Consider the following 112713-nt stretch of genomic DNA (forward strand, 5'->3'; position numbering starts at 1 on the left):
CGACCCGTTCTGCGTTGAACGGCACCGGGACAGCTTCCTGAGCCTGATCGGCAACGAACTGGATTTTGTGATCGGCAACCAGGACGAAATTTGCGCGCTGTTTGAAACCGATGACCTGGAGGCCGCGATGGCATCGACCGCCGCAATCTGCCCGCTGGTGGTCTGCACCCGGTCCAGCGACGGGGTGACCGTGCTGAATGACGGCGTGCGCATCGACGTCCCGGTCGAAGCCATTGTGCCGGTCGATGCCACCGGCGCGGGCGACCAGTTTGCCGCCGGCTTCCTGTTCGGCATGGCCACTGGCCGCAGCCTGGACGTCTGCGCCCGGATGGGCTGCATCTGTGCAGGCGAAGTGATCCGCCATATCGGCCCGCGCCCGGAAACCAATGTTCTGCACCTGCTGGAAGAAGCCGGACTGGCCTGAATTCAGCGGCGTTCTCCCGCCCGTCGAACCAGCACCTGACGGTGCAGTTTCTCCCGTTGGGGGTGGCGCAGAGCGGCTTTGCCGCGCTGCGCCACCCCCGCCCCGCCGTCCGCAGGACGCAAGGGCGCCAGCCCGCGCAGCCCTCTTACTTCAGCGCATTTGGACTTTTTGAACTCTTGGCGTCAGCTGTCAGCCGCTGCCTGGGCTTTGCTCAAAAGCGTCTTGAAGGTCTCAACCTCCTGTGTCCCCAGCCCCTCCAGCAGCCGCGCCTGCGTCTGCACATGCGCGGTTACCGCCCGGTCAACCAAGGCAAGGCCCTCCTTAGTCAGACCCACCAGAAAGCTGCGGCTGTCCTCCGGATTCACGTCGCGCTTGACCAGCCCGTCCGCTTCCAGCCGGTCGATCCGGTTGGTCATCGTGCCCGAGGCCACCATTGTTGCCTTCAGCAACTCGCCCGGCGACAATGTGTAAGGATCTCCCGAACGGCGCAGCGTGGCCAGCACATCGAATTTGGCCGCATTCAGCCCGAACTCTGCAAAGGTCGTGTGCATTCCGCGCTGATACGCCAGGTACAGCCGCGCCACCCGGCCAATCACGCCCATGGCCGTGACATCAAGGTCCGGCCGCTCCCGTTCCCATTGCTGGGTAATAAAATCCACATGGTCCATATCCCCGGTTTAGAAGATTGCATCTTGACGTCAAGATAAAATTCATTATCTCGACATCAAGATAAGGAGAACCCCATGCCCATCCGGACCCTTCTGCTGACCGCGCTTGCCCCTGCCATCTGGGGCAGCAGCTATATCGTGACGACCTCTTTGCTGCCCGGCCACTCGCCGCTGGTGGTGGCCTTGCTGCGGGCGTTGCCTGCGGGGCTTTTGCTGCTGCTGCTGGTGCGCCGGCTGCCGCCGCTCAACTGGCTGCCGCGCCTGGCGGTGCTGGGGGCGCTGAATTTCTCGCTGTTCTGGGTGCTGCTGTTTGTATCCGCCTACCGCCTGCCCGGCGGCGTCGCCGCGACGCTGGGCGCAGTGCAGCCGCTGATCGTGGTGTTTCTGTCGGCCTTGCTGCTGAAATCGCAGATCCGCGCCGCCGCCGTTGCCGCCGCCCTGCTGAGCATTGCCGGCGTTGCTCTTTTGGTGCTGACCCCTGCGGCCGGACTCGACACATGGGGCGTGCTGGCCGGCCTAGGCGGGGCGCTGTCAATGGCTGGCGGTGTGGTTCTAAGCCGCAAATGGCAGCCGCCTGTGCCGCCGCTCACCTTCACTGCATGGCAGCTGACTGCTGGCGGGCTGCTGCTGGTGCCGGTAACACTGTGGATGGTGCCGGAGGTCCCCGTTTTCACCGCCGCCAACATCGCCGGCCTCGCCTATATGAGCCTGATCGGCGGCGCGCTGACTTATATCCTGTGGTTCCGCGGCCTGGCCCGGATCGAGCCGTCGCAGGTGTCTTTGCTCGGTGTGCTCAGCCCGCTGTCGGCCGTGATCCTGGGCTGGCTGCTGCTGGCTGAGACCCTGACGCCCAACCAGATGCTGGGCGCCCTGCTGGCCCTGTTCAGCCTGTGGCTTGGCCAGTCCCGGCTGCGCTTGCGCGCCAAACGGCACCCAGCCCCGGCGGAGTAACCCCGGTCACCGCGGCATTGCGGGCTCGCACGCCTTGCCGCGGTGGCAATCCAGAACCTGCCGCCGCACCTCTGACGTATCGGCAAACACAAACCCGCCGCAGGCACCCGCCCGGATCACCAGCTCCTGCCCGCGTTGTTCGGCAAAGAACACCTGCTCCGCGCCCGAGGCCATGCCGCCGCACCAGGGGCCGAGGCATTCCACCTCAAGCACTGCCTGCGCGTTGACCCGTTTAGAGAAATACTTGCCGTCCAGCATCTTGCCTGACAGCTGCGCCGGGATGCGGGTCAGCGGCGGCGTGTCATTCGGGTTGTCAGCATGGGATTGCGGCAGCAGATTTTCGTCGAACCGCAATTCCCCCGCGATGACATTGTAGACGCTGTCCGATTTTGCGGCCTGCAGATAGGCGTCCGCAGGTCCCCAAGGAAGGCAGCTGAGGGCGGCAGCAGAATTGGCAAATATTGTCACAACCATTGCCGCGATAAGAACGCTTAGGGCAGCGCCTGACCTTGGCGAGGTGCAAAGCGCCGTCCCGCGGGGAAGGTCAGGCGCTGCCCGGCCTTTCGGCCAGGCTGAACAGCTTAGGAGAGGCCGGCGCAATCCCATCTCACAAATACTCCCTGAACTCATCCACCACCCGCGCATAAACCTCGCGCTTAAACGGCACGATCTTCTCCACCAGCTGCGCCACCGGCTGCCAGCACCAGGCCGAGAATTCCGGGTGATCCGTCGCAATATCAACCTGATCATCGCGGCCCAGAAACCGCATCAGAAACCATTTCTGCTCCTGCCCACGGTACTTGCCGCCCCAGAATTTGGGCACCACATCATGCGGCAGGTCATAGGGCAGCCAGCCATCGCTCTCGGCGATGATCTCCACCAGTTCCGACGCCACGCCGGTTTCCTCTTCCAGTTCACGCAAGGCCGCCGCGCGCGGGTCCTCGCCCGCATCAATTCCGCCCTGCGGCATCTGCCAGGCGTCCTTGTAACGGTCCTTGCGCTGGCCGACAAACACCGCGCCCTCGGCATTGATCAGCATCACGCCCACGTTGGGGCGGTAGGGCAGCTTGGCAATCTCTTCCGGCGTCATCAGGCTCTCCTAACCATACATTGCTCAACCTTAGACCGCTTGCCGCCGGGGCACGCAAGGGGGTGACGCGGCGTTTGCACGTGACAAGGCGGCCCGCGCCCACGATCCTAGGCGCAACTGCCAGGGAGAGTTTCAGATGACTGCGTACCCCAAAATGCTTGCCCCGCTGGATCTGGGCTTTACCACGCTGAAGAACCGGGTGCTGATGGGTTCGATGCACACCGGGCTGGAGGAAACCGGCGACTGGAACCGGGTCGCTGAGTTTTACGCCGCCCGTGCCCGCGGCGGGGTCGCACTAATGGTCACCGGCGGAATCGGCCCGAACCTCGAAGGCTCGGTGCTGCCCGGTGCCTCAATGATGACCTGTGCCAAAGACGTCGAGAACCACCGCGTGGTGACGGAGCGCGTGCATCAGGCAGGCGGCAAGATCGCCATGCAGATCCTGCACGCTGGCCGCTATGCCTATGGGCCGAAATGCGTTGGCCCCAGCCCGGTGAAATCGCCGATCTCCCCCTTTCCGCCGCATGAGCTGGACGAGGACGGGATTGAGAAGCAGATCGCCGACATCGTCAACGCCGCCCGCCTGGCGCAGGAGGCAGGCTATGACGGGGTCGAGATCATGGGGTCCGAGGGCTATTTCCTCAATCAGTTCCTGGTCACCCGTACCAACAAACGGACCGATCGCTGGGGCGGGTCCTATGAAAACCGGATGCGGCTGCCCATCGAAGTTGTGCGCCGCACCCGCGAAGCGGCGGGCCCTGAATTCATCATCATCTACCGGCTGTCGATGATCGACCTGGTGCCTGAGGGCTCCACCCACGAGGAAGTTGTGCAGCTGGCGCAAGAGGTTGAAAAGGCCGGCGCCACCATCCTCAACACCGGCATCGGCTGGCACGAGGCGCGCATACCGACCATTGCCACCTCGGTTCCCCGTGCCGCCTTTGCCTGGGTTACCAGGAAACTGATGGGCAAAGTTGGCATTCCGGTGATCACCTCGAACCGGATCAACACCCCGGAAGTGGCCGAAGACGTGCTGGCAACGGGCTGCGCAGACATGGTGTCGATGGCGCGGCCGATGCTGGCAGATGCGGATTTCGTGGCCAAGGCCGCGGCGGGCCATTCGGATCGCATCGCCCCCTGCATCGCCTGCAACCAGGCCTGTCTCGACCACACCTTCAGCGGCAAACTGACGTTCTGTCTGGTCAACCCGCGCGCCTGCCACGAGACCGAGCTGGCGATCGAACCCGCCGCCGCGGTGAAATCCGTGGCCATCGTGGGCGCAGGCCCTGCCGGCCTTGCCACTGCCGTCACCGCCGCCCAGCGCGGCCACCAGGTCACCCTGTTCGACCGGGCAGATGAAATCGGCGGCCAGCTCAACATGGCCAAACAGGTTCCGGGCAAAGAGGAATTCTGGGGCCTGGTCGACTGGTACCGCACCATGGTGGCCGAGGCCGGCGTCACGCTGGAACTGGGCCGCGACGTTTCCGCCGGGGACCTGACCGGTTTTGACGAGGTCGTTGTTGCCACCGGTGTGATCCCGCGCGACCCGGCCATTCCGGGCCAGGACGGGGACAATGTCCTCAGCTACATCGACGTGCTGCGCCACAAGAAACCGGCCGGACAGCGGGTTGCGGTGATCGGCGCCGGCGGCATCGGCTTTGATGTTTCGGAATTCCTGCTGGAAGAGGGCCACAGCCCCGCCACCGATCTGCCCGCCTGGATGAAGGAATGGGGCGTCACCGACCCGGCAGAGCACCGCGCGGGCCTCGCCCCTGAAGGCCCGCAGCCTGCCGCCCCTGCCCGCCGTGTAACACTCCTGCAGCGCAAGGCGGAACGCCATGGCAAGCGGTTGGGCAAGACCACCGGCTGGATTCACCGCGCCACGCTCAAGATGAAGGACGTGGAATTCCTGGGCGGCGTGAACTACGAGCGCATTGATGAGGACGGTCTGCATGTCTCCTTTGGCGACGCACGCGAAAATCCCACTCTGGTTCCGGCGGACACCATCGTCCTATGCTCCGGACAGATCTCCGACCGGTCGCTTGCAGATGATCTGGCTGAGCATGGCATCACTGCGCATGTGATCGGCGGCGCCGACGTCGCCGCGGAACTGGACGCCAAGCGCGCCATCAACCAGGGCACGCGGCTGGCGGCGGAACTCTAAAAGCAGGCAAGGCGCTCCCGCCTGCCGCTCCAGGTCCTGACGGACCCGGCCTGCAGTTGGGCCCGGCCGCGCCTGCGGCGCGGCAGATGGCAGCGCGCAAAGGCGCGCTGCCACGCCCAACGGGCGCAGAGCATGTTTCATGCTCCTAAGCCGGGCGGGAGCCGCCACCCGGCGCGCTGTCTTATTCCGCAGCCGCCACAAGCTGCCTCTCGTCCGGGTTCCCCCGGAACGGGCATCTGTTGTAATTCAGTCCCGGTCAACCATGCATTGACCGGCTGTCCGCCGGCGCATGCAGCCGGTCCGCCATACCATAGTCCCGGATCACTCCAGCCACCCGCAGCCGGTAATCCGCAAAGACACCTTTCCGGCCGCTGCCTTGTGCTGCCCGGTGTTCTGCGCCCTCGCGCCAGCGCTGCACCGCTGCCTCATCCCGCCAGAAAGAAAGCGACAACAGCTTCTCCGGCGCGCTCAGGCTTTGAAACCGCTCAACCGAGATAAAGCCGTCCACCTGCTCCAGCAGCTCTCGCAGTGCGGCCGCGGCCTGCAGATAAGACTCTTTCTGTCCCGGAGCAATCTCCGCTTCGAACATCACGGCTATCATATCCACCCCCTCAACCAGCCCCATGCGGTGCCGAGACCAGTTTCAGCCAGGTCCGGTCCTCGCGCAGCAAAAACCGCTCTTTCTGCGCAAACTCATAGTTCTCGCGCCCTAAGGGGTCCGCCGCCAGCCGGGCACGATAAGCTTCATACTCAGCTAAGTTCTCCACATTGTAGATGCCATAAGCCAGTGTCGACGACCCTTCATGCGGCGCAAAATACCCGACCAAATCCGCGCCGCAGCGCGGGATCGCCTGCCCCCAGTTGCGGGCGTAGAGTTCGAACTGCGCCCTCTTGGCAGGGTCGATACGGTAACGGATTATGCAGGTCAGCATGTGAAAGTCCTCTGTTTCTTCGGAACCTCCTGTCTAGCCCGCACCGCCTCCTGGATGCTTCGGTCCAGACCGAAACGTTACGCGACGATGATGGTGATCAGTTCCGAAACATCCGGCGTGGCGTGCGGCACATGGCCAGCGTCGCCCGCCACCAGCAGCAGCGTGCGGCGCCAGAGCGCAGCCCGTACCATCTGATGGGCCTTTCTCCGAATGCGTGATTATTGTTTGCAGGATCAAATCACAGATTGTAGTTAGCAGGTGAGTTAACCCAAATCGCGGCCTTTTCCTGCGGTTTAAAAGGATCCAATATGAAAACTGCATCGTTTCTTGGCCTGCTCGCAGCAGGTTCGTTGCTCCTGTCGGGCTGCGTTTCACCGGACGTTGTCACCACAAATAATGTCGATGACGCTTCGCTGACCTGCGAAGGGATCAAGACCCAGATGGGCCAGCTTGATGAAATCCGTGCCGAAGCCAAGAAAGGCAAAACGGCATCTGGAAAGAACGTTGCGGCGGCACTGCTGTTCTGGCCCGCCGTGATTGGGAACTATGCCAACGCAAACGAGGCGTTGGAGGCGGCAAACAAACGTCACGAAGTGCTGGTCGGTCTGGCAAAGAAGAAGCGTTGCAAGTTCGAAGCCGCTTGAACTTCGGGGTATAAACAGGAATGCAGGGGGTCTTCTTCCTGCATTTTTTGTTTCCGGCTTTGCCGCAGCCGGGCATGACGGGTAAGCTTGTGACCTGCAGCCATTCCCGAATAGAGGCAGACCACCTTGCCCAAGACCTATCCGACCCCGAAACTGGTGATCTTCGACTGCGACGGCGTGCTGGTGGACAGTGAGCCGGCCTCGAACCAGGCGATGGCAGACAACCTTGCGCGCCACGGGCTGGATCTGACCTTAGAGCAGGCAATGGCTTATTTTACCGGCGGCACCATGGCGGATGTGATGGCCAAGGCCCGCAGCCTGGGCGCGGACCTGCCGGAAAACTGGATCGCGGAAATCCATGCCGAGACCTATGCCCGGCTGAAAGAGGGCATACCGCTCACAGCGGGTATTCCCGATTTGCTGGCACAGCTTGATGCACATGGCATCCCGGTCTGCGTGGCCTCCAATGGCAGCGAGGAAAAGATGCGCATCACTTTGGGCCAGAACGGGCTGTGGGAGCGGTTCCACCCGCAGGCCATGTTCTCAGCCCAATCCTTGGGTGTGGCCAAGCCGGAACCGGGGTTGTTCCTGGCCGCCGCCAGCCACTTCGGTGTGCAGGCACGCGATTGCCTGGTGATCGAGGACAGCGGCAGCGGCGTCACCGCTGCGGTGCGCGCGGGCATGCGCTGCCTCGGGTATGCTCCGCAAGGCAGCGGCAGCAGGCTTGCCGCGCTGGGGGCTGAGGTGTTCAACGATATGGCAGAGGTGCCGGCCCTTTTGTCGATCTGAGGCCGTTGTGGTATTGTCGCCCGCATGGAGCAGACATTGCGCACCCCGTTTCTGCCCTCCCTTGCAGAGACTGAAACCAGGGCAAGACCCAAGCCGAAACCACTGCGGGCACCGCTGTTCATTCAGGACGCGGTAACCCCATGGGCAGGCAGCACCATGCTGCTGGCCTTGTGGAAGCAGCAGGAAGCAGAGGACCGGGACAGTTAAAGCCGCAGCCCGCTGCTGCTTCTTTCTGGTTGAAAATACCCCGGGGGTGCGGGGGCCGGCCCCCGCCGCCGCCCTGACAGCTTACCCGTAGGTCGGGTGGAATCTCCCGGCCGGCGACAGGGTGAAAATATCGGCCCCGTCCGCGGTGACCCCGATCGAATGCTCAAACTGCGCCGACAGCGACTTGTCGCGGGTGACGGCGGTCCATTCATCCGCCAGGATCTTGGTCTCCGGGCGGCCGATGTTGATCATCGGCTCAATGGTGAAGAACATGCCCTCTTCCAGCACCGGGCCGGTACCGGGGCGGCCATAGTGCAGCACGTTGGGCGGCGCGTGAAAGACCGTGCCCAATCCGTGGCCGCAGAAATCGCGCACCACGCTCATCCGCTGGCTTTCGGCGTAAACCTGGATCGCATGGCCGATGTCGCCAAAGGTATTGCCGGGCTTCACCGCCTCGATCCCTTTCATCAGCGAATCATGGGTGACCTGGATCAGACGCTCGGACTTGCGCGGCAGCTTGCCCGCCACAAACATCCGCGAAGTGTCGCCGAACCAGCCGTCGACAATCACAGTCACGTCAATATTCAGGATGTCGCCATCCTTCAGCTTTTTGTCGCCGGGAATGCCGTGGCAAACCACATGGTTCACCGAGATGCAGCTGGCGTGCTGATAGCCTTTGTAACCGATGGTTGCGGACTTGGCGCCGGCATCCTCAACCTTTTGGGTGATCAGGCGGTCGATCTCGCCAGTGGTCTGGCCCGGAAACACATGCGCGGCAATCTCGTCCAGAATACGCGCCGCCAAGGCACCCGCCTTGTGCATGCCGGCAAAATCGCCGGCTTCATGAATGCGGATGCCGTCCTTGGTTGTGCGGCCGTCTTTCGATCTCATCAGGCGGAGCTCCATCGGGTTTTGTTCCGTAGCTATCTAAGGGGTCTTGGCCAAAAGGGCCAGAGGGGGCAGCGGCGGCTTGGTGGAACTTTTTCAGCCTTGCTGCGTTGGACCGGGAGAGCGGAAACGGCACAAGCCAGGAGGAATGCAGCGGCATGGATAACATTGATGACCTGATGAAGACTGAGATTTACGGAGGAAAATCACTGGCCGATCTGGTGACGCTGGAATTTCTGGCACAGGCCTTGGGCAACGTGCTGGCCGCAACTGTCATTCTTCTGGCAGGCTTCATCGCCGCGCGCTGGGTCAAGCGGCGGATCGTGGCACTGGGCGATACCCACGCCAAACTCGACGTGACCCTGTTTCATTTCCTCGGCAATCTTGCGCGCTATGTCATTCTCGCCTTTGCGGTGCTGTTTGTTCTGAATACCTTTGGCGTCAAGACCACCTCGATTGTGGCGGCCATCGGTGCTGCCGGCCTGGCGATCGGCCTGGCCATGCAGGGTGCGCTGTCGAATGTGGCAGCAGGCGTGATGATCATCCTGTTCCGCCCGTTCAAGCTGGGTGATTTCATCGATGTGAACGGCGAAATGGGCACGGTGCATGAAATGACGCTTAACAATACTGTCATCGCCAGCCTCAGCAATCTGAAGGTGATCATTCCCAACTCCGAGGTTTGGGGCAATACCATCACCAATTACTCGTCTTTCGACACCCGCCGGGCAGAATGGACTTTTGGTGTCGGCTATGGCGCCAACCTGGCCACGGCAGAACAGGTGATCCGCGACACGATCATGGCCGACAGCCGCTCGCACAGCGATCCGGAACCCTTCATCCAGGTCAATGCGCTGAACAGCAGTTCGGTGGATTTTCTGGTGCGTGTCTGGGTCGATGCAGCCGAGTACTTTCAGTATCAGGCCGACATGAAGCGCAAGGTCAAAGAAGCACTGGATGCAGCCGGGGTCGACATTCCCTTCCCGACCCGGACACTGGTTCACGCCGAAGCTGCCAGCCAGGAAGACGAGGCCAGCAAGGCCGCCTGACCAGCAGGCCGGCGTTGCTAAGGTGCAGCGGCGATCGGTGCGCCGGCCTCGATCCCTTGCGGCGTGATCCTGGTGCCCAGCACCAGCCGCTCCACCCCGGCCGAATAGGCGCTGGCAAAGGCGGCGGCATAGGCCGGGTCGATATCTGCAGCCAGTTGAAACCGGTCGCAGTCGGTGCGTTGCACCAGATACAGCATCACCGCGCGGTGGCCCCGGGCCGCCATATTGGCCAATTCGCCAAGGTGTTTTGTGCCGCGGGCGGTGACGCTGTCCGGGAATTCCGCCAGGCCCGGTTCCCGCGACAGCGTCACGCTTTTCACCTCGACATAGCAATCCGGCAGACCGCCTTGCTGCAACAGAAAATCGACGCGGCTGTTCTCGCCGTATTTCACCTCCGGGCGCACGGTATTATAAGCGCTAAGTTCCGCGATCTCTCCGGCTTCCAGCGCAGCCCGCAGGGCGCGGTTCGGAACCGAAGTATCAACGCCGGTGAAATGGCCGTCCGCGTGCTCAACCAGGCGCCAGCCGTATTTCAGCTTTTTCTTCGGGTCGTCGTTCGGCTCCAGCCAGATCTTCATGCCCGGCTCTGCCAGCCCCATCATGCTGCCGGGATTGGCGCAATGGGCGGTAGCCTCGCGCCCGTCCTCCAGCCGGCAATCGGCAAGGAAACGTTTGTAGCGGCGGATCAGCACGGCGGGGATCAGAGGGGTTTCAAAGCGCATGGGCTTAGGCCTATATCTGCAAAGACGAGGTATCAAGGGAGGAAGATCATGGCCAATCCAACGGCTGCCATGCTGGTCATCGGAGATGAAATCCTGTCGGGCCGCACCCGCGATGCCAATATGCATTATCTGGCGGGCGAGCTGACCAAACACGGCATTGATCTGATGGAAGTGCGCATCGTCAGCGATGACGAGGCCGCGATCATCGGCGCGGTGCAGGCGCTGGCCGGGGCTTACGGCCATGTATTCACCAGCGGCGGCATCGGTCCAACCCATGACGACATTACAGCCGATTGCATCGCCAAAGCCTTTGACGCGCATCTGGACGTGCGCGGCGACGCCCGCGCGATCCTGCAAGCGCATTACGACACCCAAGGCTTGGAATTGAACGAGGCCCGCCTGCGGATGGCACGCATTCCGGAGGGCGCCGCGCTGATCGAAAATCCGGTCTCGGCCGCGCCGGGGTTCACCCTTGGAAATGTGCATGTGATGGCCGGTGTACCGCTGATCTTTCAGGCGATGGTGGCCAGCGTGATGCCGACCCTGACCGGCGGCCAGCCGATGCTGTCGCAGACCCTGCGGGTGCTGCGCGGCGAAGGGGAGATTGCCGGACCGCTGCGCGTACTGGCCGAGGCTTATGCGGATCTGTCAGTCGGCTGTTATCCGTTCCAAAAAGACGGCGCCTTTGGCGCCAATATCGTGATCCGCGGCACCGATGGCGCGCGCATTGATGCGGCAATGACAGAACTGGCAAAGGAGCTGGATCAGTGACCACCGATCCCCGTTACTACGCCGTGACCGACGCGACATGGCCGCCTGCCGCCACCCGCAGCCTGGGCCCCGTGACCCTGCGCGACGGTCAGGGCGGCGGCAGCCGGGTGTCGGCGGCGACCGTACACGGCACTGCCTCGGATGCGGAAATTGCCGCCGCTGAGGACGCAATGCGCGCGATGGGCCAGGACTGCCTGTTTATGATCCGCGATGGCGAGACGGATCTGGACGCGCAGCTGGCTGCACGCGGCTATGCGGTCAAGGATCCGGTCAGCCTGTGGACCTGCCCGGCCGCGCATTTGACGGACATCCCGGTGCCGCGGGTCACCGCCTTTTGCGTATGGGAACCGCTGGCGATCCAGCGCGAGATCTGGGCGCAGGGCGGCATCGGGCCTGAACGCCTGGCGGTGATGCAGCGGGTACAGGGGCCAAAGACCGGGCTGCTGGCCCGTCACAAGGACAAACCGGCAGGCGCCGGGTTTGTCGCCATTCACAATGGGGTGGCAATGGTCCACGCACTGGAAATCCTGCCGCACCAGCGCCGCTGCGGCATGGGCGCCTGGATGATGCGCCAGGCGGCATTCTGGGCGCTGGAAAACGGCGCGACCGAGCTGGCGGTGCTGTGCACGAAACGTAACGAGGGCGCCAACGGGCTTTATGCTTCCCTCGGCATGAAATGCGCCGGACAGTACCACTACCGGATTTTACAGGAAGGTCATTGAACAATGACGGATCAGACCCCGCCCACAGCCCTGGATCTGCCGATGGCGGATTCGCTGCCGCCTGAGACGCAGAAGTATTTCGATATCTGCGTCGAAAAGCTGGGCTTTGTGCCCAACGTGCTCAAGGCCAATGCCTTTGATATCGAAAAGCTGAATGCGTTTACCGCCATGTACAATGACCTGATGCTGGCGGACAGCGGCCTCAGCAAGCTGGAGCGTGAGATGATCGCCGTGGTGGTCTCGGCGATCAACCGCTGTTTCTACTGCCTGGTGGCGCATGGCGCAGCAGTGCGGCAGCTGTCGGGCGATCCGGCTCTGGGTGAAATGCTGGTGATGAACTACCGGGTGGCGCCTCTGGAGGCGCGCCAGCGCGCGATGCTGGATTTTGCAGCCAGGATGACCACTGCCAGCGCGGAAATCGGTGAGACGGACCGGCAAGGCCTGCGGGATGCAGGCTTCAGCGACCGGGACATCTGGGACATTGCCAATGTTGCGGGTTTCTTCAACATGTCCAACCGGGTGGCCAGCGCCACTGCCATGGTTCCCAACCCGGAATACCACAGCCAGTGCCGCTAAGACGTTTGATTTGGGCAGCCGCGGTGATGCTGCTTCCGGCTTTGCCGGCGGCGGCTGAGATCACCCTGCCGGCCGGCGCGTCTGCTGTTTCGGAACGGATCACGGCGCTTGGTGTTTACCAGCTGCCGACCGGGCCGGAAGAGGCGGACAAAGTCCCCTCGCGCCGGTTCGAAGGGCAGATTCTGCGCCGCACCTGGCGGGTCGAGGGAAACAGCACCGTGCTGCAGATCCTGGCGCCCTTGCGGGACCAGCTGCAGGCTGATGGCTATGAGGTGCTGCTGGATTGTGCCGCGCGCGATTGCGGCGGCTTCGGCTTCCGCTTCGGGATCGAGGTGGTGCCGTCGCCGGACATGATGGTGGATATCTCCAGCTATCACTTCCTGTCTGCGGCCAAGGGGGATGAGGCGGTCTCGCTTCTGGTGTCGCGCGCAGGCGGCGCGGCTTTTTTGCAAATGATCACAGTGCATCCGCCTGGATCGGCTGCAACGGCAACAGCCGCGCCGGCAGTGGTGAAACCTGACGCCGGGACGTCCGGAACGGTGCGGCCGGTAGAACTGGCCAAGCTGCTGGAGGTGCGCGGCCACGCTGTTCTGACGGATCTGGTGTTTCAAAGCGGCTCCACCCGGCTGCAGGACGGCTCCTATGCCAGCCTGCGCGCGCTTGCGGACTATCTGGCCGTCAATCCGCAATACCGCCTGCTGCTGGTGGGGCATACCGACACGGTGGGTTCGCAGCAGCAGAACATCGGTATTTCCAAACGCCGCGCGCAATCGGTGAAAGACCGTTTGATCAAGGAGCTGGGCGCGGATGCGGCACGGATCGAGGTCGCCGGTGCCGGTTTCCTGGCCCCGATTGCCAGCAATCTGATCCCGGAAGGCCGAGAAGCCAACCGGCGGGTGGAAGCGGTGCTGCTCGCCGAATGAGGCGCTGCAAAAGATGCGCTCCGGAAACCTCCCGCCCCCGCAGGTGCCTTGGCTTTGCCAAGACCCCTTGGCGGCGTTGGGCCTGGCTCGGCGCTGTGCGCCGAGCCAGGCCCAACGGGCGCGGGTCAATCTGTGATTGATCCGGGACGGGCGGGAGCCTTCCGGCTGTGTTTTTCGCGGACGGCAGAATGTCGACCCCAAAAAGCCCCCGCATTCGGTGCGGGGGCAGGTCTTCGAGGGATATCTTGGTCCGGTTTTCCGTAGTACCGGTTCAGGTTTTCCATTCCGACGGGTCGCGGTCGGCAAAGGCCTGCACCAGAAAGTCAATGAAGGCCCGGACTTTTGGCTGGGTGAATTTTCCGGGCGGGTAGACCGCATAGATGCCTTGGGTTTCCACCGGCAGGCTGGGCATCACGTCTTCGACCAGCCCTTCTTCCAGCGCCTCCGAGTAGAGAAAGCTGGGCAGGTAGGCGATGCCGAGGCCCGAAATCGCCGCATTCAGCAGTGACTGCCCGTCATTCACCGACAACCAGCCTGAGGTGCGCACCTGGCGTTTTTCACCCGACGGCGCTGTGATCTTCCAGACGTTGCCGCTGGACTGGCTGGAGTAATGCAGCAGCTTGTGGCTGTTCAATTCATCAATCTTTTGCGGGCGGCCGTATTTCTCCAGATAGGCGGGAGAGGCGATCATCCGCTTGGTGGTTTCGGTCAGCTTGCGGGCCCGCAGGGAGCTGTCTTCCAGCTCGCCGATCCGCACCGCCATGTCAAAGCCTTCGGAGATCAGCTCCACATAGCGGTTGTTCAGCACCATGTTGACGGTGATGTCCGGGAAATCCTGCAGGAAGTCCGACAGCACCGGCGACAGGTGATTGACGCCGAAATCAGTGGCGACCGAAATCCTGAGCAGACCCGAAGGGGCAGATTGCATCGAGGTGACCAGCGCATCCGCTTCGCCTGCGTCATTCAGCACCCGGCGGGCACGGTCATAATAGGCGAGGCCAATCTCGGTCGGGGACACCCGGCGGGTGGTACGGTTCAAAAGCCGTGCGCCAAGCCGGGTTTCCAGGCTTGAAACATGCTTGGAGACTGCGGATTTCGAGATCCCCATCTTGCGTGCCGCATCGGTGAAGCCGCCCTGGTCCACCACATTGGCAAAGGCCTCCATCTCGGTCAGTCGGTCCATATTCACCCATCCTCGTGTATCCGTGTTGCCCCCAGTGATGCGGGTGAAATCGGGCAAGATCGGGGCAAGGGTGGGATAATTGCGAGGTTTCGCCGGGATCGTATTCGCTGTGGAAACGGCAACAGCCTTGGCAAAACCTGCCGGGGATCCGCAGCAGTGATGCGCCAAAAGACTGCGGCCCTGCACTGGGAAACGCGCCGGACCAGCGGCTGTGAACTGCACGGAAAATGCCCTGTTTTCCACTATCCGTGCAGGACTTGCAGCAAATTGCCACAGGAAGGCTGCCTCAGGCGGCTTTCCACATCAGCGAAATGTGGGTATCGCCGTATTTCCGGCTGTCCTGCAGCTCGAATCCTTCCGGTGCGGCGACCGGTGCGTTTTCTTCCCAGACCACCAGAGCGTCTTGCGCCACCCAGCCGCCGGCCACAGCTGCGGCCAGGGCCTTTTCCCCCAGTCCCTTGCCATAAGGCGGATCAAGGAAGATCAGATCAAAGGGTGCCGCCGGGTTCTGCCCCAGCTTCAGCGCGTCGCGGCGGGCCAGGGTGCAGCGGTTTTCGGCGCGGCAAATGGTGATGTTTTTGCGGATCAAACCGCCTGACACGCGCCCGTCGTCCACAAAAACCGCCTCAGCCGCGCCGCGTGACAGCGCCTCCAGCCCCAGCGCGCCGGTGCCTGCAAACAGGTCCAGAACCCGGGCGCCGGGAATGGCGCCGGTGTGCATCAGCACGTTGAACAGGCTTTCGCGCACCCGGTCGGTGGTCGGGCGCAGATGGGCGCCCGCATCGCCCTTGCCCACCGCGGCCAAGGCACGGCCGCGGAAGTCTCCTGCGATGATCCTCACGCTTTCAGCAGCGGCTTCAGATCGGCAGCCGGGTCGGCAACCACCGCTTTATCCGCTGTCTTACCCATATCGATCAGGCGTTTGCCCACCATATAGGCGCGCGGGTCATTCATCGCGTCCACTGCCACCAGCTGATCGCCCTTGTAATACCAGAACGACACCTGCCGGCCCTCGCCCTGGCGGGTGACCACATTGTCATAGCCGGTGTTCAGGCCCGCGATCTGCAACTTGACGTCATACTGATCGGACCAGAACCAGGGTGTGGCAATATACTCTTTGTCCGCACCCAGCATGTTCTGCGCCACCACTTCGGCCTGATCAATGGCGTTCGGCACGCTTTCCAGGCGGATGCGCTTGCCCTGAAACGGGAAGGAGGCACAATCGCCCGCCGACCAGATCGCGGCGTCCGATGTGCGGCCCTTGGCGTCTGCCTTAATACCGTTGTCTAGCTCCAGCCCGGCCATTTCAGCCAGTTGCGACGTCGGGGTGATACCGACGCCAACGACGACAAAATCCACCTCAACGGCTTCACCGCCGCTCAGCACTGCGCGGGTCACCTTGCCGTTCTCGCCTTCCAGCCGCTCCAGCCCGACGCCTTCTCGGATGTCCACTCCGTGGGAGGAATGCAGGCTGCGGAAGAAGTCCGAGGTTTCCGGCGCCGCCACCCGCTGCAGGATGCGGTCGGCCATCTCGACCAGCGTCACTTGCACTCCGCGCTTGGCGCAGACCGCGGCTGCCTCCAGCCCGATGTAGCCGCCGCCGACGATCAGCGCGCGCTTGCCCTCGGTCACATGCGGCGCCATTGCATCCACGTCGGTCAATCCGCGCACCACATAGACGCCGTCCAGATCGCCGCCGATCGCCGCCGGCAAGCGGCGCGGGTCGGAACCGGTGGTCAGCGCCAGCTGGTCGTAAGGGATCAGCTCATCGCCCAGGCTCACAGTTTTGGCTGCGGGATCGATGCCAGTCACCCGCTGGCCCAGCTTCAGGGTGATGTTGTTGTCCGCATAGAAACTTTCTGGCCGCAGGAACAGGCGTTCCAGCTCCATCTCGCCCAGCAAATAGGCCTTGGACAAGGGCGGGCGCTGATAGGGCAGCGCCGCTTCAGCGCCGATCAGGGTAATCTCCCCGTCAAACCCGTCCTTGCGCAGTTTTGCCACCAGCGACGATCCCGCCTGCCCTGCTCCAATAACGACGATGTGGGACATAATCCCTTGCCTCCCTCAGCAGTTCCCGTCACGCTTTCATCGGACCCTATATACCCGGGGCTCCAAAACGCAATCATGAGAAAGAGGAACCTGCGATGATTTCTGTTGGAGACCAACTGCCGGACGCGACACTGACGCTCATCGGAGACAACGGCCCCGAGCAGGTGCAGCTGTCAGACAAGCTGAAGGGGCGCAAAGTCGTGCTGTTCGCGGTTCCCGGCGCCTTTACCAGCACCTGCCATTCGGCGCATGTGCCCAGCTTCATCCGCACCAAGGATCAGTTCGCGGCCAAAGGTGTTGAGGAAATCATCTGCCTGGCGGGCAATGACCCGTTTGTCATGAACATCTGGGGCGAAAACACCGGTGCGGCCGAGGCCGGGATTACCATGCTGTCGGATGCCGAATGCACGCTGACCGAGGCAATCGGCATGCGTCTGGACGTGCCCTCAGCCGGTCTGATCGGCCGCTCGCTGCGCTATGCGATGCTGGTGGAGGACGGTGAAGTGAAAGTTCTCAACAAGGAAGAAAACCCCGGCCAGTGCGAACTTTCCGCGGGCGAGGGTTTGCTGGAATCAATGGGCTGACCCCTGTTCCGGCTGCGGCTGCCTGCCCCGGCGGCCGCAGGGCAACCCCTTAATAAACGGTGAAAAATAAGGTCAGCATGCCTGCCGGAATGTTTCGCGCGCGAAACATTTGGACACAATTGCTGACCTTTTCGTCAGAGCGTCCGTTCACGTCTGCGGCTCGCCGAACAGCCCGTCCATCTTGCGCGCCAGTTTGGCATCCAGCGCGCTGACCCCGTCCACATCATGGGTGGTAAGAACCACCGTCACCCGGTTGTAGACATTGCTCCACTCCGGGTGGTGGTTCCATTTTTCGGCCCAGATCGCGGCGCGGGTCATCCAGCCGAAGGCATCGGCGAAATTGCTGAACTTGAATATCTTGGTGATAGCATCCCGGCCCTCCACCATTTCCCAGCCGGTGGCAAACAGCGGCTCCAGCAGCGGACCGCGGGTGGCGTCGGACAGTTTCTCCGTCATTCTTGCTCCTCCACTTGGGCTTTGCGGAACGGGCCGTAATCGGTCAGGATTTCAATCTCTTCCTCGGTGGCGGCCCGTTCAGCCTCGAGGTAGCGTTCAACGGCCCCGGCAAACCCGGGATCGCCGATCCAGTGCAAGCTGTGCGTCTCGCACGGCAGATAGCCGCGCGCCAGCTTGTGTTCACCCTGCGCGCCCGCCTCAGCCCGGTCATGCCCCAGGGCTATCGCCAGCTCTATCGCCTGATAATAACACAGCTCGAAATGCAGGCAGGGATGGTGCTCAACACAGCCCCAATAGCGCCCGTAAAGCGTTTCGCGGCCAATGAAATTCAAGGCGCCCGCAACATACCTCCCGTTGCGCTCCGCCAGAATCAGCGCCATATTCTGCGCCATCGTGTGATGGGCGATATCGAAGAATTGCCGCGTCAGATAAGGCGCGCCCCATTTTCGCGCACCGGTGTCCTGATAGAATTCCCAGAAGGCATCCCAATGCTCAGGCTGCAGGCTGCTGCCCTGAAACACCCGGATCTCGCCGCCAAAGCACTGCGCCTGCATCCGCTCCTTGCGGATGTTCTTGCGCTTGCGCGAGGACAGCGCCCGCATGAATCCTTCGAAATCGGCATAACCGTCGTTTTGCCAGTGAAACTGCTGGGTAGAGCGGCGCATCAGCCCCATCTCCGCCCCCATCCTTGCCTCGTCCTGCGTGCAAAAGGTCACATGCAGCGATGACAGTTTGTTGTCGGCTGCCAGTTGCACCGCCCCCTGAACCAGCGCCGAATGGCCGATACCGTCAAAGCCGGGGCGCACCAGAAAACGCCGTCCCGTGGCCGGGGTAAAGGGCACCGCGACCTGCAGCTTGGGGTAGTAATGACCGCCGGCCTGTTCGTAAGCATGCGCCCAATTGTGATCAAAGATATATTCGCCCTGGCTGTGCCCCTTGGCGTAAAGCGGCGCACAGGCGATCAGCAGCCCGTCCTGATAGGCTGTCAGATATTGCGGCTGCCAGCCGGTGCCCGGCCCGACCGAGCCGCTGTCTTCCAGCGCGCTCAGAAACTGGTGGGTGGTGAACGGGTCCAGCGGACGGGTGCCGTCTGCCGCCTCAGGACAGGCACAGGCATCCCAGTCCTCTGCCGCGATCTGCGACAGTGAGGCCAGCATCCGGATTTCGATTTGCGCCTGGGTCATGCAATTCCTCCGCACCGCTTCAAAGATGTGGGGTCTGCGCCTGCGGGATCAAGGTGTTAGCGGCGAGAGGTACTGTTCAAACGTCACATTGTCGGCAAAGACGCGCGCCGCGGTTTCCTCCGCCGCAGAGGTCACGGTCCAGCATAGCACCGGCACCCCATCGTTGCGCAGCGCCTGCACCCGCGGACGGGGCAGATCGCCAGCCTCGTGGCTGATAAAGCTCGACCCGGTGCGCGCGAAATCCGGAATGCCGCGCAGGCCGTCGCAGACCGCCCTGGGCAGCTCCGGCCATTCCGCGGGATCATAGGCGCTGGTGGTGATGCCGCGGGCAATATCCGGCGCCAGCCGGGCCAGTTCCGCAACTGAATTGGGGTTAAAGGACATCACAGCCACAGGGCCGGCATAGCCCTTAAGCGCCTTTGCCGTGGCCCGCTCCAGCGCACCATCGGTAAGGCCCATTTCCCCGTTCTGATCCTTCAGCTCGATCAGCAGCGGCACCTGGCCTGCCACCAACTCCAGCACTTCAGACAGCTCCGGAATGCCTTCCCCGTCGCCGCCTTTCAACGGAATTGCCTGCAACGCGCTGCAGGTCCTGGCGCGGACCGGCCCCGAGGCTTCCGCCAGCCGGTCCAGATCGTTGTCATGAAAGACCATGGCGCAGCCGTCACTGGACAGCTGCAGATCGATCTCAATCCCATAACCCGCCGCAATCGCTGCCCGGATGGCAGCGCGGCTGTTTTCCGGGCGCCCGTCCGCGGCATCATGCAGTGCACGATGGGCCAGCGGGACAGTCAGGATAGCGGCAGGCAGGGCGGGCTTCATTTGATCTGGAAAACGCCGTCGATTTCCACTGCGACACCCAGTGGCAGCGACACCGAGCCGACCGCAGAACGCGCATGGCGGCCGATATCGCCCAGGGCTTCGACCAGGAAGTCGGAGGCGCCGTTCACAACCATCGGCTGGCCGGTGAAGTCAGGGGCCGAGTTCACAAATGCGCCCAGCTTGACGACCCGCACCAGCCGGTCCAGATCACCGCCGCAAGCTGCCTTGAGCTGGGCCAGAAGCGCGATTGCACAGCGCTTGGCCGCAGCCTGGCCGGCCTCGACGTCCAGATCAGCGCCCAGCTTACCAGTGATCAGCCCGTTTTCATCAGCCGAGATCTGGCCCGCGATGTAAACCATATCGCCCGAAACCACATAAGGCACATAGTTCGCCGCCGGTGCCGGTGCTTCGGGCAGGGTTACGCCAAGCTCCTTCAGTTTTGCTTCAATGCTCATGGCCGATTTCCTTCCGAGTCTTTGCTGGCCGGGACGCTACCCGGACAGATGGAATTCGGAAAGAGCAAATGCGAAGCACCAGTGCGGCTTTGCGCATTCTTGGCCCCGTTGAAGGGACGCCGTTTTCCCGGGGCAGGCAGCCTTCAGCTTTCGCGGAAGGCCTTGTTGAAGTAGTCTGCGAGCGGCTTGACCAGATAGGCCAGCGGCGAGCGGTCGGCGGTGCGGATGTAGCTTTCCACCGGCATCCCCGGAATCAGCACCGTGCCCGCAGGCAGGCGGCCGCGTTCGCCGGGGTTGAGCTCGATCTCGGCGCGGTAATAGGAAATCCCGCTGCCCTGATCCTCAAAGGAATCCGCCGAGACCTGGGTGACATGGCCAAACAGCTCGGGCGTCGAGCGCTGGTCCAGCGCCGAGAACCGCAAAGTGACCTCCTGGCCGGTGTACAGCTGGTCGATATCGGTCGGCGCCACCTGCGCCGCAATCACCAGCGGCCGGTCCTGCGGCACCAGGTACAAAACCGGATCCGCAGGGCGAATCACCGAGCGAGGCGTCTGCACCTGCAGCCCGTAGACAATGCCGGAAACCGGCGCGGTGATATCCAGCCGCGCCAGGCGGCCCTGCAGCGAGCGGCGGTTTTCGGCCAGCTCCAGCTCCTGGTAGCGCAGGTCGCGCAGCCGGCTGATCGCCTCCTCGCGCTGGCTGGTGGCCAGCTTCAGGATCTCGATGTCGATCTCGGTGATGCGGCCCTCGGACTGTGCTTCCGAGGCCACCAGCTCGCCCAGCCGGCCCTGCAGATCGGCCTGGGTGCGGCGCAGGTTCAGCACCGTCGCCGCCTGCGCCAGCCCGCGGTCCAGGAGCGATTGCTGGCTCTCCAGCTCCTCGCCGATCAGCCCCAGCTGCACATTCATCGAGGTCTGCTGCGCCTCGACGCCGCGGATCTGCTCCTGGATCTGGGTGCGGCGCTTCTCCAGCTGCTCGATCTCGCGGGCGGTGGTGTCCTTGCGGGCCTGGAACAGGCGGCGCTGGCCCTGCACCAGATCGCTGACATCCGGCTGCACTTCAGCCGCCTGCAGCAGCTCCGGCTCAAAGGTGATCGCAGCGGCGGTGTCGCGCTCGGCTTCCAGCCGGCCGCGGCGCGCCATCAGCTCGAACAGCTGGCCCTCGGTGATCACCAGCTGCGAGGTCAGCTCATTGGCGTCCAGCCGGATCAGCGTGGCGCCTTCGGTCACCGTGTCGCCCTCATCAACCAGGATTTCAGCCACGATGCCGCCGTCCAGATGCTGCACGATCTGGCGGTTGCGGTCGACCTCGATGCGCCCCGTCGCCACCACCGCGCCGGAAATCGACGACAGCACCGACCAGGAACCGAAGCCGCCCACCAGCACCAGCAGCGCCAAAAGGCCGATGATCAGCGGCCGCCGGGCCGGCCAGTTGCTTTGCCCGCTCATCGCACGCCTCCTGTGCCAGTGGCCTGGCGGATGTTCTGGTGGTTGGCGACCATTTCCTGCAGCACCTTGTCCTTGGGGCCAAAGGCGGTCTGGGTGCCCTTGTCGATCACCAGCAGCATGTCGCATTCCTGGATCGCCGCGGGCCGGTGCGCCATGATCAGCACCGAGCGGCCCTCGGCCTTGATCTGCTTGATCGCCTGATTGAGCGCGATCGAGCCTTCGTTGTCGAGGTTCGAGTTCGGCTCGTCCAGGATCACGATCACCGGATCGGCATAAAGCGCCCGGGCCAGGCCGACCCGCTGCATCTGGCCGCCCGACAGCCGCCCGCCGGTGGCGGTAACCTTGGTGTCATAGCCTTCGGGCAGTTTCAGGATCATCTCATGGGCGGCGGCCTTCCTGGCGGCTTCCACCACCTTTTCGGCATCCGGCTGCTGCTGCAGCCGGGCGATGTTCTGGGCAATGGTGCCGTCAAACACCTGCACCCGCTGCGGCAGATAGCCGATATGGCCGCCCAGCACATCCGGCGCGTATTGATCCAGCGCCGCCCCGTCCAGCCGCACCGAGCCCGCGGCCGGCGCCCAGACCCCGGTCAGCGCCCGTGCCAGGGTCGATTTGCCCGAGCCCGACGGCCCGATCACCCCGATTGCCTGGCCCGGCTGCACCCGGAAGCTGACATTGCGCAACAGCGGCGTCTTGCTGCCCGGCGGCACCACCGCCATGCCCTGCACTTCCAGCAGCGCCTTGGGTTTCGGCAGCGCCGTGCGCTCGGCCTCTTCCGGCACTTTGGCCAGCAGTTCGGCCAGGCTGTGCCAGCCCTTCAGCGCCCGCTGCACCATCGCCCATTGGCCCAGGCCCAGTTCGATCGGCGCCAGGGCGCGGCCCATCAGGATCGACCCCGCGATCATCGCCCCCGGCGTCACCTCGCCCTGCAGCACCAGATAGGCGCCAAGCCCCAGCATCGCCGACTGCAGGAACAGCCGCAGCGTCTTGGTCAGCGTGGTGAAGCCGCCGCCGGTGTCATTGGCCGTCACACTGTCGGTGAGCGCCGCATCGCGGCCTTGCTTCCAGCGCCCGAAAGCCGCGCCGCGCATGCCCATCGACTGGATCATCTCGGCCTCGTTGCGGATCTCCTCGGACATCAGATTGGCCTTGTGGCCGGTCATATTGGCCTTTTGCACCGGCAGCCTGGTGAACAGCTGGTTGAGGATCGCAATCATCACCAGCACTGCGCCGCCGCCCAGGGCCAGCAGCCCAAGCCAGGGATGGAACAGGGCAATGCCCGCCAGAAAGACCGGGGTCCAGGGCAGGTCGAAGGCGGCGGTCAGCACCGGCGAGGAGATCAGCCGCTGCACCGATTCCAGATCCTGCAGCCCGGTCTGCGCCGCCGGATCCTGCGCCACCGCCGAGCGCCGGATCATCGCATCGAACACCCGGTGGTCCAGCGCCGCCTGCAGCCGCGCCCCGACCCGCGCCATGATCCGGCCGCGGGCGTAATCCAGCAGCCCCATCATGCCGTAGAGGAACACCACCAGCAAAGACAGCGCCAAAAGCGTCGCCTCCGAGCGGCTGCCCAGCACCCGGTCATAGACCTGCATCATGTACAAAGGCCCGGTCAGCATCAGCAGGTTCACGAAGAAACTGAAAATCCCGGTGAACCAGTACAGCCCCCGGCTCTGCTGACGCACAGCCCGAAGCTCATCATAACCGCTCTTATAAATGCTTTTATTCATGGTCAGTCTGCAATAGAAGTTCCCGGGCCATTGGTAGTGCCTGAAATTGTATCAGAACAGACACAAGCTGGTGAATAAATGTAATCGCACTGGAAATAGGCTGAGGAACCCTTATTTGCCCTCCGACCCGTCTGTTCCAGCATCAATTGGACACTTACCCGAATGCCTTTTCTTTTGCGACCGCTGAAATTTGTATCTGCGCTGATTTTGGCCGTTTTTGCGGCCGGCTGCGCAACGCAGGATCCGGTTGCACGGGCCTCGGGTGAAGTCTTTGATCCTTATGAGCGCACCAACCGCACCATTCACAGCTTTAACCGCGGCGTTGACCGGCTGGCCTTCCGGCCTGCCTCCAAAGGGTATGTGGCAATCGTGCCGGCGCCGATGGTGACCAGCTTCTCGCATTTTGCCGAGAACCTGTCGATGCCCGGCCAAATGGTCAATGCGCTGCTGCAGGGCGATCTGAAACTGGCCGGCAATGCATTTTCGCGGTTTGTGATCAACTCCACCGTCGGATTTGCCGGGCTTGCCGACCCGGCCAGCGAATTCAACGTGCCCGCAGTCGATACCGATTTCGGCGAGACATTGCACACCTGGGGCGTCGGCGAAGGCGCCTATGTGGAGCTGCCCCTGCTGGGCCCCTCCACCAGCCGTGATGCCGTGGGGGTCGCTGTCGATTTCTTCACCAACCCGCTGGGCTATGCCGAGCAGAATACTGCCGACAATATCACAATTTACGCTGAGATCGTGCGCCGCATGGGCGATCGTGGCAACTATTCCGACACGATCGACTCGATTCTCTACGAGAGCGCCGACAGCTATGCGCAATCGCGCCTGATCTATCTGCAGAACCGCCGGTTCCAGCTGGGGGATGGAGAGGAGATCCAGGAGATTGATCCGTTCGAACTGAACACTGAAGGATTTTGAATATGGACCGCCGCAAATTCCTGACCGGCCTGGGTGCCGGAGCCGCTGCTCTGATTGCCGCACCGCAAGCCCTGTGGGCGCTGACCGAAAACAGAGCCAGCACGCTGATCAACGGCCTGGTCGGCGACATCAACCGGGTGATCGATTCCGGCAAGGGCGAGAACGCCATGTTCCGCGAGTTCGAGCGGATCTTCAAGCGCTACAGCGACACATCCTATATCGCAGCCTATGCGCTGGGTGTGGACGGGCGCCGGGCGTCTGCGTCCCAGAAGAAGGCCTTTTCCAAGGCGTTCCAGGGCTACATCTCGCGCAAATACGGCAAGCGCTTTCGCGAATTCATCGGCGGCAAGCTGGAAGTCAAAGGCGTCAAGAAGGTGAAGAAATGGTATGAGGTGAGCACCATTGCCTACCTCAAGGGCCAGTCGCCGTTTGAAGTGACCTTCCTGGTGTCGGACCGCTCCGGCCGGGATCTGTTCTTCAATATGTTCATCGAAGGCGTGAACCTGCTCTTGACCGAACGCACCGAGATCGGCGCCATTCTGGACAGCCATAAGGGCGACATCGACGCGCTGATTGCAGAGTTGAAGCGGTTGAGCTGAAACAGGCACACAAAGAATGACAGTCAAAGGGCTCCCTTCGGGGAGCCTTTTCTTGTTTGCAGTCCGGCCTGGCGCATTGCGGAGCAAAGGCAAAAACTCCCGCCCGTCGCTGCAGCATCCAGGATGCTGCGCTCCCGTTGGGCCTGGCGTCCTGCCCGGCGGGCAGGACGTGCGCCGCACCGTCAGGTGCGGCGCCGGACCCAACTGGCGGAGGCCCCCCTCAGGGGGCCTGCACCGGGCGGGAGCCCCACGTTTGCTGCAATCGGTCAGTTTCCGAGGATGTCGCGCAGGATGTTGTCCACCGCGCGGCCCAGTTCCTTGCCCAGCTGCGGCCCCTGACGGCGGCGGCGCTCGCGCCGGGCTTGCTGCGGCGGCGGGGCGATCGGGGCAGGCTCCAGCATCGGCAGCGGTTTGGGAGTAAGTCCGTCATGCACCCGCACCATGGTCTCGCGCCAGATCTCGGCCGGCAGGCCGCCGCCGGTCACACCCGATAGCGGCGTGTTGTCGTCATAGCCCATCCAGACCCCTGCCACATACTCCGCGGTAAACCCGATGAACCAGGCATCCTTGGCGGCAGAAGTCGTCCCCGATTTGCCAGCCGCCTGCCAGCCCGGGATCTGCGCCCGCTTGCCGGTGCCGCCCGAAATCACTTTCTCCATCATCCAGACCAGCTGCTGGGCGGCTTCGGGGCGGATCACCCGCTCGCCGATGCCGCCGCTGGCACCCATCAGCGCGTCGCTGTCGTTCACCAGTTTCAGCTCGGTCACCCCATAGGGCGTCACCGACGAACCGCCATTGAGGATGCCCGCATAGGCTCCGGTCATCTCCAGCAGAGTGCTTTCCGAGGCCCCCAGCGCCAGCGCCGGGCCTGCGGCCAGATCGCTGTCGATGCCGAAATCCTTGGCCACGATGCTGACCTTGTCCCGGCCCACCGCCTCGGAGACTTTCACCGCCGGCACATTCAGCGAATCCCGCAACGCCCGTGCCAGGGTGACTTCACCATAATACTTCCGGGTATAATTCTCGGGGCACCACTGGCCGGAGCCGGGAATATTCATGCAGTATTTTGCGTCCAGCACCCGGTCGTAGGGGGAATAGCCCAACTCCAGTGCCGTGGCGTAAACAAAAGGTTTAAAGGCCGATCCGGTTTGCCGTTTGGCCTGGGTCGCGCGGTTGAACACGCCGGAGACCCGCGTCTTGCGGCCGCCCACCATCGCGCGCACCGCGCCATCGGCGCTCATCACCACAATGGCCGCCTGCGCCTTGGAGCCCGGGCGGACCTTATTCTCAAAGATGTATTTCAGTGCTTCCTCTGCCGCGCCCTGCAGGCGCTGATCCAGGGTCGAGCGGATCACCACATCCTCGGTGGTCTGATCGCCCAGGAAATCCGGGATGGAATCCATCACCCAATCGGCAAAGTACCCCCCTGCCCGTGCCGCCGCGGCTTCGCTCAGCACGGCGGGGGCGTTCTGGTTCTGCTGCATCTCGGCGGTGGTCAGATAGCCCTGTTCCTGCATCAGCCGCAGCACAGTGGCCGCCCGGTCCTGTGAACGTTGCAGGTTGTTGGTGGGCGCCAGCGTCGAGGGCGCAGTCAGCAGACCCGCCAGCATCGCGCCTTCGGCCGGGTTCAGCTGGTTGGCGGACTTTCCGAAATAGCGTTGCGCTGCAGCCTCGGCACCGTATGCACCGCCGCCCATGTAGGCGCGGTTCATGTAGATCGAGAGGATCTCGTCCTTGGTATACTTTGCCTCCATCGCCAGGGCAAAGATCGCCTCGGTGCCCTTGCGCCACAGCGAGCCCTTGCGGCAGTCGGCCTCATAAGCGCTTTCGCTTTTCCATTCGTCCGGATCATAGACCCGGCCCAGACACAGCAATTTGGCGGCTTGCTGGGTGATGGTGGAACCGCCATGGCCGGACAGCGGACCGCGGCCTTCGCGCAGGTTGATGCGGATGGCGCTGGCGACGCCGCGCGGGGAGATGCCGAAGTGGCGGTAAAACCGCTTATCCTCGGTCGCGACAACCGCGTTCTTCAGGTGCGGCGAAACGGTATCTGCCCGAATAACCCCGCCAAACTGATCGCCGCGCCAGGCAAAGACGTCCCCCTTGCGGTCCAGCAGGGTGACCGACCCGCGCGCGCGCCCGTCCAGATAGGCCGAGACCTCGGGCAGCTTGGCATATTGCAGCGCCACCGCCAGACCGACCAGCAGGCAGACCACCATGCCGACGCGCCAGCTGAAGCCCCAGACCAGCCGGAACGCCCAGACAAAAGGCGCCAGCAAGAGACCGATGAAGCCGCGCTTCTTTGGCGCTGCTTTCGCCCGTGTCTTTTTGCGGGAAAACAGGCCGAACAGGCCGGTCTTCTTGGGTTTGGCCTTGCGTGCAGGTTTCTTGCGCCCAGGCTTTTTCGCAGCGGAAGGTTTGCCCTTGCCGCCCGCGGAATAGCGTTTTTCTGCCACCAAAGGCTTGCGCCCGGATCCTTGTGCCATCGTCATGTCCTGCCCGGTTTGCCCGTTTCCCGGGACAATACCCTGCCCGCCCCGGTTTGTAGAGGGGGCAGAATCCGGAGCTTGCCCCCTTTGCCAGATGGCCGGTTTTTAAGCGAAGCGGGCAAAAGGCGCAAAATTATTGTGCGTGCGCAGAATGACACGCGGAAACTTGCTGGCCTTGGGCTTTGCACGACTCGGGCCGGGGGTTTTGCTGCAGGTGCACAATGCGTCGGCCCAGACATGATGCTCAGGGCCGGAGCAGCGCGGAAACCAAGGGATGCAGAGATGAAAATGATCATAGCCGCCATCAAGCCCTTCAAGCTGGACGAGGTCCGCGAGGCGCTGACCGGTCTTGGCGTGAGCGGGCTGATGGTCACCGAAATCAAAGGCTTTGGCGCCCAGGCCGGGCACACGGAAATCTACCGCGGCGCCGAATACGAGGTGAATTTTATCCCCAAGCTGAAGCTGGAACTGGTGGTGCCCGCCGATCAGGCCGACCAGGCCATCAGCGCAATCTCCGGGTCCGCCCGCACAGGGAAGCTGGGTGAAGGCAAGATCGGCGACGGCAAGATTTTTGTTCTGGACGTGGAACAGGCCGTGCGGGTGCGCACCGGCGAAACCAACCTCGAGGCGCTCTGAAGGCGCCCGGCATGGAGGAAAGACTTATGAAGACCCTGAAACTTCCCCTGGCGGCGCTGGCACTGGCCGCGCTGCCGGGTCTGGCACTGGCCCAAAACGGCCCTGCGCCGGGCGTGAACCCCGCGACCGATACCGTATTCATCCTGAACTCGCTGCTGTTTTTGATCGGCGGCTGCCTGGTGTTCTGGATGGCCGCTGGCTTTGCCATGCTGGAGGCCGGCCTGGTGCGCTCCAAGAACGTGACCATGCAGCTGACCAAGAACATGGCGCTATTTTCATTGGCTGCCGTATTCTACTGGTTGATCGGCTATAACCTGATGTATCCGCTGGGCAATTGGGCGGTTGACGGTGTGCTGTCCGGAGTATTCGGCCCCGGCGTGCTGGAGGCGGTGGGGATCACCGCGGAAGGTGCAGATGACTATTCCTATGCCGCCACCGGCTCAGACTTCTTCTTTCAGCTGATGTTCTGTGCCGCCACTGCCTCGATCGTTTCGGGCACTTTGGCAGAGCGCATCAAACTGTGGCCTTTCCTGATTTTCACCATCGTTCTGACCTCGGTGATCTACCCGTTCCAGGCCAGCTGGAAATGGGGCGGCGGCTTCCTGGAGCAGATGGGTTTCCTGGACTTCGCGGGCTCGACCGTGGTGCATTCGGTGGGCGGCTGGGCGGCGCTGACCGGGGCGCTGATCCTGGGGCCGCGCATTGGCAAATACAAGGACGGCAAGACCATCCCGATGCCCGGCTCCAACCTGGCGCTGGCAACGCTTGGCACGTTCATCCTGTGGATGGGCTGGTTCGGCTTCAACGGCGGCTCGCAGCTGGCGATGGGGTCGATTGGGGATGTGGCTGACATTAGCCGGATCTTCGCCAATACCAATGCCGCCGCAGCGGGTGGCGCGGTGGCCGCGCTGGTGCTGACGCAACTGCTGTTCAAAAAGCCGGACTTGACCATGATCCTGAACGGCGCGCTGGCCGGTCTGGTGGCGATTACTGCCGAACCGCTGACGCCGGGTCTGGGGCTCTCCACCCTGATCGGTGCCATTGGCGGCGTGATCGTGGTCTTTGCAGTACCGTTCCTGGACAAGCTGCAGATCGACGACGTGGTCGGCGCCATCCCGGTGCATCTGCTTTGCGGTATCTGGGGCACTGTTGCGGTCGTGTTGTCGAACCCTGATGCAACACTGTTGAAACAGCTGACCGGGATTGCCGTGGTGGGGGTCTTCACCATCGCCGCCTCGGCCATAGTGTGGATCATCCTGCGCACCACCACCGGCATCCGGGTGGAGGAAGAGGATGAGGTCAACGGGCTGGACATGGCGGAGCTGGGCATGGAGGCCTATCCGGAATTCTCGCCAAGCTGACCCATTGCACAGCATTGAAACAAAAGGACGGCGCTTTCATGGAGCGCCGTCTGTGCATTTGCAGCGCGCAAAAGTTTTGGAAAACTTTTGCCAAGACTTTTCCAAAAGTCTTGGATTTGCCGCCGCCATAGAAAAACGCGCCCCGGAAGGAGCGCGTTTCGGGTTGTCCTGACGGCGTGGCCTCAGACGCCGGCGTCGACAATCGCCTTGGCCAGCACCGGCACGGTTTGCGCATTAAGGCCCGCGATATTCAGGCGGCTGTCCCCAACCATGTAGATGCCGTTGTCCTGCCGCATCTTCTCGACCAAATCCGGCGTGGTGCCCAGAAGCGAGAACATGCCGCGGTGCTGGGCGATGAAGCCGAACCGGTCCGAGCCGGTCAGCCGCTGCAATTCATCCGCAAGGTTTTGGCGCAGGTCCAGCATGCCAAGGCGCACTTCTTCCAGCTCTGCCGCCCAATCGGCGCGCAAAGCCTCATCGTTCAGGATCATCGTCACCAGACGCGCGCCGTGATCCGGCGGGAAAGAGTAATTCTGGCGGTTCAGAAACGCCAGCGTGCCCTGGTTCAACCCTTGCGCCCCCGCGTCGTTGGACACCGCCATCAACAGGCCGGTGCGCTCGCGGTAGATGCCGAAGTTTTTGGAGCAGCTGGCCGCAATCAGCACCTCGGGGCAGCTGGAGGCGACCAGGCGCACACCCAGCGCATCCTCTTCCAGACCGTCGCCGAAGCCCTGATAGGCAATGTCGATCATCGGGATCAACCCGCGTTCGTTCAGTAGCGCGATGACCTCTTTCCACTGCACCTCATTAAGGTTGGCACCGGTCGGATTGTGGCAGCAGCCGTGCAGCAGCACCACGTCGCCTTTTTGCGCGCCTTTCAGGTCTTCCATCATGCCATCAAAGTTCACACCGCGGGTTTCGCGGTCGAAATAGCGGTAGGTGATGGTCTCAATGCCGACATAGTTCAGGATCGACACATGGTTCGGCCAGGTCGGATCCGACACAAACACCCGGGCCTTGGGGTTGGCCATCCTGATCAGCTCAAACGCCTGGCGCACTGCGCCGGTGCCGCCGGGGGTCGCGGCTGCCGCGATATTGCCACGCGCCACCGCATCGCCCAGAATCAGCTTGATCATCGCATCCGCATAGGCCGGATCGCCGGCCAGGCCGACGTAGGCCTTGCTGGTCTGTTCTTCCCACAGCTTGTGCTCAGCCGCCTTGATCGCGCGCATCACCGGGGTGACGCCCTCGGCGTTCTTGTAAACACCGACGCCAAGGTCGATCTTGTCCGCGCGCGGGTCGTCGCGGTACATTTGCATCAGCGCCAGGATCTTGTCAGCGGGCTGGGGTTTCAGGGTCTCGAACATCAGTTCTCTCCGGTAGCAACGGGAAGGGTCGGGAAGGCACCCCATTCCGACCACGACCCATCATAGACCGCATGATCGGTCTTGCCGATGCGCTCCAGTGCAAGGCTGAGGACGGCGGCGGTGACGCCCGACCCGCAGGTGGTAATCACAGGTTTGTTCAGATCGGCACCGGCCGCGGCAAACACGGCGCCCAGTCCATCAGCATCTTTCATGGTGCCATCCGCATTCAGCAAGCTGCCAAAGGGCACGTTTTTCGATCCGGGGATATGCCCTGCCCGCAGACCTTCGCGAGGTTCCGGCACATCGCCGCGGAACCGCTCGGCGGCGCGGGCGTCGATGATTTCATGGTCGCCCAGTTTGGCAGCAGACGACACCTGTGTGACATCACGGACCATGTGGTTTTGCACCCGCACGGTCATATGGCGGTCGCGGATCACCGGCGGCAAGTCTTCAACCGGGCGGCCTTCGGCCTGCCATTTCGGGAAGCCGCCGTCCAGCACGGCGATGTTGTGCTGGCCCATCAGCCGGAACAGCCACCAGACCCGGGCGGCGGATTTCAGCCCGGCAGTGTCATAGACCACAACCTGATGGCCGTCGCCCACACCCATCGCCCGCAGGCGGGACATGAACTTCTCAACCGGCGGCACCATATGCGGCAATTCCGAGCGGTGGTCCGAGATATCATCAATGTCAAAAAAGCGCGCGCCGGGGATATGGGCCGCATCATATTCAGCCTTGGGGTCGCGGTCTTCCTGCGGCAAATACCAGGATGCGTCCAGCACCCGCAGGTCCGGATCCTTCAGATGGGCGGCCAGCCAGTCGGTGGAAACCAGCGTCTTCGGATCATCCTGCATCAAAGCGTCTCCCTTTCTGCGCATGCGCCATGGGTACATCCGGCGGCGCAGCGGTGCAAGACCGCGCCGCCCTCTACCTGCGGTTACAAAAATCTTGCGGGGCTTTAACGGAGCGGTAATAACATGGACCCCAGTTTCAGCATATCACTGCAAAGGCCCATTGTATGTCCGGTTTCCCCAGTTTCCTTGCAGCATTTCTGATTGCAGCGGGCATGTGCTGCCCCGGTGCCTTGCGCGCGGAATGCGTGGATTTCGGCAAAACATGCATTGGCAGCAACGACTTGAAGGCAAAGGTCCGGATTGGAAACCACACGCCGGACTTGCAGGGGCTGATCCAGTTCACTGAGCTGACTGACCTTACACTGATGGCCGACCTGCGGTTCAAGGAGCCTGTCGATCTGTCCCCCCTCGCCGCGATGCCAAAGCTGGAAAGGCTGGCCTTGGTCAACATCACCGCGCCAGGCCTTGTGCCACTGACCCGGCTGCCGCGGCTGAAGCGGCTCAGCCTTGATTCTGTCCGCGCGCCGGATTTCACCCCGCTGGCCCGGATGACACAGCTTGAACACCTCTCGGTCTGGGGTGCCGGGGACGTCACCGATCTGTCCTTTGCCAGCAGCCTGACCCGGCTGCAAAGCCTGAATATCGCGGATTCCGGTATCTCCGACCTAAGCCCGCTGTCAGGCCTTACCGGGCTGGAGGTTTTTCTTGCCTTCAACACTCAGGTCTCTGACCTCAGCCCGCTGGCAGGCACCAACCTGCAGGTGGCCTGGATCTCCAATTGCCCGGTCCAAAGCGTGGCTGCACTGGCCGCCTCCGACCGGCTGGAGATGCTGCGCGCCGATGGAACTCAGCTGAAAAACCTGGAGGGGCTGGAGGGAAAACCTGCATTGCACACCCTGATCCTGTCAGACACGCAGGTGGCGGACCTGATCCCGATAAAAGGGGCAACCGGTCTGAAGGAGCTGGCCTTGGACGGAACCCGGATCAGCGACATCACACCGCTGAAAGGGCTGGATGCGCTGCACAAGCTGAACCTGACAGACACGGACGTCTCCAGCCTTGCGCCTCTGGCGGGCAAAAACCTGCGTGTGCTGTCGCTCACCAATACTGCCGTGTCCAGCCTTGCTGCGGTGCAGGACATGGAGACCCTTTGGGACTTCAGCATTTCCGGAACAGCCGTCACCGATCTCACCCCGCTTAAGAACCTTAAAGAGCTTTCGATTCTCCGGGCGATCGGTCTGCCCGTCGAGGCGCTGCAGCCGTTGCTGGAGGTTGAAAACCTGCGGATTGTCTTTGCCGGCCCTGACTTCGAGACGCACAGGCGCCTGCTTGGGAAAGAGAATATAGCCCAGTACATCGCAGCCACCCCCTAACAGGTACAGTTTCAGCGCGGTCTGCACTGGCGCTGATCTTCGGCAGCGGCGGCGGCACATCCCGCTGGGCCGCGGTCTCTGTCCGGGCTTGATCCAAAAGCGAACCTGCAGGGCAACGCATGTCTGACTTAACCAGTCAGACACCCAAAGCACCCCCAGAACCCCGGGACCAGCCCCGGCGGCACCGGCCGGCTGCAGGGGATTGTCAGGCAGAATAACACCAATGCCATGACACGCATCGGTATCCGCTTGCAGGCGCACAAACCCTGCTTCTTTCTGGTTGGAAATACCCTCGGGTGAATTGGCCGCCAGGCCAAGAGGGCAGCGCCCTCCCCTGATCAGCGTGCGTCCTTCAACAGCCGCTGCTTCTGGCGGGACCAGTCGCGCTTGGCCTCACTCGCCCGCTTGTCGTGGTTCTTCTTGCCCTTGGCGATGCCCAGCTTGATCTTGGCGCGGCCCTTGTGGTTGAAGTACAAAACCAGCGGCACCAGGGTCATCCCCTTGCGCTGGGTGGCGTTCCACAGATCCGACAGTTCTTTGCGCGATACCAGCAGCTTGCGGCGGCGGCGCTCTTCATGCTTGAACAGCTTGGCCTGCTCGTAAGGCGGGATATAGGCGTTCACCAGCCACAGCTCGCCGTTCTCCACCGCGGCATAGCTGTCGGCGATGTTGGAACCGCCCCCGCGCAGCGCCTTGACCTCGGACCCCTCCAGCATGATGCCGCATTCGATATCATCTTCGATCGCGTAATCGTACCGCGCCCGCCGGCTTTCGGCGATCACTTTGTAATTCGGGTCGGATGTCTGCTTCTTATTGGCCATGGGAGGCAGATGTAAGGCGGCGCGGCGGCGGGCGCAAGGCGCGCATCACGCCTTGCGGCTGCGCAGCAGCGTGAAAACACCGCTGCCGACAATCACCGCACTGCCGATCAGGGTCAGCATATCGGGCCGTTCGCCAAAAACCAGCACCCCCAGCACCATGGCAAAGATCAGCCTGGTATAGCGGAACGGCGCAATCACCGAGATTTCGCCCGCCCGCATCGCCCCGGACAAAGCGTTATAGGCAATGACGCCGATCACCGTGGCTGCCGTGATTTTCAGCGAATTGCCCAGGCTTGGCCAGACCGCCCCGCCCGTCCAGCCCAGCGCGGCCACACCGGCAACCACCAGCATGGCAAAACCAAGGAACCCCAGCTGGTTGTTGCTCATATCTTTAGGCGCCGCGCGAGTGGCCAGATCACGGCCCGCAAACCCTAGCGTGCCGGCAACCGCAAACAGCGAGGCAGGTTCAAACCCGCTTAGCCCCGGCCGCAGGATCAGCAGCACCCCGGCAAACCCCAGCCCGATCGCCAGCCAGCGCCGCCAGCCCACCGTCTCGCCAAAGAACACCACAGCACCTGCAGCCACAACCAAAGGCGTTGCCTGCAGGATGGCCGAGGCCGAGGACAAAGGCGTCAGCGCAATCGCCAGCGTGTAGCACAGGCGTCCTGCGACCTCTGCCACAGACCGCAGCAGCATCGGGCGCGTGCCGAAACCCGGGTGCCAGGGGGCGTGACCCTGCGCACGCGCCATCGCGGCAAAGATCACCATGCCGCCCAACCCGAACAGGATCAGAATCTGTCCCACAGGAATGTCGCGGGCCGCGGATTTGATGAACATATCCTCCAGCGCAAAAGTGGCCATGGCCAGCACCATCAACAGGCTTCCGCGCAGCGTGTCCATTCCGGTGCCCTTTCAAATCCAGAAAACTCAATGGCTTGGGCAAGTGGTAGGCCCGCCGCAGACAATGCACAAGTGAAGGATTTCAGTCCCGCTGCGTCAGACCTGCCTGCCGGTAATGGTGCATGTTGAGAAAAGCCGCGCCGGTCCCGGCGCTGCGGTAGCCATGCGGCTGGTCGGCGGCAAAGCGCAAGCCCTGCCCGGCCTCCAGCGGCACCCATTCGCCGCCCCGCAGCACCTCCATTGACCCGTGCAGCACAAACACTTCCTCGGTCACACCGGTGTCATGCGGCTGGGACTGGTGGCTTTGCCCTGGCCGCAGCGTGACCTTAAAGGTCTCGGCCCCCAGCAGCGGATCGAAGGGAAAAACGATTTTCACACCGATGCTGCCGGGAAACTGCACGGTTTCATAAACACCCGCCGCCTCTCCCACGGGTCGCGTCGCTTCGCCGATCAACGCGGTCAGCGGCAGGTGAAACCCTTTGGCGATCTTCCACAGGGTGGCAATCGTCGGGCTGGATTCGCCGCGCTCGATCTGCCCCAGCATTGCCTTGCTGACCCCTGTGATCTCCGCCGCTTTGGACAGGCTAAGCCCCGCCTGCGTACGGATGTTGCGCAGGTTCAGGGTGATGGTTTCATCGCTCATAAGATCCGCCGCTCAAAAAACACTTGTGCGTTATAGCGCACGATGTGTAGTGTGCGCTATAACGCACAACACCCCTAGCCGATCCGGCGCCAGAGGAAAAGCCGCATGCTCAAGGATCTGAAACTCTCGCATCTTGTCTCCGGCGCGGTGGCTGTGCTGGTGGGCTATACCGGTTCGGTTGCGATCATCTTTCAGGCGATTGAGGCCGTCGGCGCCACCCCGTCCCAGGCGGGCAGCTGGATGCTGGTGCTGGGGCTGGGCATGGGGATCACCTGCCTGATCCTGTCGCTGATCTACCGGATGCCGATCCTGACAGCCTGGTCCACCCCCGGCGCGGCGCTGCTGGCGGTCAGCCTGAACGGCGTGCCGCTGGCCGAGGCGGTCGGCGCTTTCCTGTTATGCGCCGTGCTCTTGACCCTTACCGGCGTCACTGGCTGGTTTGCCGCCCTCTCCCGCCTTATCCCGGACAGCCTGGCCAGCGCTATGCTGGCGGGCCTTCTGTTCCAGTTCGGCCTCTCGGCTTTCACGTCGCTGCAAAGTGACACCGCGCTGGTGACGGTGATGGGTCTCACCTTCCTTGCGGGCCGCAAACTGTTTCCGCGCTACACAATCCCAGCGGTGCTGGCGGCAGGTGTGGCCTGGTGCTCAGGCACCGGAGCTTTTGGCAGCTTGGAGGCGCTGGACCTCACCCTGGCCCGCCCCGAATTCATAATGCCGGCTTTTTCGCTGCCTGTGCTGATCGGTATCGGCCTGCCCTTGTACATCGTCACCATGTCCTCGCAGAACATGCCTGGTGTGGTCGCGCTGAAGGCCTGCGGATACGCACCCCCTGTCTCCGCTAGCCTAACCGTCACCGGGCTGGCCTCGCTGATCCTTGCGCCCTTCGGCGGCTTTGCCTTCAACCTCGCCGCCATCACAGCTGCGATCTGCGCAGGGCCGGAGGCGGATGAGAACCCGGACACCCGCTATCTGGCCGGTGTCATGACGGGTCTCGTCTACATTCTGGTGGGTCTGGGCGGCGCCACCGTGATCAGCCTGTTTCTGATCGCACCCAAGGCGTTGGTGGCCACCGTCGCGGGCCTTGCGCTGCTGTCAACTATCGGCAACAGCCTGTCTGCCGCGCTGTTAGATGCCAAGGGCCGGGAGGCGGCACTGATCACCTTTATGACCACGGTGTCCGGTGTCAGCTTCTTTGGAATCGGTGCGCCGTTCTGGGCGCTGGTGCTGGGACTGGCGGTGAATCACTGGCTGAAAAGCCCCGAACCAGCGCCCGCCCGCGCCTGAGAAACAACCCGAGAGACATTTCACCGCTGAAATCCGGCGCCAACTGCGCCAAAATTACCGAACAGCCCCCCGGCAGGTTGCCTTTATTGCGCAAATCGTGTCCCTGAGGGCAAAGACTAAGGGAAATAGCCTGATGCCAATGTACCGATCCAGAACCTCCACCCATGGCCGCAACATGGCGGGCGCGCGCGGATTGTGGCGCGCCACCGGCATGAAAGACGATGATTTTGGCAAACCGATCATCGCCATCGTCAACTCTTTTACCCAGTTCGTGCCCGGCCACGTCCATTTGAAGGACCTGGGCCAGATGGTCGCCCGTGAGGTTGAGGCGGCCGGCGGCGTCGCCAAGGAATTCAACACCATCGCGGTGGATGACGGTATCGCCATGGGCCATGACGGCATGCTGTATTCACTGCCGTCGCGCGAAGTGATTGCCGACAGCGTCGAATACATGGTCAACGCCCATTGCGCCGATGCCATGGTCTGCATCTCCAACTGCGACAAGATCACACCGGGCATGCTGATGGCCGCGATGCGGCTGAACATCCCGGCGATCTTTGTCTCCGGCGGCCCGATGGAAGCAGGCAAGATCGACATTGCCGATCTGGACATGAAGAAGATCGACCTGGTCGATGCGATGGTCGCCGCAGCGAATGACAAGTTCACCGATGAGCAGGTCCAGCACATCGAAGAGAACGCCTGCCCCACCTGCGGGTCGTGCTCGGGCATGTTCACTGCCAACTCGATGAATTGCCTGGCCGAGGCCCTGGGCCTGGCGCTGCCCGGCAACGGCTCGACCCTGGCGACCCATGCGGACCGCAAGCACCTGTTCCTGGAGGCCGGCCGCAAGATCGTCGATATTACCAAGCGTCACTATGTCGGCGAGGAAAAGGGCCTGCTGCCGCGCGAGATTGCCACGTTCAAGGCGTTTGAGAACGCGATGAGCCTGGACATTGCCATGGGCGGCTCCACCAACACGGTGCTGCACCTGCTGGCCATCGCCAATGAGGGCGAAGTCGACTTCAACATGTCCCACATGGACCAGCTGAGCCGCAAGGTACCCTGCCTGTGCAAGGTGGCGCCGAACACAGCCAATGTGCATATGGAAGACGTGCACCGGGCCGGCGGTATCTTCTCGATCCTGGGTGAATTGTCCCGTGCAGGCCTGTTGCATAATGATTGCAGCACCGTGCACTCCTCGACCATGGGCGAGGCGATTGCCAAGTGGGACGTCAAGGTTGCCAATAACCCCGAAGCCGAAGAGCTGTTCAAGGCAGCCCCCGGCGGCGTGCGCACAACGCAAGCCTTCAGCCAGTCGAACCGCTATAAAGAGCTGGACGTGGACCGCGCAGGCGGCGTGATCCGCTCGCAAGAGCACGCCTTCAGCCAGGACGGTGGCCTTGCGGTGCTGTTCGGCAATATCGCGCTGGACGGCTGCATCGTGAAAACCGCCGGCGTCGATGCCAGCAACCTCACCTTCAACGGCTCGGCCTATGTCTGCGAAAGCCAGGATGCGGCGGTGAACGACATCCTGACCGGCAAGGTCAAAGAAGGCGACGTGGTTGTGATCCGCTATGAGGGTCCGCGCGGCGGTCCCGGCATGCAGGAAATGCTCTACCCGACCTCCTATTTGAAGTCGAAAGGCCTGGGCAAGAAATGCGCGCTGCTGACCGACGGGCGCTTCTCCGGCGGCACCTCGGGCCTGTCGATCGGCCATGTCTCGCCCGAGGCCGCCGAAGGCGGCACCATCGGCCTAGTGCGCCAGGGCGACACCATCGAGATCGACATCCCCAACCGCTCGATCCACCTGGCAGTCTCCGACGAAGAGCTGGCGGCACGCCGCGAGGAACAGGACGCCAAAGGCTGGAAACCCGCCGAGCCGCGCAAGCGCAAGGTTTCCAAGGCGTTGAAGGCCTATGCGCTGCTGGCCACCTCCGCCGCCAAGGGCGCCGTCCGCGCGCTGCCCGACGAGGATTGAAGCCCTTCAGTCACGAAACATTCAACACCCGCCGCAAAAAACGCGGCGGGTTTTCTTTTGGCGCCTGTCCCTGAACCGCCTCTCAGCATCATTCCTGTTTCAGCAAAAAACTCCCGCCCCCGCTACGCCCCGCTAGCTAACGCCAGCGCGCCAAGCGGCGTTGGGCCAAGCGCCGCGCTAGCGCACGGCGTGCCTCCCGCGGTGAGTATTTGGAACCAGAAAGAAGCTGTGCGGGCTTTTCTGGAGCGCCGCCGCGCCGCGCCAGCGGCGCCCGGCCCAAGGCTTGCCGCTGCATCTTTGATGCTGCGGCTCAGGCGCGGGAGCCCCCTTTTCCTCCCTGCCGCCTCACTCCCCCAGCTTGGCGTGTACTTCGTCCAGGTCGATTTCGCCCACCGGCATCTTGTTGCCCGGGTTCTCGAAATCGTATTTGAACAGCTCGAAATCGCGTTTGTAGATCTCGTAGACCAGATGCATCGACAGGTCGTCGAAGTAGTCCTCAACGGCGTGCGCGCGCTTGGGGCCGTGGCCTTCGCTTTCGTTGAACCGAGGGATCGACGCCAAATCTACCGCATGCGGCGTTTCGATCGCATCAAGCACCCCTTGCATGCCGGCGTTGAAATCTTCGGTCCAGAAGATCCGGTTGTAGCGCCCGCCGTTCAGGATGAAGGTGGACACATGCCCCGACATCGCCGACCAGTGTATGTCCGGGTCCATCGGGCGGCGCCAGCGGATGGTGTCGCGCACGAACAGCAGAAACCGGCGGAAGCTGGCGATCTGGTCGAATTCCTGCTTGCCGTCGTCGCCGCCGACCTCGATGCCGTATTCATAGGCCAGCTTGGGCACCAGATTGCCGCGGTAGCGCCGCCCGTTGCGCTGGATGCCGCAGATCTTGTCAAAGAACGAGCTGAGCACGCGGGTGTAAGGATTGCGAACACAGGTAAAGGCGTAAGACCGATGCCCCTGTACATTGCGGGTGATCGGACCCTGGCTGTGTTCCAGCGCCCATTTGTGCAGGCCCTGCTTGGCGTCATGGATATCGCCCTCGAAGAACTGCCCATGATCGGAGTAATGCAGGATCTGCCCGATCGTCGAGCAGGCGCATTTCGGCACCACCCGGTAGACCACACTTTCACTTTCCGTCATCCAAGTGCCGGGAAACCCCATCCGCTGCCCTCTTGATTATTCTTGCCTTGTCCCCAGCAGTATTCGCATATGTTTACCGAAACGGGAACTATCTGGTTTATTCGTGCCTTAAGCCCGCTTATCAAGGGAAACAATCAGGCAAAACAAGGCAATCCGTCCACGCCATGGCAAAAATCGCATATATTCTGCTCTGCCATAAAGACCCCGAGGCGATCATCCAGCAGGCTGAGCGGCTGACCGCGGCTGGTGATTACATGGCGATTCACTTTGACGGACGGGCGGCGCCGGAAGACTACCAGTTGATCCGGGCTGAACTGGCAGACAATCCAAATGTGACCTTTGCCAAAAAGCGGATCAAATGCGGCTGGGGGGAATGGTCGCTGGTTGAGGCGACGCTGCACGCGCTGCGCAGCGCGGTTGATGAATTCCCGCGTGCCACCCATTTCTACATGCTGTCGGGCGATTGCATGGCGGTGAAAACTGCGGAGTATGCCCACCGGTTCCTTGATCAGCATGACAAGGATTTCATCGAAAGCTTCGATTTCTTCGAAAGCGACTGGATCAAGACCGGCATGAAGGAAGACCGGCTGATCTACCGGCACATTTTTAACGAGCGCAAGCACAAGCAGCTGTTCTACTGGAGCCACGGCCTGCAGAAACGCCTGGGGCTGCAGCGCGAGGTGCCGGCCGATATCCAGGTGCAGATCGGCAGCCAGTGGTGGTGCCTGCGCCGCCGCACGGTGGAGTGGATTCTGGATTTCACCCGCAGGCGCCGCGATGTGATGCGGTTCTTCCGCACCACCTGGATCCCGGATGAAACCTTCTTTCAGACCCTGGTGCGCCACCTGATCCCGGAAGGCGAGATCGAGACCCGGACCCTCACCTTCCTGATGTTCACCGATTACGGGATGCCGGTGAATTTCCACAATGACCATTACGACCTGCTGCTGAGCCAGGACTTTTTGTTCGCCCGCAAGATCAGCCCCGAAGCGACAGAATTGAAATCGCGGCTTGGGCGGCTTTATGCGGCGCAAGGCATCGACTTTCAAATCTCGAACGAGGGGCGCAGCCTGTATACATTCCTGGTCCAGCGGGGCCGGATCGGGCGCCGGTTTGCACCGCGGTTCTGGGAGACCGAAAGCTCGCTGGGGCGTGAACGCGAGCTGCTGATCGTGATCTGCAAGAAATGGCACGTGGCCAAGCGGCTGCTGGAACAGATCCGCCAAGTGACAAATATCCCGGCCATCGAATACCTGTTCAACGAAGAAGACACCCCGTTGCCCGACCTCGGCGGCATCCAGGCGGCGCTGTTGAAGCGCACCCGGCACCGCCGCGCGCTGATGCGGATGCTGTTCGAATACTACGAATCCGATCAGCTGATCATCTGCCTGGATCCCGGCGCCATCGACCTGATGAACGATTTCGATTCCGACCGCTCCTCGACCCGTTTCCTGCAGATCGAATGCGAGTTCAGCAACGACTATCTGACCGGCCACGCGCACCGGGTCGGACTGGCGGGTGAGCGCACACCGCAATTGACGCTGGAGCGCCTGCTGCCGACTATCCGCAACGACATCCTGCATGAAAACGACCGCATCCGCGATGCCGGGTTCAGCCAGCTGTTTCATATGCGGGAAAGCAGCAGCCCGGAGGAAAACGCCGGGCAGCTGCGCGGTTTCCTGGGTCTGACCGAGGAGAAAGCCATGCAGATTGCAGGAACCCATTACCTGTTCGCAGATTGATCCGGCCGCCGCGTGTGCGGCAGCGCGCATTGACAAGACCGGGATTGCGGCTTTGCCTTAGGCCGGCGGCCGGATTTGCCCGGACCACCCGGACCTGGGCCATGAAGACCGAAAGGAATGAACGATGGCAGACCAGCCGGACCGCAAAGCCGTCTTTCTGACCGGCAGCCTGATGCGGCATGTCACCCGCATGTCGCTGACCGCCAGCATCGGGCTGATGGCGATGTTTGCGGTTGATTTCGTCGACATGGCCTTTATCGCGATGCTGGGAAACGACTCTCTGGCCGCTGCGGTGGGCTATGCCGGAACGCTGCTGTTTTTCACCAATTCGATCAATATCGGACTGTCGATCGCTGCAGGTTCGCTGGTAGCGCGGGAGCTGGGGGCGGGGCGGCCGGATCAGGCGCAGCACTACGCCACCAGCGTGGCCGCCATCGGGGTGCTGGCCGGGCTTTTGATGCCGGTTCTGGTGCTGGCGTTTCTGGAACAGATCCTGGCGCTGCTCGGCGCCGAGGGCGAGGTGCTGCGGCTGGCCATGCGCTATGTCTGGATCATTCTGCCGACGATGTGGGTAATGGCGCTGGCGATGACCGGCATGGCGGTGCTGCGCGCCCATGGCGATGCGCGCCGGTCGATGATGGCGACGCTGTATGGCGGCGGCTTGAACGCGGTGCTGGACCCGCTGCTGATCTTTGGTTTGGGACTGGGGCTGGACGGGGCAGCCATTGCCTCGGTGCTGGCGCGGGCCTGTATGCTGGGGGCCGCCTTCTGGCCCGCCATCAGGGTGCATCAGGGCTTCATGCGGCCCTCGCTGCGGCAGATCGGCGGCGACCTGCGGACGATCCGGGCCATTGCGGTGCCTGCGGTGCTGACCAATGTCGCAACCCCGCTCGGCAATGCTATTGTTCTGCGTGAAATCGCCCAGTTCGGAACTGAAGCGGTCGCCGGGATGGCGGTGATCGGGCGCCTGATGCCGGTGGCATTTTCGGTGATCTTTGCGCTGTCCGGCGCCATCGGCCCGATCATCGGCCAGAACTTTGGCGCCGGGCAGTTTGCCCGCGTGCGCCAGGCGTTTCTGGCCGGCATCGCCTTTACCGCGGTCTACGTGCTGCTGATGGCGGCGGTGCTGTTTGCCCTGCGGGTGCCGATTGCGGATCTGTTCTCGGCCACCGGTGAAACCCGCGCGCTGATCTACCTATTCTGCGGGCCGCTGGCGCTGGCGTATTTTTTCAACGGGGTGCTGTTTGTCGAAAACGCCAGCTTCAACAATCTGGGCCGCCCGGTCTATTCCACCTGGATCAACTGGGGCCGCCACACCCTGGGCACCTGGCCGCTGGCGGTGCTGGGCGGCACCCTGGGTGGCGCACCGGGGGTTCTGCTGGGCCAGGCAGCCGGCGGGGTGATCTTTGCCTGCCTGGGCGGGCTGCTGGTGCGCCGGGTGCTGCTGCGGCTGACCCGGCCTGCCGCGGTCGATGCCTTTGCCCCGCAGAACCGGCTGCACGCCCTGCTGGGGCGCCGCGGCTGGTAATCCGGCACCAGCCCTACATCACGGCGGAACCTGCCAGATGTTCGGCGATCCAGTCGAACACCAGGCTGGGCCCCCGCAGGCGGCTGGAATAGTCGCGCGACATCACATAGCCGGCATCGCTGACCACCACATCCGGCACCACCCTGACCAGCGACCCGTTCTGCAGCAACCGGTCGATCAGCCCCAGCCAGCCCAGGGCGATGCCATCCCCCGACACTGCGGATTGCACCACCATGTCGTAGTTGTTGAAACTGATGTAGTTCTTCGACCGCTCCCCCGCGATACCCAAGCGGTCGAACCAGCCCTGCCAGGTCTGCCACTCCGCCGAGGCCGGTTTCGACAGGCTGAGCAGCTGTAAGTCCAGCAAGCTTGCTGCTGAAGACACCGGGCCATGCCGTTCCAGATAGGCCGGGCTGCACACCGCCCCAACCCGTTCTTGCAGCAGCATCACATCGCCGTCACCCATACTGCTGCGCGGGCCGACGTGGATCTTGATATCGCAATCCTCGCCATAGTCGTCCGGCGCTACCTGCGAGGCGAGGATCTGGATTTCGATCTCATCCCCCAGTTCGGCGCGCAGATGCGACAGCCGTGGCAACAGCCAGAAACTGGCAAAGGCAAAATCCGCCGAAATCCGCACCCTGGGGCGGGACTTCCGCTCCAGCAGCGACGCCACCGAGTTCCCCATCTGCGCCATCGCCGGGCGGACCACATTCAACAGCCGCACACCCTCGTTGGTCAGCGACACACCGCGGTGCTCGCGCCGGAACAAAGCAATACCCAATTCCGTCTCAAGCCCCTTGATTTTCTGCGAGACCGCCGATTGTGTCAGCCCCAGCGCCTCGGCTGCGCCGGTGAAATTACCATGCCGGGCCACCAGGTCGAAACTATGCAGCGCGACCAGGTTATAGCTCAGCTTCCTATTAATGCTGCTAATGTCATTCATAAATTATTGCCTACTGCAAAAGGCAGAATTTTTGTACCAGAAAATGCCCTGTGTAAGGTCTGCTAAGCCGTAGCCCCGGGCGGCATCAACGGGCAGATCAACAGAAACAGGGAATTTTCATGTCAATCAAACCTCCTTTAACGGATCTGCCGATCGGCACATCCGACAGCGGATTTTACCGGGGCTTCAGCCAGATCGTCACCATTTCGTCAAAACTGATGATCGGCGGGCTGGTGGTCTGGGCCATTGCCTTTCCCGAACAATCCGGCGCCGTGCTGAATTCGGTCAACGGTTTCATCCTCGCTTCCTTCGGCGCCTGGTACGTCTGGACCGTGGCACTGTTCGTGCTGTGCTGCATCGCGCTGGCCATTTGGCCAACGGCGGGCAAACTGAAACTGGGGCAGCCGGACGACAGACCCGAATTCTCCAATTTCTCGTGGTTCTCGATGATGTTCGGGGCCGGCATCGGGGTCGGCATGCTGACCTGGGCGGTGGCCGAGCCGATCTACCACTGGAACAATAACCCCGAAGTGATCCAAGGCCTGACCAATGGCGGTGCTGCGGACAATATCCGCATGGCTTACAAATGGTCCTTCCTGCATTGGGGGCTGGGTGCCTGGGCCTGCTATGCAATTGCCGGGCTGGCGCTGGGGTTCTTCAGCTACCGCCGCGGGCTGCCGCTGACCATGCGCTCGTCGCTGACACCGCTGTTCGGCGCCCGGCTGTCCGGGTCCATCGGCCATGTGGTGGATATCGTCGCCGTGGTCGCCACCATCCTTGGCGTGGCGCAGACCCTGGGTTTCGGGGTGGAACAGTTCGTCTCCGGCCTCACCCGTATTGGCATTGACGGGCTGACCAACGAGGCCGGCACCGCCAATACCGCCGGTGTGATTGTTGCAATCCTGGTGATTATGGCGGCCTCCACTGCCTCGGCCCTGTCGGGTGTCGGCAAGGGGATCAAGTGGCTGTCGAACATCAACATGGTGCTGAGCATCGCCTTGCTCAGCTTTTTTCTGCTGTTTGGTTCCACCTTCTTTGGCTTGCAGGCGCTGGTTGTCGGCCTGTGGGACTACCTGATTGCACTGCCGGATATGATGTTCCGCGTTTGGACCGGCGACGGCAGCCCGGACAGCGTAGCCACAAAGCTGGAAGGCTGGCAGGGCGCCTGGTCGGTGTTTTACTGGGCCTGGTGGATTGCCTTTGCGCCCTTTGTCGGCCTGTTCCTGGCCCGCATCTCCAAGGGCCGCACCATCCGCGAATTTGTGCTGGGCGCCATGATCGTGCCGTCGCTGATGTGCTTTGTCTGGTTCACCTGGGCCGGCGGCACGGCAATTGATCTGGAACTGAACGGCGGCGCAAGCGGGCAGATCTCCTCGGCACCTGATGGCGACAAGATCTTTGCCATGGTACAATACATGCTGTCGCCCTGGGTCGGCTGGGCGATGTCGGTGATGATCGTGATCCTGCTGATGACCTATCTGGTGACCACGGCGGACAGCGCGGTGCTGATCGTCAACACCATCAACGCCGCCGGCGACGAAGGCCCCAAGGCCCGCCCGCATATCATCTTCTGGGGTGTGGCGCTTGGCGCGGTGGTGACGGCGCTGCTGCTGGTCGGCGGATTGAAGGCGATCCAGACCGCTATGGTGATCGGCGCCCTGCCCTTCTCGGTGGTGATGGTGCTGCAATGCGCAGCCCTGATCAAGGCGATCTACAACGACGGCCGCCGCGAACAGGCAGGGATCGCCACCACAATCATCCAGGAGCCGGCGGAATAAAGCCCCCGGCGGATGGCTGCTGGCGGGCGGGGCAGCCATTCACACCCTTTCCAATGCTGCCCGCATCTTTTCCGGCGCTGAACACAGCAACAAAGGAAGCAAAATGACCCAATACTACAACAGGGAAACCCTCCACCCCGCAGTGCGCATGCATGCGGAGGAAACAGCCCAAGGCAAACTGGACCGCCGCGAGTTCCTGTCCCGCGCAACCGCGCTGGGTGTAACCGCATCCGCGGCCTATGGCATGATCGGCCTCAGTCAGCCGGTGCAGGCGGCGGTCAATGTCCAAGAGGGCGGCACCATCCGCATCCAGCAGGTGGTACGGGCGCTGCTTGATCCGCCGCTGTTCAACTGGCCGCAACTTGGCAACTTGGTACGCGGCTATCTGGAATACCTGGTGCAGTACAACGCAGACGGCACCTTTGAGCCGCGCCTCCTGGAAAGCTGGGAGGTCAACGAGGATGCCACCGAATACCTGCTGCACATCCGCCCCGGCGTGAACTGGAACGACGGCCGCGGCACCCTGACCGCCAAGGACGTGGCCTATAACTTTGCCCGCTGGTGCGATGGCAAATGGGAAGGCAACTCAATGGCGGCCCGCATGGGTTCCTTGCAGAACGAGGCCGGCGACGGCCCCGCCGAGGGCGCGCTGGAGGTGGTCGACGATCTGACGCTGAAGGTGAAGCTCACCCGCCCCGACATCACAATCATCCCGGCAGTGACCGAATACCCCGCGGCCATTGTGCCGGACGGCTGGTCGGGCGATCCGGGCGCCGACCCGGTCGGCACCGGCCCCTACAAACTGGTGGAATACGAGGTCGGCGTCAAAGTGGCACTGGAAAAGAACACCGGCCACGAATGGTGGGGCGAAGGCGCCCATCTGGACCGGATCGAGTTTGTTGATTTCGGCACCGACGGCTCCACGCATCTGTCAGCCGCCGAGGCCGAAGAAATCGACATGGTCTATGAAACCGTGGGGGAATACGTCGATATCTTCACCTCCATCGGCTGGAACGTGAGCGAGTCGATCTCGGCCAACACGCTGGTGCTGCGCACCAACCGCGACGCCGAGGTCGATGGCGCGCAGCCCTATGCCGATGCCCGCGTCCGCCGCGCCCTGGCGCTGGCCTGCGACAACGCGGTGCTGCTGGAACTTGGCTATGACGGCCGCGGGACCCTGGCGGAAAACCACCACGTCTGCCCGATCCACCCGGAATACGCCGATATCGGCGCCCCGGTGCGCGACCCGCAAGCCGCGCGCGCGCTGATGGAGGAGGCCGGGATGCTCGATTTCGAGCATGAGCTGTACTCAATCGACGACGACTGGCGGCGCAATACCACCGATGCGCTGGCAGCACAGATGCGCGACGCAGGCCTCAAGGTCAAACGCACGGTTCTGCCCGGCAACACCTTCTGGAACGACTGGGACAAATACCCGTTCAGCTCCACCGACTGGGGCCATCGTCCGCTGGGGGTGCAGGTGCTGACACTGGCCTATAAAACCGGGGTGGCCTGGAATGAAACCGGACTTGCCAGCGCCGAGTTCGATACCATGCTGGAGGCTGCCTCGGCCATTGCCGACGCCGATGTCCGCCGCGGCCACATGGAAAAGATCGAGCAGTTCATGCGCGACGACGGCACCGTGATCCAGCCCTACTGGCGCTCGCTCTACCGCCACGCCCGCCCCGGAGTTATCGGCGCCGAGAGCCATCCGATCAACGAAATCCATGTGCACAAGCTGGCACTGGAAGCCTGATCAGGCCTCGAAAACAAGGGCGCGCACCAGATCCGGCGCGCGCCCGTTTTCATCAGATATCGACCTCAACCCGGCCAATCGGGTTGGAGCAGCAGGCCAGGATGAAACCGGCCTCCACGTCTTCCTCTGAAATGCCGCCGTTGTGGACCATATGCACCTCGCCTGCGGTTTTCTTGACCTTGCAGGTGCCGCAGATTCCGAAGGTGCAGCCCGACGGAATGTTGAGACCCGAGGCCTTGGCCACCGCCAGCACCGTATCGGTCTCGGTGCAGGTTGCCATAACACCGGAAGCCGCAAAGCTGATCTCGGCGGCAGCAGTTTCCTCCGGCACCACATCGTCGATCACGGGCACATCAGCGGCTGTTTCAACCGGCGCGCCAAAGCTCTCCTGGTTGTAGTTCTCCATGTCAAAGCCCAGGCCGTTGAGCATGTCGCGCACCGCCTGCATGAAGGGTTCCGGCCCGCAGCAATAGACCTCGCGCTCCAGGTAATCCTGCGCGATAAGGCCCAGCATGATCTGGTTCAGCTGGCCGCGGTAGCCGGTCCAGACCTGATAAGGGTCGTCCTCTTCCACCACCAGGTTCAGCTTCAGCCCCGGCAGCCGCGACGCCATGCTTTCCAGCTGCTGGCGGGCGATGATCTCGCTGGGGCGTTTGGCGCAGTTGATAAAGCAGATGTCGGGCGACTGGCCGCGGTCGAACAGATACTGGGTCATCGACAGGCTGGGCGTGATGCCCGAGCCTGCGGAGATGAACAGAAACTTGCCATTCGGGCGCTTTGGCAGGGTGAACACCCCCGCCGGGCCGGAGGCGCGCAGGACCCTGCCGGGGCGCAGATGGTCCAGCATCCAGCGGGTGCCGATGCTGTCGCCCTGGGCCTTGACCGTGACCGAGATCGACAAGGGCCGCGAGGGCGACGAGCTGATGGTATAGGTGCGCCAGACTGTCCCTTCCGGCACCGGCAGCTCCAGCGTCAGGAACTGGCCCGGCTGGTATTTGAACCACGCGCCCGACGGCGCGCGGAAGCTGAAGGTGGCGGTGTTCGGCGCTTCCGGAACAACCGAGACGCATTCCAGCATCTCGTCGTCCTTCCACGCCAGGGTTTCGTCCAGAGTCTCAAAATTGGCCTGCAATCCCATGATCTTACTCCGCCGCAATCAGATGGCGGCCGGTCAGCGCACGGGTCAGGTGTTCAGCATACCAGTTGGAGAACTGGATGACGCCGCTTTCCTGCACCTCGGAATAGGGACCGGGTTCATAGGCGGGGGAGTTGATGCCTTGCTGGTTGTCTTCGACCACAATGCGATCCTCGTCATTGGTCGCCATCCAGACCTCGGTCAGGCGCTTGATGTCGTAATCCTGGCCCTCGACCGCATCTTTGTGCACCAGCCATTTGGTGGTGACTTCGGTTTCGGTCGGGCTGATCGGAGTGACCCGGAACACGAGGGAATGATCCGGCAGGAAGTGGTTCCAGGTGGTCGGATAGTGGAACTTCAGCAGCGTGCCGGCATCCGCAAAGGGCACCCGGCCCAGCGGCTTGGCCACTGCCGCTTTGCCGTCCATGGTGTAGCTTTCCGCGCCCTCATTCAGCGGCATCCGCGCCAGCCGGTGCTGGCCGCGCGCATCCATGCTGAACTGCGCCGGGCAGCCTGCCGCTTCAATCCGGTCAAAGTGCTTTTGCAGATGCGGCGGGGTCTCGCCGCCCTCAACCCCAGTGACCGAAGGGTCCTCGGGGAAGGTCCGGCACAACGACGGGTGGTTGCCGCCGCAGTGGTAGCACTCGCGGTTGTTCTCCCAGACCAACTTCCAGTTGCCGTTCTCGATGATCGAGCTTTCAAAGGCCACCTTGGCATTGCCCAGATCATGCGGCTCCAGGTAGGGGCGGGCGACGTCGGCGAAGGCATCGAAGTCCGGCGCCTCATCCGCCAGGCAGATGTAGATCAGCCCGGCCAGGTCGCGGCAATGCACCGGCTTCAGCCCGTGTTTGGAGGCATCGAAATCCGGCCCCATGTCACGCGCCCACAGCAGTTTGCCGTCCAGCTCGTAGGTCCACTGGTGGTAAGGGCAGACCAGCTTGGGCGAATTGCCCTTTTTCGCCTTGCACACAACCGAACCGCGGTGGCGGCAGGCGTTGTGGAAAGCACGCACTTCGCCATCAGTGCCACGCACGATGATGACGTTATACGACCCCACCTGATGGGTCACATAATTGCCCGTTTTCGGCACTTCGCAGGCGGGAATGGCAAACAGCCACTCGCGGTAGAAGATCTGCCGCATGTCCAGATCCAAAACACCCGGATCGGTGTAGAACACCTGTTCCAGAGAATGGTTTTTCTGCCGCGCCATCAGCTTGGCCAGAATTTCGCTGTCGTGAAGCATCTGCTTCTCTCCTCTGCCGCATCCCCGCGGCGTGTTGGCTTGGGTGCAGGCATAGGCAAAGGGATTGCGGACACGCGCCGCAACCGCCCCGCCGCCGTCCGCGGTTGACGTTTTCATGGCAAGGCTGGTTTCCGGACTGTCCCGGGGCCGCTTTGGCGGCGGGGCCTGGCACCTTCCCGAAGCCTTTGGCTTCAGTGGTTGTTTGCCATGCCTTGCCCGGGGTCACCGTTGCGGGGGCAGTGCCGGAGTTTCACCAGCTTCCCAATTCTCCGCCCCGAAGGACGGCACCTTGCTATCTGCGGTATTGCCTGAAAAATTTCCCGCCATCGGAAACAAAACCGACCCGGCGAAACCGGAATAAGACATGCAGGTTTGCCGCGCCGGGCGGGACAGGGATGTCCAGAAACTCAAACCGGCATCCGCCGGCCCGTTTGCGGCAAGCGCTTATCTTTCATGCGGTTACCCGCGGCTGATCCCACCGAATCGATTCGCACGCAGTGAATCTTGCGTCAGCCCCTTGGAACGCGGCATGCGGTTAATTATATTCCGTATAATTAACCGCATGCACAGGAGAACCCGATGACCACCGGCCACGTCTTCATCGCCACCAGCCTCGACGGCTTTGTGGCCCGCCAGGACCATTCGCTGGATTGGCTGCACAAACAGCCTGTTGCCGAAGATGACGATGGCGGCTTTGCCGCCTTCATGGACAGCGTCGACGGGCTGGTCATGGGAACCGGATCGTTGCGCACCCTGCTCGGGTTCGGCCAATGGCCCTACAGCAAACCTGTTGTGGTCCTCAGCAGCAGCCTGACCGAACAGGACATTCCCGAGGAGCTGAAGGACAAGGTGCGCCTCAGCACCGCCGCGCCCGCAGACCTTATGCAGGAGCTGCAAGAAGAGGGCTGGACCCGCGCCTATATCGACGGCGGACGGATGGTGCAGTCCTTCCTGCGCCAGGGGCTTATCGCCGATCTGACCATCACAACGGTCCCGATTCTGATCGGCAGCGGCATTCCGCTGTTCGGCAGCCTGGACCGGGACATCGACCTCCAGGTGGCAAGCTCCCGCATCCTGCCCACCGGCATGGTCCAGACCACGTTCCGGGTAGCCTGACCAATGCCCCCGCGCATGGGCCGCCCGCCCAGGGGCAGCCGGACCCTCAGCAAGGATGATGTGCTGAAAACGGCCCTGCAGCTGCTCGATGAGGGCGGCAGCAAGGCCCTCACCTTCAAAGCACTGGCAAAGGCGCTTGGCGTCACCCCGATGGCCGTTGCCCATCACGCCGGAACCAAGGACGAGATGATTGCATCCCTCGTCGCCATTGCGTTTGCAGGTTCAGACACCCCGTCAGAAGCGGCAACGCCCAAACTGCGGCTGCGCGACCTGATGACACGCTATTGCGCCCAGGTGACCAAGCATCCGGAGCTTGCAAAGTGCATCCTGGAAAACCCGGCCCTGATCGGCCCCTCCCTGACCGGGCTGACCCGGCTGATCGAGGCGGAAATCACCGCCGCAGACGTATCTGGCGCAGAGGCCCGCACCATTCTCTGCCTGCTGGTGGATTACACACACGGTTTCGCCTTTGCTGCCGCCGCGGCACCACGCGGGGCGCTTTCGGCTGGCGATTTCACCCCGGCGCTGGATTGGGTGCTCGACCGTATCGAATAAAAAAAAGCGGGCCCGTTCAGGCCCGCGCATCCGTTTGCAAGTTTCAGAGCCGCCCGGTCCGCGGCCCCTCTCGTCACTTCGACTTCCAGCTGTCCAGCCAGCGCCGGAACCGCCCCCTGCGCTCGGCAAGCGCATCGCCGGCGGCATACAGGCTGTCTTCGACATTCTCGACCATCGGATCGATCCGCGCCCGGCGGAAGCGGCGCCAGCGCACATAGACGGCCCAGAACACCGCCGCCAGAAGCACCAGAACAATGATCGTGAACCAGTTGGTTGGCTTGTCCTCCGGTCCCGCAACCGGGTTGATCGTCACCGCGTTGGGAAAGACCGACAGGAATTCATTGCGCCAGCCGTAGTGCATCACCGCCACCCATTCCGGGTTCGCCTTGGTTGAGATGCTGTCATTGGCATCCGTATACAGATTGGCCGTATCGAACTTGAAATAGGGCGGCCAATTCCAGCCGGTATCCTCATTCCGGTACACGATATTGCGGCCATTGGGGCGCACCGCCTGGATGAACTGCACATCGCGGTTGATCAGCTCCGCCGACTGGTCATCCGGCTGCGACCAGAAAACCCTCGTCCAGTCGTTCAGCTCCTGCCGCTCCTCATAGGTATTGACGATCCGCACCACATCGTACTGCGGCAGCGTATAATGCAGAAAGGCCCCGAACAGCACCCAGATGGTGATCAGGAAAGCCCATTTGATGAAACGCATCTGCTGCACCTCACATGAAGTTAATGACATAGACCAGAAACGCCAGCGCCCCCAGCGGAATGATATAGACCAGCAGGATCAGCTTGCGCCGGAACGAGCGGTCGTATTGTTTCAGCCCCCGCTGGATGAAGGCGGAGCGGTCGCCGGTCAACCCCTTCTCTTTCCAGCGGCGTTTCAGTTTCGCCCGCCGCACCTCACGCGAATAAAGCGACACCGTGCCATAGGCCACGGTCAGCACCACCAGCAGGATCAGGATCAGGCGAAAAAAACCGAACATTCAGCGGTCCCTTACCCGGCTGACCGCGCCCCAGGGGCCGACCCGATCGACCATCCCCTTGCGCTGCACCCGCGGCAGCTTGGGCAGACGGCCCTGCATATCCGGCTCATGCCCGAACAGCGCGGCGCGCGCGCCGGCCTTGTCCACCGCATACTCCCGCGCCAGGAACTCAGCCGCATAGGCCTTTTTCGTCTCCGGCCAGCCCCGGTACTGGCGGTAGAATTCTTCCTTGTGGCAGATAAACATCTGGCGGAAGTCATGCGGGCACAGCTCCGCCAGCAGCATATTCACCAAGTCCCGCTGGGCAGTGTCCGACGCCCGCAAGGAATAGAAATAGGCCGGATGGTCCGAGCGGATCTTCGGCCATTTGCCGCCCCCCTCGGCCCAGCGCACCAGCGCCGCCAGCCCCTCGAACTCCGCCGGCAGCTCATCCGCATGCCGCGCCGCCATCCGCCGCAGGTCACCGCGCGACAGGCCAGTGAGGTCCCGGCCCTTCCCGGTCAGCACGCTCACCGCCAGGAACCCCATTTTCTGCCGCAGGATCGCCGCGCCATCGACGCCGCGCGACCGGATCACCGGCTCTGCCAGCCCGTTCAGTTCCAGAAACTTGGCAATCCCATTGCGCTCGCTCAGATCAAACACGCGGGCCAGCGGCACGTCCTCGGGCTTTGCTCCGCTGGCAATCACCGCCGGGTGCTCAACGTCCTGAAACACATAAAGCCCGCCGAAATGCGCAGTCCAGAAGTTCGACTGCTCAAAGACCTCATGCTCCAGATGCACCGGATTGCGGGTCACATCGCCGGTCTTTGCAGATGTCTGGATCATCTCCCCGATCAGCGCGTCATCGAACCAGGCATCCTCATGCGTTTTGAACCGCTCCACCAGCTCCGCCAGATGGTCCGCATGGCGCAGGGTACCCTTGGTGGTATCCGCCTCGATCCGCACCTGCCGGATGTCGAACAACTTGGCCGCAGAGGGCACCTCAAACACTGAATTCACCAGCTCGCCTGCCACCGCATCCGTCGCCGTCAGCGCAAACAACTGGCGTTCATTGACCTCGATGAACCGCCGCAAGATGTCCCGGCTGGTCGAGAATTTCACGTGCAGCAGCGGGCAGCGTTTCTGCTCGGTCGACAGCAGAATGAACTGCCGGTTCACGCCTGCATGGTTCAGATAGTGATCATCCCCCAGCTCATCCCCGATTTCTGGTGAGTAGCCCGAGATATCGACGTGGAAATCGGTGAGCTGCGTGGCCTTGCCGGTCAGATGCTTCAGCGCGCGATTGTACCGCTCCACCAGCGCGGGCGAGGCCACATGGAAGAGATTGCCGAACATCAGGCCATGCTGGATGAGGCGTTTCATGTATTGCTCCTATCCGTATTACGGTAGCGATGCGCCCGCCCTGGGGGGCGGGTCGGGCGCGTCGCGGCTTCGCCGCGGAGCCGAACGGCCTATGATTTGCACCAAACGGTTTCAGATCGCCTCCTCCACAATTATTAGAGGAACCTTCTGTTCCCCCGCTCCTGCAATCATTCCTGGTCTGAGTTCAAGTTCAATCCACTGCCAACTCGGTTGCTCACGGCCTTTGAATACAAACTCCTGCAAAAACTCATCGAACAAGGGCATCAGTGCCTTTGATGCTCTCAAAATCCATGAGACCCAGTCCGCAAAAGCTGGCAAGCGCTCCCCCTTCGGCCTGCTGCCGACCGTTCGGTTGAAACATCCAGCGAAAACCACTTCTTCACCAAAAGGAAAGTACGAATTTGCGTCTCGTTCGTCGAAGTAAAAACTTGTGGATGCTGCCGTAGAAACATGCCCTAAGTGCTTTTTCTTGATGTGGCTAACATTAAGGTGGTTGGTAGTTTCATGTCTAAAATTCCTGACGATGGACTTCAGGGCAACACCCCCGCCTTCAAGCAATTTTTCTTTTGCCTTCGTCAGAAAGTCCTTCAGAGCTACATCTTCGATTTTGACGTCTAATTCATCCGACAGTTCAAAGATTTTTGCTGACCAGATGCGAAGAACCAAATTCTGCTGAATAGAAATGGCTGAATCAACATCCTCGTTCCCAGTCGTCCTGAATTTACAACTATCGTACATCCGCCATAAAGCGTTAACCTCGCTGATAGCGAAGCTCAAAGCCGCCAAGACTGCAATCGTTTCCTCGGGGAGGTTCTGAATACTACTCTTGGGTATATCCAATTTCCGTACCCGGCGTACATTTTTCGTACTACTCACCCCTTCCCCTCCAGATACCGCCGTTTGGCCTCTTCCTGCCGCCCGAAGTCGCGCACCATATTCTCGATTGCCACCTCATCCGACTTGTCGGCATAGCGGAACTCGCTGTCGGCGTAGCGGTTGATCTCCTGCACCACCATGTCGACCGTGATCGGCACCCGCAGCTCCGCAATCATCGCGGATTTGGTCTCGTAATCCTTGAACAGGAACAGCTCCGGGTTCTCCATCCATTCATCCGGCAGCTCGAAATCCATCGCCCGGACCTTGACCGCATCGGTGATGTTCTTGATCGCCCGCCCGGTGAAGCGTTCATCCGCGGCTTGGATCGCCTTCAGATAGGTGCCGAGCTTGGCCAGATCATCCAGCTCTCCGAGCTGATCCTGCACCCGGCCAAAGACCTCTGCCAGTCCCGGTTCCTGCGGGCGGTTGTAGGCCTCGAAGGACCGCGCGACCGCCTTCCTGATTTCCTGCGCACCGTACAGATCATGCTCCCCCAGCGGGATCGCATGGTTCTTGCCCATCAAGAGCGTCAGGATGTCGATGTAATCCTCCCGCGTCTGCGGCCCATCCACCAGGAACCGTGCGCCCGCCCGCTGGCGCAGCGCGTCGTCCACATTCTCCGGATAGTTGGAGAACATGCCAAAGGTGCAATTGCCCCGCACCACGGTATTGGCGCCGGCAAAGGCCTCCATGAACACCGCCGTTACCTCCTGCTGGCCTGCGCTGGACTGCCGGTCGCCGCGTTTTCCTGCGATCTGGTCAATGTCGTCGATGGTGCCAAAGCCGATGACGCCGGGGTCGATCACGTTCTGAATGAACGATTTGGCGTTCTGGCCCGATTTACCCTGATAGCTGTCGATATTGTCGATGCCGAAATTCTGATAGCGGAAGGCATAGCCTGCATTCTGGCAATAATCATGCATCAGCCCCGCCATCATCTGGATCAGGGTTGTCTTACCGGTGCCCGGCTTGCCATCGCCCATGAAGGTAAAGATGAATCCGCCCATCTCGGCAAACGGGTTCAATCGGCGGTCAAAGTCATAGGCCATCAGCATCTTCGACAGCCGTAGCGCCTGATATTTGGCGATATGGTTGCCGACCACCTCATGCGGCTTCTTGAACGCCATGGTCAGGGTGGTGGATTTCGCCTTGGCCGCGGCGTCAAAGCCGCTGATGGTCAGGTCATCCGCCTCAACCCTCCAGGCGGCGGACGTGAAGGCTTCCAGCCGGCTTGCATTCTGCGCCCGCAAAGCAGCCTTCTCCAGCAGCTGCTCGGCATAAGCTGCCGCAGCCGCAATCAGATGCGCATCATCAGTGCCATGCAGCGCCAGTTTCTGGTCCAGTTCCCACAGCGCCCCGTGCAGGGCAAGCGGCGCATTATCCGTTAGCAGTTCCTCCGCCTCGCCCACCTCAGCCTGCGCTTCGGACCCGTGCGGCGCCAGCAGAAACGCCACGGCATTGGCAAACACATGCGCCGATACCAGCGCCTCCGCCGCCAGCAGCTCGGTGAACTCACCTTTGCGGGCCGCGTCCAAGGACCCCGCCAGATTGGCCCGTTTCAGTTCACCCAGACCGGACACATCCGCATAAGCCTCCCCCATCGCCAATGAGATCGCCAGCGCCCGGCGCAAGGCATGCTGCAAGGTCGCCTGCAGCGGCGAGGTCAGCGGATCCTCCTCATCCGCAGCCTCGATGCGGGCAATCAGATGCACCCCTTCGGGCCGCGCGGTGGAGCGCGTCACCAGCCCCGGCGTGGTCGAGCGGAAGCGGCGCCGCGTGCCAATCCCTGCCGACCGCTCCGGCGCCTTGCCCTCTGCCTGCGGCTTGGCAATGCGCGGGGTGTGGTCAAACCCCTCCAGCAGCGCCGCCGCAGCGGCGTAATGCTTGCGGATATCTTCTTCCCGCAGCTCCATCTGATTGCCTGAAATGCTCATCTCACCCTCTCAATCCGCAGCGCGCAGCCTTAAATCCGGCCCGCTTTTCATCTTTCCCAAAATACTCCCGCCGGAGGCTCCTGCCCTCGCAATACGCGCAGGCGTTCAATACCGTAAAACTTGCCCCGCCTCGCTCACCACAAACTTCTGCACATCCCCAAACCCCGGCGGGTCCAGCTCTGCCAGCACCTGGAACGGACGCTGCGGCAGGATAATGGCCCGCTGGGTGCGTGTCGCCCCGGTATCCGCACCACGCCCGCCAAAGGGATCGAGCGCAAAAATCTCCCGCTCCACGGTGCCGAACCAGCCGGAGCGCTCTTCACGCACCTCTTCGCTTTCCAGCTCTTCCAGCGTCCAGGCCAGCGCCCAGTCCTGGCCCGCGGGCGCCTCTGCCTCCTCCAGCACTTGGTGCAACGGGCCTGACTGCTCGGTATAGGCCGAGGAATACATCGGCCCCACGTGATAGCGTCGCAGTTGCTTGGGATGCAGATCGTCGAAATCCTCGTCAAACCCCTTGGCAATGGTCACCAGCTTCAGGCCCGCCAGCGCCTGCGCCATCAGATGCGCCTGCACCTCGGGCCAGCGCCGCTCATCCTTGGGCAAGGCCACCTTGCCGCTGTCTTCCAGCTCCATCAGGTAGATCACCGGCAAGTTCACCTGGCTGTCATAGGCGGCCCAATGCAGCAGAAAGCGCCGGCGGCGCGGGCCAAGGTTTTCCAGCCATTCGCATTCCGGGTCGTTCTGGGTCCAGAACAGCTGCCCCTTCAGCAGCTCCTGATAATAGAGCCGCTGCGACAGGGCGAATTGCAGCTTTGACGGCACCGTGCGGTCAGCGATGACGGTGCGGACCATGTCGTCTTTGAGCTGCTCCTCGCTGGCCATATTGCCCAGATGCCGCTCTGCCTGCTGGGCGTCATTGGCCATAGTCATCAGTTCGGCCGCGACCGGAAAACCGCTGTCGCGCTTGTCCATCGCCAGGCTGCCAAAGAACCTGCCCGTGTCCCGCCCCGCCATCAGGTATTTCATCGAGAGCGCGCGGAAGGTGAAATTGAGCCGCATCAGGTAGCCGGTCAGCACCTTCACATCGGACTTGCTGAGCCGCCCCTCCGCCTGCATCGCCGCCGCCACCCGCGTGAGATGCCGGATGATGGTGTCGAACTTTTTGAAATACCGGCGCGAGGCGAAGGTATCGGCAAGGCCTGCGTGGTCCTTGGCGGGATCGGTCATACCTCGCCCCTTTCCGGACGTGCCGCTTGCGGCACTGACAGCGCCCGGCCGCCCTCTCCAAACCGCAGGTTTGCCTCCGGCAAAACGGCGGGCACTACGCCCCCATCCGCGGCCGGGAGCTGTCCCGTTTCATTTCTCAAATTCAATGGCGCCATCTTGCTCCGGCTTTCCCAAGTTCTTTCCGCAGCGCGGAAAAATCACCCAGCCCCCTCAAGGGGATTCTCACTTTGGGCTTTCTTCAAGCGCGACCGCAGATGAAGTGCTGTGCCGATCATACTGCCTACTCCCGCCGCAATGAGTATGGCTTTGGAAAGGGAGGTAAATACACCAAGCACCATCAAAAGCAGAGCGAGGCAGCAGAAGTCCAACCACCAGTCACGCCAGCTCTTCGGGTTTTGCAACAAAGGAAAACGCAACCGTCTCACCCCCCATACAGGTTCTTGTCGTGCTTCTCGACAATCGCGGCGAACCGGCGGGCAAAGCGTTCATCAGCCTTGGCCTTCTTCTCCAGCACGTCGCGGGCGAACACCATGTTGTCCTCGTGGCTTTCCAGCATGTCGGCCATCTTCTGGTTGGTCGCGGTGCCGATTGCCGCCATTGCGGTCTGGGCTTCCTTGTCGGTCTGCACGCCGATCTCGTTGATCCGGTGCGCCACGTCCTGCTGTTGTGCGGTCTTCAACGATTTGGTCAGCGCGTCATACAGCACCACCCGCTGCGCCGTGTCCGTCTGCAGCTTGTTGATCAGCACCATCTGCGTTGCCGCCTGGTTCTGCAAGCTGTCGACCCAGGTCTTGCCCTTCTCGATGTAGCGCTCCAGCGTCTGGGACTTGGCAAGCTTGACCTGCTCCTCCTGCACCATCGCATTGTATTTGGCATTCAGATCGGCCAGCTCGGTCTCCAGCTTGGTGCGGGCGGCGGCGTCCTGCTCGACCGATATCTTGTTCTCCAGCGCGATGATCTGCGGGTCCAGCGCCACGATCCCGGCCCGTACGGCTTCCAGCTCCTGCACCGTGAATTCGCGGTCGTCCAGGGTGGCCGTCAGGTTCGCCTGGACCTTTTCGCGCTGCTCTTCCAGCGTCGCCAGCTGTCCCTCCAGCAGCTTCACGATCACATCGGATTTGGCAATCAGATCCTGCAGCTTGTCATCAATATTGGCGGTGCGCATCCGCTCCTGGCGCATCGAATCCGATTTGCCGCTGCTGAAGAAGCCGACAAAGCTCTCCCAGCCGGTCTTGCCCCGCATCTCGTCAAAATCTTTCGAGAACGCCGCCGTCACATCGTCCAGCCCCATAATCAGTTCGGCGATATTGGCGTTCATCACGTCGGTGTGGGCGTGCACATCCTCCAGCGTCGCGTTCTCGATGTCGATGCTGGCATCCTCGCCCGCCTCGATCTTGTTGCGCGCGGTCTCAATGCGCGAGGTCAGCGCCCCGATCTTGGCCTGGGACTCCCGGACCTTTTCCTGGCTCTCCGCCACCATCTTCTCAAATTGGGAAACACTCATAGTATCCGTTCCTTCCCCTCAAATTCATGATCCGGATATAGGCATGTAAAAAGCATTTACATCCCCTGAGGCGGTGCAATTCCGCCTGGTTCAAACGCACTGTTGCAGAGAGGCCGCACAAAGAAAAGCCCCGGAGAACACTCCGGGGCCGCTTCGCTGAATTGCGCCGTTTCACATGGTTTGCTGCTTGCCCAGAACCAGAAAAGTCATCATCCCGAAGGGCGGAATGCTTTCTTGCTGCTTGATGCTCAACCGGTCCTCCTGCAGCACCGTCTCCAGCGCAAAATCCGAATGCCAGCCGATCACATTGGCCAGCGGCGCCGAGAGTTTCTCCAGCGACGCCCGCACCCCCTTGCCGCTTTTGAAGTGGTTGGTGATCACCACCTCGCCGCCGGGTTTCAGGACGCGCGTTATCTCGCGCATCACTTGTTCAGGATCCGGCACCACCGAAAGCACATGCATCGCTGCCACCGTGTCAAAGGAATTGTCCGGAAAGTCCAAGCACCGCGCATCCATCTGGCGCAGCTGCTTGACCTGGTTCAGGCCCAGCTCCTGCACCTTTCTTTGCGCCTTCTTCAGCATGTCATGGCTGAAATCAATGCCAGTCACCTGCAGATGCGGTGCGTAATGCTTCAGCGACAGCCCGGTGCCGACGCCAACCTCCAGCACGCTGCCCTGACGGGTGTTGATATAGCGGGCCGCACGGCGGCGGCCCGAGCGCGTCACCGCGCCAAAGGTCTTGTCGTAGACCGGCGCCCAGCGCGCGTAAGATTCTTCAACTGCCTTGATATCCAATTCGTCCCTCCCCGGACGTCACGGGCTAGTCCTTTGGCTTTGAAACCAGCCCCCAAATCACCATCACTACGTAGCCAAGGCATAGCACAACCAGCACCGTCCATGCATAGGTCAGTAATGCCGCAGCCATGAAGGCAAAGCCAACGAGCAGATACTTAACATTCTCGCGGGAGATTTTAACCGCCTTTGGCGACCAGGTCTGAATGTGGCTGATCATTGCCAATCCGATCACCACCATATGCAGGCAGATCAGCAGCTCCGGCAGCAGCACCTTGCCGTCAAAGGCAAAGGCGACAAACATCGGCAGCAATGCCAGCAGTGCGCCGGCGGGCGACGGGATGCCGTCGAAATAGCCGCTGCGCCCCTTTGGCGCCTCCTCGGATTTGGTGCTGACATTGAACCGCGCCAGCCGCACCACGCAGCAAACAGAAAACACGAGAACCGAAATCCACCCGGCGCCGCGCACGTCCTGCAAGGCCCAGAAATAGATCACCAGCGGTGTCGCGACGCCGAAGTTCAGAAAATCCGCCAGCGAGTCCAGCTCGGCGCCCATCTTGCTTTCGCTGTGCAGGGCGCGGGCAAGCCGCCCGTCAAGACCGTCCAGAATCGCCGCCAGGATGATCATCATCACCGCCAGGGTGTAATTTCCGAACACCGCAAAGCGGATCGCCGTCAAGCCAGCGCAGATGGCGCCAATGGTCATCATGTTCGGCATCAGCTGGATCAGCGCAAATTCCGATTTCTTCTTTTCCGGGGCGTCATACATGGCGGTGGCTCTTTCTTCCTCGCGGGGCGCACGTGCGTGCACCGTCTGCAAGAGGGTAACATATAGGCTGGCGATGCAGTGGCGGAACATATGCCCCAAGACCCGCCCCGGCGCAACGTCCGTGCCAAAAGGCCATTTGCCCGGAGACCAAGCTACATTCTTTTCATTCAGGCGCCCCGCGTCTGCCGGGCCCACTATATGCGGCGTTAGCCTGACGCGCTGCCATCCGGCTAAGGTCCAGTCTTCTCCAGCAAGTGAATGCTCCTGTATCCCAGCTGCACTTGGCCTTTGGCCTTCAAGCCGTTCAGATGAAGGCCCACAGCTTCTTTGGTCACGCCCAAGATGGCAGCCAGTTCCTCCTGGCTGATTTGCAGCTTTCGCGAGTTCTGCCAAATGGAAATCTGTTGCAGCGTGGTTTTCAGTCTTTGTTCCAGCGAGAGAAAAACCGTATTCTCGTAACTCTTATAAAAATGACCAGCAAGCCCGGCCAGGACAGCTGCAATCGCCTGCCATAAGCTTGGATCTGCCTGACCTATTTCCTCGATGTCCTTCCAACCGACCACCTGCAACCGGGTCTCCGTTACTGCATAGGCCGCATTCGGCCTCTGACCGGACCCAAGGCACCCGATGAAACCAAACCAGTCCCCTGCATCAAGGTCGCGGACGATCAGCTGTTTGCCGCCCTCGTGTGTCGCCCCGAACCGTACCGTTCCAGTTTCAATAAAGTACAGCTCCTGCGCAGGATCAGCGATTTCGTGAACCAAGCCGTCTTTGGGGATGCACCTCCCCCGTGCCTTGCCATGCACCGCCTGCCTGGTTTCGTCAGAGCAATGGTCAAGCCAATTCCGGAAGTTCACATTTTTCATCGGGAAAACAACCCAGATTGTCTTTTCATTCCGGCTTTACACGTAGTGTCCGCAGCATCTGCTACAAGGGATTCAAATAGATGAAAATGGTACTCTTCGGCGCGGCTGCGGCCGGTTTACTCGCAGCTTCTACCGCCGCAGCGGTTGAAATTCCGAACCGCCCGGCTCTGACAACCGAAATTGCCGAAGCAATCGCCAAAGAAGCGCTTGCAGATTGCCGCGCAAAAGAGACATCGGTATCGGTATCGGTCGTGAATGACCAAGGACGGCTGCTCTATTTTTTCCGGGGTGAAGGCACTGGTGCAAACACCATTCATACCAGCTTCCGGAAGGCCTACACATCCGCGTCCCTGAAAATTCCTACTTCAGTTCTCAATATGGCGCCGCAGGCGGACGGTTTCAGCCAGTTGGGGAAAATGGAAGACGACATCCTGCTGCTCACCGGAGGCCTGCCGCTGTTCCACGAGGGCAGTTTGATCGGCGCGATCGGTCTTTCGGGTGCGCCGGACCCGAACATTGAAGAGGCCTGCGGTGAAGCCGCAATCGCAAAAGTTCTGGACAGCAAAGACGGCTGACAGGCCGCTTTAAATCCCTCACTCAACCAGACTGGCTCTCCTCGCCGGTGCACAGGGGGGGCACACATGCACCCCCTGCTTTTTTCGCATTCTGCCCGCCTCAGCCGACGACGTTGAACTCCGGCCCATAGGGGTATTTGGTGATGTTCTCGTTGCCGTCCTCATGGATGATCAGGATGTCGTGCTCGCGGTAGCCGCCGGCCCCCGGCTGGCCGTCGGCGATTGTCAGCATCGGCTCCATTGAGATCACCATGCCCGGCTCCAGCACCGTATCGATGTCCTCGCGCAGCTCCAGCCCGGCCTCGCGGCCATAGTAGTGGGACAGCACGCCAAAGGAGTGGCCATAGCCGAAGGTGCGGTACTGCAACAGATCCTGCTCTTCAAAGAAGGCGTTGATCTGATGGGTGATTTCCGCACAGCTTGCACCCGGCTTCAGCAGCGAGATGCCCAGTTCATGGGCCGCCACATTGGCCTCCCAGATGCGCAGGCTCTCGGCGTCCACTTCCTTGACGAACATGGTCCGCTCCAGCGCGGTGTAATAGCCCGAGATCATCGGGAAGGTGTTCAGCGACAGGATATCGCCGCGCTGCAGGGTACGCCCCGTCACCGGGTTGTGGGCGCCGTCGGTATTGATGCCGGACTGGAACCAGACCCAGCTGTCACGGTATTCGGCATCCGGAAACCGCTTGGCAATCTCCAGCTCCATCGCGTCCCGGCCGGCCATCGCCACATCAATCTCGCGCGCGCCTTCCTTGACTGCGTCACGGATTGCAAAGCCGCCGACGTCTGCCACCGCGGCACCGGCACGGATCATGTCCAGTTCGGCGGCGGATTTACCCATCCGCTGAACCATGGTGGGGTGGTACAGATCAACCAGGCTGGACGGCTCCAGGAAGCTCTCCAGCTTGGCCTTCTGCATCAAGGTCAGGTGATCGCTTTCAAAACCGACAACCGCGCCCGCGCCGCTGACCGACTTGATTGCACGCCAGAAGTTGTCGCGCTGCCAATCGGTATAGGTGATGTTGTCGCAGAACGACCGGCGCCAGGGCTGGCCCGCGTCGATGCCGGCCGAAATGGTCACCGCCTCGGAGGCTGTCACCACCATGCCATAAGGGCGGCCAAAGGCGCAGTAGGTGAAGCCCGAATAATACGAGATGTTGTGCATCGAGGTGAAGACTGCGGCAGTCACGCCGGTCTCAGCCATGATCTTGCGCAGGCCGGCAATGCGTGCCTCGTATTCCGAGACGGCAAATTGCAGCGGTGCTTTTTCACCATTGTGAAAACGGTACATTTCAGGACGTGAAGTCATATCAGACCCTTCCTTCTTACAAGAAAGGTCCCGGCGTTCAGGACGGTTTTGGAATGCTGGGGGCGGCATGTATTCCATGCGGCGACGCCATCGCCTGGCCCTTGCGCAGAAGATGCGGCGGAAACGGGATTCTGGCAAGTGAAATCTTGCCTGCCGCCTGCCGCATCCTTGCCTGGCCTACTTGTCCGGCCAGCCGGCCGGACAAGAGGTCTCAATTCACGATCAGCATCACCAGATCGCTTTCCGGGTCCGCCAGCGGCTCGATCACATTGAAATGATGCTTGCCAAAGGCGATAACGTGATCAGCCTCCCAGGCCTCCACCAGCCAGACCGCCTGATCCAGAAACGCCGGGCGTTCCTCGCCGCCGACCCAGACCGTCACGTCTGCGGGGTAGCGGTCCTGCATGTCCACCGGGCTTTCGGCAATCGCAGCCGCGGAATCCATCTGGAACTTCTGGTTCATCGTGGTGCGCAGCAAGGGGCGTAAATCCGACAACGGCGAAATCGGAATCACCGTCTTGATCCGCGCACCCACATCTGCCGGCAGCAGCGCGCGGTCCAGCATCCGCGCCACCAGATGGCCGCCCGCCGAATGGCCCGCCAGCGCAATCGGCCCCGCAACCTCTTCCGCAATCCGGGTCACCGCCGCAGCAATCTGCCGGGTGATATCCGCAATCCGCACCTCGGGGCACAGATCATACGACGGCATCGCAACCGCCCAGCCATGCGCCATCGCACCACGGGCCAGATGCGACCAAGTGCTTTTGTCGAAGGCCAGCCAATACCCGCCATGGACAAAGACAAAGACCCCCTTGGGCGTTCCTTCCGGCAGGAACAGGTCGAACCGCTGCCGCGCGCCCTCGCCATAGGGGAGGTCCAGCCGGGCGCGCTCATGCAGGCTGTTGCGGAAATCCTCAGCCGAGGCCGCCCAGCGCGGCGGGTAGCTGTCCGCATTTTCGATATATGCCCCGTTGGCATAGGCATCATCCAATTCCATGCCCGATCTCCCCTGTTTTTATTCTTTGCGGCTACCTGACAGTCTGACACAGGACATGTCAAATTGCCCGTCTGAAAAACTCCAGCTGCACCGCGCGGCGGCGGATTTGATCAAATTCTGGACTCATCGATGATTCTGGACTTATTTAAGCACAGCTGATTTGCATTCCAGCGACAAAACATCCGGGAGGCCCGCAATGCTCGACGCAACCACAGACCTGAAATCCCTGCTCAAAGATCCCAGCCTGCTGGAAACCCGCGGCTATATCGGCGGTCAATTCGCTGAAGGCGAAAGCACCTTTGACGTGAAAAATCCTGCCCGCGGCGACGTGATTGCGCAGATGGCCGATATCAGCCGCGCCCAGGTGGCAGGCGCCATCGCCCAGGCCGAAGCCGCGCAAAAAGACTGGGCCAAATGGACCGGCAAGGAACGCGCCAACTGCTTGCGCAAGTGGTACGACCTGATGATGGAAAACCAGGAAGACCTGGCGGTGATCCTGACCGCCGAGATGGGCAAGCCGCTGGCGGAATCCCGCGGCGAGATCGCCTATGGCGCGTCATTCATTGAGTTTTTCGCGGAAGAGGCCAAGCGGATCTACGGCGAGACCATTCCCGGCCATCAGCGCGACAAACGGATCACCGTGCTGAAGCAGCCGATCGGTGTGGCCGCCTCGATCACGCCGTGGAACTTCCCCAATGCGATGATCACCCGCAAGGCAGGTCCGGCGCTGGCCGCAGGCTGTGCCTTTGTCGCCCGCCCCGCCGCCGAAACCCCGCTGTCGGCCACCGTTCTGGCGGTGCTGGCGGATCGCGCAGGCATTCCGGCGGGCGTGTTCAACGTCGTGCCGTCGTCGCGCGCCTCGGAGATCGGCAAGGAGTTCTGCGAGAACGACGCCGTGCGCAAGCTGACCTTCACCGGCTCGACTGAGGTTGGCCGCATCCTGATGCGCCAGGCAGCGGACACCGTGATGAAATGCTCGATGGAGCTGGGCGGCAATGCCCCGTTCATCGTGTTTGACGACGCAGATCTGGACGCCGCAGTCGAAGGCGCCATCATGTGCAAGTTCCGCAACAACGGCCAGACCTGCGTCTGCGCCAACCGGATCTATGTGCAGGCCGGCGTTTACGATGCTTTTGCGGAGAAGCTGAAAGCCGCGGTCGAGAAGATGAACGTCGGCGACGGCCTTAACGACGGCATCCATTTCGGCCCGCTGATAAACAAGGAAGCGGTTGAGAAGGTGCAGGAGCATATTGCCGACGCCACCGCCAAAGGCGGCGAAGTGATCCTGGGCGGCAACCCGTCGGAACTGGGCGGCAGCTTCTTTCAGCCGACCATCGTCAAGGGCGCAACCCGAGACATGGCATTTGCCACGGATGAAACCTTTGGCCCGCTCGCTCCGCTGTTCAAGTTTGAGGACGAGGACGAGGTGATCGCGATGGCCAATGACACGATCTTTGGCCTGGCATCCTATTTCTATGCCAAGGATCTCAGCCGCGTGTACAAGGTCGCCGAGGCGCTGGAATACGGGATTGTGGGTGTGAACACCGGCATCATTTCCACCGAGGTGGCCCCGTTCGGCGGCGTAAAGCAATCGGGCCTGGGCCGCGAAGGCAGCCACCACGGCATCGAGGATTACCTGGAGATGAAATACATCTGCATGGCAGTCTGACCCGGCTGGCGGTCAGCACCAGGGCAGTATCGTGTCAGTGCCGGGTCAGCGTCCCGGCCACCTGACTGATGGCGCTGGCCCAGGCGGTTTCCGTCTTTGTGTCCAGCGCCGGGCCTAAAACATCGCGCAAAGCGGCAATCAGCGCCCGCTTTGCCGCCTCGCTCTCCCGCGCGCCAAGCTGCAGATGCGCATGCGCCTGAAGCAGCTGCGCGCCCAGGTCTTCCAATGTGCGCGGATCGTCCAGATTGCGCACGCAGGCGGCAATCATCGCTGTCAGCATTGCCTTCTGCTTCACAAAATTTCCACGGAACATGCCGCGTGCTTCTGGCAGGCGGGTGAACAGATGCACATAAAAACGTTCAGCCAGATCCGCCTTGCGAGCAAAGATCCCGGCAAAGCTTTGCTGAACATGCTGGATTTCCTGAGGGTTCATCAATCCGCCTTTGCGCTGCGGCACCAATCACTCTGCCTCCGATCCTGCCTCCCAATACCTAAAGAAACATTTACGCCCGCAACCATAACCCGCAGCTGTCCCCGCGGGGACAACCCGGTGAAACGAAAAAACCCCCTGGCAGAACCAGGGGGCTGAAGCACTCGAACCTTGATCGCGGGATCAGTTGACCGCCGTGGCCTCGATCTCGGCGCGGTTCGGGCGGGAGGAGGAGATTTCGATCCGGCGCGGTTTCAGCGCCTCGGGCACTTCGCGGTGCAGATCGATATGCAGCATACCGTTTTCATGGCTGGCACCGGTCACGCGGACGTGGTCGGCCAAGGTGAAACGGCGCTCAAAGGCGCGGGTGGCGATGCCCCGGTGCAGGAAGGAGCGGTCATCGCCGTCCTCGGCCTTTTTGGCGGTCACCACCAACGCGTTTTCCTTAACCTCGACATTCAGATCGTCTTCGGCAAAACCGGCAACCGCGATCGAAATGCGATAGCTGTCGGCGTCGGTCTTTTCGATATTATAGGGCGGGTAGCTGGACTGGGCGGCATCCGCGCTAAGGGCGCGGTCCATCAGGCTGGCGATCTGGTCGAAACCGATGGTGGCGCGGTGCAGCGGTGCAAAATCAAACGTACGCATAGTGTCATCCTCATTCATGAGCGATTTCAGGGCGCCTTCCCCGCAGGGACAGGCTGGTCTTTTCCGGGCCCCAATCAGCGGCGGCCCGGATAGACCTGAGATAGGAACGCAAAATGCGGCTTCAAGAGGCGGATCAGTCGCCCACGGTCACAAACTTCGCGCCGCCCGCCGACGCGCCGCCGCCTACCCGGACGCGTTTAATCCGCCGGTCGGGCGCGGCCACCGGATTGCGGCGCAGCTGCGCCTTCAGTTCCGCCACCCGCTGCGGCAGTTTCATGCCGAACGCCACCTGCTTGCCGCGGTATTTGCCACCGCCCGAGATCAGCGCCAAAATCCGCCCGCGCCCGCCTACTTGCGAAAACACCGGCGCCCCGGAAGAGCCGAAAGTGACATTGCAGTCGATCATCAGCACGTCACCGCTTTCCCCCATCAGGTTGCACTGGCGTTGCCGCGACAGCGCCTCGGCGCGGCCCTGCCCATAAGATGTGACAGAGATATCGCTGCCGTATTCGCGACCGGAATGCAGTGCAAAAGCATCTGCCTGACCGCTGAGCACCGGCGCAGTCAACCGGATCAGCGCCACGTCGTGACGGATGTTATTCAAATCAAGCCGTCCCCGCGGGTTGAACCCCGGATGCGCGGCGATCTGCAGCCCCCGGCGTTCGGCTATGGCAGTCCCGTCGCGCAAACCCGCGCGGAAAGTGATCTGCTCAGCCGCGCGCAAATTCCTGTTGCGGTCATAGACACAATGCGCTGCGGTCAGCACCAGTTCCGGTGCAATCAGCGTGCCGGTGCAAAAGCCCTGGCCGTTCAGCTCAAGCCGCCCGACAGCCTCCCAGCCCAGCAGGTCATCGCGGTCAGTCAGCCGCCGCAGACCGGCGCCCTGGGCCGTTGCCTGCCCAGCGTACGCCAGGGTGGCAACAGCCAGCATCAGTGCCCGCCAATTCATTGGCTGATGAACTTCGCACCGGAGGAGCTGCGCCCCTCCCCCACCTTCACCCGGCCAACACCAGGCGGCAGGCGGCCACGGGTATTCACACCCGTCAGCTGCGCCTGCAGCAGGGTCAGTTCCTCGGCCAGGGCAGAACCAAGCGAGACCCGCTCGCCGCTGACCTCGGCCTTGGCGGAGATCACCGAGACAATCCGCGGGGTGCCGTCCTCAAAGGAGAATACCGGCGCGCCGGAGGAGCCGAAATCGACATCGCAGGACATCACCAGCACCCCTTGCTGGCGTGCCATCACCGCGCAGACCTCTTGCAGCGACGGTGCCTCGGACCGGTCATGCGCATAAGAAACCACACCGATGCTGGCCCCCTTGCGCGGGCGCTCGTCGGTTTCAAAGGGTGTCACGGTGGTGTTGCGGATCGGGCGCTGCAATTGCAGCAGGGCAATGTCGTTGCGGACCCGGTCGGTCGACAGTTCGCCGTCATAGACATAGGAGGGATGTTCAACCGCCCGCCGCACGCTGCGGTAAGCCGAGGCGCGCCCGTTGCGCCAGCCGGCCAGGAATTCGATGGTGGCAGGGTCGATGCGCGCCTTGGTCTGGCTGTCATAAAGGCAATGGGCGGCGGTCAGCACCAGATCCGGCGCAATCAGCGCGCCGGTGCAAAACCCCTCGCCGTTCACATCAAGACGCCCGACCGCTTCCCATTTGCGGCCCGCATCCATTGTGTCCATCCGCTGCAAAAGGCTGTCCTGCGCCATCGCCGCCGCCGGCAGCACGGCTGCCAGAACCGCCAGAATCCATTGCCTCACATGTCTCTCCTCTTATCCACCGGTTGGGAGATTACGGGTCCGTTCAGGCAAAATTAGGGCAAATGCGCAGTTTATGCAGCCCGATTCCTTTTACGCGCTTTAACGCAGGACCGGCGCCCCCGGCGCGCGTTTGCCCGGCGCCGTCAGCGCGGGCGGCTGCGGCCCGCCAGTTGCCCAGTCCAGCAGCTCCACCGTGTGCACAATAGGCAGTTCTGTGCCGGAACCGATCTGCATCATGCAGCCGATATTGCCTGCGGCGATCAGATCGGGCTGCTTGGCTTCCAGCGTCTTGACCTTGCGCGCCTTCAGTTCGGTGGAAATCTCCGGCTGCATCAGGTTGTAGGTGCCGGCCGATCCGCAGCACAGATGGCTGTCTGCGGGTTCCACCACCGTGAACCCTGCACGCCTCAAGAGCGTCTTGGGGTGTGTCTTGATCTGCTGGCCATGCTGCAGCGAACAGGCGGCGTGGTAGGCGACGGTCAGCCCCTTATCCGCACCCTCAGGGAACTCCAGCTGCATCAGCAGTTCAGAGATATCCATGGTGCGTTCCGACACCCGCGCAGCATCCGCGGCCAGCGGATCATTGCGGAACATATGGCCGTAATCCTTGACCGTGGTGCCGCAGCCCGAGGTGTTGATGACGATGGCGTCCAGCCCATGGCCGTCCATCTCCGCACCCCAGGCGCGGATGTTCTTTGCAGCCGTGGCGTGGCTTTCGTCCTCGCGCCCCATGTGATGGGTCAGCGCGCCGCAGCAGCCCGCGCCTTTGGCCACCACCACCTCGCAACCCAGCCGGGTCAGCAGCCGGATGGTGGCGTCGTTGATATCGGTGTTCAGCGCCTTTTGCGCGCAGCCGGTCATCAGCGCCACCCGTTTCTTGCGGACTGCAGCAGCGGCAAAGCTTTGCGGATCGTCGTTGCGGCTGACCGGCGGGATGTGCCCCGGCGCCATATCCAGCACCGCCCTGAGCCGCGCGTCCGGCATCAGCCCCTTCAAAGGTTTCGCCAGTTTCGCGCCAGACAGCGCCAGGCGGAACCGCCCCGGATAAGGCAGGATCCGGGCCAGCAGCCAGCGCAGGGCGCGGTCGCTCCACGGGCGGTCATAATGCTTTTCGATATAGGCGCGGGCGTGATCCACCAGATGCATGTAATGCACACCCGAGGGGCAGGTGGTCATGCAGGCCAGGCATGACAGGCAACGGTCGATGTGCTTGACCGTCTTTTCGTCCGGCACCCGTGCGTTCTCCAGCATATCCTTGATCAGGTAAATGCGGCCGCGCGGGCTGTCGAGCTCATCACCCAGCACCTGGTATGTCGGGCAGGTCGCCGTGCAAAAGCCGCAATGCACACAAGAGCGCAGGATCTCGTTGGCGCGCCGGGTGCCCGGGTCCTGCAGCTGCGCATCGGTAAAGGTGGTCTGCATGTGCTTATCCCATCAGTCCAGGGTTGAGGAGTCCCTTCGGGTCGAACCGGCGCCGCAGCCCCTCGGAGATTGCCGCGAGGGGGCCGGGCTGCGGCTGGAACACGCCAAGCCGCTTGCGGGTGTCCGCGCCGGCCCGCACCAGCGTGGCATGGCCCGGCACGCCGATACGCGCGCGCAGATCGGTGCCCGCAGGCACCAATGCCCAGATCAGCCCGCCGCCCCAGTCGAACTGCAGCGCCTCGGCCTGCAGCCGCGGCGCCAGCGCAACGGCATCGGAGGGTTTCACCGAAATCCGCCAAACATCGCCTGCCCGCCCGTGAAAGCCCGCGCCATCGCGGATGCCTTGCCACAGGCCGGCGTCCTCGCTTTCGATCTGCGGACTGCCAAAGCCACCCAATTCCGATACCAGCTTGCGGCACCGGTAGGCCGCTGTGTCCGCAAACCCCTCGACCCGGACAAAAGCTGTTTGCTTCTCCGGATCATAGGCCGCGCCGGTCACGTCATAGGGGGACCCCAAAGCCGCGGACATCGCCGCCACCGCGGCAGCCAGATCAGCACCCTCAATGGCAACTGTTGCCGACGCCTCGGCGCGCGGCAGCACCTTCATCGACACCTCGCTCAGCACTCCCAGGGTGCCATGGGCGCCGCACATCAGTTTCACCAGATCATAGCCGGTGACATTCTTCATCACCCGGCCGCCGTTCTTCACCGCTTGGCCGGAACCATCCACAAAGCGCACTCCCAGCAAGTGGTCCCGCGCCGCCCCCGCCTGGATGCGGCGGGGACCGGAGACGCCTGCGGCAATCACCCCGCCAATGGTCGGCTCGCCCTCGGTGCCCAGCAGCCCGCGATGATCCATCGGCTCAAACGCCAGCTGCTGATTTTCCGCGGTCAGCAGTGCCTCGACCTCAGCCACCGGCGTGCCCGCCCGGACCACAAGCGTCAGCGCGCCGGGCTCATAAAGCTCCACGCCGGACAGGCCTCTGGTACTCAGCCTTTCGCCGTCAATGGCCAGCCCGCGGGTGCCGCCGCCCTGGACGCACAGCGGTCCGCTTGCTCCTGCTAGCATTTCGGCCAGTTCGGCCTCGCTCTGAGGTGTCAGCATCTTCATCTTTCCAAAAAATACTCTGGGGTTTGGGGCAAAGCCCCAATCATTCAGCCGCCCATGCCGCCGCCCGGCGGCCCTCGCTCACCGATAGCGGAAACACCTTGGCCGGATTGAGCAGCCACTTCGGGTCGAACACATCCTTGACCTTCAACTGCGCCTCAAGGTCCGCCGCCGTGTACTGATGCAGCATCAGATCGCGTTTTTCGATCCCGACCCCGTGCTCACCGGTCAAACAGCCGCCGGCCTCGACACAGAGCTTCAGGATCTCTGCCCCGAAAGCCTCGCAGGTTTCCAGATCGCCGGGCTTGTTGGCATCAAACAGGATCAGCGGGTGCATGTTGCCGTCCCCGGCATGGAACACATTCGCCACATCCAATCCGAACTCCCGGCTCATCTCAGCAATGCGACGCAGCACAAACGGCAGCGAGGACACCGGGATAGTGCCATCGAGACACATGTAGTCGTTGATCTGCCCCATCGCGCCAAAGGCCGATTTGCGGCCCAGCCAGATCCGGCCGGCCTCTTCCGCATCGCCGGCCTCGCGCAGCTCTACCGGATTGTGGGACCGGGCGATTTCAATTATCAGCCCCAGCTGGTGATCAATTTCCTCGGGACTGCCCTCGACCTCGACGATCAGCAGCGCTTCGCACATCGGGTAACCGGCCTTGGCAAAGGCCTCGCAGGCCTCGATACAGGGGCGGTCCATGAATTCGATCGCCACCGGCAAGACACCCGCCTTGATGATGTCCGAGACACAGGCACCGGCCACCTCATTGCTGTCATAGCCGATCAGCACCGGCCGCGCGCCTTCGGGCTTGCGCAGGATCCGCAGGGTGGCCTCTGTCACCACGCCCAGCTGGCCTTCGCTGCCGCAAATCACACCCAGGAGATCCAGCCCGCCTGCATCCAGATGCGCTCCGCCGATCTCCACCACGGTGCCGTCCATCATCACCATGGTGACGCCCAGCAGGTTGTTCGTCGTCACGCCATACTTAAGGCAATGCGCCCCGCCCGAGTTCATTGCGATATTACCGGCAATGGCACAGGCCAGCTGCGAGGACGGGTCGGGCGCATAGAAGAAGTCCTCCTCCTCCACCGCGCCGGAAACACTCAGGTTGGTGCGCCCGGTCTGAACCCGGATGATGCGGTTGCCGTAATCGGTTTCCAGAACCCCGTTCATCCGCGCCACGCCAAGGATGACGCAATCCGCCGTCGGCAGCGCCCCGCCCGCCAGCGACGTGCCAGCACCGCGCGGGACCACCGGCACGCCTTCCGCGTGGCAGATCCGCAGAATGTCCGAGACCTCCTGCGTGCTCCGCGGCAGCACCGCCAGCAGCGGCGGGCATTTATAGGCCGTCAGCGCGTCGCATTCATAAACGCGTGTCTCTGCCGCGTCCTGGATCACCGCATCATCAGGCAGCACAGCCAGCAACCGCTCGGCAAGCCGCGCCTTGCGGGCCAGAATGGCGGGGTTCGGGGATGGCATCTCCATGGCGCTCTCCTATTTGGTAAACTAATATTACCAATTACACCACCTGGCAAGAGACGGATTGCCGCGCCAGGATCAGCCCCCTAGTGTCGGGCCATGATCTGGACCACCCGCCTTGCGCAATTCTCCCTGTTCGACCTTGCCGCTCTCGCCCTGCTGATTGCAGGCTGGCTGTGGATCGGCTGGCGGATCGAGAACCCGCCTGCGGGACGGCCCTCGGTGTCCTGGCTGATGGCGGATTTCCGGCGCGACTGGATGAAACAGATGGTCGAACGCGATCCGCGGATCTTTGATGCGCAGCTGGCGGGCAACCTGCGCCAGGCCACGGCCTTCTTTGCCTCTGCCGCGATGATAGCGATTGGCGGCGGGCTGGCCCTGATCGGCAATACCGAGCAGCTGGCCGGAGTGGCCGAAGACCTGATCCAGGACAGCGCCCCGGCCTTTGTCTGGGAGGTTAAGATCCTGGTGGTGCTGCTGTTTCTATCAAATGCGTTTTTGAAATTTGTCTGGTCGCACCGGCTGTTCGGCTATTGCGCGGTGCTGATGGCCGCAGTGCCGAATGACCGCAAGGATCCGCTTGCCTACCCCCGCGCCGCGCAGGCCGCCGAAATCAGCATCACCGCCGCGCGCAGCTTCAACCGCGGCATGCGGGCGACGTATTTTGCGCTGGCTGCCGTGGCCTGGCTGGCGGGCGCGCTGCCGCTGGCAGGCGCCGCGGTGATCACCTTTGCGGTGCTGTACCGGCGGGAATTTGCCTCGCACTCCCGCACAATCCTGCTGCGCATCCCGCCAATCAGCAAAGGGGACACAGTTTCGTGACTGCACCTCTTCCGGGTGCGCGGCTAAGGTAGCGCCATGAAACAGACCCTTGCCGTCTTCGTACTCTGCTCCATCGCGATTCCTGCCCTTGCGGAAGAGCCGGTGATCGAAAATGCAACCGCCCGTCAATCCGGCGGCGGCTGGACGGTCAGCGTCACTCTTTCCCACCCCGATACCGGCTGGGATCACTATGCCGACGGCTGGCGGGTGCTGGACATGGCGGGCAAGGAGCTGGGCCTGCGCGTGCTGGCGCATCCGCATGAACACGAACAGCCTTTTACCCGGTCTCTCAGCGGTGTGCAGATCCCGGATCGCACTACCCAAGTTCAAATTCAGGCCCGCTGCCTGGTGGACGGGTGGAGCCAGGACACATACGCCCTCACCCTGCCCTGATCTTCAACTTTCTGAAAATACTCGCGCCGCAGGCGCATTCAGACCCTATGGTACGGGCTGCCCGCCAGAATGGTTGCGGCGCGGTAGATCTGTTCGGCCAGCATCACCCGCACCAGCATATGCGGCCAGACCATCTTGCCAAAGGAGATCGAGAAATCGGCCTCGGCCCGCAAGCCGGGATCAATCCCGTCTGCCCCGCCGATAATCAGCGCCAGGTCCTGACGGCCACTGTCGCGCCAGCCTGCCAGCCTGTCCGCAAAATCCGGGGAGGAGATCACCTTGCCGCGCTCGTCCAGGGTGCAGATCACCGCGCCCTTGGGCAGGGCCTTGCGCAGCAATGCTGCCTCAGCCGCCATGCCGCCATTCTTCTTGTCCTCAATCTCAACCACCCGAGCAGGCCCCAGGCCCAGCGCGCGGCCGGTCCGGTCGAACCGGGCAATATAGTCGTCGATGAGGGATTTTTCAGGGCCAGCCCGCAACCGGCCGGCCGCACAGATATGCAGTCGCATGAAATTCCAAAAGCAATCCGGCCCGCACCCAGGCGCGGGCCTGCATCAAATCAGCCTTGGATCAGCCCTCGGCAGCCGGGGTTGACGGGGCTGCCGCAGTGCCTGTGGGCATCCACATCTTCTCGAGCTGATAAAACTCGCGCACTTCCGGGCGGAAGATATGGACAATCACATCACCGGTGTCGATCAGCACCCAGTCGCCGGTATCCTTGCCTTCGACCTTGCAGCCAAGCTGGTATTCCTGTTTGAGCCGGTCGGTCAGCTTTTCAGCCATGGCGGCAACCTGGCGGGTGGAACGGCCCGAGGCCAGCACCATGTAATCGCCGATCGCCGTCTTGCCGCGCAGGTCGATCTGCACCACATCTTCGGCTTTGTCATCGCTGAGTGAGGAGAGAATCCGCTCCAGCAGCTGTTCGCTGGTGGGCTGGGACTGGGAAGCCATCACGGCTGCCCCATTGACAGCGGCATCCGCCGCTTGAGGTACGGGTGACAGGACAGAGTCCTCCTTGCAACGCGCCGCCAAGCCCCGGCGCCGGGCCTATTAATAATGTAGCAACCAGATGGTGAATTTTCAATGAAACCCCGCTCCGGCGATGCAAGCCCTGTGCTTTATCCCTCATTTCCGGCAGGTGCAACCCTGACCGGCAGCGGGTCGTTCAGCATCCGCACTTCCCGCTGCGGGAAGGGGATCGAGATATCTTCGGCCTGGAACGCATCCCACAGCGCCAGATAGACATTGCCGCGGATATTGGTGAGGCCGCCAGTGGGATCGTCGATCCAGATTCTGAGAACATAATCAACGCTGCTGTCGCCAAAACCGGTGATATGGCAGACCGGCTTTTTGCCGCCTGCGCTCAGCACTCTGTTCACTCCCAAGGCCGCCTGTATTGCGATCTTGCGCACCTTGTGCGGGTCGTCGCCGTAACCGGTGCCGAACGTCAGATCCAGCCGCACGAATTTATCGGAATGCGACCAGTTCACCACCTGCGAGGTGATCAGGTCCTCATTAGGAATCAGGTATTCCCGGCCATCGCGGGTCACGACCGAGACATAGCGCGCACCCAGCGCGTTGATCCAGCCGAAGGTGTCTCCGAGACTGATCACATCGCCCGGCTTGATCGACTTGTCCAACAGGATGATGAGACCCGACACCAGATTCGACACCACTTTTTGCAGGCCGAAACCAAGACCCACACCAATGGCGCCGGACAGCACTGCCAGCCCGGTCAGGTCGATGCCGATGGCCTTAAGGCCAATGAAGAACGCACCGCCGAACAGCAGGATCTGCGCCATCTTGGCGCCCAGCACCTGCATTGACGGGGAGATATCGGCGTTGCCGCGGATACGGTTGGCCGCCACCGATGAAATCACCCGCGCCAGCGTCAGCATGACGCCAAGAATGACCGCCGCCTGAACCACCAGATAGAGCGAGATCCTAAGGTCGCCGAATTCGATGGCGACGCCGTCCAGCAGATGAATTGCCTCTTGGGTGATGCCCAGAATACGCAGGGTGATCCAGGTCCAGGCGCCGTATTTCACCAGGTTCCGCAGCAAGGGATTGCCGACCAGTCTGGTCGCAAATGAGACAATCAGCCAGGCCAGCGACAGGTTGCCGATCAGCTCCAGCAGCCGCGAGCGGCTGGGCCAGGTCGCCTCCTGCATGATCAGCACCACCAGCCAGATCAGCAGCACAAACAGGATGCCGCGGATCCGTTTGTGCAGCACCAGCCCCACCCGCATCCGCCAGCGCGGCCAGCCCTCGCGCCCGCGCAGCCAGTCATGGAACGCGCTGCCCAACGGCTTGGCGATCAGGGCAGCCAGAACGTACACCGCCAGCGCTATGCCAACCTGATAGGCGTTCCAGGGCCTTAGCAGAAGCTCGCCGCCCTGCATCAGCAAGTCCCAGATCTGCTGCCCGAATTCCAGCGCGTCGGCGGTGCTTTCCGCGATTGCATCCTTTGGCAGGGTCTGCTCTTCCGGCTCCATCACGCCCCCTTTTTCCCGCCAGTGTGCCGCTCCTGAATGCTTTGATCAAGAACAGACAAGGGCGGCGCCCGGCCGTGGGCAGACGGCACGGCGGTTTGATGTATCTGCCGCCTGCATCACCCCGGCGTTAGAACGAATCTTGATTGCCGGCCCTTGCGGATGTATCTGACAGCCATGACCCTCGTATTGGCGCAAAAGATAGAACTGCAAGACCGCGCACGGCTGCGCGAACGGTTCTATGGCGCCGCCCGCACGGTCCTGGCGCGCCTATAAGGCCGTTGCCCAGCCCAAAGCCAGCATACCCAAATACATACGGGAGTGGACCCATGTCCCCCAAAACACTCTATGACAAAATCTGGGATGCGCATGTTGCGCATGAAGCCGAGGATGGCACCAGCCTGCTTTATATCGACCGCCACCTGGTCCACGAAGTGACCAGCCCGCAGGCGTTCGAAGGCCTGCGCATGGCCGGCCGCGGCGTGCATGCCCCGGATAAAACCATCGCGGTGCCGGACCACAACGTGCCGACCACGCTCGACCGTGCCAAAGGCATCGAGAACGAGGAAAGCCGCATCCAGGTTGAGGCGCTCGACAAGAACGCCCGCGAATTCGGCGTGCATTACTACCCGGTAGATGACGTCCGCCAGGGCATTGTGCATATCGTTGGCCCGGAACAGGGCTGGACCCTGCCCGGCATGACCGTGGTCTGCGGTGACAGCCACACTGCTACTCACGGCGCCTTTGGCGCGCTGGCGCATGGCATCGGCACCTCCGAGGTGGAGCATGTGCTGGCCACCCAGACGCTGATCCAGAAAAAGTCCAAGAACATGAAGGTGGAGATCACCGGCAAGCTGAAGCCGGGCGTGACCGCCAAGGACATCACCCTTGCCGTGATCGGCGAGACCGGCACCGCCGGCGGCACCGGCTATGTGATTGAGTATTGCGGCGAAGCAATCCGGGATCTGTCGATGGAGGGCCGCATGACGGTCTGCAACATGGCGATCGAAGGCGGCGCCCGTGCCGGCCTGATCGCCCCGGACCAGACCACCTATGATTATGTTAAAGGCCGCCCGCACGCCCCCAAAGGCGCCCAGTGGGAAGCTGCGCTGACCTGGTGGAAGACCCTGTTCACCGATGAAGGCGCCCATTTCGACAAGGTTGTCACCCTGAAGGGCGAAGACATCCAGCCGGTTGTGACCTGGGGCACCAGCCCTGAGGACGTGCTGCCGATCACCGGTGTGGTGCCCGCACCTGAGGATTTCACCGGCGGCAAGGTTGAGGCGGCCCGCCGTTCGATTGAATACATGGGGCTGACCCCCGGTCAGAAACTGACCGACATCGAGATCGACACCGTGTTCATCGGTTCCTGCACCAACGGCCGCATCGAAGACCTGCGCGCCGTGGCCGAAGTGGTGAAGGGCAAGAAGATCAAGGACGGCATGCGCGCCATGATCGTTCCCGGATCCGGCCTGGTGCGTGCCCAGGCCGAAGAAGAAGGCCTGGCCGGGATCTTTGAGGCTGCCGGTTTCGAGTGGCGTCTTGCGGGTTGCTCCATGTGCCTGGCGATGAACCCTGACCAGCTGTCCGAGGGCGAGCGCTGCGCCGCAACCTCGAACCGGAACTTCGAGGGCCGTCAGGGTTACAAGGGCCGCACCCATCTGGTGTCGCCAGCCATGGCAGCCGCCGCTGCACTGACCGGCAAGCTGACCGATGTGCGTGAGCTGATCTGAGCCTAAGGGGGCACCGATGCCGTCCAGCCCTTCCCTTCCCGCAGTCGCAAGCCTGTGGATCGGTGACAGCCTGAACTGGCTGCACGAGCTGTCATTGGCCAGTTTCGTGCAGCGCGGCCACGAGGTTGTGCTGTTCCACACCGGGCCTGCGGCGCCGCCGGTGCCGCCAGGTGTCCGCACCTGCCCGGCAGCGGAAATCTGGGACCCCGTCCAAGCGGGGCACGGGGAGGCGCCTGCGTCTATGCTGTCGGATCTGTTCCGCCTGTATCTGCTGAAACAGACGGAGATGATCTGGATCGACACAGATATGCTTTGCTGCCGGCCGTTGCCGGACGTGGACTATCACGTGGGCTATGAGCCGACGCGCTCGATCAACGGCGCAGTGCTGCGGCTGCCGAAAGGCTCCGCAACGCTGAACCATCTGCTGGACTGGTTTGAAGATCCCGAATGGGTGCCGCCCTGGCTGGGCCGCAAGATCCGCAAGGAGGTGGAGGCCGCTCCGCCCGGCAAGCGCCTGCTGGCAGCCTTTGAACTGCAGCGCCCGTCGCTTGGCCCCCGGGCGCTGGACTACACGCTGAACCTGACCGGCGAGGTCGAACACGTCCGCGAGCCGGAGGTATTCTATCCGATCCGCGGCGTTCTGACCGACGTGCTGTTCAGCGGCCACTGCCAGGAAGACGGCTGGCTCACCGAAAACACGCTGGCCGTTCATCTCTACGCATCCATGGTGCGCCGCTACCACAAGACGCACCGGCCCGAAAAACACAGCTTCATCGCACGCCACGCGCAGGAGATCGGTTTTGATCTCAGCGGCCTGAAGCACCAGAAACAAGGAAACGAGTAATGGAAAAATTCCAGAAACTGCAGGGTATCGCCGCCCCGATGCCGCTGGTGAACATCGACACCGACATGATCATCCCCAAGGTGTTCCTGAAATCCATTCAGCGCACCGGCTTCGGCAAGAACCTGTTCGACGAGATGCGCTATAACCGCGACGGCACCGAGATCGAGGATTTCGTGCTGAACAAACCGCAGTACCGGGACGCTGAGATTCTGGTGGCGGGCGACAACTTCGGCTGCGGTTCCTCGCGCGAACACGCGCCCTGGGCAATTGCCGATTTCGGCATCAAATGCATCGTTTCGACCTCTTTTGCCGACATCTTCTTCAACAACAGCTTCAAGAACGGGATCCTGCCGATCGTGCTGCCGCAGGAACAGGTCGACCTTCTGATGGCCGATGCGGAAAAAGGCGCCAACGCCCGCATGACCGTGGACCTGGAAGCGCAGGAGATCACCACCTCGGACGGCGAAGTGATCTCTTTTGAAGTGGATGCCTTCAAAAAGCACTGCCTGCTGAACGGTCTGGACGATATCGGCCTGACGATGGAAAAAGCGGACGCCATCAAGACATTTGAAGACAAGACCGCGCAGGCCCGCCCCTGGGTCTGACCCTGGGTCTGACCCTGGGTCTGACCCTGGGTCTGACCCCCGCATTCTGCCAAAAACACTTCAGAGCCGCCCGGCCCGGGCGGCTCTTCTGTTTTCGCCCGCCAGATTCGCGCCGCATTCCCGCCGCAATTCAGCTCTGACCCTTTCGTTGTGCTCCCCCGGCTCTCTTCCACTGCATCTGGTAGGCGGCCCCCACCCCGTTTGTTCTTCACCAAAACCCTGATGCAATCGGGCACCAGTGCCGCGGGGAAAGTGGCCCCTGCCCTGCCGCCGGGCCTTGAGCGGAAAGCCGCCGCCCGGCAACAATAGGGCAAAAATGAGGCAGAGCGCCCTGGGCCATTCCCGGGGGGCTTCAATTCTGGACCCAGAGGCGAAAACGCCCGTTCCAGTTTGAAGGGATTGAGAGACGTGTTTGCACGCATCACAGGCGCGGCGTTCCGCGGCATATTGGTGGCTATGCTGTTTGCCATGCCGACGCTGATCCTGCCGGCATCGGCCACCGAGTCGCCGGAAATCATCCTGTTCATTGCGCTCCTGGGGTCGGCCCTGGCCTTCACCGAATACAACTCGCACTTCCCCAGCTTCGTGGAATTCCGTAATGCGCCGCCGATCAACCGGATGCGCTTTGCCGCCTGTGCAGCGTCTGTCGGCGCGCTGAGCCTGCTGGCGGCCCATCCGCTGGAGCCGACCGGGCTGACCGCGCTGATCCACCGTCTTGGCGGCTGGCTGGGCGGACAGCTGGATTTTGCCTATTCGCCGGTGCAGCTGACGGTGCTGATGCTGCCGCCGCAGGTCCCGGAAGCCACAATGCTGATGGTGCGCGATGCCGCCGGGCTGGTTTGTGCGATCGCGGGCGCCGCGATTGCCGGCTTTGCGCTGGTGATCCGTGTCGGCCACTGGCCTGTCGGCAGCGGCGCTTTCAATGTCTGGGTCAACCTGCCGCTGTTCGACCCCACCACTGGCGGCGATGTGGTGCAGCGGCTGCAGCGCGACGCGCGGGTCAATATCATCGGCGGCGTGCTGCTGCCGTTTGCCCTGCCCGCCGCGGTCAAACTGGCCTCGGGCCTGGTCGATCCCGGAATTCTGGCAGCCCCGCATATGCTGATCTGGGTGATCAGCGCCTGGGCGCTGGTGCCTGCCTCGATGATCATGCGCGGCATGGCCATGCAGCGCATCGCCGGGCTGATCATGCATAAACGGCGCGCCGCCGGCAGCGCCGCGGACGAGGCGCTGCAAACCGCATGAGGCGGCTGGCGGCGAGCCTCCTTCTTCTGATCCTTGCCGCCGGAGCAGGCCAGGCCGGCACCCTGCGCATCGCAACCTTCAACACAGAGCTGTCACGGGACGGGCCCGGCCTGCTGCTGCGCGACATTGAGCGCGGCGGCGATCCGCAAATTGCCGCGGTGGTAGAGGTGATCTCTGCCGCACAGCCGGATGTGCTGGCACTGCAGGGGATTGATTGGGACTACGAAGGCCGCAGCCTTGCCGCCCTGGCCGGGCTGCTGGCAGAGGCCGGGGCCGCCTATCCTTACCGTGTTTTCCTGCAGCCCAATACCGGGCTGCCGCCCCCGGCCCTGCTGGACATGGATGGCAATGGCAGGACCGGCGGGCCGCGTGACAATCAGGGCTATGGCCGGTTTCGCGGCCAGGGCGGTATTGCGCTTTTGTCGCGGCTGCCGGTTGATCGCGGCGGTATCCGCGACTTTTCGGCCCTGCTGTGGCGGGACCTGCCTGGCGCGCTGCTGCCTGAACACCCGGACGGGCGCCCCTTTCCCTCCAGCGAGGTGCAGAAGGTGCAGCGCCTGTCTGCCACCGCGCATTGGCTGGTGCCGCTGGAATTGCCCGGCGGCGGCCAGCTGAACGTGATGACATTCCACGCTGCGCCGCCAGTGTTTGACGGGCCGGAAGACCGCAACGGGCGGCGCAACCGCGATGAAATCCGCCTGTGGCAGCTGCTGCTGGATGGCCGACTGGGCGCCGTACCCCAAGCGCCCTTTGTGATTGCCGGTGACGCCAATCTCGACCCCGAACGCGGTGAAGGCCGCAAGGACGCCATCCGCAATCTGCTGGGCGATCCCCGGCTGCAGGACCCGCAGCCGCTCAGCCCGCAAGCCGGAACTGCAACCGTGGAGTGGCAGGGCGCCGGGCGGATGCGGGTGGATTATGTGTTGCCCTCTGCCGGGCTGACCGTCACCGGCAGCGGCGTTGTCTGGCCGGATGCTCCGGGTGCAGCAGCCGCCATTGCCAGCCGCCACCGGCTGGTTTGGGCCGATATCGCGCTGGACTAGGGCCAGGACCCGGCCCGGCCTGCGCGAATCCCAACCAAACCCCTTTAATTTCAGGGCCTATTGTTGACCCTGCCCCGCTGTCCCGCTACGCCCTTGCCAGCTGTTTTTAGGAGGACTCCCATGCCCAACCCATCGATTTTGATTCTGCCCGGCGACGGGATCGGCCCCGAAGTCATGGCCGAAGTGCGCAAGATCATCTCCTGGTTCGGCGGCAAGCGCGGCCTGCAGTTCGATGTGAGTGAGGATCTGGTCGGCGGCGCGGCCTATGACAAGCATGGGCTACCGCTGGCGGATGAAACCATGGCCAAGGCCCAGGAGGCCGACGCTGTTCTGCTCGGCGCCGTGGGCGGCCCGGCCTATGACGATCTGGATTTTTCGGTAAAGCCCGAGCGCGGCCTGTTGCGTCTGCGCAAGGAAATGGACCTCTATTCCAACCTGCGCCCGGCGCAGTGCTTTGACGCGCTGGCAGATTTCTCCTCGCTTAAGAAGGACATCGTGGCCGGCCTCGACATCATGATCGTGCGCGAGCTGACCTCGGGCGTCTATTTCGGCGAGCCGCGCGGCATTTTTGAGGAAGGCAACGAACGCGTCGGCATCAACACCCAGCGCTACACCGAGAGCGAGATCGAACGCGCCGCCCGCTCCGCGTTTGAGCTGGCGATGCGCCGGGGCAAAAAGGTCTGCTCGATGGAGAAGGCCAATGTGATGGAAAGCGGCATTCTGTGGCGTGAAGTGGTGACCCGTGTCTCGGCTGACTACCCCGAGGTTGAGCTGAGCCATATGTATGCCGACAACGGTGCGATGCAGCTGGTGCGCGCGCCCAAACAGTTCGACGTGATCCTGACCGACAACCTGTTCGGCGACATCCTGTCCGACTGTGCGGCGATGCTGACCGGCTCGCTTGGCATGCTGCCTTCTGCGTCGCTTGGCGCACCGATGGAAAACGGCCGCCCCAAGGCGTTGTACGAACCGGTGCACGGCTCCGCCCCCGACATCACCGGTCAGGGCAAGGCCAACCCGATCGCCTGCATCCTGAGCTTTGCGATGGCGTTGCGCTACAGCTTTGATCAGGGCGCCGAGGCCGACCGACTGGAAGCCGCGGTTGAGAAGGTGCTGGCCGACGGCGTGCGCACTGCCGACCTGCTGGGTGAAGACGGCGTGGAGCCGGTTTCCACCAGCCAGATGGGCGATGCCGTGCTTGCCGCCTTGGAGGCAAGCCTCTGATATTGAGGCAGGTCCAAGCACGTTTCAAAGCCCCGCCTGACCGTCAGCGCGGGGCTTTTTTTATGCCCCTCCCATGACCGCGCAGGCCCCTTTGGCGCCCGCAAAAAGAATTCCTGAAAACCACAGCTTTCTACGGAATCGCCCTTGTCAAACCCCGCCCCCTGAGCTATTTCGCCCTCCACGGTCGGAGCGTAGCTCAGCCTGGTAGAGCACTGTCTTCGGGAGGCAGGGGCCGGAGGTTCGAATCCTCTCGCTCCGACCAATAAAACAAGGCGCCTTAGGGCGTCTTTTTTATTTCCAGCAGATCGGCCGCAACGCTATTCGCGACGTTTCATGCGGTGGATGTGCGCATATTGTTGCCGAGGCGCGTCAAATTTTCCAACCCATGATCCCGGCGGCGTTCTTAACCGCATCCGGACTGCAGGAACGGCAGGCATTCTCCACGGTCTCTCGGTCTGGGAAGAGCAATTTCGGGGCGTTTTCCCCGAGCAATGCCACGCAAGATTCGCTGAAAACTGACCCCGGAGGTGCTGGCTTTCACTGCGCCTTTGCCCGATTGCTGACCATAAGCGCTTGCAAAGGAACAGATATTCCCAAAGTGCATAGCTCCAATGTGCAGGTTGCATACCCTATGCGATATCGGCATTTCACAGACGCCGCGCCACCGGATAGCGTTCACGCCATAATCACAGGGGAGTATGCCTAATGACGAAATTTGTCAGAAGCCTGGCGGCCGCAGCCGTTGTGGCGGCGATGGCACCGGTTGCCTATGCCGAGACCACAGTGCGCGTTGCCTATGACGCTGACCCGGTTTCACTGGATCCGCATGAACAGCTGTCCGGCGGCACGCTGCAGCTGTCGCACATGGTCTTTGACCCGCTGGTGCGCTGGACCCAGGACCTGCAGTTCGAACCGCGCCTGGCCGAAAGCTGGGAACAGATCGACGGCACCACCATGCGCTTCAAGCTGCGCAGCGGCGTCACCTTCCACAGCGGCAACGCGCTGACCGCCAAGGACGTGGACTGGACCTTTGACCGGCTGAAGGAAAGCGACGACTTCAAAGCGATTTTCGCGCCCTTCACCGATGTTGAAGTTGTCGATGAGATGACTTTCGACCTTAAGACCTCGGAGCCTTATCCGCTGGTCCTGCACTCTGCGACTTACATCTTTCCGATGGACAGCGCCTATTATTCCGGCACCACTGCCGACGGCAAGGAAAAGGCCGAGATCGTCAAGCACGGCGACAGTTTCGCGTCCCGCAATGTCTCGGGCACCGGTCCGTTCATTGTTTCCGAGCGTGAACAGGGCGTGCGCGTGGTGTTCGACCGCTATGCCGATTACTGGGATGCAGATGCCGGCAACGTCGACAAGATCGTGCTGACCCCGATCAAGGAAGACCCGACCCGGGTGGCCGCGCTGCTGTCCGGCGATGTTGATTTCATTGCACCGGTTCCGCCGACCGACCTGAAGCGCGTGGCGGATGCCCAGGGTGTCGACCTGATCACCATGCCCGGCACCCGCATCATCACCTTCCAGATGAACCAGAACCGGGTTGAGGCCTTCAAGGACGCCCGCGTCCGCAAGGCGATCGACTATGCGGTGAACAACTCCGGCATCGTCGACCGTATCATGCGCGGCTTCGGCACTGTTGGCGCACAGGCCAGCCCGGCCGGCTACCTGGGCTACAGCGAGGATTTCGCACCGCGCTTTGACCTGGAGAAAGCCAAGTCGCTGATGGCTGAGGCAGGTTATGCCGACGGCTTCTCGATCACCATGATGGCGCCGAACAACCGCTATGTGAATGACGACAAGATCGCACAAGCGGTGGCCTCGATGCTGGCGCAGATCAACATCAAAGTGGATCTGCAGACCATGCCCAAGGCGCAGTACTGGCCGACGTTTGACGAGCGCGCAGCGGACATGATGATGATCGGCTGGCACGCGGATACCGAAGACTCCGCCAATTTCCACCAGTTCCTGACCGCCTGCCCGGACGAAGCAACCGGCAATGGCCAGTACAATTCCGGCAACTACTGCAACCCGGAAGCCGACGCGCTGATGAACGCCGCCAACGCGGAAACAGACCCGGCCAAGCGTACGGAACTGCTGCAGAAGCTGGAAGGCATCCTGTATGACGAGGCCGCGTTTATTCCGCTGCACTGGCAGAACCTGGCATGGGGCGCCAAGTCCGGCATGAACGCAGGCGACATCGTGAATGCGCTGAACTTCCCCTATTTCGGCGACCTGATCGTCGAAACCGGCAGCTAAGCCGTTGATCTGACCCGGGCCGGTCTCCTCCGGCCGGCCCGGGCCGCCAATACAACAAGCGGCCGCCAAAGCCGTGTATGCAGAACCCGCGGTTCCCTTGAACACGGTGTTTTACGCTGTAACCAAACTCTACAAAGGTCAGGACGATGTTTGCCTATCTCGCCAAGCGAGTGATCCAGGCGATTGCCGTGATGTTCGTCATCTCGCTGATTGCCTTTGCCATCCAGGGCAACCTGGGCGACCCGCTGCGCGAGCTGGTCGGGCAGTCGGTCTCGGAAGAAGTACGTCAGCAGCTGCGCGATGAGCTGGGTCTGAACGACAGCTTTGTGACGCAATACCTGCGGTTTGCGGGCAATGCGCTGCAGGGCGATCTGGGCACCTCCTATTTCTTCAAGGAGCCGGCGCTGGACGTGATCCTGAAGAAGCTGCCGGCAACGCTGGAGCTGGTGTTCGGCGCGACGCTGATCATCGTCGGCTTCTCAGTGCCGCTGGGTGTCTATACCGCAATCAAACCCAATTCGATCCTGAGCCGTATTATCATGGGCCTGTCGATCATCGGCATTTCGATCCCGGTGTTCCTGACAGCGATCCTGATGATCTTTGTGTTCTCGGTGGAATACGGCTGGCTGCCCTCCTACGGGCGCGGTGATACCGTGCAGGTCTGGGGCTATTGGCAGACCAACTTTGCCACTGCTGATGGCTGGCTTCACATCATCCTGCCGTCGATTGCGCTGGCCTCGATCATGCTGCCGTTGTTTGTCCGCCTGATCCGGGCCGAGATGATGGAAGTGCTCCAATCCGAATACGTCAAATACGCCAAGGCAAAGGGCATCAGCCCGTGGCGGATCTATTTTGTCCATGCCTTGAAGAACACGCTGCTGCCGGTGATTACCGTGGGCGGCGTGCAGATCGGCACTATGGTGGCCTATACCATCCTGACCGAGACGGTGTTCCAGTGGCCGGGCATGGGCTTCATGTTCCTTGAGGCGGTGAACCGTGTCGATACCCCGCTGATCGTGGCTTATCTGATTGTTGTCGGCTTCATCTTTGTGGTCACCAACACCATTGTCGATCTGATCTATGGCCTGGTGAACCCGACCGTGAATATTGCGAGGATGGGCGCATGAGCACCGAAACGCTTTCCCCGAAATCCGAACCGTCGCGCTGGTCCAAGGCCTGGAATTCCAACATGGGCTACAGTTTCCGCCGCAACCCGGTGGCGATGGTCAGCATGATCATCTTCCTGGTGATTGCCGGAGCTGCCTTTCTGGCCCCGCTGATCGCGCCGTTTGACCCATACGATCCGGGGTCCATTGATATCATGAACTCGGAGTATCCGCCGGCCTGGGTCAGCGGTTCACTGCCTGAATTCATGCTGGGCACCGATGATCAGGGCCGCGATCTGTGGTCGACCATCCTGTATGGCACCCGGCTGTCGCTGCTGATCGGCATCTGCGCGGTTGCGCTGCAGGCCTTTCTGGGCATCTCCATCGGGCTGGTGGCCGGCTATGTCGGCGGCCGCTTGGACAGCCTGCTGATGCGGCTGGCAGACATCCAGCTGTCGTTCTCGACCCTGATGGTGGCGATCATCTTTCTGGCCGTGACCCAGGCGATGTTCGGGACTGATACCTTCAACCGCTATGCTGTCGTGTTCCTGATTGCCGTCATTGGCGTCGCGGAATGGCCGCAATATGCCCGCACCGTGCGCGCCACCGTGCTGGCCGAGAAGAAAAAGGAATATGTCGACAGCGCCCGCGTGCTGGGTTTTGGCCCGCTGCGGATCATGGTGCGGCACATCCTGCCGAACTCGCTGTCGCCGATCTTTGTGATCTCTACCGTGCAGGTCGCCAATGCGATCATCTCCGAGGCCTCGCTCAGCTTCCTGGGGCTGGGGATGCCACCCAGCCAGCCGTCGCTGGGCTCGCTGATTTCCTCGGGGTTTGATTACATCTTCTCGGGCAGCTGGTGGATCACCGCCATCCCCGGCGTGGTGCTGGTGGTTCTGGTCCTGGTCATTAATCTGCTGGGCGACTGGATGCGCGATGTCCTGAACCCGAAACTCTACAAGGGGTAACGCGATGAGCCTTCTTTCCGTTCGCGACCTGACCGTGAAATTCGCCATGCGCGACGAGACGGTCACAGCCCTCAACGGCATTTCCTTTGATCTGGCCAAGGGCGAGCGCCTGGGCATCGTCGGCGAAAGCGGCGCCGGCAAGTCGATCACCGGGTTTTCGCTGATGAACCTGCTCAGCCGCCCCGGTTACATCGACAATGGCCAGATCCTGTTCGATGGCGATGACGTCGTGCAGATGAACGACAAGCGCCTGCGCACCATGCGCGGCAACCGGATGGCGATGATCTTTCAGGATCCGATGGTGACGCTGAATCCGGTGCTGACCATCGGCCAGCAGATGGTTGAAACCCTGCTGGCGCACCGCAAGCTGAGCCGCGAAGAAGCGCGCCAGATCGCCATCGTCAAGCTCCGCGAAGTTTATATTCCGTCGCCGGAAGAACGTCTGGAACAATACCCGCACGAGCTGTCGGGCGGCATGCGCCAGCGGATCATCATTGCAATTGCGCTGCTGCTTGATCCGCAGCTGATCATCGCGGATGAACCCACGACGGCGCTGGATGTGACCATCCAGGCCGACATCATGGAGCTGCTGCTGGAGCTGTGCCAGTCGAACCAGGTGGGGCTGATCCTGATCACTCACGATCTGGGCGTGGTCAGCCAGATGACCGAGCGCACGCTGGTCATGTATGCCGGCCGCATCATCGAGGCGGGGCGCACGCGGGAAATCATCAATGATCCGCAGCACCCCTATACCCAGGGTCTGATCAACGCGCTGCCGCAGCAGACCGTGCCCGGCCAGCGGCTGAAGCAAATCCCCGGCAACATGCCGGGCCTTGCCAATGCACCCGCAGGCTGTGCCTTTAATCCGCGTTGCAAATACGCCACCGACCTATGCCGCAGCCGGGTGCCGGAAACCGTGCAATACGGCGAGGTCGAAGTGGCCTGCCACGAGGTGCAGCGCCTGCACAGCGACGAAGACCGTAAGGAGGCACGGGCATGAAAGACGCAAAGACTGACCGCCCGCTGCTGCAGATCAAGAACCTGGAAAAACGGTTCGATCTGGATCAGGGCTTCCTTGAGACGCTGAAGTTCAAACAGGGCAAGATCGTGCGGGAAAGCCGTGCGGTCCATGCGGTGAACAATGTCTCGCTGGAGGTGGGCCGCGGCGAGGCGCTGTGTGTGGTCGGCGAATCGGGCTGCGGGAAATCCACTGTGGCGCGGCTGGTGGCGGGCCTGCTGACCCCCACCGCAGGTGAAATCCATTATGACGGCCAGCGCATTGATGACCTGTCGCGCGGCGCTATGCAGCCCCTGCGCAAGAAGATCCAGATGATCTTCCAGAACCCCTATGCCTCGCTCAACCCGCGCATGACCATCCGGCAGGCGCTGGAGGAACCGGTGCGCCATCACAACCCCGGCGCCTCGGCGGCCGAGGTGCGCGACAAGGTGACCGAGGTGATGCTGTCGGTGGGGGTCGATCCCAGCTGGGCCAAGCGCTACCCGCATGAATTCTCCGGCGGCCAGCGCCAGCGGATCGCCATTGCCCGCGCTCTGACAGTGGACCCGGAATTCATCATCGCGGATGAGCCGATCAGCGCGCTGGACGTGTCGATCCAGGCGCAGGTGCTGAACCTGATGCTGGAAGCCAAGGAAAGCCGTGGCCTTACCTATCTGTTCATCACCCACGACCTGAGCGTGGTAGAGCATTTCGGCACCCGTGTTGCGGTTCTGTACCTTGGGTCGGTTTGCGAGGTTGCGGACACGGCAACGCTGTTCTCCAACCCGAAACACCCCTATACTCGGGCCTTGCTGTCCGCAGTGCCGCAGCTGAAGGATGACCGGCCGAACCACATCCGCCTCAAGGGCGAGATCCCGACGCCGATCAATCTGCCGCAAGGCTGTCCCTTCCAAAGCCGCTGCGCCTTTGCGGACGCACGATGCAAAAGTGAACAGCCAAAAGCCATTCACCAGCCCGATGGCAGCACCGTTGCTTGCCATGCTGTCGAGGAAGACAGGCTGGATGCGGTGGCCGCCGGTTAAGACGGGACACCCAGTTGGACATCATCTGGCTTAAGGATTTCGAAGCTTTGGTCGCGTGCAAGAACTTCTCGCGCGCGGCCGAGGAACGCAATGTCAGCCAGCCGGCCTTCTCCCGCCGCATCCGGGCGCTGGAGAATGAGATCGGCGTGCGGCTGATCAACCGCGAAACCCTGCCGCTGACCCTGACCCCGGCGGGCGAGGTGTTCCTGTCCCAGTCCCGCATCATGCTGCGCACCTACGAGGAAACCATCGAACGCTGCCAGACGATTGATGCCGCGGGCGAAAACGTGATCCGCTTTGCCGCTTCGCAGTCGCTTTACATGACGCATTACAAGACGCTGATCGCGCCCCTGGCCAGCGAGGGCGGGGTGGATACCGACCTCAATTCCACCTCCTGGGCCGCCGACCAGTTCGTCAGCGCGCTGCAGCAGGGCTATTGCGATGTGATCCTGACCTACTGGCATCCGTCGATGGATTTCCTTGGGCCCCTGGAAGTCGCCAACTTCGAGCACCTGACCCTGTCCACCGACCGATATGTGCCGGTTTCCCGCACAACCCCTGACGGGCTGCCGGAATTTTCCTTTCCCAAAGGCGGCAAGGACGCGGTGCCGCTGTTGTCTTATGGCGCGGTCTCGGCGCTGCGCTCGGTTCAGGAATTCGCACTGGCACAGCTGTTGCCTGGCCAGAAGGTCTTTGTGGTCAACCAGAATGCGCTGGCCAACAGTGTCAAGGCGATGATCCAAGAGGGCTTTGGCATGGGCTGGCTGCCCCTCAGCCTGTGCCGTGAGGAGATTAAACAGGGGCGCTTTGCGGTGGTGGACGACCGGCTGGCCACCGATCTGGAAATCCGCCTTTACCGCGATCCGCGCAGCACCAAGCCGACGTTGGATGTTCTGTGGAAAAAGCTGCATATGTCCGCGCTGGAAACGGTTTGACCCTCATTACCCCGGAAACCTTAAGCACCGCTTCAAAACAATAAAATCGCCCTACGGAGCCTTGTTTTATTGGCCGGAGCGAGAGAGTTCGAACCTTCAGTCCCTGCCTTGAGTAGCCCCACTTGAGTGGTTCAAATTGAAAGTTAGTGCATGGTTGGCCTTTGGTCGCCGACATGATCGAGCTGACACGTCAGTGTGGCCGGTACGGCTACCGCCGGGTTGCGGCCCTGCTGCGGGACGCTGGCTGGCAGGTGAATGATAAACGTGTCGAACGTTTATGGCGGCGGGAGGGGCTGAAGGTTCCAAGGAAGCAGCCCAAGAGGGGACGGCTCTGGCTCAACCCTCTCGGGACATTGCTTCGCAATGCCCTGCCGGGCAGTGGACGGATCATGTGTCCGGCTGCGTCCGGAATATCGCAACCACGTCTGGTCGTACGACTTTGCGCATCACCGAACGGATGATGGCAGGGCTTTTAGAACATTGAACATTCTGAACGAGTATAGCCGGGAATGCCTTGCGGTCCGAGTGAAGCGGAAGCGGAATGCAAACGAGGTCATCGATGCACTGACGGACCTGTTTATCCTACGTGGCGTGCCGGCATACATTCGGTCAGACAATGGCCCTGAGTTCATTGCTGAGGCCGTCAGAAGCTGGATCAAAGCTGTCGGGGCCAAGACTGCTTTCATTGAACCGGGGTCGCCTTGGGAGAACGGATACTGCGAAAATTTCAACGGGCGCATGCGGGACGAACTGCTGAACGGGGAGGTCTTCTACTCGCTGCGTGAAGCCCAAATTATCATCGAAAACTGGAGGAAGCATTACAACACCAAACGCCCCCGCAGTGCTCTGGGCTACCGCCCACCTGCGCCGGAGGCCATCGTCCTGATAGACCAAAGGCCAACCATGCGCTAACTTTCAATTTGGACCACTCAAGTGGGGCTACTCAGTTTCACCAGATCGCATCCGCGAAGCTTGCTATCAATTGCCACATTGAACAGCGCAAGATCGCGCAGGTTGCCCGCCAGTTCGAGCCGCGCGCGGATCGCCCAGACCTGTTTCGGCAACAGTGGTCGTTTCTGGCCGATGATCCGGCCCTTGTTCCAGGCTCTTCGTTTCGGGGTGACAGCGGGAAGTTGGACTCTTGGCATAGTTTGCCCTCCAATCCTCCCGCCAAACCCAGAAATCAGCACAGCGCTGACGCCTCAGTTTACTGGTGGTTTGAATGACCGTTGTCAGGTTGTGTGTTCTTTGGGAAACGCCGCGGATGCATTGGGCCGGTCTGAGCCCAAACCACCGGGTGCTGCTCAATGCACGAAAGGTCAGAAATCGAGCAAAGTTGTCCTTGGCCGTGGCAGCGTCAGCGTCAGCCCAAGGGAATCTTCTTCGTTCGTTTGATCTTCTTCAGAGCGGCAACTAAAGAGCGGGCATTCGAGTTCAACGTTTCTTTACTGGCCGTTCAACCATCGGCCCATTCTTGGGATGCAATATATTTTTTTGGCTCATCCCATTCGCAGCGCCAGGGCCTGCGACAGCACGCACATCAGTTCGAACATCAGTGACACTCCCAGCCATGCGGTACCGCCGGACTCGTCAAAGGGCGGCGACACTTCCACCAGATCGGCGCCGATCAAGGTGACGCCCGCCAGTTCGCGGATCACCTGCTGCGCCTGAAAGCTGTTGGGGCCGCCGATTTCCGGCGTACCGGTGCCGGGGGCATAGGTGGGATCGACAAAATCGATGTCATAGGTGCAATAGGCGGGCTGGCTGCCCAGAATGCTGCGCACCTCTGCCATCACCTCATTGATGCCGCGGTCGAACAGCTCTTCCACGCGGATGATGCGGATGCCCTGCTCCAGGCCCCATTCGATGTCCTCAGTGTTATAGGCGGTGCCGCGGATACCGACCTGGACAAAGCGTTTCGGGTCAACCAGCCCTTCTTCCACCGCGCGGCGGAACGGGGTGCCGTGGGTGTATTTGCAGCCGCCGAAATAGCTGTCGAAGAGGTCAGTGTGGCTGTCGAACTGGACCAGCCCCAACGGGCCGCCCTGGGCCAGAGCGCGCAGGATCGGTAAGGTAATCAGGTGATCGCCGCCCGCGGTCATAGGGGTGATGCCCTGCTGTTTCAAGCCGGTGTAAAAGGCGGTGATGCGGTCCAGATTGTCCGGGATGTCCACCGGGTTGGGCGGCACGTCGCCCAGGTCGGCGCAGTTGACGGCGGCGAAGGGGCTGATGCCGGTGACCGGGTTCATCGCCCGGATCATGGTGGAGTAATCGCGCAGCTGCCGCGGCCCGTGGCGGGCGCCGGGGCGGTTGGTGGTGCCGCCATCCCAGGGCACTCCCACCAGCCCCATCTGCACGTCGCTGAAACGGGGGTGCTCTGGCGTCAGCAACGGCAGCCGCATGAAGGTGGGCACCCCGGCAAAGCGCGGAAGGTCCATGGCTGAGACCGGCTGAAAGAAGGTGTCGCCTGGCTGGGTCATGCTGTTGCTCCGTTCTTCACGTTTTCCGCAATCATCGAAATCATCTCGAACATGATGGCCGAGGCGGTCAGGGCGGTGATTTGGTTCGGGCTGTCCTTGGTCGGCATCATACAGACGATATCGCCGCCAACGATATTCATGCCGCGCGCGCTGTGAAGCAGCGCCACGGCTTCGTCGATATCAAACCCCTTTTCGCCCGGCTCCAGATTGGACACTGCCGGCGCAATCGCAGGGTCAAGGCAATCAAGGTCAAAGGTGATGTAGACCGGCTTGCCCGCCATCACTTTCCGGATCTGCGCGATCACGTCCTCCAGCCCGCGTTTGCGGAATTCCTTCATGGTGACGATGTTGTAGCCGTAGTCATAAGACGGCTGCAGCCAGTCGAGCGTGCGGGGATGGCCGCGCAGCCCAATCTGCATGGAATGATGCGGGTCTACCTTGCCCTGATCAGCCAGATAGGCGCCCCAATGAGCGGCGGATTTCTTGGCGCCCAGGAAGTGGTCGACTTTGGTGAAGACGTCCGTATGGGCATCGAAATGCAGGAAGCAGACCGGCTCGCCCTTGGTGATCTGGCCGCAGCCGATAGCCTGCACGATGCCGCCGGTGATCGAGTGGTCGCCACCGACAGAGACAGGCCGGGCGCCTGCGGCATCGACCTTCTGGTAGAAGCGGGTGATCTGCTCGATGCAGTCTTCGTTGTCATTGGCGCGCGGGAAAGGCACATCGCCGACATCGGTGATTTTGGCGGCTTCCCAGGGGTTCAGCTGGAATTCACCGTGCATCCGCCGCCCGACCGCCGAAACATTGCGCAGCGCGCGCGGGCCCAGATGCTGGTCGCGCTCGGTGGTGCCGTTGCCGGTGGAATGGGGCACGCCAACCAGGGCGATATCCTGGCCCTGCGGGCCTTCATTGGGGCAGCGGAACAGGGTGGGGATGCCCCACCAATAGAGGTTCTCCATCATGGATTTCAGGTGTTCGTCAGCCATGAGCAGTCTTTCGGGGTTAGAGGGAAAAGGGCCCCGATGCCAAAGTTGCGGCACCGGGGCAGTCCGGGACAGCCCGGGGGAGGGTTCAGTTTTCGCCGGATCTCCTGCGGTAGGCGCCCTGTGCGATACGGTCAATCACCATGGCGCAGAGAAGGATGGCGAGACCGCCCAGCAGACCCTGGCCCTTGGCCGCGTATTGCAGCGCTTCCAAGATCAGGGCGCCTAAGCCTTCGGCACCGATCAGCGAGGCGATCACCACCATCGACAGCGACATCAGGATGGTCTGATTGATGCCGGTCATGATCGAAGGCAGTGCCAGCGGCAGCTCGACATTGAGCAACAACTGGCGGCGCGAGCAACCGAATGCGACGGCGGCTTCCTTGGTCGTCTCTGGCACGCCGCGCATGCCCAAAGCGGTCAGGCGAATCACCGGCGGCATGGCAAAGATCAGCGTTGCCAGCACACCCGGCGGCTTGCCGGTGCCAAAGAAGGCGATGATCGGGATCAGGTAGACGAAAGCGGGCATGGTCTGCATGAAGTCCAGCACCGGTTCCGCGATGGCATAGGCACGTTTGGACTTACCGAACCAGATGCCCAGCGGAATGCCGATTGCCACACACAGAAAGGCGCCGGCACCAATCAGCGCCACAGTGATCATTGCCAGCTCCCACAGCCCCATGAAGGCGAGGTAAGCAAGTGAGGCAGCGGTAAAGATCGCCACCCGCGGCCCGGCCAAGCGCAGCGCCATGATGACGGTTACAAACATCACCACCGGCCAGGGGGTCTGAATCAGCAGCACCTCCAGCCCGTCCAGAACCCAGCGGATACCCGCGGTCACCCCGTCGAACACATTGCCAAAGTTGTTGGCCAGCCAGTCGAACCCGGCATCGCCTTTCTTGGACAGCGCGGCGAAGTATTCCCTGCCGACCGGGAATTCGGTGATCGGCAAGCGTTCCCCCAGCAGCCCGCCGGTGACGCTGGCCATCGCCTCATCCGGCTTGGCGACGGTGAAGCGCACGAGCGTCAGCGGCCAGATTGCCAGCAACCCGATGGCACCGAAGATCAGCCCGCTGCGGTTCATGCCTGACTGTGCCTTCTGACCCGAACGCCAGCGCAGATACTGTGCCTCATATGCGGTGTTGGCATAGAAACCTTCAGCCAGCTTGATCGCAACCATCAGCGCGAGGCCGGTCAGAAGAATAGCGATTGCGGTGCTGTTGGCAGCATTGGCAGCCTCCAGCGCCTTGTCGGCGGCGGCGCGCAGGTTATCGGCAATCTTCAGCTTGGCAGCCGCGCCGGCGGCGTCCCCGGCGGCGGTCAGATCCGCGGCCTGGGCCTCGCGTTTGGCGATGTTGGTGAGCAGCCGCTCATAGCGGACCAGATGTTCGGCGCCCAGCTCCCCCCACAGGCCGCGGCCGATCTGCACGAGGGCAAACAGCTCCAGTACCAGGAACATCCAAAAGAAGCCCCAGGCGCCGCGCGCAGCCCCCCACAGCGGACCGCAGATAGCGGCCATGGCGTTCCAGGACCAGGCAAAGCCGGTCTTGCCCTGGATACGGGCAAATTCTCGGGCATAGTACGGCCCGTTTTCAACCGCGAACTCTTCGACACTGAGACCGTGTGATTCAAACGAAGTATCCTTCATGCCTTGCCTCCCTGAATGCCCTTCAGCAGCGTGGCGCGGTCGACGACGCCGATGTCGGCGCCATCGTCGCCGGTGATGACAATCACGTTCTCTGTTGAGGTCGCGATATCGATCAGCTGGTCCAGATCGGTGCCGTGATGCGCCCGCGGGCTTTCGTCGAAATCCACCGAGCGGGTAGGTGCGTATTCGCTGATCGGCACCATGATTGAATGGGCAAAGACCAGTTTCAGTTTCGAGATGCCCTCGACAAAGTCGCGCACGTAATCGTCGGCAGGCTGGGTGACGATTTCTTCCGGCGTGCCGATCTGCACGATGCGGCCGTCCTTCATGATGGCGATGCGGTTGCCGATCCGAATCGCCTCATCCAGATCGTGGGTGATGAAGACGGTGGTTTTGTTCAGCTCAGCCGAGAGCTTCATGAACTGGTCCTGCAACTGGCGCCGGATAAGCGGATCGAGTGCCGAAAAGGGCTCGTCCATCAAAAGCACATCGGGATCCGACGCCAATGCCCGGGCCAGCCCGACCCGCTGCTGCATACCGCCTGACAGCTCACGCGGGAAACGGTCTTCGAAACCGGTGAGATTGACCTTGTCCAAACAGCGCTGGGAGACGTCCCAGCGGGTGGATTTCGGCTCGCCGCGCACCTGCAGCGGAAAGCCGACATTGTCGCGCACGGTGCGGTGCGGCAGCAGCGCCATATGCTGGAACACCATGCCGATGTTCATCGCCCGCATTTCGCGCAAGGCAGCGTCTGGCAGGGTCAGCATATCCCGGCCCATCACCGAGATATTGCCCGCAGTAGGCTCAATCAGCCGGTTCAGGTGGCGTACCATGGTGGATTTGCCGGAGCCCGACAGCCCCATCACGCAGAAGATCTCGCCGCGCTTCACCTCAAAGGACACATCGGCGATGCCGACCACACAGTTGAATTCCGCCAGCACTTCGGCCTTGCCCAGGCCGCGCTCACGGATCGCCGCCATCGCGGCATCGGCATTGTTGCCGAATATTTTCCACACGCCGTCCAGCGTGATCACATTGTCAGTCATCAGTTCAGTCTCCGGATGTCCCGGTTCGTTTGGCGGGCAGCGCTGCCGCCCGCCTGTGACCCTTGGGTTCCGGCAGTTTACTGGAACCAGGAGTCCACCAGATCGGCGTTTTCATCGACCCATTTGCGGGCGAATTCAGCCGGATCCTGGCCATCCACCGACAGCGCATAGACCACCGCGTTCACCTGCTCCGTCGTCAGCCTCACCTTGCCCAGCATTTCCGCTGCTTCGGGCTGGCTGTCGGAGAGACCAACGGCATAGAACACATGCAGCTTGGCTGCGTCCCAAGCTGTGCCCGCTTTGGAGTTCTCCAGCCAGTTTGGGTCATCGGTCGGCTGTTTTACGTCCCATTCACCGGCGTCGTAGGCGGGCTCGCTCAGCGGCACCAGATCATAGAGCGAGAACATGTGGTGCGGCGTATAGCAGTAAAAGACGATGTTCTGACCCTGCGCCACCGCGTTGTCGACCTGGGCCAGAGCCAGGGTTTCGTCCATTTCCATCAGGTTCATGGTTTCGGCGTAGCCGTAGGATTTGGCGCGGATCTTTTCGACATTGGTCGAGGCCCAGCCTGCACCGCCAATCCACATCTCGCCGCGTCCGTCGCCGTCTGTGTCAAAGTTGGCGGCCATGTCCGGATCGGTCAGATCGCTGAGCGCCAAAATTCCGGTACGCTCCTGAGTGTCTTTTGTGACGCAGATCTGCTGGTCGGACAGTACCGCGTTCGGGTTCAACGCCACGGTGCCCTTGCCGGAAACAAAGGTGTCATGGAGGTTTTGCTGATTGGGCAGCCAAACCTCCGGGTGCACATGCATAGCGCCGGAATCCATTGCCTCGAAGATGATCGGGTTTGTGCCGTTCTGCAGCTCCACCGAGAGGCCCAGATTGTCCTCCAGAGCTACCTTCAGGATGTGCGCGGTGCCACGGACAGAGGCCCAGTTCGGCACCCCGATCACTACATCCTGCGCCATGGCAGTGCTGCCGAGGGCGGCGGCCAATGTGGCGGCTGCCAGAGTCTTTGTCGTCTTCATGTTTCTTCTCCCATGTTGGTTGACCACTTTGTTTTTGATTGTGCGTCCGGCGCGTGATCAGGATGCCAGGACCATTTGTCTTGAAAGGGTCAGGGCGGCTTGCAACAGCACGTTGCAACCGGCCTCCAGGTGGTCAGGTTCGGCCCATTCGGCTTCGTTATGGCTGAGCCCGTCACGGCAGGGCACAATAACCATCGCGGCGGGCACCTTGCGGGCGACTTGGCAGGCGTCATGGCCTGCGCCCGACACCATCCGGCGCCAGGGCAATCCGCTGTTCTTGGCCGCGGCTTCGATTGCGCCGACACAGTTACCATCGAACTTCACTGGCGGGTTGTGCCAGATCATGTCCAGCACGACCTTTGCCTCTTGCTCCTCGGCGGCGGCGCGGCGGATGGCGTTGTCCATGCCGCCTAGAACCGCGTCGTCGGGATGGCGGACGTCGATGGTAAAGCGCACTTCGCCAGGGATGGTGTTGCGGGAATTGGGGCTGACGTGCACCTCACCCACGGTGCCGACGCCGTCGGGGCCATAGGCCAGGGCGATCCGCTGCACCTCCTGAACCAGCCGCGCCGCCGCCACCAGCGCATCGCTGCGCCCTTGCATCGGGGTGGAGCCGGAATGGGCATCACGCCCGGTGACGGTGACATCATACCAGCGCTGGCCCTGGCCGCCGGTGACCACACCTATCACCTCTTCATTGGCTTCCAGCACCGGGCCCTGCTCGATATGGCCTTCCAGAAAGGCGCCGAACTGGTGGGCGCCGCAGGGTTCGGAGCCTGCATAGCCGATCCGCTCCAGCTCATCGCCAAAGCTCAAGCCCTCGGCGTCTTCGCGGCTGAGGGCGAATTCCAGATCAAACAGCCCGGCATAGACGCCCGAGCACAGCATGGCGGGCGCAAAGCGGGCGCCTTCCTCGTTGGTCCAATTGACGATTTCGATCGGGGCATCGGTTTCCAACCTCAGATCGTTCAGCGTGCGAACCACCTCCAGGCCCGCCAGCACGCCATAGACACCGTCAAACTTGCCGCCATTCGGCTGGGTGTCCAGATGGCTGCCGATGGCGATGGGCAGGGCATCCGGGTCGCGGCCCTCGCGGCGGGCAAACATGTTGCCCAGCCGGTCGTAGGTAACGGTGCAGCCTGCGTCCTCGCACCAGCGGGTGAACAGTTTGCGCGCCTCCAGATCGCCGTCCGACAGCGTCAGCCGGCCGCAGCCGCCGCCCGGCAGGGCATCAATCCTGGCCATCTCCATGATGCTCTGCCACAGCCGGGCGCCGTTTATGCGGTGGTTGCTGCTCATGCGCTTTGCGGGGCGTCTTCGCGGCAGAGCGCCTGGCTCAGGCAATGGACGCCGCCGCCGCCCAGGGTGAACATCGACATGTCGGGGTCGTAGACCTCGAACCCAAGTGCGCGCATCTTGGCGTTCAGATCCTTGGCGCCGGCCATCGACAGCACCTTGCCTTCCCCCAGTGCAACCAGGTTCACGCCCAGGTTCTTGGCTTCGGCATAGGGGACGTCGACGATCTCGATGCCCCAGCCCTTGACGATGTCCACCAGCCAGGGTTCCATTGCGTCGATACAGGCCACTGCCAGTTTCTCCGCCAGCGGAACAATCAGCCCGTCCATATGCACAAATTCGCGGCTGATCGGGGCCACCACGGCCTCCCAGCCCTCGGCGCGGACAAACTCGGCGACCTGTTCGGAACCTTCTTTCTCGGAGCGCTCACCGCAATAGCCGATCAGCACCCGGCCCGGCTCGATGATGTTGAAGTCGCCGCCCTCGAAATGGCCCGCGGTGGCAAACTTCCAGATCGGGATATCGTTTTCCTGATAGAATTTGATCGCGGTGGCGTAATCCGCACGGCGGCATTTCAGCTGCATATGGCAGATCAGCGCGCCCCAGGGCGTCATGGCCGAGCTGTCGCGGGCAAAGAAATTGCGGTGCAGCACCTCGTCGCTGTCCAGATAGTGGCAGGTGACACCCGCCCCCTCAAAGATCGATACCATCTCCGAGTGCTGCTTCATCGCCAGCTGCAGATCGAACTGCACGCCGGTCTTATCGGCATTGGCCAAGGTGCGGCCGATCAAGGGGCCGGCCTCGACCCATTTGAAATACTCCGGCTTGCCCAGCAGAACATCCGTCAGCTTGGCATAGTCGTTGTTGATCCCCCAGCGCTTGGCCATTGCAGTGCTTGCATCCATGCTGCTCAACCTCCCCGTCATTACATGCTTGGCAAACAGGATTGGCCGGGTTTTGTTTTTATTAAACCACAAACTAAAGGACTTAACTTTTACGTTTTTACAAGTATGGTGAGCTCATGCTGCCACCCGCCCTTTCCAAAGCCGATTTGCACCTGCTCTACGTGTTCTGCACGGTGGTGAAGGCGCGCGGGTTTTCGGCGGCGCAGATCACTTTGAATGTCTCGGCGTCGACCATATCGCGGCAGATTGCCGATCTAGAAACCCGGCTGGGCATGCGCCTGTGCCAGCGCGGCCGCAAGGGGTTCCGGCTGACCGACAAAGGCGAGATCGTCTATGCCGCCTCGCACAAGCTGTTTGCAGCGCTGGACCAGTTCGGCGAGACGGTGGACGGCACCCGCGGCAAGCTGGTGGGGCGGCTTTCGGTGGCGGCGATCGACAACTGGGTGTTCAACAACGAGGCGCCGATCATGGGTGCCTTGGGCGAATTCACCCGGATTGCGCCGCAGGTCGAGGTCGAAATGCATTCCCTGGCGCCGGATGACATTGAGATGGCGGTACAGGATGCGCTGATCGCACTGGGGGTTGGCGTGTTTCATAAGCACAAGCCCGGTTTGATCTATGAGACCTTGGGGGTCGAACGGATCGGACTTTATTGCAGCCGCGGGCATCCGCTGTTCACGGCTGACACCCCTGCTCAGGTTGAGGGTTTTCTGCCCCAGGCCAATTTCTGCAAGCGGGCCTATCTAAACGAAGACCTGGTGGCCCCGGTTTCGCGCGGGCTGCCCTCCAACGCCAGCGCGCATCAGATCGAAGGCATTGCCATGCTGGTGCTGACCGGCCGTTATATCGGCTACCTGCCGGAAAGCTTTGCCAATATCTGGGTGCGCGAAGGGCGGGTGCGCTCTGTGGGGGACGGCATGTTTGACCTGAAGTCCGAAATCAAGCTGGTGCGCAAGCGCGGCGTGGAGCCAAACCTTGTCGTGAAAACCTTCATCAAGCTTGTGAAGAAAAGCTGCGGGCCACTTAGACAAGAAAATTCACAAATTAGTTGAGACACTCAAGACTTGGTCAAGGCGGTACTTCCTTCGGACGGCGGAGGTCAATTTGTTACCTAGCCGAAAGTCCACTCTTTAATACCGAAACTGGCAGCTCGCTTTTGCAGAGAAGCCCCACTTCCCGTTTGAGGGGCCGTCAGCCGCAGTCGCAAAGCGCATGATCCTGCCGTTGGAGCGTGCGCAGCAAAAGGCAGCTTTGTCCGGCGACCCGTAAATCTGCCGTCTCAAGTTTTCTGCATGATCGACGAACGGCCGGTCTTCCCGCTGCCCTGCGGCGCTGACATCCGAGCGCCTGCGGCAAATCTCGCGCTGCGCGCGCTCGCAGCAAAGAAATCCAAGGTACAGGTTGGGCTCTTTTGGCACCTTCGCTGCCTACCGCATGAACGTTCGTTTTCTGGGTTTGGGTCAGAAACCTGACAAGAAGGTCAGCTTTGCTTGGCATTCGACAATAGAAAAAGTGGCGGACCGAGGAGGATTCGAACCCCCGACCCCTTGATTCGTAGTCAAGTACTCTATCCAGCTGAGCTATCGGTCCACTGCGGCGGGGTGTAATCATAGCGCTGGAGAGTCGCAACCCCAAAACCCAAAATTAGTTTCCTCCGGCCGGCATATTCCCGTCAGCCTGCTTGCCACGGTCAAATCGTGCCGTCTCCCTTGGGCAGGCAGATCTCGAAGGCCGTGCCGTCCGGACTGGTCTCCTTCAGCACGACCGATCCGCCATGGCCGCGGGCCAGCTCGCCCGCAATGGCCAGGCCCAGCCCGGTGCCGCCCTTGCGGGCACCGCCCTGGAACGGGGTGAACAGATTGTCCTGCGCTTTTTTCGGCAAACCGGGGCCGGTGTCGGCAACGGTGATGTACCAGGCGTCCTCTTCCTCGCGCGCATCAACCCTGATCTGACCCGGCTTGCCGGTGGCGGTGATCGCCTGACGGGCGTTGCGCACCAGGTTCATGACTATGCGGAACAGCTGTTCGGAATCGGCGCGCAGCATCATCGGTTTGGGCACTGCATTGACGATCTCAATCAATGTGCTGTCCGCGGCCAGCAGCTCGCTTTCGGCAATATCCGCTGTGATTTCATGCAGGCAGACCACTGCAAAGGTGGGCGACGGCTCTTCGGCGCGCCCAAACGCCAGAGTTCCCTCGCACAGGGAGACCGCGCGGGTGATCGAGTTCACCAGTTTCGGCGCCAAACGCCGCACCAGGGGGTCCTCGCTCATCTCGATCCGGTCAGTGAACAGCTGCGCCGAGGTCAGGATGTTGCGCAGATCATGGCTCACCTTGGCGACCGCGCCGCCCAACTGGGCCAGCCGCTCGCGCTGCTTCAGCGCGTGGGTCAGCTCGGTCTGCAGCTGCATCAGAGCCTCTTCTGCCTCGCGCAGCTCCACCACGCTGGAACTCGGGTGGATGATGCCGCGCGCATCCTCAGGCGCCGCCGCATAGCGCTGCATATAGCCGACGACGCTTTTGATCGGTTTCACCAGCACGATCCGCACCGCAACAAACAGCAAAAGCGCCGTAAAAACCGAGATCACCGCCGACAGAACCAGGATCCGCACCCCGTAATCGATCATCGCCATCCGTAAGGGCGCAGTTTCCATGGTGACTTCGATCAATATCCCCGCATCGCGCACCGGTGCGCCGATTACCCGGATAATCTCGTTTTCCGGCCGGGACAGCCGCAGCACCGCATCCCGGATCAGAGTCATTGCCCCGGCCATCCGCAGATCATAGGTGCCGGTGATCTGCTGCGGAATCGGCGAGGCCAGCATCAGCTGGCGGATCTCGTCGCGGCGCAGCACGACGTTATAGACACCTGCGTTCTCCAAAAGCTCCGCTTCCAGTTCCGTCGCCAGCATGTCATCAGCCAGCAGCGCCAGCGACGCGATCTGTGCCCGCTGCAACCGGTCGGCCAGAAAATCCTCGCGGAACCGCGCAATCGAAGGCACAAAGATCAGGATCTCGGCCAGCATCACGAAGACCGTGGTCAGGACCAGAAATCTGCCCGAAAGCGTGTTGAGCATCCCGCCGCCCTTACCTCAAGGTATCCAGCGCTGCACCACGCGCACAGCGCGTTTCACAAAACCGCTCTCAAACAGCCGCGGGGTGAAATAGGCCCCGGCAACCCGTTTGTTAATCTCGCTGATGGAGGGGTAAGGCGCAACCATGGCTGCAATCTGGCTCATTTTCAAACGGTTGGCCAGCGCCATCGACCACAGGCCGATCAATTCCCCCGCCTGATGGCCTGCGATGGTGGCGCCTACGGGACGGCCCTTGAAAACCATTACCTTGATGAAGCCTTTGGTCCTGCGTTCGGCAATGGCACGGTCGTTGTGATGGTAATCGAACCGTGCCACCTCCAGTTTGACACCGTAGATATCCCGCGCCTGCGCCTCGGTCAGGCCGACCTGTGCCAGTTCCGGATCGGTATAGGTGGCCCAGGGGATATGGCTGATCTTGGCCTTGGACGGCAGGCCGAACAGGGCCGAGCGGATGATTATGCCTGCGTGATAGCCCGCCACATGGGTGAACTGCAGCCCGCCGGCCACGTCGCCGATGGCATAGACGCGTTTGTTGGTGGTCAGCAGGCTGCCGTCCACCTTGATGCCGTTGCCCTTGGTTTCAATCCCGGCGGCAGCGAGGTTCAGCCGCTCCATATTGGCCTTGCGCCCCACCGCCATCAGCAGGTGGCTGCCCCTGAACAGGCTGCCGTCCCTGGTCTCCACTTCAACCGCGCCGGCCTGACCGCCGATGCGCGAGACCATGGCGCCCTCGGCGATCTCCACGCCTTCTGCGCGCAATCTGTCCAGCACCAGCGCTGCGGCCTCCGGATCATCTTTGCCCAGCGCCTTCAGCCCTTCGATCACAGTGACCTTGCAGCCCAGGCGCACATGCGCCTGCGCCATCTCCATGCCGATCGGGCCGCCGCCGATGATCAACAGATGCTCCGGCTTCTCGCGCAGTTCAAACAGGGTCTCGTTGGTCTCGTAAGGCACTTTGTCCAGCCCTGGGATCGGCGGCACCAGCGGCGAAGACCCCGTGGCGATCACCACCCGCCGCGCAATGATCCGGTGCGGGCCTGCTTCGACCTCTGTTGGCGAAACAAAGCGGCCGAACTCGCGGATCACCCGCACGCCAAGGCCCTCGAATCGTTCCTGGCTGTCGACCGGGGCGATGGTATCGATCACCGCCTGCACATGATCCTTGGCCGCGGCATAATCCACCTGCGGGTGCTGATCCGGCACACCAAAGGCTTGGGTATGCGCCTGGGCGTGCGCCGCCTTGCCGCTGGCCAGCAGCGCCTTGGAGGGCACACAGCCGTAGTTCAGGCAATCGCCGCCCATCTTGTGGCCTTCCAGCAGCACAACCGACGCCCCCATCTGGCTGGCACCAGCCGCCGCCGACAGCCCGCCCGACCCGGCGCCGATAATCAGGAGATCACATTCTATGCGGCTCATGTTCAGGTATCCTTGCTGTTCTTGCCACGCAGGGTGCCGCGGACGGATTTGACCAGGATCGGCATTGCCGCCAGCACGCACAGGCCCAGAATAGGCCCGATCACATGCGGCTCCCACAACAGGCTCAGATCCGGCTCTTCCCCGCGGTCGAACACCGACCCGACCCCGACCCCGATCCAGGTAAACACAATGGCGCCCGGAATAATCCCCGCCGCCGTGGTCCACAGGAAGTTGCGGAATTTCACACCGACCAGCGCGGGCAGCAGGTTGGCGACAAAAAACGGCACCGCCGGAACCAGCCGCAACAGCAAGAGCACCTCGACCTCGTTCTCGCGCAGCGCCTGCTTCAGCATCTGCACCCGACCTTCTGCCGCTTCCATCCTGGCGGTCAGCGCGGCGCCCAGCCCCCAGCGCGCCGCCAGAAAGATGCCCACCGCACCGATGGTGGCCGAAATCACGTTGACCCCGGTGCCCGCCGCCAGTCCGAACAGGAACCCGCCAGTGACCGAGGCCACCGCCGCACCCGGCAGCGAAAACAGCACGATCACAATGTAGAGCCCCATGAACAGCGCCACGAGACCAAGGTAATTCTGATCCCGGAACGCCATCAGCGCCTCGCGGTTGTCGCGCAGCGTGTCAAAACTCAGGTAGTCCTTCAGCGTCACCGCCCCGATCAGTGCCACCACCGCGACGGCAATCAACGGCAGATGGCGGGCCATGCCCGGCTTGGCCGCAGGCTGATCCTTTGGCTCGGAATCGGTCTTGGGTGTCTCGCTCATATCGCTCATACGTCCGTCTCTGTGGCAGTGCAGTGTAGCTACGTGTTAAATGGCCCGCAGGCGAGGGTGGGCAGCCCTGCCTCACGGCTGCTTGATCACTTGCCCCCGGATTCGTGAGGTTTGTGGCAGAATCACTGCCCGGATGTTACATCCGCCCTGCCCGGAGGCTGTTCCGGTGCGGTTTTTGGCAGAAATGTTGCACGCCAGGGTTCCGCGCCGCCATGCTTACAGGGGTTTTCTCACCCTAAAAGGTGTTTTCTCACCTCGCAGGGTTTGACTTACCCGCCGTTCCCTCCTAAAGACCGGGCTTCGAGATAGACCCCCGGGAGGCGATTCCGCGCCCTGCCCGAAGATACAATGTGGAGACCGGAGCGATGAAACGCACCTATCAGCCTTCGAACCTGGTTCGTAAACGCCGCCACGGCTTCCGTGCGCGCATGGCCACCAAAGCTGGCCGCAAGATCCTGAACGCACGCCGCGCCCGCGGCCGGAAAGAACTGAGCGCATAAGCTCAGTTCCAGTTCTGACGGACATGACACCGCCGGAGGCCCCCAAGGACGGCACTGCTGCCCGCGGGGACACGCCTCCGGCGGTGTCCGTTTGCGCAGCTGATGCGCCAAAGATCGAGGTCATGGCCAAGCGCCGTGATTTCCTTGCCTGTGCCCGCCCGCCTGCCCGCAAGCAGGGCACCAAGGGCATGATGGTCCAGGGCCGCAACCGCCAGGATAATGGCGGCATCCGCATGGGGTTCACCTGTTCCAAAAAGGTCGGCAATGCCGTCGCCCGCAACCGCGCCAAGCGCCGGCTGCGCGAGGCCGCACGGATGATTCTCCCCGCGCATGGCCGCCCGGGATGGGATTACGTGCTGATCGGCCGCGCGATGGAGACCGCCCAGCGCCCGTTCGAGGAACTGAAGCGCGACCTGATTTATGCGCTGAAAAAGATCCACGGCCAGTAAGCCAGAAAAAACCAGGCTCCGCGCATGTCCGCGGGAAGTCCGTGCCACTATGGCTGCAGTTTCTCCGGCCGATAGGCCGGACAGCACCCGACCCTCCCCACGGGAGGGCGCTGCCCTCATTGCCATGCGGCGCAGCTCACCCTATCTAACCCGCATGACCCCGCTGGCCCATATCCTCGCCCTGCCTGTGCGCGCCTACCGGCTGCTGTTCAGCCCCTGGGTCGGCTTCAACTGCCGCTACCAGCCCACCTGCTCGGCCTACGCGCTGGAAGCGCTCGAAAAGCATGGCGCGATCAAGGGCTCCTGGCTCACTGCCCGACGGATCGGGCGCTGCCACCCCTTCGGCGGCGATGGCTATGACCCGGTGCCCGGCGGCAAGGACTGAAGCCGGAACACCTTTTTTTCTTGGCAAAACGCACTTCCTCAGCTAGGGCGCGCCCATGCTTGATGATGATCTGGACGAAATCCACCCGCTGTTTGCCGGCGCCCCCTCGACCACCGAGTTCAAGAAACTCAGGAAGCGCATTGTGCGCTATGCCCGTGAGGCGATCGACCAATACGGCATGGTGGAGCGCCGCACGGACGGCAGCACGCCCAAGTGGCTGGTCTGCCTGTCGGGCGGCAAAGACAGCTATACCCTGCTGGCGGTTCTTTATGAGCTGAAGTGGCGCGGCCTGCTGCCGGTGGACCTGCTCGCCTGCAACCTGGATCAGGGCCAGCCCGGTTTTCCGGCCACGGTGCTGCCGGAGTTCCTCGAAAAGATGGGCGTGCCGCACCGGATCGAATATCAAGACACTTATTCCATCGTGATGGACAAGGTTCCGCAGGGCCGGACATTTTGCGCGCTCTGTTCGCGCCTGCGCCGCGGCAACCTGTACCGTATCGCGCGCGAAGAGGGCTGCTCCGCCGTGGTGCTCGGCCACCACCGGGACGACATTCTGGAAACCTTCTTCATGAATCTCTTTCACGGCGGCCGGCTCGCGACCATGCCGCCCAAACTGGTGAACGAGGAAGGCGACCTCTTTGTGTTCCGCCCGCTGGCCCATGTGGCCGAGGCCGATTGCGAAAAATTCGCCCGTTCCATGAACTATCCGATCATCCCCTGCGACCTGTGCGGCAGCCAGGACGGGCTGCAGCGTCAGCAGGTGAAACAGATCCTGGATCAGTGGGAATCAAACAGCCCGGGCCGCCGCCAGGTGATGTTCCGCGCATTGATGAATGCCCGGCCTTCGCACCTGCTGGATCCGAAACTGTTCGATTTTGCCGGTTTGGAACTGAAGAACCCGGATTCCGGGCCGGAAATACCGGAAATTCCCAAGCTGCGTTAACTCCCGGGTTAGATCAGCACCCTAGTCTCATGCCGGAACGACTGGCTGCAGACGAAAGGTCTGAGAATGACAAACACAGGATCAGGTCTCCTGGCACGGCTCCGGCAAACCCTTGCCCCGGCACTTTTCGGGCCACCTGTGCTCGCTTTCCTGCCTGCCCTGACCCTGGCCACCTATTGGCTCGGCGGCGAAACCGCATTGCTTTCGGTGGCACTTGGCCTGCCGGTGCTGATTGCCGTCGCCGGCGGGTTCAGCAAACTGGGCGGCGGCGGCGGCCTGCCGCGCGACAGTGTCACCGGCATGATGCTGCGCGACGGGTTCGAGCATGAGACCGCGCGCATCTATGACGAATGCGCGGAAACGGATCTGCGCTCCGCGGTCTTCATCCTGGAACTGGACGATTACAAAGAAATGGCGGACCGGCACGGGCTTGAGGCCGGCGACCGTATCGTTCAGCACTGCGGCACGCAGATCGCCTCGGTCCTGCGCCAGCACGATACAATTGCCCGGATCGGCGACAGCCGCTTTGCCATCTGCCTGGCCCCGACCCTGCAGCTGGATCTGGAATTGTGCATCCAGCTGGCCGGCCGGATGCAGACCGCCGCCGAGGAACCTGTGCCGCTGGATGGCACCAACATCTACGTGACCTGCTCCATCGGCTTTTGCCAGCGCAACCGGGCTCCGGGTAAGACCGGGTCCGACTGGACCGGCGCCGCCGTGACTGCCCTGGCCGAGGCGCAAAGCAATGGCCCGGGCGGCATCCGCGCCTTTTCGGTGGATATGTCCGGGCGCGGCGGGACCCGTTCCAACCTGCGCGAAGAGGCTGCTTCGGCCCTTGAATCCGGTCAGATTCAGGCTTGGTTCCAGCCGCAGATCTGCACCGACACCGGCCGGGTTTCCGGGTTCGAGGCACTGGCCCGCTGGTCGCACCCGGTGCTGGGGCTGATCCCGCCCTCGACTTTCCTGCCCGCACTGGAGGAAGCCGGGCTGATGGACCGGCTGAGCCAGGTGATGCTTTACAATTCCCTGGTGGCGATCAAGGCCTGGGATGCCGCCGGCGTCCAGGTGCCTTGTGTCGGGGTGAACTTTGCCACTCAGGAACTGCGCAATCCCGGTCTTGCAGGGCGCATCAAATGGGAGCTTGAACGATTTGAGCTGCCGCCCAGCCGCTTGTGTGTGGAGATCCTGGAAACCGTGATGACCGATCAGCCCGACGATGTGATCACCCGCAACATCCTCGCCCTCAGCGAAATGGGCTGCCACATCGATCTGGATGATTTCGGCACCGGCCATGCCTCCATCGCCGCGGTGCGCCGCTTCAGCATCTCCCGCATCAAGATCGACCGCTCCTTTGTGATGAAAGCGGATCAGGATCCGGAACAGCAGAAACTGATCTCCGCGATCCTTACCATGGCCGAACGGCTGGAGCTGGAAACCCTGGCCGAAGGGGTCGAAACCGCAGGCGAACACGCACTGCTGGCGCAGCTGGGCTGCGGCCATGTGCAGGGCTTCGGCATCGGCCGCCCGATGCCGTTCGACCAGACGCTGGACTGGATCACGTCCCATGAAGCCAAATTGCAGGACACGCCCGCGATCGGCCGCCAGACCCCCTGAATATTCAATTCCATTGATTTTCTGCTGCGCCAGGGCCCTATGCCGCCCCGGCGCGCCGCGATTCTGCTTGACCTTTGCGGCCCACCTCTGTTGAACCCCACGTGTCCTTCCCTACACGAGGTGGCAGTCCCCAATGGACGATCAGAACAAAAATCTTATTCTCGCAACCGTACTCAGCTTTCTGGTGATCCTGGGGTGGTACACCTTTTTCCCGCCGCCAGAGCCGGAACAGGCGCCTGAAACCGCGGTCAGCGAATCCGCGCCCGCAGGCGATACCGCCTTGGTCCCCAGCGCCTCCGCAGACGCGGTGGCCGAGACCGCCGCGGAAGAGGCCGAAGCCCCCGATGCGCCGCGCGTTGCCATCGACACCGCGCGCCTGGCCGGCAGCATCTCGCTGCAGGGCGGCCGGATCGACGATCTGTCGCTGAAGGACTACCGCGAGACGCTGGACCAGGGGTCTCCGATCGTCAAACTGCTGAAGCCCGTGGGCGACGCAGGTGCTTATTACGCGCTCTACGGCTGGGCGCCGGGTGCGGGCCTGTCGCTGGACGATGTGCCGGGTGCCAACACCATCTGGACCGCGCCGGCAGACGCCGCCCTGACCACCGACAGCCCCGTCACCCTGACCTGGGACAACGGCAAGGGCCTGACCTTCTCCCGCACCATAGCGGTGGATGAGGATTACATGTTCTCGGTCACCCAGTCGGTGGCCAATGCCTCCGGCGGCAGCGTCGCCCTGGCGCCCTACGGCACCCTGGCCCGCCATGGCCAGCCTGCGGACCTGAAGAACTTCTTCATCCTGCACGAAGGCCTGGTTGGAATGTCGGACGCCGAACTGGCCGAAACCGACTATGACGACATGGCCGACTTTGAGCCCGACCCGCGCGACGGCTCCCGGGCCGAGGTCAAACAGGTCGCAGAGAACGGCTGGATCGGTTTTACCGATCACTACTGGATGTCGACCCTGATCCCCGAACCGGGCCAGGCCTTCCGCTCAATCGCGAAATTCGACGAACGCCGCGAGATCTATCAGACCGACATCGTGCTGCCGACCATCACCGTGGCAGAGGGCCAGTCCTCTGAAGTTACCACCCAGCTGTTTGCCGGCGCCAAGGAATGGGAAGCCATCCGCGGCTATGAAAAGGGAGGCATCCAAGGCTTCCTGGATGTCATCGACTGGGGCTGGTTTTTCTTCCTGACCAAGCCGATGTTCTGGCTCTTGCACAATCTGAACGTGCTGATCGGCAACATGGGCTGGGCTATCATCGGCCTGACCGTGGTGATCAAGATCCTGGTGTTCCCGCTGGCCTATAAATCTTATGCCTCGATGGCCAAGATGAAAGAGCTTCAGCCGGAGATGGAGAAGCTTAAGGAGCGCACCGGCGACGACCGCCAGAAGATGCAAAAGGAGATGATGGAGCTTTACAAGCGGGAAAAAGTGAACCCCGCCGCGGGCTGCCTGCCGATCCTGATCCAGATCCCGATCTTCTTCTCGCTCTACAAGGTGATCTTCGTCACCCTGGAACTGCGCCACGCGCCCTTCTTCGGTCCCTTCCAGGACCTCAGCGCGCCGGATCCGACCTCGATCATGAACCTCTTTGGCCTGCTGCCCTTTGCCTCCCCGGCACCGGAAAGCATCATGGCGCTGGTCTTCATCGGCATCCTGCCGATCCTGCTCGGCATCTCGATGTGGCTGCAACAGAAACTGAACCCGGCGCCCACCGACCCGACCCAGCAGATGATCTTTGCCTGGATGCCCTGGGTGTTCATGTTCATGCTCGGCGGCTTTGCCTCCGGCCTGGTCGTCTACTGGATTGCCAACAACACGATCACCTTCAGCCAGCAGTACCTGATCATGCGCAGCCACGGCTACAAGCCGGACGTGTTCGGCAACATCAAGTCGGGCTTCAAGAAGAAGCCGAAGGCTGACAGCTGATGACGCACCAAGTTACGGACATCTGGCGCCACCCGCTCAAATCCCACGGGCGTGAAGCGCTGGAAAATGTAACCCTGACCGCCGGGCAAACCATGCCCGGCGATCGCGTTTGGGCGGTGGCGCATGAGGTCTCCAAGGCGGACGGTTCCGAATGGGCGCCCTGCCAGAACTTCACCCGCGGCTCCAAGGCGCCCGGGCTGATGGCCATCAATGCCCGCCTGGACGATGCCAGCGGCCAGCTGACGCTGACTCACCCGCAGCGGCCTGACCTGACATTCGACCCGGAAAATCCTGCGGACCTGCAACGTTTCCTTGATTGGGAGAAGCCGCTGACCCCGGCGGACCGTGCCGCCTCTGCCCGGATCATCCGGGTGCCGGGCCGCGGCATGACCGATACCCCTTTCCCCTCGGTTACCCTGTGCAACCGGGCCTCTCACCGGGCTGTGGAACAGGCAATCGGCCATGACCTGTCGCCCAAGCGCTGGCGCGGCAACATCTGGTTCGATCTGGATGAGGCCTGGGCCGAAAACGACTGGCTGGGCCGCGAGGTGCAGATCGGCGAGGCTGTTTTTGCGGTGCGTGAACGGGCGGTGCGCTGCCTGGCAACCACCGCCAATCCCGAAACCGGCGAACGCGACGCCGATACGCTGAAGACCCTGAAAGACAACTGGGGCCACCAGGATTTCTCTGTTTACACCGAAGTGGTGCGCAGCGGTGAGATCCGTCTTGGCGACGCGGTAAAGGTGCTGTGATGCAAATGCAATTCTCCCTGGCCGAGGCGCCGGATGACATCTCTGCCGAAAAAGGCCGCAAGCTGTTTGCGGGCGAGACCGAGTTCCTGAAAGGCGTGGTTGCGATGAACGGCCTGCCCGATGCCGACCGGCTGGAGGTATGCTTTGCCGGCCGTTCCAACGTCGGCAAGTCGAGCCTGATCAACGCGCTGACCGGAACCAAGGGCATCGCGCGGGCCTCCAATACACCGGGCCGCACGCAAGAAATCAACTTCTTCACCCAAGGCCCCGAGCTGTATCTGGTCGACCTGCCCGGCTATGGCTATGCCAACGCGCCGCTGAAAGTGGTGGAGCAGTGGCAGAAGCTCTTGAAACGCTACCTGTCAGGCCGCCAGAACCTGCGCCGCGCTTTTGTGCTGATTGACAGCCG

General features: G+C 62.2%; 107 protein-coding genes, 2 tRNA genes, 2 pseudogenes and 1 riboswitch (2 of these 112 running past the window's edge). Of the genes and pseudogenes, 51 read left to right on the forward strand and 60 right to left on the reverse strand.

The genetic code is table 11. The features are described 5' to 3' along the window. Positions 1 to 424: the final stretch of an adenosine kinase gene (locus ETW24_RS16615; RefSeq protein ID WP_129372084.1), read on the forward strand. Its footprint begins 569 nt before the window's first position; only the last 424 of its 993 coding nucleotides appear in the window; its start codon lies off the left edge, out of view; it ends in the stop codon at positions 422 to 424. Between the two features lie 182 nt (positions 425 to 606). On the opposite strand, the gene ETW24_RS16620 is transcribed toward ETW24_RS16615, so the two are convergent. Beyond that, positions 607 to 1092, reverse strand: a complete 486-nt coding sequence (locus ETW24_RS16620; RefSeq protein WP_129372085.1) for a MarR family winged helix-turn-helix transcriptional regulator — start codon at positions 1090 to 1092, stop codon at positions 607 to 609. Between the two features lie 75 nt (positions 1093 to 1167). Here ETW24_RS16620 and ETW24_RS16625 point away from each other — a divergent pair, with 75 nt between their 5' ends. Next, positions 1168 to 2043, forward strand: a complete 876-nt coding sequence (locus ETW24_RS16625) for an EamA family transporter (RefSeq protein WP_129372086.1) — start codon at positions 1168 to 1170, stop codon at positions 2041 to 2043. 6 nt (positions 2044 to 2049) lie between these two features. Here ETW24_RS16625 and ETW24_RS16630 read toward each other — a convergent pair whose 3' ends face one another. Both ETW24_RS16630 and ETW24_RS16635 read right to left on the reverse strand, forming a co-directional pair. Next, entirely contained in the window at positions 2050 to 2511 is a 462-nt protein-coding gene (locus ETW24_RS16630; RefSeq protein ID WP_254695642.1) for a hypothetical protein, read from the reverse strand. A gap of 139 nt (positions 2512 to 2650) precedes the next feature. Continuing rightward, positions 2651 to 3133 carry an RNA pyrophosphohydrolase gene (locus ETW24_RS16635; protein ID WP_129372087.1) on the reverse strand — a complete coding sequence of 161 codons (483 nt, stop codon included), beginning with the start codon at positions 3131 to 3133 and terminating at the stop codon, positions 2651 to 2653. A 136-nt stretch (positions 3134 to 3269) separates the two neighbouring features. Between ETW24_RS16635 and ETW24_RS16640 the strand changes: the two genes are divergently transcribed. Continuing rightward, the gene (locus ETW24_RS16640; protein ID WP_129372088.1) at positions 3270 to 5297 is read left to right on the forward strand and encodes an NADPH-dependent 2,4-dienoyl-CoA reductase; all 2028 of its coding nucleotides are present in this window, start codon (positions 3270 to 3272) and stop codon (positions 5295 to 5297) included. 256 nt (positions 5298 to 5553) lie between these two features. Here ETW24_RS16640 and ETW24_RS16645 read toward each other — a convergent pair whose 3' ends face one another. Continuing rightward, positions 5554 to 5898 carry an antibiotic biosynthesis monooxygenase family protein gene (locus ETW24_RS16645; RefSeq protein ID WP_129372966.1) on the reverse strand — a complete coding sequence of 115 codons (345 nt, stop codon included), beginning with the start codon at positions 5896 to 5898 and terminating at the stop codon, positions 5554 to 5556. A gap of 10 nt (positions 5899 to 5908) precedes the next feature. Beyond that, positions 5909 to 6229 carry an NIPSNAP family protein gene (locus tag ETW24_RS16650; protein ID WP_129372089.1) on the reverse strand — a complete coding sequence of 107 codons (321 nt, stop codon included), beginning with the start codon at positions 6227 to 6229 and terminating at the stop codon, positions 5909 to 5911. Between the two features lie 308 nt (positions 6230 to 6537). Between ETW24_RS16650 and ETW24_RS16660 the strand changes: the two genes are divergently transcribed. Continuing rightward, the gene (locus tag ETW24_RS16660; protein WP_129372090.1) at positions 6538 to 6873 is read left to right on the forward strand and encodes a hypothetical protein; all 336 of its coding nucleotides are present in this window, start codon (positions 6538 to 6540) and stop codon (positions 6871 to 6873) included. A 126-nt stretch (positions 6874 to 6999) separates the two neighbouring features. Continuing rightward, positions 7000 to 7662, forward strand: coding sequence for an HAD family hydrolase (locus tag ETW24_RS16665; RefSeq protein ID WP_129372091.1), 663 nt, complete (start codon positions 7000 to 7002; stop codon positions 7660 to 7662). A gap of 288 nt (positions 7663 to 7950) precedes the next feature. Here the strand turns inward: ETW24_RS16665 and map are convergent, their stop codons facing one another. Continuing rightward, positions 7951 to 8760: a type I methionyl aminopeptidase gene (map, locus tag ETW24_RS16675; RefSeq protein ID WP_129372093.1), complete on the reverse strand. Its 810-nt coding sequence runs from the start codon at positions 8758 to 8760 to the stop codon at positions 7951 to 7953. Positions 8761 to 8915: 155 nt separating this feature from the next. Here map and ETW24_RS16680 point away from each other — a divergent pair, with 155 nt between their 5' ends. Next, positions 8916 to 9803: a mechanosensitive ion channel family protein gene (locus ETW24_RS16680; protein ID WP_129372094.1), complete on the forward strand. Its 888-nt coding sequence runs from the start codon at positions 8916 to 8918 to the stop codon at positions 9801 to 9803. Positions 9804 to 9820: 17 nt separating this feature from the next. Here ETW24_RS16680 and sfsA read toward each other — a convergent pair whose 3' ends face one another. Beyond that, complete coding sequence (gene sfsA / locus ETW24_RS16685) at positions 9821 to 10525, reverse strand: DNA/RNA nuclease SfsA (RefSeq protein ID WP_129372095.1); 705 nt, start codon at positions 10523 to 10525, stop codon at positions 9821 to 9823. A gap of 48 nt (positions 10526 to 10573) precedes the next feature. On the opposite strand from sfsA, the gene ETW24_RS16690 reads away from it, so the two are divergent. The 4 genes from ETW24_RS16690 to ETW24_RS16705 are packed head-to-tail and all read left to right on the forward strand — an operon-like array spanning position 10574 to position 13517. Next, entirely contained in the window at positions 10574 to 11296 is a 723-nt protein-coding gene (locus tag ETW24_RS16690; protein WP_129372096.1) for a competence/damage-inducible protein A, read from the forward strand. Next, entirely contained in the window at positions 11293 to 12018 is a 726-nt protein-coding gene (locus ETW24_RS16695) for a GNAT family N-acetyltransferase (RefSeq protein ID WP_129372097.1), read from the forward strand. Before ETW24_RS16690 ends, ETW24_RS16695 begins: the two co-directional genes overlap by 4 nt. Before the next feature lie 3 nt (positions 12019 to 12021). Continuing rightward, positions 12022 to 12594, forward strand: a complete 573-nt coding sequence (locus tag ETW24_RS16700; RefSeq protein ID WP_129372098.1) for a peroxidase-related enzyme — start codon at positions 12022 to 12024, stop codon at positions 12592 to 12594. Positions 12595 to 12620: 26 nt separating this feature from the next. After that, positions 12621 to 13517, forward strand: a complete 897-nt coding sequence (locus tag ETW24_RS16705) for an OmpA family protein (RefSeq protein ID WP_129372099.1) — start codon at positions 12621 to 12623, stop codon at positions 13515 to 13517. Positions 13518 to 13788: 271 nt separating this feature from the next. Here the strand turns inward: ETW24_RS16705 and ETW24_RS16710 are convergent, their stop codons facing one another. From ETW24_RS16710 to ETW24_RS16720, 3 genes are all read right to left on the reverse strand, one after another. Beyond that, positions 13789 to 14700: a LysR family transcriptional regulator gene (locus ETW24_RS16710; protein ID WP_129372100.1), complete on the reverse strand. Its 912-nt coding sequence runs from the start codon at positions 14698 to 14700 to the stop codon at positions 13789 to 13791. A gap of 286 nt (positions 14701 to 14986) precedes the next feature. After that, positions 14987 to 15541, reverse strand: coding sequence for a 16S rRNA (guanine(966)-N(2))-methyltransferase RsmD (gene rsmD, locus ETW24_RS16715; protein ID WP_129372101.1), 555 nt, complete (start codon positions 15539 to 15541; stop codon positions 14987 to 14989). Then, entirely contained in the window at positions 15538 to 16749 is a 1212-nt protein-coding gene (locus ETW24_RS16720; protein WP_129372102.1) for an NAD(P)/FAD-dependent oxidoreductase, read from the reverse strand. The genes rsmD and ETW24_RS16720 overlap by 4 nt, the downstream gene beginning before the upstream one ends. A 95-nt stretch (positions 16750 to 16844) precedes the next feature. Here ETW24_RS16720 and ETW24_RS16725 point away from each other — a divergent pair, with 95 nt between their 5' ends. Then, positions 16845 to 17333, forward strand: a complete 489-nt coding sequence (locus ETW24_RS16725; RefSeq protein WP_129372103.1) for a peroxiredoxin — start codon at positions 16845 to 16847, stop codon at positions 17331 to 17333. Between the two features lie 147 nt (positions 17334 to 17480). Here the strand turns inward: ETW24_RS16725 and ETW24_RS16730 are convergent, their stop codons facing one another. The 6 genes from ETW24_RS16730 to ETW24_RS16755 form a co-directional block, all read right to left on the reverse strand. After that, positions 17481 to 17789: a 4a-hydroxytetrahydrobiopterin dehydratase gene (locus ETW24_RS16730; RefSeq protein ID WP_129372104.1), complete on the reverse strand. Its 309-nt coding sequence runs from the start codon at positions 17787 to 17789 to the stop codon at positions 17481 to 17483. Continuing rightward, positions 17786 to 18973, reverse strand: coding sequence for a GNAT family N-acetyltransferase (locus tag ETW24_RS16735; protein ID WP_129372105.1), 1188 nt, complete (start codon positions 18971 to 18973; stop codon positions 17786 to 17788). The genes ETW24_RS16730 and ETW24_RS16735 overlap by 4 nt, the downstream gene beginning before the upstream one ends. A gap of 48 nt (positions 18974 to 19021) precedes the next feature. Next, complete coding sequence (locus ETW24_RS16740) at positions 19022 to 19795, reverse strand: glycerophosphodiester phosphodiesterase family protein (protein ID WP_129372106.1); 774 nt, start codon at positions 19793 to 19795, stop codon at positions 19022 to 19024. Further along, a complete protein-coding gene (locus ETW24_RS16745) occupies positions 19792 to 20250 on the reverse strand; it encodes a RidA family protein (RefSeq protein WP_129372107.1) in 459 nt (152 codons plus the stop codon). The genes ETW24_RS16740 and ETW24_RS16745 overlap by 4 nt, the downstream gene beginning before the upstream one ends. A gap of 143 nt (positions 20251 to 20393) precedes the next feature. Next, positions 20394 to 21698 carry an HlyD family type I secretion periplasmic adaptor subunit gene (locus ETW24_RS16750; protein ID WP_129372108.1) on the reverse strand — a complete coding sequence of 435 codons (1305 nt, stop codon included), beginning with the start codon at positions 21696 to 21698 and terminating at the stop codon, positions 20394 to 20396. Then, positions 21695 to 23428, reverse strand: a complete 1734-nt coding sequence (locus ETW24_RS16755) for a type I secretion system permease/ATPase (RefSeq protein ID WP_129372109.1) — start codon at positions 23426 to 23428, stop codon at positions 21695 to 21697. Before ETW24_RS16755 ends, ETW24_RS16750 begins: the two co-directional genes overlap by 4 nt. 162 nt (positions 23429 to 23590) lie before the next feature. On the opposite strand from ETW24_RS16755, the gene ETW24_RS16760 reads away from it, so the two are divergent. Both ETW24_RS16760 and ETW24_RS16765 read left to right on the forward strand, forming a co-directional pair. Further along, complete coding sequence (locus tag ETW24_RS16760; protein ID WP_129372110.1) at positions 23591 to 24352, forward strand: MlaA family lipoprotein; 762 nt, start codon at positions 23591 to 23593, stop codon at positions 24350 to 24352. A 2-nt stretch (positions 24353 to 24354) separates the two neighbouring features. Continuing rightward, positions 24355 to 24951 carry an MlaC/ttg2D family ABC transporter substrate-binding protein gene (locus ETW24_RS16765; protein WP_129372111.1) on the forward strand — a complete coding sequence of 199 codons (597 nt, stop codon included), beginning with the start codon at positions 24355 to 24357 and terminating at the stop codon, positions 24949 to 24951. Between the two features lie 266 nt (positions 24952 to 25217). On the opposite strand, the gene ETW24_RS16770 is transcribed toward ETW24_RS16765, so the two are convergent. Then, the gene (locus tag ETW24_RS16770) at positions 25218 to 27437 is read right to left on the reverse strand and encodes a transglycosylase domain-containing protein (RefSeq protein ID WP_129372112.1); all 2220 of its coding nucleotides are present in this window, start codon (positions 27435 to 27437) and stop codon (positions 25218 to 25220) included. A gap of 285 nt (positions 27438 to 27722) precedes the next feature. Here ETW24_RS16770 and ETW24_RS16775 point away from each other — a divergent pair, with 285 nt between their 5' ends. Beyond that, positions 27723 to 28076, forward strand: coding sequence for a P-II family nitrogen regulator (locus tag ETW24_RS16775; protein ID WP_129372113.1), 354 nt, complete (start codon positions 27723 to 27725; stop codon positions 28074 to 28076). A 26-nt stretch (positions 28077 to 28102) separates the two neighbouring features. Further along, positions 28103 to 29437 (forward strand): ammonium transporter, encoded by a 1335-nt coding sequence (locus tag ETW24_RS16780; RefSeq protein WP_129372114.1) that lies wholly within the window; start codon positions 28103 to 28105, stop codon positions 29435 to 29437. A gap of 182 nt (positions 29438 to 29619) precedes the next feature. Here ETW24_RS16780 and ETW24_RS16785 read toward each other — a convergent pair whose 3' ends face one another. Then, positions 29620 to 30804, reverse strand: coding sequence for an amino acid aminotransferase (locus tag ETW24_RS16785; RefSeq protein ID WP_129372115.1), 1185 nt, complete (start codon positions 30802 to 30804; stop codon positions 29620 to 29622). Continuing rightward, positions 30804 to 31658, reverse strand: coding sequence for a 3-mercaptopyruvate sulfurtransferase (gene sseA / locus ETW24_RS16790; RefSeq protein WP_129372116.1), 855 nt, complete (start codon positions 31656 to 31658; stop codon positions 30804 to 30806). The genes ETW24_RS16785 and sseA overlap by 1 nt, the downstream gene beginning before the upstream one ends. Positions 31659 to 31822: 164 nt before the next feature. Here sseA and ETW24_RS16795 point away from each other — a divergent pair, with 164 nt between their 5' ends. Continuing rightward, complete coding sequence (locus ETW24_RS16795) at positions 31823 to 33031, forward strand: leucine-rich repeat domain-containing protein (RefSeq protein WP_237456014.1); 1209 nt, start codon at positions 31823 to 31825, stop codon at positions 33029 to 33031. A gap of 338 nt (positions 33032 to 33369) precedes the next feature. Here the strand turns inward: ETW24_RS16795 and smpB are convergent, their stop codons facing one another. The 3 genes from smpB to ETW24_RS16810 form a co-directional block, all read right to left on the reverse strand. Continuing rightward, entirely contained in the window at positions 33370 to 33852 is a 483-nt protein-coding gene (gene smpB / locus ETW24_RS16800) for an SsrA-binding protein SmpB (protein WP_129372117.1), read from the reverse strand. A gap of 45 nt (positions 33853 to 33897) precedes the next feature. Beyond that, positions 33898 to 34752, reverse strand: a complete 855-nt coding sequence (locus tag ETW24_RS16805; RefSeq protein ID WP_129372118.1) for a DMT family transporter — start codon at positions 34750 to 34752, stop codon at positions 33898 to 33900. A gap of 82 nt (positions 34753 to 34834) precedes the next feature. Then, entirely contained in the window at positions 34835 to 35395 is a 561-nt protein-coding gene (locus ETW24_RS16810; protein WP_129372119.1) for a helix-turn-helix domain-containing protein, read from the reverse strand. Between the two features lie 105 nt (positions 35396 to 35500). Between ETW24_RS16810 and ETW24_RS16815 the strand changes: the two genes are divergently transcribed. Both ETW24_RS16815 and ilvD read left to right on the forward strand, forming a co-directional pair. After that, positions 35501 to 36679: a benzoate/H(+) symporter BenE family transporter gene (locus ETW24_RS16815; protein WP_129372120.1), complete on the forward strand. Its 1179-nt coding sequence runs from the start codon at positions 35501 to 35503 to the stop codon at positions 36677 to 36679. Positions 36680 to 36812: 133 nt separating this feature from the next. Then, positions 36813 to 38657 carry a dihydroxy-acid dehydratase gene (gene ilvD, locus ETW24_RS16820; RefSeq protein WP_129372121.1) on the forward strand — a complete coding sequence of 615 codons (1845 nt, stop codon included), beginning with the start codon at positions 36813 to 36815 and terminating at the stop codon, positions 38655 to 38657. A gap of 345 nt (positions 38658 to 39002) precedes the next feature. On the opposite strand, the gene ETW24_RS16825 is transcribed toward ilvD, so the two are convergent. After that, complete coding sequence (locus tag ETW24_RS16825; protein WP_129372122.1) at positions 39003 to 39821, reverse strand: sulfotransferase family protein; 819 nt, start codon at positions 39819 to 39821, stop codon at positions 39003 to 39005. 143 nt (positions 39822 to 39964) lie between these two features. Between ETW24_RS16825 and ETW24_RS16830 the strand changes: the two genes are divergently transcribed. Together ETW24_RS16830 and ETW24_RS16835 are read left to right on the forward strand one after the other, a co-directional pair. Continuing rightward, positions 39965 to 41542, forward strand: coding sequence for a DUF5928 domain-containing protein (locus ETW24_RS16830; protein ID WP_129372123.1), 1578 nt, complete (start codon positions 39965 to 39967; stop codon positions 41540 to 41542). Positions 41543 to 41666: 124 nt separating this feature from the next. Further along, positions 41667 to 43070, forward strand: coding sequence for an MATE family efflux transporter (locus ETW24_RS16835; RefSeq protein WP_237456017.1), 1404 nt, complete (start codon positions 41667 to 41669; stop codon positions 43068 to 43070). Between the two features lie 13 nt (positions 43071 to 43083). Here the strand turns inward: ETW24_RS16835 and ETW24_RS16840 are convergent, their stop codons facing one another. After that, positions 43084 to 44016: a LysR family transcriptional regulator gene (locus ETW24_RS16840; RefSeq protein WP_129372124.1), complete on the reverse strand. Its 933-nt coding sequence runs from the start codon at positions 44014 to 44016 to the stop codon at positions 43084 to 43086. A gap of 119 nt (positions 44017 to 44135) precedes the next feature. On the opposite strand from ETW24_RS16840, the gene ETW24_RS16845 reads away from it, so the two are divergent. After that, positions 44136 to 45794 (forward strand): BCCT family transporter, encoded by a 1659-nt coding sequence (locus tag ETW24_RS16845; RefSeq protein ID WP_129372125.1) that lies wholly within the window; start codon positions 44136 to 44138, stop codon positions 45792 to 45794. Positions 45795 to 45897: 103 nt separating this feature from the next. After that, positions 45898 to 47550: an ABC transporter substrate-binding protein gene (locus tag ETW24_RS16850; protein WP_129372126.1), complete on the forward strand. Its 1653-nt coding sequence runs from the start codon at positions 45898 to 45900 to the stop codon at positions 47548 to 47550. A 52-nt stretch (positions 47551 to 47602) separates the two neighbouring features. On the opposite strand, the gene ETW24_RS16855 is transcribed toward ETW24_RS16850, so the two are convergent. Together ETW24_RS16855 and ETW24_RS16860 are read right to left on the reverse strand one after the other, a co-directional pair. Then, positions 47603 to 48688, reverse strand: coding sequence for a hybrid-cluster NAD(P)-dependent oxidoreductase (locus ETW24_RS16855; protein ID WP_129372127.1), 1086 nt, complete (start codon positions 48686 to 48688; stop codon positions 47603 to 47605). 4 nt (positions 48689 to 48692) lie between these two features. Further along, positions 48693 to 49928, reverse strand: coding sequence for an aromatic ring-hydroxylating oxygenase subunit alpha (locus ETW24_RS16860; RefSeq protein WP_129372969.1), 1236 nt, complete (start codon positions 49926 to 49928; stop codon positions 48693 to 48695). Between the two features lie 105 nt (positions 49929 to 50033). Beyond that, a riboswitch (cobalamin riboswitch) is annotated at positions 50034 to 50235 on the reverse strand. Between the two features lie 272 nt (positions 50236 to 50507). On the opposite strand from ETW24_RS16860, the gene ETW24_RS16865 reads away from it, so the two are divergent. Together ETW24_RS16865 and ETW24_RS16870 are read left to right on the forward strand one after the other, a co-directional pair. Then, the gene (locus ETW24_RS16865) at positions 50508 to 51044 is read left to right on the forward strand and encodes a dihydrofolate reductase family protein (protein WP_129372128.1); all 537 of its coding nucleotides are present in this window, start codon (positions 50508 to 50510) and stop codon (positions 51042 to 51044) included. Positions 51045 to 51047: 3 nt separating this feature from the next. Further along, positions 51048 to 51599, forward strand: coding sequence for a TetR/AcrR family transcriptional regulator (locus ETW24_RS16870; RefSeq protein WP_129372129.1), 552 nt, complete (start codon positions 51048 to 51050; stop codon positions 51597 to 51599). A gap of 73 nt (positions 51600 to 51672) precedes the next feature. On the opposite strand, the gene ETW24_RS16875 is transcribed toward ETW24_RS16870, so the two are convergent. The 10 genes from ETW24_RS16875 to ETW24_RS16920 form a co-directional block, all read right to left on the reverse strand. Continuing rightward, positions 51673 to 52317: a DUF1523 family protein gene (locus tag ETW24_RS16875; protein ID WP_129372130.1), complete on the reverse strand. Its 645-nt coding sequence runs from the start codon at positions 52315 to 52317 to the stop codon at positions 51673 to 51675. A gap of 10 nt (positions 52318 to 52327) precedes the next feature. Next, entirely contained in the window at positions 52328 to 52594 is a 267-nt protein-coding gene (locus tag ETW24_RS16880) for a hypothetical protein (protein WP_129372131.1), read from the reverse strand. Beyond that, positions 52595 to 53956, reverse strand: coding sequence for a DUF6638 family protein (locus tag ETW24_RS16885; RefSeq protein ID WP_129372132.1), 1362 nt, complete (start codon positions 53954 to 53956; stop codon positions 52595 to 52597). A 111-nt stretch (positions 53957 to 54067) separates the two neighbouring features. After that, entirely contained in the window at positions 54068 to 54832 is a 765-nt protein-coding gene (locus ETW24_RS16890) for a hypothetical protein (protein ID WP_205877292.1), read from the reverse strand. Further along, complete coding sequence (locus ETW24_RS16895) at positions 54829 to 56766, reverse strand: AAA family ATPase (RefSeq protein ID WP_129372134.1); 1938 nt, start codon at positions 56764 to 56766, stop codon at positions 54829 to 54831. The genes ETW24_RS16890 and ETW24_RS16895 overlap by 4 nt, the downstream gene beginning before the upstream one ends. A gap of 105 nt (positions 56767 to 56871) precedes the next feature. Beyond that, complete coding sequence (locus ETW24_RS16900; protein WP_129372135.1) at positions 56872 to 57993, reverse strand: hypothetical protein; 1122 nt, start codon at positions 57991 to 57993, stop codon at positions 56872 to 56874. Positions 57994 to 58414: 421 nt separating this feature from the next. Then, positions 58415 to 59497 (reverse strand): hypothetical protein, encoded by a 1083-nt coding sequence (locus tag ETW24_RS16905; protein WP_129372136.1) that lies wholly within the window; start codon positions 59495 to 59497, stop codon positions 58415 to 58417. Positions 59498 to 59668: 171 nt separating this feature from the next. Next, positions 59669 to 60292, reverse strand: coding sequence for a class I SAM-dependent methyltransferase (locus ETW24_RS16910; RefSeq protein WP_129372137.1), 624 nt, complete (start codon positions 60290 to 60292; stop codon positions 59669 to 59671). A gap of 25 nt (positions 60293 to 60317) precedes the next feature. Further along, complete coding sequence (locus ETW24_RS16915; protein ID WP_129372138.1) at positions 60318 to 61058, reverse strand: CDP-alcohol phosphatidyltransferase family protein; 741 nt, start codon at positions 61056 to 61058, stop codon at positions 60318 to 60320. 230 nt (positions 61059 to 61288) lie between these two features. Then, on the reverse strand, positions 61289 to 61924 hold the full coding sequence (locus tag ETW24_RS16920; protein ID WP_129372139.1) for a Crp/Fnr family transcriptional regulator: 636 nt from the start codon (positions 61922 to 61924) through the stop codon (positions 61289 to 61291). Positions 61925 to 62010: 86 nt separating this feature from the next. Here ETW24_RS16920 and ETW24_RS16925 point away from each other — a divergent pair, with 86 nt between their 5' ends. Then, the gene (locus ETW24_RS16925; protein WP_237456027.1) at positions 62011 to 62499 is read left to right on the forward strand and encodes a GlcG/HbpS family heme-binding protein; all 489 of its coding nucleotides are present in this window, start codon (positions 62011 to 62013) and stop codon (positions 62497 to 62499) included. 100 nt (positions 62500 to 62599) lie between these two features. Here ETW24_RS16925 and ETW24_RS16930 read toward each other — a convergent pair whose 3' ends face one another. Next, complete coding sequence (locus ETW24_RS16930) at positions 62600 to 63808, reverse strand: aminopeptidase P family protein (RefSeq protein WP_129372141.1); 1209 nt, start codon at positions 63806 to 63808, stop codon at positions 62600 to 62602. A 211-nt stretch (positions 63809 to 64019) separates the two neighbouring features. Further along, positions 64020 to 64805 carry an alpha/beta hydrolase gene (locus ETW24_RS16935; RefSeq protein WP_129372142.1) on the reverse strand — a complete coding sequence of 262 codons (786 nt, stop codon included), beginning with the start codon at positions 64803 to 64805 and terminating at the stop codon, positions 64020 to 64022. Positions 64806 to 65001: 196 nt separating this feature from the next. Between ETW24_RS16935 and ETW24_RS16940 the strand changes: the two genes are divergently transcribed. Further along, complete coding sequence (locus ETW24_RS16940; RefSeq protein WP_129372143.1) at positions 65002 to 66474, forward strand: NAD-dependent succinate-semialdehyde dehydrogenase; 1473 nt, start codon at positions 65002 to 65004, stop codon at positions 66472 to 66474. A gap of 34 nt (positions 66475 to 66508) precedes the next feature. Here the strand turns inward: ETW24_RS16940 and ETW24_RS16945 are convergent, their stop codons facing one another. From ETW24_RS16945 to ETW24_RS16975, 7 genes are all read right to left on the reverse strand, one after another. Further along, on the reverse strand, positions 66509 to 66907 hold the full coding sequence (locus tag ETW24_RS16945; protein WP_129372144.1) for a globin domain-containing protein: 399 nt from the start codon (positions 66905 to 66907) through the stop codon (positions 66509 to 66511). Between the two features lie 180 nt (positions 66908 to 67087). Next, a complete protein-coding gene (locus ETW24_RS16950; protein WP_129372145.1) occupies positions 67088 to 67552 on the reverse strand; it encodes an Hsp20 family protein in 465 nt (154 codons plus the stop codon). A 133-nt stretch (positions 67553 to 67685) separates the two neighbouring features. Further along, positions 67686 to 68483, reverse strand: a complete 798-nt coding sequence (locus ETW24_RS16955) for a trypsin-like serine peptidase (protein ID WP_441328123.1) — start codon at positions 68481 to 68483, stop codon at positions 67686 to 67688. Positions 68484 to 68497: 14 nt separating this feature from the next. Next, on the reverse strand, positions 68498 to 69256 hold the full coding sequence (locus tag ETW24_RS16960) for a trypsin-like serine peptidase (RefSeq protein ID WP_254695758.1): 759 nt from the start codon (positions 69254 to 69256) through the stop codon (positions 68498 to 68500). Between the two features lie 150 nt (positions 69257 to 69406). Next, a complete protein-coding gene (gene glcF, locus ETW24_RS16965) occupies positions 69407 to 70729 on the reverse strand; it encodes a glycolate oxidase subunit GlcF (protein ID WP_129372148.1) in 1323 nt (440 codons plus the stop codon). A gap of 4 nt (positions 70730 to 70733) precedes the next feature. Beyond that, positions 70734 to 71840, reverse strand: a complete 1107-nt coding sequence (locus ETW24_RS16970) for an FAD-binding protein (RefSeq protein WP_129372149.1) — start codon at positions 71838 to 71840, stop codon at positions 70734 to 70736. A gap of 40 nt (positions 71841 to 71880) precedes the next feature. Further along, the gene (locus ETW24_RS16975; RefSeq protein WP_129372150.1) at positions 71881 to 73329 is read right to left on the reverse strand and encodes an FAD-linked oxidase C-terminal domain-containing protein; all 1449 of its coding nucleotides are present in this window, start codon (positions 73327 to 73329) and stop codon (positions 71881 to 71883) included. A 93-nt stretch (positions 73330 to 73422) separates the two neighbouring features. Between ETW24_RS16975 and ETW24_RS16980 the strand changes: the two genes are divergently transcribed. Further along, entirely contained in the window at positions 73423 to 74145 is a 723-nt protein-coding gene (locus ETW24_RS16980; RefSeq protein WP_129372151.1) for a DUF599 domain-containing protein, read from the forward strand. A 36-nt stretch (positions 74146 to 74181) separates the two neighbouring features. Then, on the forward strand, positions 74182 to 74538 hold the full coding sequence (locus ETW24_RS16985; protein WP_129372152.1) for a hypothetical protein: 357 nt from the start codon (positions 74182 to 74184) through the stop codon (positions 74536 to 74538). Between the two features lie 38 nt (positions 74539 to 74576). On the opposite strand, the gene rlmH is transcribed toward ETW24_RS16985, so the two are convergent. The 3 genes from rlmH to ETW24_RS17000 all read right to left on the reverse strand — a co-directional run bounded on the left by rlmH (position 74577) and on the right by ETW24_RS17000 (position 77033). Beyond that, a complete protein-coding gene (gene rlmH, locus ETW24_RS16990; protein WP_129372153.1) occupies positions 74577 to 75047 on the reverse strand; it encodes a 23S rRNA (pseudouridine(1915)-N(3))-methyltransferase RlmH in 471 nt (156 codons plus the stop codon). 61 nt (positions 75048 to 75108) lie between these two features. Further along, positions 75109 to 75489 carry a ribosome silencing factor gene (gene rsfS, locus ETW24_RS16995; protein ID WP_129372154.1) on the reverse strand — a complete coding sequence of 127 codons (381 nt, stop codon included), beginning with the start codon at positions 75487 to 75489 and terminating at the stop codon, positions 75109 to 75111. Between the two features lie 167 nt (positions 75490 to 75656). Beyond that, on the reverse strand, positions 75657 to 77033 hold the full coding sequence (locus tag ETW24_RS17000) for a mechanosensitive ion channel family protein (RefSeq protein WP_129372155.1): 1377 nt from the start codon (positions 77031 to 77033) through the stop codon (positions 75657 to 75659). A gap of 326 nt (positions 77034 to 77359) precedes the next feature. Between ETW24_RS17000 and leuC the strand changes: the two genes are divergently transcribed. The 14 genes and pseudogenes from leuC to ETW24_RS17075 form a co-directional block, all read left to right on the forward strand. Then, entirely contained in the window at positions 77360 to 78763 is a 1404-nt protein-coding gene (leuC, locus tag ETW24_RS17010; RefSeq protein WP_129372156.1) for a 3-isopropylmalate dehydratase large subunit, read from the forward strand. Between the two features lie 16 nt (positions 78764 to 78779). Continuing rightward, complete coding sequence (locus ETW24_RS17015) at positions 78780 to 79607, forward strand: hypothetical protein (RefSeq protein ID WP_129372157.1); 828 nt, start codon at positions 78780 to 78782, stop codon at positions 79605 to 79607. Beyond that, positions 79607 to 80212: a 3-isopropylmalate dehydratase small subunit gene (gene leuD, locus ETW24_RS17020; RefSeq protein ID WP_129372158.1), complete on the forward strand. Its 606-nt coding sequence runs from the start codon at positions 79607 to 79609 to the stop codon at positions 80210 to 80212. Before ETW24_RS17015 ends, leuD begins: the two co-directional genes overlap by 1 nt. A 408-nt stretch (positions 80213 to 80620) precedes the next feature. Then, the gene (locus tag ETW24_RS17025) at positions 80621 to 81457 is read left to right on the forward strand and encodes a hypothetical protein (protein ID WP_129372159.1); all 837 of its coding nucleotides are present in this window, start codon (positions 80621 to 80623) and stop codon (positions 81455 to 81457) included. Continuing rightward, a complete protein-coding gene (locus ETW24_RS17030) occupies positions 81454 to 82500 on the forward strand; it encodes an endonuclease/exonuclease/phosphatase family protein (protein ID WP_129372160.1) in 1047 nt (348 codons plus the stop codon). The genes ETW24_RS17025 and ETW24_RS17030 overlap by 4 nt, the downstream gene beginning before the upstream one ends. A 120-nt stretch (positions 82501 to 82620) precedes the next feature. Continuing rightward, entirely contained in the window at positions 82621 to 83724 is a 1104-nt protein-coding gene (gene leuB / locus ETW24_RS17035; RefSeq protein ID WP_129372161.1) for a 3-isopropylmalate dehydrogenase, read from the forward strand. 185 nt (positions 83725 to 83909) lie between these two features. Beyond that, positions 83910 to 83986: transfer RNA gene (locus ETW24_RS17040), tRNA-Pro, on the forward strand. Between the two features lie 443 nt (positions 83987 to 84429). Further along, on the forward strand, positions 84430 to 85992 hold the full coding sequence (locus ETW24_RS17045) for an ABC transporter substrate-binding protein (protein ID WP_129372162.1): 1563 nt from the start codon (positions 84430 to 84432) through the stop codon (positions 85990 to 85992). A gap of 146 nt (positions 85993 to 86138) precedes the next feature. After that, positions 86139 to 87119, forward strand: a complete 981-nt coding sequence (locus tag ETW24_RS17050; protein WP_129372163.1) for an ABC transporter permease — start codon at positions 86139 to 86141, stop codon at positions 87117 to 87119. After that, complete coding sequence (locus ETW24_RS17055) at positions 87116 to 88066, forward strand: ABC transporter permease (RefSeq protein WP_129372164.1); 951 nt, start codon at positions 87116 to 87118, stop codon at positions 88064 to 88066. The genes ETW24_RS17050 and ETW24_RS17055 overlap by 4 nt, the downstream gene beginning before the upstream one ends. Positions 88067 to 88070: 4 nt before the next feature. Next, entirely contained in the window at positions 88071 to 89066 is a 996-nt protein-coding gene (locus ETW24_RS17060; RefSeq protein WP_129372165.1) for an ABC transporter ATP-binding protein, read from the forward strand. Further along, positions 89063 to 90106 carry an ABC transporter ATP-binding protein gene (locus tag ETW24_RS17065; protein WP_129372166.1) on the forward strand — a complete coding sequence of 348 codons (1044 nt, stop codon included), beginning with the start codon at positions 89063 to 89065 and terminating at the stop codon, positions 90104 to 90106. Before ETW24_RS17060 ends, ETW24_RS17065 begins: the two co-directional genes overlap by 4 nt. A gap of 14 nt (positions 90107 to 90120) precedes the next feature. Further along, positions 90121 to 91041, forward strand: coding sequence for a LysR family transcriptional regulator (locus ETW24_RS17070; RefSeq protein WP_129372167.1), 921 nt, complete (start codon positions 90121 to 90123; stop codon positions 91039 to 91041). Positions 91042 to 91202: 161 nt separating this feature from the next. Beyond that, positions 91203 to 91953, forward strand: a pseudogene (locus ETW24_RS17075) (IS3 family transposase); the annotation flags it as partial. Positions 91954 to 91985: 32 nt separating this feature from the next. Here the strand turns inward: ETW24_RS17075 and ETW24_RS17080 are convergent. The 8 genes and pseudogenes from ETW24_RS17080 to ETW24_RS17115 form a co-directional block, all read right to left on the reverse strand. Further along, positions 91986 to 92189 (reverse strand): annotated as a pseudogene (locus tag ETW24_RS17080) (integrase); the annotation flags it as partial. A gap of 351 nt (positions 92190 to 92540) precedes the next feature. Further along, the gene (locus ETW24_RS17085; protein WP_129372169.1) at positions 92541 to 93521 is read right to left on the reverse strand and encodes an agmatinase; all 981 of its coding nucleotides are present in this window, start codon (positions 93519 to 93521) and stop codon (positions 92541 to 92543) included. Beyond that, positions 93518 to 94507 (reverse strand): arginase family protein, encoded by a 990-nt coding sequence (locus ETW24_RS17090; protein WP_129372170.1) that lies wholly within the window; start codon positions 94505 to 94507, stop codon positions 93518 to 93520. The genes ETW24_RS17085 and ETW24_RS17090 overlap by 4 nt, the downstream gene beginning before the upstream one ends. An 85-nt stretch (positions 94508 to 94592) precedes the next feature. Next, the gene (locus tag ETW24_RS17095) at positions 94593 to 96152 is read right to left on the reverse strand and encodes an ABC transporter permease (RefSeq protein ID WP_129372171.1); all 1560 of its coding nucleotides are present in this window, start codon (positions 96150 to 96152) and stop codon (positions 94593 to 94595) included. Next, positions 96149 to 97198: a quaternary amine ABC transporter ATP-binding protein gene (locus ETW24_RS17100; RefSeq protein ID WP_129372172.1), complete on the reverse strand. Its 1050-nt coding sequence runs from the start codon at positions 97196 to 97198 to the stop codon at positions 96149 to 96151. The genes ETW24_RS17095 and ETW24_RS17100 overlap by 4 nt, the downstream gene beginning before the upstream one ends. A 77-nt stretch (positions 97199 to 97275) precedes the next feature. Next, positions 97276 to 98226, reverse strand: a complete 951-nt coding sequence (locus ETW24_RS17105; RefSeq protein ID WP_129372173.1) for an ABC transporter substrate-binding protein — start codon at positions 98224 to 98226, stop codon at positions 97276 to 97278. 57 nt (positions 98227 to 98283) lie between these two features. After that, complete coding sequence (locus ETW24_RS17110) at positions 98284 to 99525, reverse strand: Zn-dependent hydrolase (RefSeq protein ID WP_129372174.1); 1242 nt, start codon at positions 99523 to 99525, stop codon at positions 98284 to 98286. Then, the gene (locus ETW24_RS17115) at positions 99522 to 100427 is read right to left on the reverse strand and encodes a dimethylarginine dimethylaminohydrolase family protein (protein ID WP_129372175.1); all 906 of its coding nucleotides are present in this window, start codon (positions 100425 to 100427) and stop codon (positions 99522 to 99524) included. The genes ETW24_RS17110 and ETW24_RS17115 overlap by 4 nt, the downstream gene beginning before the upstream one ends. A gap of 116 nt (positions 100428 to 100543) precedes the next feature. Between ETW24_RS17115 and ETW24_RS17120 the strand changes: the two genes are divergently transcribed. Further along, positions 100544 to 101479, forward strand: coding sequence for a LysR family transcriptional regulator (locus ETW24_RS17120; protein ID WP_129372176.1), 936 nt, complete (start codon positions 100544 to 100546; stop codon positions 101477 to 101479). A gap of 461 nt (positions 101480 to 101940) precedes the next feature. On the opposite strand, the gene ETW24_RS17125 is transcribed toward ETW24_RS17120, so the two are convergent. From ETW24_RS17125 to ETW24_RS17140, 4 genes are all read right to left on the reverse strand, one after another. Further along, positions 101941 to 102017: transfer RNA gene (locus tag ETW24_RS17125), tRNA-Arg, on the reverse strand. Between the two features lie 100 nt (positions 102018 to 102117). Next, positions 102118 to 103503, reverse strand: a complete 1386-nt coding sequence (locus ETW24_RS17130) for a sensor histidine kinase (protein ID WP_129372177.1) — start codon at positions 103501 to 103503, stop codon at positions 102118 to 102120. A gap of 15 nt (positions 103504 to 103518) precedes the next feature. Next, positions 103519 to 104937, reverse strand: a complete 1419-nt coding sequence (locus ETW24_RS17135) for a dihydrolipoyl dehydrogenase family protein (protein ID WP_129372178.1) — start codon at positions 104935 to 104937, stop codon at positions 103519 to 103521. A gap of 2 nt (positions 104938 to 104939) precedes the next feature. Then, positions 104940 to 105725 (reverse strand): TVP38/TMEM64 family protein, encoded by a 786-nt coding sequence (locus ETW24_RS17140; RefSeq protein WP_129372179.1) that lies wholly within the window; start codon positions 105723 to 105725, stop codon positions 104940 to 104942. Positions 105726 to 106090: 365 nt separating this feature from the next. Between ETW24_RS17140 and rpmH the strand changes: the two genes are divergently transcribed. The 8 genes from rpmH to yihA all read left to right on the forward strand — a co-directional run. Further along, positions 106091 to 106225, forward strand: a complete 135-nt coding sequence (gene rpmH, locus ETW24_RS17145; protein ID WP_008554144.1) for a 50S ribosomal protein L34 — start codon at positions 106091 to 106093, stop codon at positions 106223 to 106225. Positions 106226 to 106248: 23 nt separating this feature from the next. Continuing rightward, complete coding sequence (gene rnpA / locus ETW24_RS17150) at positions 106249 to 106674, forward strand: ribonuclease P protein component (protein ID WP_129372180.1); 426 nt, start codon at positions 106249 to 106251, stop codon at positions 106672 to 106674. A gap of 154 nt (positions 106675 to 106828) precedes the next feature. Beyond that, positions 106829 to 107059, forward strand: a complete 231-nt coding sequence (gene yidD / locus ETW24_RS17155; RefSeq protein ID WP_129372970.1) for a membrane protein insertion efficiency factor YidD — start codon at positions 106829 to 106831, stop codon at positions 107057 to 107059. Positions 107060 to 107114: 55 nt separating this feature from the next. After that, positions 107115 to 108002: a tRNA 2-thiocytidine(32) synthetase TtcA gene (gene ttcA / locus ETW24_RS17160; protein WP_129372181.1), complete on the forward strand. Its 888-nt coding sequence runs from the start codon at positions 107115 to 107117 to the stop codon at positions 108000 to 108002. A 66-nt stretch (positions 108003 to 108068) separates the two neighbouring features. After that, complete coding sequence (locus ETW24_RS17165; protein WP_129372182.1) at positions 108069 to 109616, forward strand: putative bifunctional diguanylate cyclase/phosphodiesterase; 1548 nt, start codon at positions 108069 to 108071, stop codon at positions 109614 to 109616. Positions 109617 to 109749: 133 nt separating this feature from the next. Then, positions 109750 to 111552, forward strand: a complete 1803-nt coding sequence (yidC, locus tag ETW24_RS17170; protein WP_129372183.1) for a membrane protein insertase YidC — start codon at positions 109750 to 109752, stop codon at positions 111550 to 111552. Beyond that, positions 111552 to 112304, forward strand: coding sequence for an MOSC domain-containing protein (locus ETW24_RS17175; RefSeq protein WP_129372184.1), 753 nt, complete (start codon positions 111552 to 111554; stop codon positions 112302 to 112304). The genes yidC and ETW24_RS17175 overlap by 1 nt, the downstream gene beginning before the upstream one ends. Next, positions 112304 to 112713 carry the 5' portion of a ribosome biogenesis GTP-binding protein YihA/YsxC gene (gene yihA / locus ETW24_RS17180; protein ID WP_129372185.1) on the forward strand. The gene runs 238 nt beyond the window's last position, so only the first 410 of its 648 coding nucleotides appear in the window; it begins with the start codon at positions 112304 to 112306; its stop codon lies beyond the right edge, outside the window. Before ETW24_RS17175 ends, yihA begins: the two co-directional genes overlap by 1 nt.

The sequence above is a fragment of the Leisingera sp. NJS204 genome, from assembly GCF_004123675.1.
Taxonomy (GTDB): Bacteria; Pseudomonadota; Alphaproteobacteria; order Rhodobacterales; family Rhodobacteraceae; genus Leisingera.

What these genes read in the sequence shown, in the direction of transcription:
- ETW24_RS17090 (WP_129372170.1), bottom strand. Translation starts at nt 94,507, where the DNA reads ATGGCTGACGAACACCTGAAATCCATGATGGAGAACCTCTATTGGTGG.
- ETW24_RS16875 (WP_129372130.1), bottom strand. Translation starts at nt 52,317, where the DNA reads ATGCGTTTCATCAAATGGGCTTTCCTGATCACCATCTGGGTGCTGTTC.
- ETW24_RS16765 (WP_129372111.1), top strand. Translation starts at nt 24,355, where the DNA reads ATGGACCGCCGCAAATTCCTGACCGGCCTGGGTGCCGGAGCCGCTGCT.
- ETW24_RS16905 (WP_129372136.1), bottom strand. Translation starts at nt 59,497, where the DNA reads ATGAGTGTTTCCCAATTTGAGAAGATGGTGGCGGAGAGCCAGGAAAAG.
- ETW24_RS16635 (WP_129372087.1), bottom strand. Translation starts at nt 3,133, where the DNA reads ATGACGCCGGAAGAGATTGCCAAGCTGCCCTACCGCCCCAACGTGGGC.
- ETW24_RS16955 (WP_441328123.1), bottom strand. Translation starts at nt 68,483, where the DNA reads ATGCTGGCTGTTGCCACCCTGGCGTACGCTGGGCAGGCAACGGCCCAG.
- ETW24_RS16770 (WP_129372112.1), bottom strand. Translation starts at nt 27,437, where the DNA reads ATGGCACAAGGATCCGGGCGCAAGCCTTTGGTGGCAGAAAAACGCTAT.
- leuC (WP_129372156.1), top strand. Translation starts at nt 77,360, where the DNA reads ATGTCCCCCAAAACACTCTATGACAAAATCTGGGATGCGCATGTTGCG.
- ETW24_RS16625 (WP_129372086.1), top strand. Translation starts at nt 1,168, where the DNA reads ATGCCCATCCGGACCCTTCTGCTGACCGCGCTTGCCCCTGCCATCTGG.
- ETW24_RS16975 (WP_129372150.1), bottom strand. Translation starts at nt 73,329, where the DNA reads ATGGAGATGCCATCCCCGAACCCCGCCATTCTGGCCCGCAAGGCGCGG.
- ETW24_RS17045 (WP_129372162.1), top strand. Translation starts at nt 84,430, where the DNA reads ATGACGAAATTTGTCAGAAGCCTGGCGGCCGCAGCCGTTGTGGCGGCG.
- ETW24_RS16870 (WP_129372129.1), top strand. Translation starts at nt 51,048, where the DNA reads ATGCCCCCGCGCATGGGCCGCCCGCCCAGGGGCAGCCGGACCCTCAGC.
- ETW24_RS16960 (WP_254695758.1), bottom strand. Translation starts at nt 69,256, where the DNA reads ATGGCGCAGGACAGCCTTTTGCAGCGGATGGACACAATGGATGCGGGC.
- map (WP_129372093.1), bottom strand. Translation starts at nt 8,760, where the DNA reads ATGAGATCGAAAGACGGCCGCACAACCAAGGACGGCATCCGCATTCAT.
- rsfS (WP_129372154.1), bottom strand. Translation starts at nt 75,489, where the DNA reads ATGGCTTCCCAGTCCCAGCCCACCAGCGAACAGCTGCTGGAGCGGATT.
- ETW24_RS17060 (WP_129372165.1), top strand. Translation starts at nt 88,071, where the DNA reads ATGAGCCTTCTTTCCGTTCGCGACCTGACCGTGAAATTCGCCATGCGC.
- ETW24_RS16785 (WP_129372115.1), bottom strand. Translation starts at nt 30,804, where the DNA reads ATGTTCGAGACCCTGAAACCCCAGCCCGCTGACAAGATCCTGGCGCTG.
- ETW24_RS16980 (WP_129372151.1), top strand. Translation starts at nt 73,423, where the DNA reads ATGATCTGGACCACCCGCCTTGCGCAATTCTCCCTGTTCGACCTTGCC.
- ETW24_RS16855 (WP_129372127.1), bottom strand. Translation starts at nt 48,688, where the DNA reads ATGGGATTGCAGGCCAATTTTGAGACTCTGGACGAAACCCTGGCGTGG.
- rpmH (WP_008554144.1), top strand. Translation starts at nt 106,091, where the DNA reads ATGAAACGCACCTATCAGCCTTCGAACCTGGTTCGTAAACGCCGCCAC.
- ETW24_RS17015 (WP_129372157.1), top strand. Translation starts at nt 78,780, where the DNA reads ATGCCGTCCAGCCCTTCCCTTCCCGCAGTCGCAAGCCTGTGGATCGGT.
- ttcA (WP_129372181.1), top strand. Translation starts at nt 107,115, where the DNA reads ATGCTTGATGATGATCTGGACGAAATCCACCCGCTGTTTGCCGGCGCC.
- ETW24_RS16835 (WP_237456017.1), top strand. Translation starts at nt 41,667, where the DNA reads ATGGCAGACCAGCCGGACCGCAAAGCCGTCTTTCTGACCGGCAGCCTG.
- leuD (WP_129372158.1), top strand. Translation starts at nt 79,607, where the DNA reads ATGGAAAAATTCCAGAAACTGCAGGGTATCGCCGCCCCGATGCCGCTG.
- ETW24_RS16825 (WP_129372122.1), bottom strand. Translation starts at nt 39,821, where the DNA reads ATGGGGTTTCCCGGCACTTGGATGACGGAAAGTGAAAGTGTGGTCTAC.
- ETW24_RS17000 (WP_129372155.1), bottom strand. Translation starts at nt 77,033, where the DNA reads ATGGAGCCGGAAGAGCAGACCCTGCCAAAGGATGCAATCGCGGAAAGC.
- ETW24_RS16705 (WP_129372099.1), top strand. Translation starts at nt 12,621, where the DNA reads ATGCTGCTTCCGGCTTTGCCGGCGGCGGCTGAGATCACCCTGCCGGCC.
- ETW24_RS16985 (WP_129372152.1), top strand. Translation starts at nt 74,182, where the DNA reads ATGAAACAGACCCTTGCCGTCTTCGTACTCTGCTCCATCGCGATTCCT.
- rlmH (WP_129372153.1), bottom strand. Translation starts at nt 75,047, where the DNA reads ATGCGACTGCATATCTGTGCGGCCGGCCGGTTGCGGGCTGGCCCTGAA.
- ETW24_RS16880 (WP_129372131.1), bottom strand. Translation starts at nt 52,594, where the DNA reads ATGTTCGGTTTTTTTCGCCTGATCCTGATCCTGCTGGTGGTGCTGACC.
- ETW24_RS16775 (WP_129372113.1), top strand. Translation starts at nt 27,723, where the DNA reads ATGAAAATGATCATAGCCGCCATCAAGCCCTTCAAGCTGGACGAGGTC.
- ETW24_RS17095 (WP_129372171.1), bottom strand. Translation starts at nt 96,152, where the DNA reads ATGAAGGATACTTCGTTTGAATCACACGGTCTCAGTGTCGAAGAGTTC.
- ETW24_RS16620 (WP_129372085.1), bottom strand. Translation starts at nt 1,092, where the DNA reads ATGGACCATGTGGATTTTATTACCCAGCAATGGGAACGGGAGCGGCCG.
- ilvD (WP_129372121.1), top strand. Translation starts at nt 36,813, where the DNA reads ATGCCAATGTACCGATCCAGAACCTCCACCCATGGCCGCAACATGGCG.
- ETW24_RS16830 (WP_129372123.1), top strand. Translation starts at nt 39,965, where the DNA reads ATGGCAAAAATCGCATATATTCTGCTCTGCCATAAAGACCCCGAGGCG.
- ETW24_RS16640 (WP_129372088.1), top strand. Translation starts at nt 3,270, where the DNA reads ATGACTGCGTACCCCAAAATGCTTGCCCCGCTGGATCTGGGCTTTACC.
- ETW24_RS17115 (WP_129372175.1), bottom strand. Translation starts at nt 100,427, where the DNA reads ATGGATGCAAGCACTGCAATGGCCAAGCGCTGGGGGATCAACAACGAC.
- yidD (WP_129372970.1), top strand. Translation starts at nt 106,829, where the DNA reads ATGACCCCGCTGGCCCATATCCTCGCCCTGCCTGTGCGCGCCTACCGG.
- ETW24_RS16815 (WP_129372120.1), top strand. Translation starts at nt 35,501, where the DNA reads ATGCTCAAGGATCTGAAACTCTCGCATCTTGTCTCCGGCGCGGTGGCT.
- ETW24_RS16710 (WP_129372100.1), bottom strand. Translation starts at nt 14,700, where the DNA reads ATGGACCGACTGACCGAGATGGAGGCCTTTGCCAATGTGGTGGACCAG.
- ETW24_RS16935 (WP_129372142.1), bottom strand. Translation starts at nt 64,805, where the DNA reads ATGGAATTGGATGATGCCTATGCCAACGGGGCATATATCGAAAATGCG.
- leuB (WP_129372161.1), top strand. Translation starts at nt 82,621, where the DNA reads ATGCCCAACCCATCGATTTTGATTCTGCCCGGCGACGGGATCGGCCCC.
- ETW24_RS16865 (WP_129372128.1), top strand. Translation starts at nt 50,508, where the DNA reads ATGACCACCGGCCACGTCTTCATCGCCACCAGCCTCGACGGCTTTGTG.
- ETW24_RS17105 (WP_129372173.1), bottom strand. Translation starts at nt 98,226, where the DNA reads ATGAAGACGACAAAGACTCTGGCAGCCGCCACATTGGCCGCCGCCCTC.
- ETW24_RS16750 (WP_129372108.1), bottom strand. Translation starts at nt 21,698, where the DNA reads ATGAGCGGGCAAAGCAACTGGCCGGCCCGGCGGCCGCTGATCATCGGC.
- ETW24_RS16805 (WP_129372118.1), bottom strand. Translation starts at nt 34,752, where the DNA reads ATGGACACGCTGCGCGGAAGCCTGTTGATGGTGCTGGCCATGGCCACT.
- ETW24_RS16690 (WP_129372096.1), top strand. Translation starts at nt 10,574, where the DNA reads ATGGCCAATCCAACGGCTGCCATGCTGGTCATCGGAGATGAAATCCTG.
- smpB (WP_129372117.1), bottom strand. Translation starts at nt 33,852, where the DNA reads ATGGCCAATAAGAAGCAGACATCCGACCCGAATTACAAAGTGATCGCC.
- yidC (WP_129372183.1), top strand. Translation starts at nt 109,750, where the DNA reads ATGGACGATCAGAACAAAAATCTTATTCTCGCAACCGTACTCAGCTTT.
- ETW24_RS17175 (WP_129372184.1), top strand. Translation starts at nt 111,552, where the DNA reads ATGACGCACCAAGTTACGGACATCTGGCGCCACCCGCTCAAATCCCAC.
- ETW24_RS16660 (WP_129372090.1), top strand. Translation starts at nt 6,538, where the DNA reads ATGAAAACTGCATCGTTTCTTGGCCTGCTCGCAGCAGGTTCGTTGCTC.
- ETW24_RS16780 (WP_129372114.1), top strand. Translation starts at nt 28,103, where the DNA reads ATGAAGACCCTGAAACTTCCCCTGGCGGCGCTGGCACTGGCCGCGCTG.
- ETW24_RS16740 (WP_129372106.1), bottom strand. Translation starts at nt 19,795, where the DNA reads ATGAAGCCCGCCCTGCCTGCCGCTATCCTGACTGTCCCGCTGGCCCAT.
- ETW24_RS16950 (WP_129372145.1), bottom strand. Translation starts at nt 67,552, where the DNA reads ATGCGTACGTTTGATTTTGCACCGCTGCACCGCGCCACCATCGGTTTC.
- ETW24_RS16760 (WP_129372110.1), top strand. Translation starts at nt 23,591, where the DNA reads ATGCCTTTTCTTTTGCGACCGCTGAAATTTGTATCTGCGCTGATTTTG.
- ETW24_RS16920 (WP_129372139.1), bottom strand. Translation starts at nt 61,924, where the DNA reads ATGAAAAATGTGAACTTCCGGAATTGGCTTGACCATTGCTCTGACGAA.
- sseA (WP_129372116.1), bottom strand. Translation starts at nt 31,658, where the DNA reads ATGCAGGATGATCCGAAGACGCTGGTTTCCACCGACTGGCTGGCCGCC.
- ETW24_RS16885 (WP_129372132.1), bottom strand. Translation starts at nt 53,956, where the DNA reads ATGAAACGCCTCATCCAGCATGGCCTGATGTTCGGCAATCTCTTCCAT.
- ETW24_RS16900 (WP_129372135.1), bottom strand. Translation starts at nt 57,993, where the DNA reads ATGACCGATCCCGCCAAGGACCACGCAGGCCTTGCCGATACCTTCGCC.
- ETW24_RS17100 (WP_129372172.1), bottom strand. Translation starts at nt 97,198, where the DNA reads ATGACTGACAATGTGATCACGCTGGACGGCGTGTGGAAAATATTCGGC.
- ETW24_RS16730 (WP_129372104.1), bottom strand. Translation starts at nt 17,789, where the DNA reads ATGACGGAGAAACTGTCCGACGCCACCCGCGGTCCGCTGCTGGAGCCG.
- ETW24_RS16945 (WP_129372144.1), bottom strand. Translation starts at nt 66,907, where the DNA reads ATGAACCCTCAGGAAATCCAGCATGTTCAGCAAAGCTTTGCCGGGATC.
- ETW24_RS16895 (WP_129372134.1), bottom strand. Translation starts at nt 56,766, where the DNA reads ATGAGCATTTCAGGCAATCAGATGGAGCTGCGGGAAGAAGATATCCGC.
- ETW24_RS16850 (WP_129372126.1), top strand. Translation starts at nt 45,898, where the DNA reads ATGACCCAATACTACAACAGGGAAACCCTCCACCCCGCAGTGCGCATG.
- ETW24_RS17135 (WP_129372178.1), bottom strand. Translation starts at nt 104,937, where the DNA reads ATGAGCCGCATAGAATGTGATCTCCTGATTATCGGCGCCGGGTCGGGC.
- ETW24_RS17030 (WP_129372160.1), top strand. Translation starts at nt 81,454, where the DNA reads ATGAGGCGGCTGGCGGCGAGCCTCCTTCTTCTGATCCTTGCCGCCGGA.
- ETW24_RS16745 (WP_129372107.1), bottom strand. Translation starts at nt 20,250, where the DNA reads ATGAGCATTGAAGCAAAACTGAAGGAGCTTGGCGTAACCCTGCCCGAA.
- ETW24_RS16795 (WP_237456014.1), top strand. Translation starts at nt 31,823, where the DNA reads ATGTCCGGTTTCCCCAGTTTCCTTGCAGCATTTCTGATTGCAGCGGGC.
- ETW24_RS16810 (WP_129372119.1), bottom strand. Translation starts at nt 35,395, where the DNA reads ATGAGCGATGAAACCATCACCCTGAACCTGCGCAACATCCGTACGCAG.
- ETW24_RS16735 (WP_129372105.1), bottom strand. Translation starts at nt 18,973, where the DNA reads ATGACCCAGGCGCAAATCGAAATCCGGATGCTGGCCTCACTGTCGCAG.
- ETW24_RS16720 (WP_129372102.1), bottom strand. Translation starts at nt 16,749, where the DNA reads ATGTCCCACATCGTCGTTATTGGAGCAGGGCAGGCGGGATCGTCGCTG.
- ETW24_RS16860 (WP_129372969.1), bottom strand. Translation starts at nt 49,928, where the DNA reads ATGCTTCACGACAGCGAAATTCTGGCCAAGCTGATGGCGCGGCAGAAA.
- ETW24_RS16915 (WP_129372138.1), bottom strand. Translation starts at nt 61,058, where the DNA reads ATGTATGACGCCCCGGAAAAGAAGAAATCGGAATTTGCGCTGATCCAG.
- ETW24_RS16645 (WP_129372966.1), bottom strand. Translation starts at nt 5,898, where the DNA reads ATGATAGCCGTGATGTTCGAAGCGGAGATTGCTCCGGGACAGAAAGAG.
- ETW24_RS16845 (WP_129372125.1), top strand. Translation starts at nt 44,136, where the DNA reads ATGTCAATCAAACCTCCTTTAACGGATCTGCCGATCGGCACATCCGAC.
- ETW24_RS16650 (WP_129372089.1), bottom strand. Translation starts at nt 6,229, where the DNA reads ATGCTGACCTGCATAATCCGTTACCGTATCGACCCTGCCAAGAGGGCG.
- ETW24_RS17165 (WP_129372182.1), top strand. Translation starts at nt 108,069, where the DNA reads ATGACAAACACAGGATCAGGTCTCCTGGCACGGCTCCGGCAAACCCTT.
- ETW24_RS17050 (WP_129372163.1), top strand. Translation starts at nt 86,139, where the DNA reads ATGTTTGCCTATCTCGCCAAGCGAGTGATCCAGGCGATTGCCGTGATG.
- ETW24_RS17085 (WP_129372169.1), bottom strand. Translation starts at nt 93,521, where the DNA reads ATGACCCAGCCAGGCGACACCTTCTTTCAGCCGGTCTCAGCCATGGAC.
- rnpA (WP_129372180.1), top strand. Translation starts at nt 106,249, where the DNA reads ATGACACCGCCGGAGGCCCCCAAGGACGGCACTGCTGCCCGCGGGGAC.
- ETW24_RS16840 (WP_129372124.1), bottom strand. Translation starts at nt 44,016, where the DNA reads ATGAATGACATTAGCAGCATTAATAGGAAGCTGAGCTATAACCTGGTC.
- ETW24_RS17140 (WP_129372179.1), bottom strand. Translation starts at nt 105,725, where the DNA reads ATGAGCGATATGAGCGAGACACCCAAGACCGATTCCGAGCCAAAGGAT.
- glcF (WP_129372148.1), bottom strand. Translation starts at nt 70,729, where the DNA reads ATGCAGACCACCTTTACCGATGCGCAGCTGCAGGACCCGGGCACCCGG.
- ETW24_RS17065 (WP_129372166.1), top strand. Translation starts at nt 89,063, where the DNA reads ATGAAAGACGCAAAGACTGACCGCCCGCTGCTGCAGATCAAGAACCTG.
- sfsA (WP_129372095.1), bottom strand. Translation starts at nt 10,525, where the DNA reads ATGCGCTTTGAAACCCCTCTGATCCCCGCCGTGCTGATCCGCCGCTAC.
- ETW24_RS16700 (WP_129372098.1), top strand. Translation starts at nt 12,022, where the DNA reads ATGACGGATCAGACCCCGCCCACAGCCCTGGATCTGCCGATGGCGGAT.
- ETW24_RS17110 (WP_129372174.1), bottom strand. Translation starts at nt 99,525, where the DNA reads ATGAGCAGCAACCACCGCATAAACGGCGCCCGGCTGTGGCAGAGCATC.
- ETW24_RS17055 (WP_129372164.1), top strand. Translation starts at nt 87,116, where the DNA reads ATGAGCACCGAAACGCTTTCCCCGAAATCCGAACCGTCGCGCTGGTCC.
- ETW24_RS16930 (WP_129372141.1), bottom strand. Translation starts at nt 63,808, where the DNA reads ATGACTTCACGTCCTGAAATGTACCGTTTTCACAATGGTGAAAAAGCA.
- ETW24_RS17130 (WP_129372177.1), bottom strand. Translation starts at nt 103,503, where the DNA reads ATGCTCAACACGCTTTCGGGCAGATTTCTGGTCCTGACCACGGTCTTC.
- ETW24_RS16725 (WP_129372103.1), top strand. Translation starts at nt 16,845, where the DNA reads ATGATTTCTGTTGGAGACCAACTGCCGGACGCGACACTGACGCTCATC.
- ETW24_RS16970 (WP_129372149.1), bottom strand. Translation starts at nt 71,840, where the DNA reads ATGAAGATGCTGACACCTCAGAGCGAGGCCGAACTGGCCGAAATGCTA.
- ETW24_RS16940 (WP_129372143.1), top strand. Translation starts at nt 65,002, where the DNA reads ATGCTCGACGCAACCACAGACCTGAAATCCCTGCTCAAAGATCCCAGC.
- ETW24_RS16925 (WP_237456027.1), top strand. Translation starts at nt 62,011, where the DNA reads ATGGTACTCTTCGGCGCGGCTGCGGCCGGTTTACTCGCAGCTTCTACC.
- ETW24_RS16755 (WP_129372109.1), bottom strand. Translation starts at nt 23,428, where the DNA reads ATGAATAAAAGCATTTATAAGAGCGGTTATGATGAGCTTCGGGCTGTG.
- ETW24_RS16680 (WP_129372094.1), top strand. Translation starts at nt 8,916, where the DNA reads ATGGATAACATTGATGACCTGATGAAGACTGAGATTTACGGAGGAAAA.
- ETW24_RS17120 (WP_129372176.1), top strand. Translation starts at nt 100,544, where the DNA reads ATGCTGCCACCCGCCCTTTCCAAAGCCGATTTGCACCTGCTCTACGTG.